This is a genomic window from Streptomyces sp. NPDC036813 (assembly GCF_055609245.1).
The window spans coordinates 1-115343 of record NZ_JBVJPV010000020.1 but is presented as its reverse complement, the minus strand read 5'-3'; the positions used below and the strand labels follow the sequence as shown (position 1 = coordinate 115343).

The following is a 115343-nucleotide window of genomic DNA, read 5'->3' as shown; positions in this document are numbered from 1 at the left end:
GAACGAGTCGTCGGAGGAAGCGCAGATCGGCCTCATGATCGACGGCCTGGTCCAGGAGCTCGACGACGCCGACACGGACGAGTGGTGGGTGGTCGGCAACCCGCCGACCGGCTGACACGTCGGAGTGACTTTTGCCCGTCCGACCACACAGAGCACGACAACACCACTAGCGTGATCCCCACCACTCTGCCCCGACTTTGTGCTCTGTAAGGACCGGTACCTTTGAAGATCGTGCGCCGCATCGGTGTGCCGCCCCGCGCCCGAGGCAGTAACTCAGGAGCCACCTGCCCGGACGTGTTCGAGCTGAGCGACGGCAACTTCGCCGTCATCGGCACCGAGGCCACCGAGGCGCTGGACCCCGAGCTCCCGGCGGACGCCGCGCGTGCGGACTACGAACGCATCGTCGTCGTGAGCCGGGAGACGCTGATCCGCGCCAAGGCGGACATCCCCGACGCCTGACGTCTCCCCCGAGGCGGCACGTCCACCCTTGACGCGCGTCCTCCCCGCATCCGGCCGCACGCCAACCGCACCCGAGCCGGACGAGTCACCCGGCGAGCAGCCCGGTACCCCCGCTCCTGCTCGACGCCCCACCGATGAGGCCTGGCGCCCAGAACGGCACCAGGCCGCACGCTTGTTCAGACCCCCGACGGCTGCTTGTTCAGACGTCCGCCGCTCGCTTGGTCAGGCGCCCCCGGGAACGGCAACCGGCGCCTGCGGACCCACATACCGCGCCACCGGGCGGATGATCTTCGGGTCCTCCGCCTGTTCCAGGATGTTGGCGCTCCAGCCCACCACCCGTGCCGCGGCGAAGGTGGGGGTGAACATCTCACGGGGCAGACCGCACCGCTCCATGACGACGCCCGCGTAGAACTCGACGTTCGTGTGCAGTTCGCGTCCGGGCTTCAGTTCGGCGAGGATCGCCTCGACCCGGCGTTCCACCTCGACGGCGAAGTCCACCCGCGGGCCGCCGAACCGCTGGGCGATCTCGCGGAGCATCCGGGAGCGGGGGTCCTCGGTGCGGTAGATCGCGTGACCGAAGCCCATGATCCGCTCACCGGCGAGGACACGTTCGCGGATCCAGCCGTCGATGCGGTCGGGGCTGCCGATCGCGTCCAGGGTGTCCAGCGCCCGGCTGGGCGCGCCGCCGTGCAGCGGTCCGGACAGCGCCCCCACCGCGCCGACCAGACACGCGGCCACGTCCGCCCCGGTCGACGCGATGACACGTCCGGTGAACGTTGACGCATTGAAGCCGTGATCAATGGTTGAGATCAAGTACTGCTCGATCGCCCGGGCCCGCTCCGCGTCGGGTTCGGAACCGGTCACCATGTACAGGTAGTTCGCGGCGTACGACAGGTCCTCCCGTGGCTCCACCGGCTCCAGCCCACGGCCCAGCCGGTGCAGCGCGGCCAGCAGCGTCGGCACGGCCGCGGTGGCCACGAGGGTGTCGTCCCGGCGCCGGGTGGTGTCGATGTCGTAGACCGGGCGGAAGCCCTTGGCCGCGCCGAGCAGCGACAGCGCCGTGCGCATCCCGGCGAGCGGCCCGGAGGCGGAACCCGCCGCCGCGATGGCCGGGAGCACCGCGCCGACCTCGTCGGGCAGCCGGCGCAGCGATGCCGTCCGCGCGGCGAAGGCGGCGCCACGCTCGGAGTCCGGCAGTTCACCGTGGACGAGCAGGTGCCAGACGTCCTCGAAGGAGCGGGTCCGGGCGAGTTCCACGGCCGAGTACTGGCGGTAGTGGTAGAAGCCCTCACGGCCACGGACGTCACCGATCTCGGTGTCGGTCACGACGACTCCGGCCAGCCCTCGCGGCGCCTCGATCAGCGGGGAGGCGGGCCTCATGGCAGAAGCATTGACGGACATGTTTCCCTCCTTGGCATTGATTCGACTGTCTATGCTTGACTCAACTACTGTCAATATTGATTGAATCAATATTCCGAGAGGGCGGCTACGGTGACCTCCATGCGTGACCATGAACCCCACCCCGGCCACCCGGGACGGCGACTGACCACCAAGGAGGCCGCCGAACTGCTGGGCGTGAAGCCCGAGACCGTGTACGCGTACGTGAGTCGCGGTCAGCTCAGCAGCCGCCGCGTGCCCGGCGGGCGGGGCAGCAGCTTCGACGCCGCGGAGGTCGAGGCGCTCGCCCGCCGCAACAGGCGGGAGGGCGCGGGCGGTTCGGGATCCGGCGGCGAGCTGTCCGTCCGCACCCGGATCACCCTGATCGAGAAGGACAGCTACTACTTCCGCGGCGTCGACGCGACCGAACTGGCCGCCCGGTACTCCTACGAGGAGATCGCCGAGTGGCTGTGGACCGGCCGGCTGCGCCTGGGTGTCACGTTCACCGCCCCCAAGGCCTCCGTGACGGCGGCCCGCCACGCCGTGCGCTCCCTGCCCCAACACGCCGGCCCGGCCGACCGGTTGCGAGTCGCCGCGATCGCCGCCGCGGCCGAGGACCCGCTGCGCTTCGACCTCTCCGAGGAGGCCGTGCTCGGCACCGCGCGCATCCTCATCCCCACGCTCGTCGCCGCCCTCGCCCCCGCGCACCGCTCCCCCCTGGAGACCGGGCCGCTGGCCCACCGCGTGTGGGCCGCGCTCACCGGCCGGGAACCCGACGAGGCCTCCCTGCGGGCCCTGGACGCCGCGCTCTGTCTCCTCGTCGACCACGACCTGGCCGCCTCCACTCTGGCCGTCCGCGTCGCCGCCTCGGCCCGCGCGCACGCCTACGCGGCCGTCTCCGCGGGCCTCGGCGTCATCGAGGGGCCGCTGCACGGCGCGGCCAGCGGGCTCGCCCACCGCCTGCTGCAAGAAGTGCTCGACGAGGGCAACGCCGGCCCGGTGATCGCGGAGGAACTGCGCGCGGGACGCCGTATCCCCGGGCTGGGCCACCGGCTCTACCCCGGCGAGGACCCACGCGCGCGTGCCCTGTTCGCCCTGCTGGAGCAGGTCCCGCAGGCCGAGCCCGCCCTGGCAGCCGCCCGCGACATCGTGACCACCACCGCCCGCCACGCCCCGCTGCACGCCAACGTCGACCTGGCCCTGGCCGCGTTCACCGTCGCGCACGGGATGCCGCCCACGGCAGGCGAGACGATCTTCGCGGTGGCCCGTACCGCCGGCTGGATCGCGCACGCCCTGGAGGAGTACGCGGAACGACCGCTGCGGATGCGCCCGAGCGGGCAGTACGTGGGGCCGAAACCGCCGCAGCCGTTGCCGGAGTGAGCCCGGGGGTACTCGTCCGGGCCAGGACACGGAAGCGGCCGGAAGTCACGCCATGCGAAGTCAGGTTAGGCTCACCTCTGTGAGTACGTGCGCGACCGTCTCGCGGGCCCTCGACGAGCCCGTTTCCGGAACCGCGGCCACGGCGACGACCTGGCTGCTCCTGGAGCAGCCCGGCCCATGGGGCGCCAAGGCGCTCGTATCCAGCCACCTGGATCCGGCACTGGGCCGCGCGCTGGAAGCCGCCGCCGAGGGCACCGGCGTCCGCATCGCGCTGATCCGCCGCCCGGGCCGCCACGCCGACTTCGGCACTCCGGACGTACGGCAGGTGTACGCCGCCCACACGGTCCCCGGGAACGTGTGGCTGCACGGCGCCGCACTCACCGACCCCCACCGCCTGCTCGATCTCGATCTCACCGCGCTCGGCCGGGGCGACCACACCGGCTTCGACACCGTTCTCGACGGAGGCCCGCACACCGGCGGACCGCTGGCCCTGGTGTGCACCAATGGCAAGCGCGACCGGTGCTGCGCACTGCTCGGCCGGCCCCTCGCTTCCGAGCTCACGGCGTCCGGCGTTCCGGGCGTGTGGGAGGTCACCCATCTGGGTGGACATCGCTTCTCACCGACAGTGCTCGTACTGCCCTACGGCTACGCCTACGGCCGGGCGCAGGCGCACGCCGTCAAGGAGGTGCTGCACGGCGTCCAGGAAGGCCGGATCGTCATCGACGGCTGCCGGGGCGCGTCCGCCTGGGAGCGCCCGGGCCAGGCGGCCGAGCTGGCCGTGCGCAGCGTCGCGGGCGAGTACGCCGCGCAGGCGCTGCGCGTCGTACGGACGGATGGCGCGGCACCGCGCTGGGAGGTGCTCGTCGCCCACGTCGACGGCCGCCGCTGGCGGGTCACCGTCGACCAGGGTGAGGCGCTGCCGCCGCGTCCGGAGAGCTGCGGAGCCGCGGTGCTGGGCACTCCCGCACGGATGGACGTCGTGGCCGTCGAGGAACTGCCCGCGGCGGCCCGCTGACGGCCCCCACCTCGACGAGTCGGCTAGATCCGTCGCCCATGTTGATCACGCGGACTGTCGTCCTTGATCCGTCCAGGCATGTCCTCCGATCAAGACCCGGTCAAGCACGGGTCAAGAGATCCAGGCCACACCCCCTACGGCTCAGCCGTCCCCGGCACGTACCGTCATGGGTATGAGCCCCACTCCCCCCGCACGCCGTCTGCGCCTCGGTCTGCCGCGGCGGGTGTTCTCGCAGGTGCTGCTGATGCAGGTGGCGATCGCCGCGGGCGTCGCGGTGCTGGCGACCGGGCTGTTCCTCGCACCGCTCAGCCACCAGCTGGACGACCAGGCGATGCGCCGCGCCCTCGCCATCGCGCAGACCACCGCGCAGCAGCCGCAGATCGCGAAGGACCTGCAGACCACTGCGCCCAGCGTCCACGGACCGGTGCAGACGGAGGCGGAGCGCATCCGCAAGGCCACACGGGCCGAGTACATCGTGATCATGAACGAGTACGGCACCCGCTGGTCGCACACCGACCCGAGGCAGATCGGCCGTCATGTCTCGACCGACCCCCGCGACGCGCTGGCCGGCCAGGAGGTCATGGAGATCGACAACGGCACCCTCGGCCGCTCAGCCCGCGGCAAGGTGCCCTTGCGCGACGCGAGCGGGCACATCATCGGGGCGGTGTCCGTCGGCATCGCGTACGACAGTGTGCGGGCGCGGTTGATCAGCGCGATCCCGGGGCTGCTCGCGTACGCCGGCGGGGCGCTGGCCGTGGGCGCGCTGGCCGCCTGGCTGATCTCGCGGCGCGTCCAGCGGCAGACGCGGGACCTCGCGTTCTCGGACATCTCGGCGCTGCTCGCCGAGCGTGAGGCGATGCTGCACGGCATCCGGGAGGGCGTCGTCGCCCTGGACCGCAGCGGTCGCGTCCGGCTGCTCAACGACGAGGCGCAGCGCCTGCTGGGCGTCGGGGAGGAGGCGGTGGGGCGTTCCCCCGACGAGGCGCTCGGGGAAGGGCGTACGGCCGACGTGCTGGCCGGGCGGGTCACCGGCACCGATCTGCTCACGGTGCGCGGGCACCGGGTGCTGGTGGCGAACCGGATGCCCACGGACGACGGTGGCGCGGTGGCCACCCTGCGCGACCGCACCGAGCTGGAGCAGCTGGGCCGCGAACTGGACTCCACGCGCGGTCTGATCGACGCGCTGCGCGCCCAGGACCACGAGCACGCCAACCGCATGCACACCCTGCTCGGCCTGCTCGAGCTGGAGATGTACGACGACGCCGTCGAGTTCGTCGGGGAGGTCGTCGGCGACCACCGGGCGACCGCGGAGCAGGTCACGGAGAAGATCCAGGACCCGCTGCTCGCCGCCTTGCTGGTGGGGAAGGCGACCGTGGCGGCCGAACGCGGCGTCGCCCTGTGGATCTCGGACCGCACCCGGCTGCCGGACCGCCTGGTGGACCCGCGCGGGCTGGTGACGATCGTGGGGAACCTGGTCGACAACGCGCTCGACGCCGTCGCGGGCACGCCGCACGCGCGCGTGGAGGTCGAGTTGCGCGCCGAGGACCGTACCGCGGTGCTGCGCGTGCGGGACACCGGGCCCGGCGTCCCGGAGGAGCAGCGGGAGCTGGTGTTCACGGAGGGGTGGTCCACCAAGAAGCCGCCGGCGCACGGCAAGCGCGGGATCGGCCTGTCCCTGGTGCGGCGGCTCGCGCAACGGCAGGGCGGCAGCGCGACGGTGGCCGAGGCGGAGGGCGGTGGCGCGCAGTTCACGATCGTGCTGCCGGAGGCACTGGCCGAGCCCGACCTGGAACTGCAGCCCGCCCTGGCCGCTCCGGCGGACACGGCCGTCGAGGAGGACGCGCGATGATCGAGGTCCTGGTCGTGGACGACGACGCCCGGGTCGTCCAGGTCAACGCCGCCTATGTGACGAAGGTGCCCGGCTTCCACGTCGCCGGCGAGGCGCACAACGCGGCGGAGGCGCTGCGGCAGGTGGAGGAGCTGCCCCGCCTGGACCTCGTCCTCATGGACCACTACCTGCCCGACGAGACGGGTCTGGAGGTCGTCTCGGAGATGCGGCGGCGCGGCCATCAGACGGACGTGATCATGGTGACGGCGGCACGGGACATCGCGACGGTGCAGGCGGCGATGCGGCAGGGCGCGCTGCAGTACCTGGTCAAGCCGTTCGCCTTCGCGGGCCTGCGCGCCAAGCTGGAGGCGTACGCGGAGCTGCGCCGCAGGCTGGACGGCGGCGGCGAGGCGGAACAGGCGGACGTGGACCGGATCTTCGGCGCTCTGTCCGCGTCGTCGGAGCCGGGGCTGCCCAAGGGGCACTCCCCCACCACCGCGGCACTGGTCCGGCAGGCGCTGATGAACGCCGACGGGCCGCTGTCGGCCCAGGAGATCGCCGAGCGGACGGGACTGAGCCGGCAGACCGCGCAGCGCTATCTGAAGCTGCTGGAGCGCACCGGGCGCGCGCGGCTGACGCTGAAGTACGGCGACGCGGGCCGCCCGGAACACCGTTACGTGTGGGCGACCCGCGCCTGAGGCACGGCCGTGGGGGCGGTGGAAGGAGCCGTGCCCGCACAGGAGTACGGGCACGGCCCCCGGCCTTCTCGATCCCCGGTAGTGGTGCTCCCGGTCGTCAGCCGGCCGCCTTCTCGACGAACTCGGTCGTGTAGGTCTTGGCGAGGTCGACCTTGGCGTTCTTGATGGTGGGGTTGAACGCCTTGAGAACCTTCTCGACGGTCTGGGGGCCGTTCGCCGGCATCACGCCGTCCTTGGTGAACATCGGCAGCGTGCTCTTGATGGCAGCGGCGTACAGGACCTTGTTGCCCTTCGAGTAGTCGGCGGGCATCTTGTCGGCGATCTCGGAGGCGCTGTGGGTGGACATCCACTTGAGCGTCTTGACGAATGCATTGGCCAACTTCTGGACGGTGTCCTTGTGGCTGTTCACCCAGTCCGTCTGCATGTACAGACTGGACGACGGGTACGGACCGCCGAGCGCCGCCTGCGAGCCCTCGGGCGTGCGCATGTCGAGCAGCACCTTCCCGGCGTTCTTGTCCAGGATGGTCGTGACCGTGGGGTCGGTCGTCATGCCGCCGTCGATCGCGCCCTGCTGGAGGGCGGAGATGAAAGTCGGTCCGGCGCCGACGGCGACGGGGGTGAAGTCGCTGACCTTCACGCCGTTGCTGACCGCCAGGTACTTGGTGAGGAAGTCGGTGGAGGAGCCGAGGCCGGTGACGCCGAGCTTCTTGCCCTTGAAGTCCTTGGGTGAGGTGATGTCCTTCTCGGCCTTGGTGGAGACGACCTCCACCTCGCCGGGCGCGTGCGAGAACTGCACGACGGACTCGACGGCCTTGCCCTTCACCTGGAGGTCCAGCGTGTGGTCGTAGAAGCCGACGGCGCCCTGGACCTGACCGGAGACGAGCGCGGTCTCGGCCTGCACGCCGGCCGGCTCGCTCAGCAGCTCCACGTCCAGGCCCTCGGCGTCGAAGTAGCCGAGGCGCTGGGTGAGCATCGCCGGCAGGTAGATGACCTTGTCCAGGCCGCCGACCATGATCTTGACCTTCACGCCCTTGCCGTCACCCTTGCTGCCCGCGTCGGCGGAGGTGTCGGCGGCGTCGTTGGCGCAGGCGGTGAGCGAGGTGAGCGCGAGCAGGCCGGCGGTGGCCAGGGAGGCGTATCTGGCGGTCTGGCGAGGGTTCTTGCGCATGAGGGTTCACGTCCTTGGAAGAGGGCCGGGCGGCGGAGGAAACAGGCGGCAGGGCGCGGGAGAGGGCACAGGAGGGCCGGCGTCAGCTGTCGGAGCGCGACGGCTTCCAGCGGAAGATGCGCCGCTCGGCGAAGGTCAGCAGCCCCTCGGCGAGGAGGGCGACGACGGCCAGGATCACCATGGCCGCGTACACACCGGCGGCGTTGAAGGTTCCCTGCGACTGCGCGACGAGCAGGCCGATGCCCTTGGTCGCGCCGATGTACTCGCCGACGATGGCGCCGATGAGGGCGAAGCCGAAGCTGACATGGAGGCTGGTGAAGATCCAGGACGTCGCCGACGGGATGACCACCTGAAGGGTCACCCTCCGGTTGCTCGCACCGAGGATCCGGGCGTTGGCCACGAGATTGCGGTCGACCTCACGGGCGCCCTGGAAGGCGTTGAAGAACACCGGGAAGAAGACCAGGACGACGGCGGAGGCCACCTTCGAGACCGGACCCAGGCCGAACCAGATGACGAAGATCGGGGCCAGGACGATCCTCGGTATCGAGTTGAGCACCTTGATGTATGGACCAAGGACATCGGCGAGGAAGGCGATCCGCCCGAGGGCGATACCGAGCACCACACCAGCGATGACACCGACGACCCACCCGATGAGCGCCTCGTAGAGCGTGTACCAGATCTGCTCGCCGAGGGAGCCGAGCGCCGTCCCGTGCAGGACCCAGGTGGAGATCTGGTCCCAGATCTGCGAGGGCATCGAGAAGTTGAACGGATCGATGACCTTGGCGCGGGAGAGCGCCTCCCACAGACCGAGCACGGCGACCAGCAGCAGGGCACGGACGGACGTGACGACGACTTTGCGTCTGCGGGCGGCACGCGCGCGTGAGTGCGCGCGGTCCGGGGTCTTGGCCGTGTCGACGACCGGCGTGCTGAGCACCTCAGGCGACATGAGCGGCACCCCTCTCGCGGGTGATGCGCACCTCTTCGCCGAGGCACTCCCAGATCTCCCGGTAGATCTCCAGGAAGCGCGGCTCCAGCCGCACCTGCTCGACCTTGCGGGGCCGCGGCAGGTCGATGTCGAAGACCTGCTTGACGGTGGCGGGACCGGCCGTCATCACGACGACCCGGTCGGCCAGGGCGATGGACTCCTCCAGGTCGTGGGTGACGAAGACGACGGAGGCGCGTGTGCCCTCCCACAGCTCCAGCAGCTCGTCGGACATCAGGGCCCGGGTCTGCACGTCGAGCGCGGAGAAGGGCTCGTCCATGAGCAGGATCTCGGGATCGTTGACGAAGGTCGCGGCAAGGGCGACCCGCTTGCGCTGGCCTCCGGAGAGCTGGTGCGGATAGCGGTCCTCGAAGGCCGCGAGCCCGACCCGGGCCAGCCAGGCGCGGGCCTTCTCCTTCGCCTCGGCCTTCGGTACGCCACGGAAGCGGGGGCCCGCCATGACGTTGGACAGCACTGTGCGCCACGGGAAGGTGGCGTCCTGCTGGAAGACGAAGCCGACCTTGTCGCCGACGCCGCGCACCGGCTCACCGGCGACCAGGACCTCGCCCTCGCTGGGCTCCTCCAGGCCGCTGACCAGCGTCAACGTCGTCGACTTACCGCAGCCCGTGGGGCCCACGACGGCCACGAACTCGCCTTGCCGGACGGTCAGGTCGAGGTCCCTGACGGCCGTGTGCAGACCACCGGACGGCGTCCGGAAGGTTTTGCCTGCGCCCCGCAGTTCGATGGCGGGGCTGGTGTCTGTGCTCATGGGCCGGGACCGTAGATGTGGCCGGGGCCACAGCAGCAGTCTTGTGAGCACATGCGCTTCTTTTGCTTGCAACAGACTGTTGTGCTCGTTTTGCTCGCGCTACAACAACGGAGCCGAAACACGGGCGTAACGCCCGCCTGGCCTTGACAGAAAGAGGCCCGATGATTGACGTCCTGGTGGTGGACGACGACTTCCGTGTCGCCGAGATCAACGCCAAGTACGTGGGAAAGGTTCCCGGCTTTCGGGTGGCCGCCCGCGCACACAGCGCTGCCCAGGCCCTGGCCGCCGTCGAGCGCGGCGGGATCGACCTGGTGCTGCTCGACCACTACCTGCCCGACCAGACGGGCCTGCAACTCGTCCACCGGATGCGCCAGCAGGGGCACGGCACCGACGTCATCATGATCACGGCGGCCGGCGACGTCACGACCGTGCAGACCGCCATGCGTCTCGGCGCGCTGCACTACCTGGTGAAACCGTTCACCTTCGCCGCCCTGCGCACCCGCCTGGACTCCTACGCCGCCCTGCGCCGCACCGTCGACCGGGTCGGCGGCCGGGGCGTCGCCGGCCAGGAGCAGGTCGACCGCATCTTCGGCGCCCTGCGGACGGCTCCGGTGCCGTCGTCGCCGGGGCTGCCGAGCGGTCACTCGGAGCCCACCACGGACCTGATCTGCTCGGTGCTGCACCGCTCCGACCAGCCGCTGTCGGCCCACGAGGTCGCCGTCCGCACGGGCCTGAGCCGCTCGACCGCCCAGCGCTACCTTCGCCACCTCGAACAGGCCGGCCGCCTACGGTTGTCCCTGAAGTACGGCGACACGGGCCGCCCGGAGCACCGGTACGCGTGGGTGGCGCCCTAGCGGCAGGCCGCGGTCTCGTCGTTCCCCCGGATCTGCCCCGTCAGGCCGGGGGAGCCGACCCACGTCGTACTCGCGGATCTCCCCTCCTCCTCGCGCGCCAACCGCGCCGCCTATGCCTGCCCGCCCGGATTCCACTCCGGGGCGAGGAGCCCGAGCAGCACCTGGTCGAGGAATTCGCCCATCACCCAGGCCGAGGAGCGCAGCACGCCCTCGCGGACGAAGCCGTTGCGCTCGGCGGAGCGCACCATCGCGGCGTTGTCCGCCAGCGTCTCGATCTGCAACCTCTGCAGACCACGTACGACGAAGCCGTAGTGGCACAGCACCGCGACGACGTCGGTGCCGTAGCCCTTGCCGCGGGCGGACGGCAGCAGCCCCAGCCCGATGTGCGCGGAACGGCTGTGGTTGTCGATGCCCCACAGCGTCGCCATACCGGCGAGCGTGCCGCCGTCCAGCTCCACGACGGAGAAGCGGACATTCGACTCGTCCTTGTCGTCCGAGACGAGCCGCGAGTCCTCCGCGCCGGGCGTCGTGGGCCGCCACGGTCGTCCTTCCGCACGCGCCGAGGTGAGCACGTCGTCGAGGAGCTCGGCGCGCAGGACCGGGATGTCTTCCTCGTGCCGGGCCCTGAGCCCGACCTTGCTGCCCCTAAGCATGCGGTCTTCCTATAGGACTGAGCCGGCCCCGGGCAAACGAATAGACACACCGGCGTGCGCCGGAGGAGCAGTTCCTATGCGGCTCCCGCACCGGTCAGCGAACGCACCTCGGTCTCCGCGTGCTTGGCCTCGTCCGGGACTTCCGTGGAGGTGACGGTGCCGAGCCAGCCGGCGAGGAAGCCCAGCGGGATCGAGACCAGGCCGGGGTTCTCCAGCGGAAAGAACTGGAAGTCGGCGCCCGGGAAGAGGGAGTTCGGGCCGCCGGAGACCACCGGGGACAGGACGACGAGCAGCAGGGCCGGGACGAGGCCGCCGTACACGGCCCACACCGCGCCGCGCGTCGTGAAGCCGCGCCAGAACAGCGAGTAGAGCAGTACCGGCAGGTTCGCGGACGCGGCCACGGCGAAGGCCAGCCCGACCAGGAACGCCACGTTGAGGTCGCGGGCGAGCAGCCCGAGGGCGATCGCGACCACGCCGATACCGACCGCGGCGGCCCGGGCGACGGCGACCTCACTGCGCTGCTTGCCCGTACGGCGGCGCAGGGACGCGTACAGGTCGTGCGCGACGGAGGCGGACGAGGCCAGTGTGATGCCGGCGACCACCGCGAGGATCGTCGCGAAGGCGACGGCGGTGACGACCGCGAACAGCACCGTGCCTCCCGTGGAGTCCAGACCGCCGCCCAGGTCGAGCGCCAGCAGCGGGACCGCCGTGTTTCCGGCCGCGTTGGACTGCCGTACCGCGTGCGGCCCCACGATCGCGGCGGCGCCGAAGCCGAGGACGATGGTCATCAGGTAGAAACCGCCGATGAGTCCGATCGACCAGACCACCGAGCGCCGGGCGGCCCGGGCCGTGGGCACGGTGTAGAAGCGGGACAGGATGTGCGGCAGCCCGGCCGTGCCCAGCACCAGCGCCAGGCCCAGGCTGATGAAGTCCAACCGGGCGGTCCAGTTCGCGCCGTAGCGCAGCCCGGGGGCCAGGAACGCGTCTCCGTGCCCACTGCGGTCGGCCGCCGTGAGCAGCAGCCGGTCGAAGTCGCCGTGGAAACGGACGAGGACGAGCACGGTCAGCGCGACCGTGCCGCCGAGCAGCATGACCGCCTTGACGATCTGGATCCATGTGGTGGCCCGCATCCCTCCCAACGACACGTAGATCACCATCAGTGCGCCCACGCCGATGACGGTCCAGGACTGAGCCGCACCGCTCGTACGCCCCAGGAGCAGGGCGACCAGACTGCCCGCGCCCACCATCTGCGCCACCAGATACAGAACGGACACGGTGACCGAGGAAGTTCCCGCCGCGATCCGCACGGGCCGCTCCCGCATGCGGGCCGCGACCACGTCGGCGAGGGTGAACCGTCCGCAGTTGCGCACCAGTTCGGCGACCAGGAAGAGCACCACCAGCCACGCCACGAGGAACCCGACCGAGTACAGCAGGCCGTCGTACCCGTACAGCGCGATGAGTCCGGAGATGCCGAGGAAGGAAGCGGCCGACATGTAGTCGCCCGCGATGGCAAAACCATTTTCCATCGGGGAGAAGAGCCGCCCCCCGGCGTAGAACTCCTCGGCCGAACCGTGCCGGTTGCGGCTCACCCACGTCGTGATCGCCAGCGTGACGGCGACGAACACGCTGAACAGCACCAACGCCAGCGTCTGGTGGTTTCCGGTCATACGGCACCGCCTCGGGCGCCGCGGGTCATCTCCTGGGTGTCCCAGCGCAGTTCCAGCGCGGCCCGGTCCCGGCGCAGCCGGGCGTGACGCGCATAGGCCCAGGTGAGCAGGAACGTGCTGAGGAACTGACCGAGCCCGGCGACCATCGCCACGTTCACCGCACCCACCACCGGTCGCGCCATGAAGGTGGGCGCGGCCGTCGCCGCCACGACGTATCCGACATACCAGAGGAGGAAGCCGGCGACCGCCGGCACCACGAACCTCCGGTACCGGCTGCGGACCTCCTGGAAGGCCGCGCTGCGCTGCACTTCGAGGTAGACGTCGGCCGCGGCCACCTGCGACCGCTCCTCACGCGCGGCCGGAACGGCGGCGGCCGTCGCCGTGCCGTCGACCGACTCGCCCCACCCCGAGGCGAGCGCGTCGTACCAGGGGTCGTCGTGCCGGGCACCCTCGGGAGCGCCGACGGCAAAGGGAGCGGGGCGTTGCTCGGGCGCGGCGGTACCGTCTGGACCGCCCCCGCGTGGACGACCGTTGCTTGACTGCATGCCCAAGGATGGACAGAACGGGAAGATCCCTGACTCTTCTTCCCCTTGCTGTTCACCCCATCAGGTGACTTCCCCCGCCGGTGGCCGTGCCAGCCCCTTCGCATACGCGTAGCGCACGGCCTGCGCCCGGTCCTTGAGCCCGGTCTTGGCGAAGAGGTTGTTGATGTGGGTCTTCACCGTCGCGGTGGACACGTGCAGTCTCTGGGCGATCTCCTGGTTGCTGAGGCCCTCCGCGATGAGCAGCAGCACCTCCGTCTCCCGCACGGTAAGCCCGTCCGGTGGCGCCTCGGCGGGCGTCTGCTGCCGGGGTTCGGGCTCCGACAGCCGCTCGAGCAGGCGCCGTTGGATACTCGGGGACAGCCCGGCGTCGCCGGACAGCACACTGTGCACGGCCCGGACGATCTCGTCCCCGCCCGCGTCCTTGGTCAGATAGCCGCGTGCACCCGCCCGCAGCGCCGGGAACAGGGAGTCGTCGTCGGCGTAGGTCGTCAGGACCACGACCTGGGTGCGCGGATGCTCGGCGCGGATCCGCCGGGTGGCCTCCACCCCGTCACAGCGGGGCATGCGCAGGTCCATCAGCACCACGTCGGGGTCCAGTTCCGCGACGAGTTTCACCGCCTCGTCCCCGTCTCCCGCCGCGCCGACGACCTCGACACCGGGCAGCAGCCCAAGCAGCATCACGATGCCCTCCCGGACGACGGTCTGGTCATCGGCGACCACGACTCGGGCCGACACCGTGCCCTCCCCCTCGGTCATACCGGCACCTTCAACGTCACCACGAACCCTTCCTCGCCCGGCCCGGCGTCGAGCGATCCGCCCAGCAGCTCGGCCCGCTCGCGCATCCCCAGCAGACCGTACCCGCCGCCCGACCCGGTCAGCTCCCCCGGTCTGCCCCCCGAGTCCCGTACCCGCAGGGTTACTTCATGCTCGGAGTAGTCCAGCCGCATCTCGACCTTGGCCCCGGGCGCGTGCTTGCGGACGTTCGTCAGGGCCTCCTGGGCGACCCTGCGCACCGCCTGCGAAGCCTCCGCCGGCAGCGCCCGGCTGTCACCCGAGACAGTGACCTCCACGCCGTCGGTCTGCCTGACCAGCTCTCTGAGGAAGTCCTCCACGGGGGTCAGTTCTCCGCGCAGAGCCGAGAGCGCCTGCCGGGTCTCGGCCAGGCCCTCCCTAGCCATCCCCCGGGCCGCCACGACCCGTTCGAGGATCTGCTCGCGGTCCGCGCCGCGTTCGACGAGCAGCCGGGCCGCCTCCAGATGCACGAGCTGGGCGGAGAGGCTGTGGGCGAGCACGTCGTGGATCTCCCGGGCGATCCTTGCCCGCTCCGCCAGAGCCGCCGACTCCGCCTCGGCCGCCCGGGCGGCTCGCTCCTGCGCCAGCAGCCGCTGGGCGTTGCCGCGGGCCTCGGCGTCCAGCCGCAGGGTGTACCCGCCGAGAGCCAGGCCGGCCGTCGTGACGACCGTGGTCAGCCAGGCGTCGTTGTTGACGGTGGCGTACGCCTGGAAGGACAGCCAGGTGACGGGCAGAGCCGCCGCGAGTGGCAGCCGCTCCAGGGCGGCGACACCGCAGCCGCACCAAATGACCAGGGCAGGCACCTTGAAATCCGTGGCCTGCGCGCCGACCGCGAGAGCCACGAGCAGCAGGCACAGGACGACGGACGGGACGAGCCGGTGGGCGAGCGTGGTCCGGTAGAACGCCCAGCCGGCGGCCGTGGCCGCGAAGACGACCCCTGCGGCGGCGGCGATGCCCCAGCCGTGGACATGGCCGCCGGTGAAGGAGCTGAACAGCAGCGCCCCGATCGCGACGAGCCTGACCGCCCAGGCGAGCAGGCGCCGGGCCCGGGAGATGCCCTCACTGCCCAGGGCTTCCCGGGAGGGCCAGCGCGTCCAGGCGTTCTCCGTCACACGCGTTCCTTCCGTGCCTGGCGGATGATGTCGTCACCGTACGCCGCAGCAGGCTCGGCCAGCGGGGGCAGGGACTGGGCTCGCACGACCAGGATCGCGGAGCGGACGAGCAGGGTGCACGCGAGGCCGAGCAGGAGAGCGGAGCTGTTCTGGTGTATGCCCACCAGCAGGCCGAGGCCGATGAGCCCCAGGCGCAGGGCGACGCCGGCGGCCCAGGCCGCCCCGCTGGCCTTGGTGCTCTTGCTCCACACGGTGCCGTCGGTCTCCACCCACATGCGGGTCGTCCAGGCCCAGCCGGCGCCGGTCGCGACGGCTATGAGGAGTTCGGCGGCGAGCAGCACAGCGGATCCGGCGCGGTGATGGGCGTCCAGCAGACCCGGCGAGCGCAGCGCCATGACCGCGAGGATGACCGGCACCAGCCACCAGCGGCGGTCGGCGCCGACGCGGCGGGCACGGAACTGGCGCACGATCACCAGCACGGCGACGGCGACCATCACCAGCACATTGACGAGCCCGGACATGCAAGCCTCCGTGAGCGGAACGAGGGCCGGCAGCGGAGTGCCGCCGACGCCTACGAAGCTACGGAAAAGCCCAGGTCGGGCGGATCGGAGCGGGGGTGGAAAAGCGGGTGGAACCGCAGCCGGTGCTTCCTCCACCCACGGGTGGAGAGCCGACGTCCGCTCATGCGGAGGCGGTGGCCGCCGGGAGGACGCCCGGCTCGCTCGGGCAGGGCCGGGGAACGCTTGGTGTGGCGCGCGGCGGCTCTTGCCCTGCACGCCCCGCCCCGTCCGCACGGGTTCTGCCAGGACGTAAGCCCTGCCAGGCAGGTAGGCCCTGGCGGGACGTACGGGCTGGCAAGCCCGGCGCTGAGAACCGCCGGGACCTGGCAGGGCGGGACGGAGAACCGCCGGGGCCCCGGCAGGGCGGGGCTGAAAGCCACCGAGACCCCCCGGCAGGGCGGGGCTGAAACCGGCGGGGCCCCCGGCCGGACGCGGCTCACACGTCCGACCAGGGGCTCCGGGCGGTGCAGGCCCAGCCCGGCGGCTAGGCGTCGATGCGGGAGCGGTCCAGCGTCGCCGCCGAGCTGGAGATGAACTCCTTGCGGGGCGCCACGTCGTTGCCCATGAGCAGGTCGAACACCTGCTCCGCCGCCTCGAGGTCGGTGAGGTTGATCCGGCGCAGCGTGCGGCGGCGCGGGTCCATCGTCGTCTCGGCCAGCTGGTCGGCGTCCATCTCACCGAGGCCCTTGTAACGCTGGATGGAGTCCTTGTAGCGGATGCCCTTGCTCTGGAACTCCATCAGCTTGTCCCGCAGCTCGCGGTCGGAGTACGTGTACACATACTTGTCCTGGCCCTTCTTCGGCTGGACCAGCTCGATGCGGTGCAGCGGCGGCACCGCGGCGAACACCCGGCCCGCCTCGACCATGGGCCGCATGTAGCGGTGGAACAGGGTCAGCAGCAGTGTGCGGATGTGGGAGCCGTCGACGTCGGCGTCGGTCATCATGATGATCTTGCCGTAGCGGGCCGCGTCGATGTCGAAGGTCCGCCCGGAGCCGGCTCCTATGACCTGGATGATCGCGCCGCACTCGGCGTTCTTCAGCATGTCGGTCACGGAGGACTTCTGGACGTTGAGGATCTTGCCGCGGATCGGCAACAGCGCCTGGAACTCGGAGTTACGGGCGAGCTTGGCCGTGCCGAGCGCGGAGTCGCCCTCGACGATGAACAGCTCGCTGCGCTCGACGTCGTCGCTGCGGCAGTCGGCCAGCTTGGCGGGCAGCGAGGAGGACTCCAGGGCCGTCTTGCGACGCTGGGCGTCCTTGTGCTGACGCGCGGCGATACGCGTGCGTGCCGCGGCGACCGCCTTCTCCATGACCACCCGGGCCTGGGCGGCGGCGTCACGCTTCGTGGAGGTCAGGAACGTCTTGAGTTCCTTGGTGATCACGTTGTTCACGATGCGGCGGGCCGCCGAGGTGCCGAGGACCTCCTTGGTCTGGCCCTCGAACTGCGGCTCGGCCAGCCGCACGGTGACGACGGCGGTGAGGCCCTCCAGGGCGTCGTCCTTGACGATGTCGTCCTCGGCGACGCGCAGCAGCTTCTTGGCGCGCAGGACCTCGTTCATGGTCTTGGCGACGGCCTGCTCGAAGCCGGCGACGTGGGTGCCGCCCTTGGGCGTGGCGATGATGTTGACGAAGGACTTCACCGTCGTGTCGTAGCCGGTGCCCCAGCGCATCGCCACGTCCACGCCGAGCTCGCGGGTGACCTCGGTGGGGGTCATCTGCCCGTGCTCGTCCAGGACCGGGACGGTCTCCTTGAACGTGCCCTGGCCGACGAAGCGGAGCACGTCACAGACGGGCTTGTCGCTCGCCAGGTACTCGCAGAACTCGCTGATGCCGCCGTCGAAGCGGAACGACTCCTCGCCCTTGCTGCCGCCCTCGCCCAGGCCGTACTCGTCGCGGACGACGATGGTCAGGCCCGGCACCAGGAAGGCGGTCTGGCGGGCGCGCTGGTGCAGCGTGTCGAGGGAGAGCTTGGCGTCCTTGAGGAAGATCTGGCGGTCGGCCCAGTAGCGCACGCGCGTGCCGGTACGGGTCCTGGGGACCTTCTTGGCCTTGCGCATGCCGCCCTTGGCCTCGAACTTTGCGTCCGGGCCCTCGCCGGCGAAGGCGCCGGGGACACCGCGGCGGAAGCTGATCGCGTGCGTGTGGCCGGCACGGTCGACCTCGACGTCGAGCCGCGCGGACAGGGCGTTCACCACGGAGGCGCCCACGCCGTGCAGACCGCCGGACGCCGCGTAGGAGCCACCGCCGAACTTGCCGCCGGCGTGCAGCTTGGTCATGACGACCTCGACGCCGGACAGGCCCGTCCTCGGCTCGACGTCCACGGGGATGCCGCGGCCGTTGTCGCGCACCTCCACGGAGCCGTCGTCGTGGAGGATCACCTCGATGTGGTCGCAGACACCCGCGAGGGCCTCGTCCACGGCGTTGTCGATGATCTCCCACAGGCAGTGCATCAGGCCACGGCTGTCGGTGGACCCGATGTACATACCCGGACGCTTGCGCACGGCCTCGAGCCCCTCGAGGACGAGCAGGTGCCGCGCGGTGTAGTTGGATCCGTCCCGCTCTGCTCCTGCCAGCAGCGCTGTGGACGACACGGACGTCTCGGCGGTCACGCGGTTCGCTCCTCGCTGAATTTCAGATGGGGCCCTTATGGGTAAGGGGCCGGCTTCGGTCACCGGTGAGAGGGTACCGAGGCCTGGTAGAGCCGTTGTAACGCCACCCTCGTGCTCGGGTCAGCCTAGTGCAGGGTCGCATACCTGTTCGATCCCTCGATGGGGTGAAGTGCACATCACGTTCCCTGGGAGGCATGAACCGTTTAGGCTCCGGGCACGTCCTCATGAACAAACCGGCAATCCAGCCGGGAGGGCGGAACCATGACCGACAGAGCGAAACCGTAGGACACGACAGACACGCAATACGGCACATTCGCCGCCAACCCGGCAGCAGCCAGCCGCCTCGGAGATTTTTTTCGAGGAAAAGCCGCGAGCGGGAACGTTTTGGGGCTGGTTGGATGTTGACCCTGGTACGACAGCTCGTCGAGCTAGAGAAGAGGCGACGTGACTACTGTTCTGACTTCCGCGAGCCCGCTGACGGCCGCTGATCGCTGCGACCGCTGCGGCGCCCAGGCATACCTGCGCGTCGTCCTGCTGAGTGGCGGAGAACTGCTCTTCTGCGCCCACCACGGTCGCAAGTTCGAGCCGGAACTCAAGAAGATCGCCGCTGAGATACAGGACGAGACGGAGCGACTGACCTCCGTTCCGGAATCCGCCTCCGAAGAAGAGCGCTGACCCAGCGCGACCACGACGAGCGAGCTCCGGCACAGGCCGGCGGCACGGGCGGTCGTCCCCCCAAGGGGCGACCGCCCGTCCTCGTCGCGGTACAGCAAAGCGGGGAGGGGCCCCGCAGGACCCCTCAGCCGAGTCAAAGGTTGTGAGGCGCAGTACAGAGCCCCTCAGGGCCGTCCGGGCCCTCCATGGCCGTCAGCCGCGGCCGGCCGCCGGGTCGAGCGTCCGCACCACGTCGGACACTCGCGTGTAGACGCCTGGGCTCCCCGCCCGTCCACAGCCGCTCCCCCACGACACCAGGCCGATCAGCCGCCCCTGGGCGACCAGCGGGCCGCCGCTGTCGCCCTGGCAGGCGTCCCTGCCGCCGGATTGCTCGCCGGCACACACCATGCTCTCGGCGTTGTACGTTCCGTCGCCGCTGCCCGGATAGGCCTGCTCACAGAGCGCGTCGGACAGGACACGCACGGGTGCGGCCCGCAGACTGGCGGCGTAGTCTCCCGCCCCCGTGACGTCACCCCAGCCGTAGACCATCGCGCGCGTGCCGGGCGCGTACGCGGGGTCGCCGTCGGCGGCCATGGTGATGACGGCGCTGTCGGGCAGCGGCCGGGAAAGGGTGAGGATCGCGAAGTCACCGGCGTTGCTGCCGGCGTCGTAGGACGGGTTCACCCAGGTCTCGCGGACCGGGATCTCGCTGCCCTCGTCCGACAACAGATGTGTGCGCCCGGCGATGACCTTGAAGTCCCGCAGCCGCTCCGGCGGCCCGCCCAGGACGTCCTCGCCGAGGCAGTGGGCGGCGGTGAGCACGGCGGTGCGGCCGATCGCCACTCCGCCGCAGAACTGCCCGGCCCGCGTACCCCCGAACCGGTCACGGCTGGACAACGCGACCGTCCAGGGGCTCTGCGCGACATCGACGGGGAAGCCCCCGACCACCACACTGTCGGCGGACGCGGGGGCGGCGGACATCAGCGGTATGGCCCCTGCGGCGGCCGCCAGGACCAGCGGCCGGATCAACGCGCGGGCAATGGAACGACGCATGCACACTCCTCACTCGGGGTTCACCATGGAACACCCAGAGTGATCCAGCTACCGGCGCCCCGCACCCGCTGGACCACGGAGAAGGCCCGGCTCCCTCGCGGGAGACCGGGCCTTCTGCGCGTCGTACGTCCGCGACCTAGTCGAGGTAGTCGCGCAGCACCTGGGAACGGGACGGGTGGCGCAGCTTCGACATCGTCTTGGACTCGATCTGACGGATGCGCTCACGCGTCACGCCGTACACCTTGCCGATCTCGTCGAGGGTCTTCGGCTGACCGTCGGTGAGACCGAAACGCATGGAGACGACGCCCGCCTCGCGCTCGGACAGGGTGTCGAGGACAGAGTGCAGCTGCTCCTGCAGGAGCGTGAAGCTGACGGCGTCGGCGGGGACGACGGCCTCGGAGTCCTCGATGAGGTCACCGAACTCGCTGTCACCGTCCTCACCCAGCGGGGTGTGCAGGGAGATGGGCTCGCGGCCGTACTTCTGGACCTCGATGACCTTCTCCGGGGTCATGTCGAGCTCCTTGGCCAGCTCCTCCGGGGTGGGCTCGCGGCCCAGGTCCTGGAGCATCTGGCGCTGCACGCGCGCGAGCTTGTTGATGACCTCGACCATGTGCACCGGGATACGGATGGTGCGGGCCTGGTCGGCCATCGCGCGGGTGATCGCCTGACGGATCCACCAGGTGGCGTACGTGGAGAACTTGTAGCCCTTGGTGTAGTCGAACTTCTCGACCGCGCGGATCAGACCGAGGTTGCCCTCCTGGATCAGGTCCAGGAAGAGCATGCCGCGGCCGGTGTAGCGCTTGGCCAGGGAGACCACCAGACGGAGGTTGGCCTCCAGCAGGTGGTTCTTGGCGCGGCGGCCGTCCTCGGCGATGATCTCCAGCTCGCGCTTGAGCTTCGGGGCGAGCTTGTCGGAGTTGGCCAGCTTGTCCTCGGCGAACAGACCCGCCTCGATGCGCTTGGCGAGCTCGACCTCCTGCTCGGCGTTGAGCAGGGGGACCTTGCCGATCTGCTTGAGGTAGTCCTTGACCGGGTCGGCGGTGGCGCCGGCCGCGGCGACCTGCTGCGCGGGCGCGTCGTCCTCGTCCTCGTCGGAGAGGACGAAACCGGCACTCTCGGTGCCCTCGGGCTCGCCGTCGCCGACCTTGGCGTCCTCGAGGACCTCTTCCTCGATCAGCTCGGCGTCGTCCTTCTTGGCAGCCGTCTTCTTGGCCGCCGTCTTCTTGGCGGGGGCAGCCTTCTTCGCCGCCGCCTTCTTGGCGGGGGCGGCCTTCTTCGCCGCGGCCTTCTTCTCGGTCTCGGCTTCCTCGGCGGGATCGGCTGCGGGGTCGGCCGACGCCGCCGGGGCAGCCGCGGTCGTGGCGGTGGCCTTGCGAGTGGTCACCGTCTTCGCCGCGACCGTCCTGCTGGCGGTGCGCTTGGCCGGGCTCTTCGCTGCGACGCTCTTGCGGGTGCGCTTGGGCTCTGCGGCACTGACCATCAGCGTCACACCCTCTTCCTCGAGGATCTGGTTGAGGCTGCGCAGTACGTTCTTCCACTGAGTGGCCGGGATCTGGTCAGCTTCGAAGGCCCGACGCACATCGTCGCCGGCGATCTGCCCCTCAGCCTTTCCCCGCTCGATGAGCGCCATGACAGAGACGGACTCGGCAATCTCCGGCGGGAGCGTACGGGATGTGCTGGCCGACACGAACAACCTCTCGGAACGTTGGAAAACGGCTTCCGGCCCCGTCCACTGCGGACAGGAGCCGACCACCGGCTTGGGGATGGGCCGACGGCGCGGGCGGGCGCCGGGAAGATGCACAGCGCCTTGAACGGCGTCCGTATTCCCTCCGCGGCTGTCACCTCTTAGGTCATCGCGTTGTTTCCTTGAGCGTTACGCCCAATCTTCGTGGCCCGAGTCACACCCCGTAAGCGCTCAAAAGCGGTCAGACACGGGCACACATGGTCACCTGTACCCGTGAACGAGGCGCCGAATCCCCGTTCGACACGGGTTCATGAGCCCCCACCGGCATCGCCGGGATCGGCCGGCGGCCCTGGCGCCGCTCCAGGACGATCGACCACCCGTCGCCCCCGCCTCACCGCCGGACCGAGCGAGCCGCCCGGCCGGCCGGCCCCCGCGCCGTCTTCTCGGGCCGCGGGGACCGGCGTGGCGGCGGACGGCCGGTGGATGCCGCAGGAGGGGGGCGGCATCCACCGGCCTGGCCGTCCGTGGAACGGGGTCAGTGTTCGCGCGGTGCGGGCACCACACGCTCCACCTCGGGGTGGACGGTGAGCAGTTGCCGCATGGCCGTCTCGGCCGCGGAGCCGTCCGCGGCGGCGACGGCGTCGACGATCCTGCCGTGCAGCACCAGGGACGCCTCGTTCGGCCGGTCACAGCCGGTGACCGGGCCGCCGGAGACCTGCAGCGCCGCGGAGACGATCCCGGACAAGTGCTCGAGCATGCGGTTGCCCGCGATCTGAATGAGCAGGGTGTGGTACTCGGCATCGGCGCGGGCGAAGGTCAGCGCGTCGCCCTGCGCCAGGGCGTGCCCCATGATCTCGACCATGTCGGCCAGCCGCTGCTGGATGTCCTCACGTCCGTGCCCCGCGGCCAGGCGCGCGGCCAGCGGCTCGATCGTCCACCGCAGCTCGTTCAGCTCGCGACGCTGGTCGTCACGCTGCGGCCCGAACGCGCGCCACTCGATGATGTCGGGATCGAGAAGGTTCCAGTCACTGACGGGGCGCACACGCGTGCCCACGTTCGGGCGGGCGCTGACCAGCCCCTTGGCCTCCAGCACGCGGAGCGACTCGCGCACGACGGTCCGGGAGACCTCGAAGCGCTGGCCGATCTCCTCGGGCACCAGCGGGCGGTCGGCACCCAGGTCACCGGAGACGATCATCTGTCCCAGCTGCTGGACGAGTTGGCCGTGCAGTCCGCGGCCGCGGTTGCCCGCGGACCGCCGGCCCACCCGGCCCAGCTCGGGGTCCGCTCCTTCCCATACGGGTGCGCCGACGCGGTCGGCGGGGGCCTCGGCGTAGGGGTAGCGGTCGAGTTCGCCCGGGCCGGCGAGGCCGGAGTCTGCGGAGCGGGCGGCGGTCATCATGGTGTGCGCAAGGGTACTCACGGATTCCTTTCTCGGCGCTGCTCTCAACTCCCTTGAGGGCTTTGGTGAAAAGCACACGAAAGGGTGATCGCTCACTCCGTCGCAATTGACGCCTTATCGGAAAGAAATGGGCTCCCCTCGGGGGAGTTGCGCACAACCCGTGCACGGGTGGGCACGGACGGTCGTCAGCGGACCCGGCTACGCAGGTTCGTGAGCACATACGCGCAGAGCAGAGCCGTGAGGGACAACGTCAGCGCACCTCCGACAGGTTGCGCGATCAAGCGCACCGCGGCGAGCAGATAGCGCTCTCCACCGAAGGGCCACTGCAGCAGAAACACCTCCCGCATCCGCGCGGAGAGCCCGGCGATCTCTCGCACGGACGCTCCCGCGACGGCCTGGTGTACGAGCGGTACGACGACGACCGGTACGGCGACCACGGCGGCCAGCCCGGCCGTCGTGGACCGGAACACACCGGCGGCCAGGACGCCGGCCCACGCGCACCCGACGACCAGCCCGGCCCAACTCACGGACATCACAAGCCAGTCCCCGGGAACCTTCGTGAGCTCCCGCCCGTAGAACAGATACAGCACTTCCGCATCGCAGCCCACGGAGAGAAAGGCCAGCATCAGCGCCGTGGCGGCGGAGACCAGGAGCTTGGCCGTGAGCAGCCCCAGCCGGCGGGGTACCGTGCCGCGGTCCGCCGCCAGAGCGGGGTGGCGGAACTCGTCACCGAAGGCGAGCGCGCCGAGCAACCCGGCACCGAGCGCCGCGGGCGGCCAGGGCAGCTCCTGCGGCCAGGCCGCGAGCAGCCGGTGCTGCGGAGTGTGCCCGAGACGAGCGAGGACTACGGCAGTGAGAGCGGAGACGATCAGTACGGCGGCGCAGGTGACGAAACCGGTACTGATACCGGTGGCACGCCGCACCTCGTAGCGGAGCGGACGCAGGGGGCTGGGCGCGGGGCGGACGGAGATGGGGGGCGGGAGGGGAGGGAGGGGGGCCCGAACCCCTGGGACTTCCGGACCGCCGCGGTCACCGCTGCCGCGTCCGTCGTCACCGTCCGGCTCCTCTTCGGCGTGCGGCTGCGCCTCAGGGCCCACGGGAAGGTCTTGCTCTCCGTCCGCTGATGCGTCTGTGGCCGGTGAGACGCCGCTTGCCTCTTGGTGCGCTTGGGAGGCAATGGCCAATCCCTCGCCGAACCCACCCGGCGCCTCGCCCTCCGCGGCCCGGAGAGCTGCCCCATCCTTCTCACCATCGACGCCGTACACCGGCTCAAGCTTCCCGAGATCAACGGCGCTCCTGGGCTCATCCCATGGCTCCGCAGCCGCGCCTGCGCCCATGTCCCCGACCTCGTCGGCGAGTTGGTGGACGAGGATGCCGTACCGGTAGGCGATCTCGCCGACCTCGGCGCAGGTGCTGCCGTACACGGAGAGGCGGTTTCCGGCCTCCGGCACGACCTCCACGGAGCGCCGGGAGGTGCGGGCCTCCTTGGCGAGCAGGGCCGCCAGACGGGGTGCGTGCGGGCTGCGCACGGCCACCCGGGGGCGCAGCCGGGTCCGGGAGAAGTCCGCGGCCTCCTGGTCGGCGACGACCTTGCCCTCTTCCAGGGTGACGACCCGGTCGGCGGTGCGGGCGGCTTCCTTGGGGTCGGTCGTGGTGAGCAGAACCGTGCCGCCCTGGGCGGTGTGCGCGCGCAGCATTCCGTGCACCCAGCGGCTCTCGCGGGCGGAGAGACCGTCGGTGGGGTCGTCGAGGACGAGGGTGTGCGGGTCGGCGAGGAGGGCGCAGGCCAGTCCGAGCCGGCGGTCCATACCGCGCGAGAGAGAGCCGAGGCGTTCCTCACGCAGGCTGACGAGTCCGACGGCTTCGAGGACTTCGTCGGCCCGTCGCGCCGGGATGCCGGCCGCCGCGCACAGCATGCGCAGATGGCCACGGACGGTGCGGGCGGGGTGTCCGGGGACATCGCCCAGTACCACTCCCACCTCGCGGGACGGATGGGCGATGCGGTGCAGCGGTCGACCCCTGAAGTAGGTGATGCCACGGCCCTGTTGGAGTTCGAGCATCAGTCTCAGCACGGTGGTCTTGCCGGCACCGGCTGCGCCCAGCAGCGTGGTGACGCGGCCCGCGTGTGCCTCGAAGGAGACGTCGTCGACGACGGGGGGAAGGTCCTTGCGCGGATTGCTGGTCAGTCCGAAGGCCTGGATCACCGCAGCAAGATAGCGCGCCATTTCGGGTTTTTCGGGCATCACGGGCGCGTTCGGGCGCTCGTCGCCGCCGTACGGCTGTGTGCTGGTCCGGGAGAGCCCGTGCACCCCTGAAGCACGGCATGGCCCGTGGAGCACGCGGAATCCCCAGTGCGTTGCCCTGGAGGGGGCTGTCAGACCTCGGGGCGCAGCATCGGCGGGTTGAGCAGGGTGGCGCCGCCCGCGCGGAAGAGCTGGGCCGGACGGCCGCCCTGCCGGGTGGTGGTGCCGCCCGTGGGGACCAGGAAGCCCGGGGTGCCGGTCACCTTGCGGTGGAAGTTGCGCGGGTCGAGCGCGACACCCCACACCGCCTCGTACACGCGGCGCAGCTCACCGACCGTGAACTCGGGCGGGCAGAAGGCGGTGGCCAGCGAGGAGTACTCGATCTTGGAGCGGGCCCGCTCGACGCCGTCCGCGAGGATCTGCGCATGGTCGAAGGCAAGAGGGGCGAGCGGTTCCGCGTCGCGGCCGTAACCGTTCTGCTGCAGCAGTTCCTCGACGGGGGCCCACCGCGCGTTGCTGGCGTCACCGCCCGCCCGGGGCGCCGGCAGGTCGGGGGCCAGCGCCAGATGCGCGACGCTGACGACGCGCATCCGCGGGTCGCGCTTGGGGTCGCCGTAGGTCGCCAGCTGCTCAAGGTGCGCGCCGTTGTCCTGGACGGGCGCCGCGGGGTCGTGGACGCGCAGCCCCGTCTCCTCGGCCAGCTCGCGCGCTGCGGCCTGCGCCAGATCCTCGTCGGCCCGTACGAAACCGCCGGGGAGCGCCCAGCGTCCCTTGAACGGCGCCTCGCCCCTGCGTACCGCCAGCGCGCACAGGGCATGGCGGCGCACGGTCAGAACGACCAGGTCCACGGTGACGGCGAAGGGTGGAAAGGCTGACGGGTCGTAGGGCATGCGGCGATCATAGTCGTCTGCCTGACGATAAACACGCCCTTGGTCGGCCGCTTCGCTCACTGATCCACTTCCGTTCGCCGTGCGGCGCACCGCGCGTCCCGCGCCTTTACGTTCCGGGTCCGTGTGTGCCGGGTTCTGGCTGGTATGCCGAGGTCAGGATGGCAATGGATGGGGGGTCGGAGCGGTGCGGGGCGAGGGTGGGACCGGTGGAGACGTGTGGGCGGCTTCGGGGCCGGGGCAGAACAGATCGGGCCCAAGGTGGACCGGATCGCGGCCGAGGCAGAGTGGAGCACGGCTGAGACGGAACGGCCGGAGCCCGGGATGTTCAGGCTCTCAGTTGGAGTCCGTCGGCTGCCTCCTCGACCATGGCCAGGCCCAGTCTGCTGACCCGTACGGAAAAGGGGGGTCGGCCACTCTTAGGCCCGTGAGCACAAGTTCGCCCAGTGGTGCGCTGGGCATGGGCCGCAGGGTCACCGTGCCGGCCGCGGCGTCCGGGTGGATTCCGGCGAGCGTGGTCAGCAGCAGCACCCCTGCGGCGGCCGCGGTCGCGGCGGGACGGCACGCGGCTGGATGCGGGAGGGGAAGCCTGCCCTCGGCGCGCTGCTCGCCGCTGTACATCTCGGGCAGCCGGTGCCCGAAGGCCTCCGACGCCGTCAGGAGTCCGCGCAGCAAGGAGGACGCCTCCTTCTCGTAGCCGGCCGCGGCGAGTCCGGCAACGGCCACCGCTGTCTCGTGGACCCGCACGGCGCCGCTGCGGTGGCCGAACGGGTTGTATCCGGGTTCCTTCAGCGACAGGCCGCGCAGTCCCCAGCCCGAGTCCAGGGCGGGGCTGCCGAGCAGCCGGGCGAGTTGTTCGGTCTGCACTCGATCCAGGAGCCCCTGGGCCTGTTCTCCCCCGCCGAGCAGGCCGGTATCGAGGAGGTGGGCCGCGCCTGCCCCGAGGTGGGTGACCAGTCGGCCGTCGGGAGCACGGGCGGCCGCCGGTCGTCCGCCGCCCGGATCGTCCGCCCAGAAGTCCTCCCGGAACGCGGTGCGCAGGGCCGCTGCCCACTGCCGTAGTTCGTCGGCGCCGGGCCTGCCGTGTGTGTCGAGCAGGTCGGCTCCGAGCAGCGCGGCGCGACGGGCATGCGCCTGCGTCTCACAACGCGCCGGGCCTCCCTGCTGTGGGTCGCACAGATACGTACCGTCATGCACGGCGGCGCGCAGCCAGTGCAGGCAGCGTTCGGCAGCGGGCAGCAGCTGGTCCGTCTGCTGGTCGGGCAGTCCCCAGCGGCGGGCCTCCGCCAGGAGCACGGGGAAGAGCAGAGTGGCCTCCGTGCCCGTGCAGCTCGGTGGCAGATGAGGACCCGCGTCGCGGCGCGGTGCCGGGATCATTCCGTATCGCGGTCCCGCGCCGGTGACTTGGGTACGAGCGAGGACGCGCAGCGTGCCTGCGGCGAGCCGGGTGCCCAAGGGCAGTGCCATACGGGCCGCGGCAAGCGCCTCGGCGGGAGCGAGGCCACAGCGCCAGGGGGCGCCGGCCGCGAGGTAGGTGTCGCCCGGGTGTGCCGGGTCTCGGAGCAGCAGCGCTTGCAGGTCTTCGACGCTTGTACGCAGCAGCTCCTGTGCTCGAGGGTCGTCGCCGTCGGCATGTGCCGCTGCGAGCGGACTCGTGGCCGTACGGCCCGCGGCGCGGAGGGGGCCCGCGCCGTCCGGCCGGACGCGCAGCTCCACGGTCGACGTCTCCCCCGGACGCAGCTCCAGGTCCCAGCGCAGCAGTCCGGCCGAGGCCAGCGCATCGGAGGGCGGCGGATCGGCGGTGACCGAGCTGGTGCCAGCAGGGGAGGTCCAGCGCAGACCGCCGGCGTGCACCGTGGCGGGCAGTTCGGGGCCCGCGTCACCGGAGGCGATGGCCGCGAGGTCTGCCAGGTCGGTGCCGAGGGCCACTTCGAGCGGCAGCCGCAGGAGGCGCGGGGCGGTGCTGTGCAGGGTGATCCGCTCGATGCCGTCGGCACAGCGGGTTCGTTCGACGACGACGTCCGGGTCGGGACCGCTGTGCGGGGAGGCGCGCAGTGTCGCCACGAAGCGGGCGCGGTCGGCGGAGGTCGTCCGTGCCTGCACGGTGAGCGGTTCACGCCCGGCGACCCGGACCTGGCAGCGGGACAGCAGACGCCGGCCGGCGCGGTAGATACCGTCCAGCCCTCGGCCCGTGAGCTGCCCGTCCTGCGAGATCGCGAGCCCGGGCAGGGCGACGCAGACCAGGCTGGTGTGAACGGGCGGGAGATCGACCAGCCGCCGTGTAGCGGCGGGCCGGGCCGGCGGCGCGGTGCCGCGGGAGGCGGGTCGAGTGCCGGTCACGGTGCCGCCTGGGGTGCCCGGCGGCGCGGCGGTACGGGGTGTCCCGGGCTGCGCGGCGGCCTGGGCAGGACGAGGTGGGGTGCCCTGTGATGCGGCCGACGAGGCGGTACGCGGTGTCCCGGTGGGCGTGACGTGGTGCGTTGCCGTGGCCGGGTGCGACTGCGGGTCCGTGGTGGAGGTCCTGGACGGCGTGGCCGGTGCGGGGTACGGGCTGCCGGGTGAACGGTACGACGGAGCCGTGGGTGTGTCCGGCGGGGCCGCGGACGGCGGCGTGGGCTGCTGCATGCGAGGGCTCTTTTGCGCGCGGTGCGTCTCGGGCGTGGTCGGCGCCGGGTGGAGGGCTGCGGCGGAGCGGGGTCGGTGCGGCCGTGCACCTGGCCCTGGCGTTCCGCCACTCAGGTGAACGGAGCGGGGCTCGCCGGGGTCACGCCCGCATGAGGGTGGCTCTGGCGTGGGGCGTAGGTGATACGCCCGGTCGGGCGCTCGTCGGAACGGACGGCAGGCCGATCGATACCTGGAGGTGCCAGGGGCAACAGCGGGTTCGCGCCCTGCGCCACGGGGGTCTCGCCCCTCGCCACGGCCGTCCGTGCACCTGCCGTGACTCCTGGCCGCAGGCAGCGGCCCGCTCATCCTTCCCCCTCGACGTCTGCGCCGGCCGGACGCGAGTCGTCCCTGGCAGCGCCGTCGTGTCGGCCGACCGTCTTACCTGCGGCGCCTGGGCGTGTGCCGGCCGGCCGTGCGGTTCGGGGGCGCGTTCCGGCACGCGCGCGTCCGGTTCCGGGGCGTCGTCGCCGCTCGGCGGTGCCGGGCCTCGACGACGCCTTCACCTCGGTACCGGTGACAAGCTGTGCGGCGTCCGCGTCCCTGGCATCACCACGGCAGAGGCTCGGCGTCGCGGACGGTTCCTCGACGCACGGACGGTCCGCGCTGTCTCGGCTCTCCGCCACGGCGTCGGCATGCTCCGATGAGGCCGTGGCACGTGTGCGTTCGTCCCGTTCCGTCCGCAGGCAGCGCCGGACCGACTCGGGGTCCAGCCCTTCGTTGACGGCCTGGTGGAGGAGGCGCGCGAAGACATACCCGGGGTCTGCGCCCAGTGCCATGGCGAGGGCTTCGCGGGCTTCGATCTCATCGCCTGTCGACCAGGCGACCCACCCGGCGAGCGCGAGAGGCGCCGCGGCGTGCTCGCCGTAGGGACCGACGCACCGGCGGGCGAGTGCTCGCCACAGGCGGAGCGCGGGGCCTGCTTCGTCGCCCTCCATCCACTCGGCCAGCCGGTCGCGGGTGGTGCGGTCCTGCAGGCCGAGAATCAGGGCCGCGGCTTCTTCGTGGTCGAGCAGTTCATCGTCGCGCCGGTCCGCTGCGGCGGCGTCGGACAGCGGCGACGCCGCGGCGAAGCGCCGCATGATGTGTTCGGCCGAGGTGACCGTCTCCAGGGCGACCTCGCGGCCCGCGCCGTCGATGATCCTCGGGACCAGCTCCATGCTGGCGGTGTCCAGGGCCACCTCCTGTGCGAGGGCGGCGGACGTCTCCCAGGGCAACAGGCGTGCCCGCAGCTCGCGCAGGGTGCCGCGCACCTGCACGCCGGCGTAGGCGGCCGCGGCGGCCAGGACGGAGGTGCCGGGCAGCCCCATCGGGGCGCCTTCGGAGGGGCAGCACTCGCGCTCGCAGACGTACGACCAGTAGCGGCCGTCCGAGATGCACAACGCCTCGATGACCGGCACGTCGTGGGATCCGCACTCGGTACGGAGTTTGTCGGCGAGCGGCTTCAGGCGTTCCATGACTTGATGGCCCGTCTCACCCTGCCCGGGTTCCTGGCAGAGGTAGGCGACGATCTGCTCCGGCGGGGCGCCCCGCCGGCGGCTTCCGATGATCAGCCCCCGGGCCAGTTCATGGGCGATCGCCGGCCAGTCGTCGGGGTTGCGGGGGATGCCGAGCCGGGCTCGGCCGCCGAACCGGCCGCGCCCTCCGTGGTCATGGAGGGCGACCAGGACGATGCTGTCCTCGGGGCGGTAGCCGAGCAGGTAGGGCAGGGCGTCGGCCAGCTCGGCGGGGGTCCGCAGGGTCACCTGGTGTGTGGGGCGGTCGTCGGGTCCGAAGGGGCCGACAAGGTGGTGGAAGGCGTCGTTTTCGAAGGATCCTGTGGTTTCGCTGTGGTTCGTCATGCGCAGACGATCTCGCGGATTTCGCTGTTCCGGTTGGGGCTGTGGATAAGTCCGGTCAGGGACGCGTCAACGCATGCGCACGACCCTTCATCACGAGCCCTCACGGAAGGCGGAGCCGAGCGAGCCGTCACCCCTCACTCAAGGCCACCTGCGCCAACCGACACCCGTCGCCCACGGCCCACCCGAGCAAGCCATCACCCGTCGCCCACGGCCCACCCGAGCAAGCCATCACCCGTCACCCAAGGCCTACCCGAGCAAACCGTCGCCCGTCACCGAAGGCCCGCCCGAGCGAGCCGTCGGCCGCCGCGTCCGGATTGTCAGTGGCGTCCTGTTGGATGGACACATGGAGCACACGAGCAACGCGGATCTCCGGACGGCCGCCGACGCGGTCCTCGCCCGTCTGGTCGGGGACCCCACCGGCGCGGCGCGACTGCGCGAGGACCAGTGGCGGGCGATCGAGGCGCTCGTCGCGGACAGACGCCGTGCCCTGGTCGTGCAGCGCACGGGCTGGGGAAAGTCCGCTGTCTACTTCGTGGCGACCTCTCTGTTGCGGGCCCAGGGCAGCGGGCCCACGGTGATCGTCTCCCCGCTGCTCGCGTTGATGCGCAACCAGGTGGAGGCGGCGGCCCGGGCCGGCATCAAGGCCCGCACGATCAACTCCGCCAACACGGAGGAGTGGGGGACCGTACAGGCCGAGATCGCCGCCGGTGAGGTGGATGTGCTCCTGGTCAGCCCGGAGCGGCTGAACAACCCCGACTTCCGCGACCAGGTTCTGCCCGCCCTCGCGGCTGCCACCGGCCTGCTCGTGGTGGACGAGGCGCACTGCATCTCCGACTGGGGGCACGACTTCCGGCCGGACTACCGGCGGCTGCGGACCATGCTCGCGGACCTGCCCGCGGGAGTGCCGGTGCTGGCGACGACGGCCACCGCCAACGCCCGCGTGACCGCCGATGTCGCCGAGCAGCTCGGCACCGGCGACGCCTCCGACGCCCTGGTGCTGCGCGGTCCGCTGGACCGGGACAGCCTGACGCTGGGCGTACTGCGGCTGCCGGACGCCGCGCACCGCATCGCGTGGCTCGCCGACCATCTCGACGATCTGCCGGGTTCGGGCATCATCTACACGCTCACCGTGGCCGCCGCCGAGGAGGTGACCGCGTTCCTGCGGCATCGCGGTCACACCGTCGCGTCGTACACCGGACGGACCGAGAACGCCGAGCGGCAGCAGGCCGAGGACGACCTGCTCGGCAACAAGGTGAAGGCCTTGGTCGCCACCTCCGCGCTGGGCATGGGGTTCGACAAGCCCGACCTCGGCTTCGTCGTCCACCTCGGTTCGCCCTCCTCACCGATCGCCTACTACCAGCAGGTCGGCCGCGCCGGACGCGGTGTGGAGCACGCCGAGGTGCTGCTCCTGCCCGGCAAGGAGGACGAGGCGATCTGGGAGTACTTCGCCTCCCTCGCCTTTCCTTCGGAGGACCTGGTGCGCCGGACGCTCGACGTCCTCGGGCGGGCCCAGGGGCCCGTGTCCCTGCCGGCGCTGGAGCCCTTGGTGGAGCTGCGCCGGTCGCGACTGGAGACCATGCTCAAGGTGCTCGATGTGGACGGGGCGGTGAAGCGGGTCAAGGGCGGCTGGATCGCGACCGGGCAGCCGTGGACGTACGACACGGAGCGCTATGCCTGGGTCGCGCGGCAGCGCAAGGCGGAACAGCAAGCGATGCGCGAGTACGCCTCGACGACGGGCTGCCGCATGGAGTTCCTGCAGCGGCAACTGGACGACGAGGGCGCCAAGCCGTGCGGCCGCTGCGACAACTGCGCGGGATCCCGTTTCACGGCCGACACCTCGGCGTCCGCGGTGGACGCGGCGCGCGTCGACCTCGGCAGGGCCGGTGTCGAGGTGGAGCCGCGGCGCATGTGGCCGACGGGCCTGCCGGCGATCGGCATCGAACTCAAGGGGCGCATTCCTGCCGGGGAACAGGCCGGTCCGGGGCGGGCGTTGGGGCGCCTTTCGGACATCGGCTGGGGCAACCGGCTGCGACCGCTGCTGGCACCCCAGACCCCCGACGGGCCGGTTGCGGACGATGTCGCGAAGGCCGTGATCGGCGTACTGGCCGACTGGGCCAAGGGACCCGGCGGCTGGGCCTCGGGAGCGGCGGACGCCCCGCCTCGACCGGCCGGGGTGGTCACCCTCGCCTCGCGCAGCCGGCCGCAGTTGATCGGTTCCCTCGGCGCGCGCATCGCTGAAGTCGGGCGGCTGCCTCTGCTGGGGTCGGTCGAGTACACACCCGATGCCGCTCCGGTCGCGCGCAGCAACAGCGCCCAGCGCCTCAAGGCGCTCACGAGCACGCTCACGGTGCCGCCGGCGCTGGCCGCCGCCCTGGGAGAGGCCCAGGGTCCGGTTCTCCTCGTCGACGACTTCACCGAGACGGGTTGGACACTGGCGGTCGCCGCCAGGCTGCTCCGACGGGCCGGAGCGACCGGGGTACTGCCACTCGTCCTGGCGGTGCAGGGCTGAGCCACCGGCTCGGCGCGGAGAAGCGAGCCGGCCCGCAGCAGCGGCCCACCCTCCGCGCCGGACCGCCGGGGCCGTCGACGGTCGCTGCCGACGCTGCGCTCGGTGCCGCGGACCGTCTCTCACTCTCCGTGGCGCCTTCCGGCCGGGCCGTGGCGGTGCATCAGCGGCCGGGAACGGGGGAAGAAATACAACGCCGAGATATAAGCCTCACACCAGCTCATACCGGTCTGTGGCCCCAATTGCTCGTTGCCGCATCCAAGTTCGACAGGAAGAATTGAAGTCCGCTCCCCGCGCGGCTCGCCCGTGGTCCGGCAGAGCTCTGCTGCGGTGTGGGCTCCCCCGAATCCGACTCGCCCGCAGTGTGGGCGCGTAGCCGAAGGGAGGAACGTGACCTTCGGATTCGCTCCGTCCTCCGCGGCGTCCTTGTCGACGTCCGCGTCCGCCGCGTCCACCGGCCGCATGCTCGAACCCGCCGAGTGGGCCGCCGCGGGAATCCCTCTGCTGCGCAACCCCAGAGAAGTCGTCAGCGGACTGCACGCCCGGCACCAGCCCGGGCCGTCGACCGCGATCGTGGCCGTTCTCGACCCCGACGAGCGGCTGCGGGCGAGCGCGTCGTTCACCCGCCGCCCGGCACCGGCGGACGGCTGGCAGTTCCGCAACGCACTCCTGTCCCAACTGCGCCGGGTGATCCCGCACGATCTGCGACGCCGCACTCCGGTGCGCACCGCCGTGCTGCTGTACTGCCGTGAGGGTGACGCACGTTGGACGGAGGAGGACGGCGCGTGGATGTGGGGCCTGCGTGACGCCTGCACCTTGCACGGGCTGCGCTGCGGGGCCTACATCACCCTGACGCGCGACGGGTGGCAGGTCCTCGGCGAAGGACGCGGCGGCCGCCGCCCCCACGCCTCCTCGGCGCCGGAACCCTTCGCGACGGCCGAGGCACCGCCTCACCTGCCTCGCACGGGCGGCGTCGCCTCGGAGATCCTGCGCCGGGCAGCGGCCCGCTGACACGACCGGGCTGACCCGACTGACCGGAGCCGCCAGACCCGCCGAGGCCGTCGAGAGCGGCCGGCCCATGGCCCGCCTTCGCGTGCGGCGTAAGGGACCAGGCTTCGCACGGCTCGGACGAAGCACCACTCCCCCAGCGGGCTCCCGCTCACTCCCCTGCCGGGCTCCTGCACCGAGGCCGACCCGAGCGGGTGCAGGCCGGCCACATCTGCGCCTTACGACAGCTGGACGTAGAAAAGCCCGGTTGCTCGAGCGGCCGCAGCCGCTGTCATCCGGCGGGTACGGCGCATCCCCTGGGGCCGGCGTGGCCCGCGAGGGCCCCCTGGCAACCGTCGGCCACCATCCCGGTCCCGCCCGTCACGGGGCCGCGGACGGCGTGGCCGAGGTCGTCAGCGGGCCGTCAGACTCCGGCGCCCAGCACCGCGTTGATCTTCTGCGGGTCGCCGCAGACGATCAGCAGGGCGCCGGCCTTGCCGTGGGCGAGGGACAGCGCGGTCGCGGCAGCGGCGTCGGTTCCGCCATTGAGCGCGACCACGACCACGGGCCGGGAGGCGGCACGGCCGACCACGGCGGCGTCGGCGTAGAAGACGTCGTCGCGCGCGTCGTGCTGCGCCCAGTACGACGTCTCGCCGAACGACAGCTCGTGGGTGGCCCACGGGTGCTGCTCGCCGGTGGTGACGACCAGGACGTCACCGGGGGCGCGACCCGAGTCGAGCAACAGGTCCAAGGCCTCCTCGGCGGCGTCGAGGGCACCCTCGACCGATGCCGGGATCAGCTGGATCTGCGGGGCCGCCGGGGCGGCAGCAGCCGGGGTCGGCTGGGCCGGAACCCCTTCGCGGGGCGTGCGCTGCACCGGAGGCGCGGGGCGCAAGGGCCCAGGACGACCGGGGCGGGCCGGAGCCGCGGGGCGGGGGCCGGGTACGGGGCGAGGGGTCGGCGCGGTGCGGCCACTGGCCGGAGTGGCGCGGGGACCCTGGGCACTCTCGTGAATCTGAGGCTCCTCGGGAATGAGAGGCATGGGCTGATATTTATCAAACGTTGGTGCGGCTCACGTGAACGGGGGGCACATGAGTGCGAGCGAAACGGTCAGAAATCGAAGCCGAGCTGGCCCTCGATCTCCGGAACGCTTGCGTCCGCCCAGCTGCGGGCCTTCTTGAGGTGCCGCCACTGGGGCAGCGCATCAAGATACGCCCACGACAGCCGGTGATGGGGGGTGGGCCCCCACTCGGCCAGTGCGGCCTTGTGCACGGGCGAGGGGTACCCGGCGTTGTCCGCAAAACCGAAGTGTGCATGGTCGATGCCCAGTTCGGCCATCATTTTGTCGCGCTGGACCTTGGCGATGACCGAGGCCGCCGCGACCGCCACGCACGAACGGTCCCCCTTGATCACCGTGCGAACCCGCCACGGCGTGCCGAGGTAGTCGTGCTTCCCGTCGAGGATCACCGCGTCGGGACGTACGGGCAGGGCGTCCAGGGCCCGCCCCGCGGCGAGCCGCAGCGCGGCGGTCATCCCCAGGTCGTCGATCTCCTCGGGGGTGGCGTGCCCGAGGGCGTACGCCGTGACCCACTTCTGCAGCGCCTGCGAGAGCTCGTTGCGTCGTTTGACAGTGAGCAGTTTGGAGTCGGTGAGCCCCTCGGGGGGACGGCGCAATCCGGTGACCGCCGCGCAGACGGTGACGGGACCGGCCCAGGCGCCGCGCCCCACCTCGTCGACACCGGCGATGACCTTCGCTCCGGTCGTGGCGCGCAGGGAGCGCTCGACGGTGTGAGTAGGTGCTTCGTACGGCATGGCGCCCTTAGCGTACGCCGCCGTGATCCTTGAGCGACACCCCGGTCCCCCTCACGACGACAAGCCCGCGTGACGCACCCGCGGTCCGCCGTCAGTCGCCGCCCGGTCGCAGCAGCGGAAGCATCAACTGGTCGACCATCTCTTCGATGTCCTGATCGCCCCATTCGCTGGCGCACATCTTGGCGCGGTACATCATCATGGCCGGAATGGCGTCCAGGACATAGCTGTTCGCGGCGTCTGCCCGTACCTCACCCCGCCCGATTCCTCGCTCGATGATCTCGCGCAGCAGCTCCAGCATCGGCTGGACCACTCCGTCGACGATGACCGTATGGAAGCGCTCGGCCTGCATCGGATCGCATTCGTGAATCACCGATCGCAGCGCGAGTCCAGGGAGCGAGAACATGGCGTCGCGGGAGCTCCGACACAGGGCCAGCAGGTCCTCCCGCACGCTGCCGAGATCCGGGGCGCCGTCCAGCACCGGCAGCCCGGCCTGCAGGGCGTCGGCGACCAGGTCCTCCTTGGACGGCCAGCGACGGTAGACCGCCGCCTTGCCGGTCTGGGCGCCCGCGGCGACGCCCTCCATCGTGAGGCCCTTCCAGCCGACCGTGCTGAGCTGCTCCAGCGCGGCGTCGAGGATCGCGCGTTCGAGCACGGCGCCGCGCCTACGGGGAGCGGCCGACCGAGCGGGGGCGGCCGTCCAGCGCGAGGTAACCATCCGAGTGTCTCCAGCGGGCAAAGAGAGCGGGTGCAGCGGGCAACGGGGCTCGCGGCACGGCAGGGGGCGGGGGACACGCCGAGCAGCCCACCACTAAGTGAACGCTTGCGTTCTCTATGGGGGCTCACTACCGTGGACGCGACAGTGAACGGCATCGTTCACTAAGGCTCTTGTGGGGGACCCATGGCCACTACCTCTCAACTCGTCCAGAACCAGAAACCAGGTGCGGCTCGCCGGGAGGGGCATCCCGGCATCGCGCTCACCGTCATCGCGGCCTGCCAACTCATGGTGGTACTCGACGCGACGATTGTGAACATCGCCCTTCCGCACATTCAAGACGCGCTCGAGTTCAGCACGACCGACCTCACCTGGGTGGTCAGCGCCTACACGCTCACCTTCGGGGGTCTTCTCCTGCTCGGCGCGCGGGCCGGCGACATCCTCGGCCGGCGGCGCGTCTTCATGACCGGCATCCTGCTGTTCACCTTCGCCTCCCTGCTGGGCGGACTGGCCCAGGAGCCCTGGCAGCTGCTGGCGGCCCGGGCCCTGCAGGGCGTGGGCGGCGCGATCGCCTCGCCGACGTCGCTGGCGCTGATCACCACGACGTTCCCCGAGGGCCCGGAGCGCAACCGGGCCTTCGGCGTCTTCGCCGCCGTCTCCGCGGGCGGCGGCGCGATCGGCCTGCTCGCCGGCGGCATGCTCACCGAGTGGCTGGACTGGCGGTGGGTGCTGTTCGTCAACCTGCCCATCGGCCTGCTGATCGCCGCGCTCACGCCGTTGTACATCAGCGAGTCCCAGCGCCACCCGGGACGCTTCGACATCGCCGGGGCACTGACCTCGACGGCCGGCATGGCATCCCTGGTGTACGGCTTCATCCGCGCCGCGGAGGAGGGCTGGAGGGACAGTCTGACCCTCGGCTCGTTCGCCGCCGCGCTCGTGCTGCTGGTCGCCTTCGTGTTCACCGAGAGGCGGGCGAAGGAGCCGATCACGCCACTGCGGATGTTCGCCGACCGCAATCGCTCCGGCACTTACGTGATCATGCTGAGCCTGGCCGCGGCGATGTTCGGGATGTTCTTCTACATCGTGCTGTTCGTGCAGAACGTGCTCGGTTACAGCCCGATCAAGGCAGGTCTCGCCTTCTTGCCCGTGACGGTCGCGATCGCCGTCGGCGCGGGTCTGTCGCAGCGCTTCCTGCCCGTGCTCGGCCCGAAGCCGTTCCTGCTCACGGGCTCGGCGCTGGTCGCGGTCGGGCTGGCCTGGCAGGCCCTGATCGACCCGGACAGCACCTACGTCGGCGGCGTCCTCGGCCCGATGCTGGTCTTCGGCTTCGGCATGGGCCTGAACTTCGTGACCGTGACGGTGACGGCCGTCTCCGGCGTCGCCCAGCACGAGGCGGGCGCGGCATCCGGACTGTTGAACGCGACGCAGCAGGTGGGCGGTTCGCTCGGGCTGTCCATCCTGACCACGGTGTTCGGCTCGGCGAGCAGGGACGAAGCGCAGAAGCAGGTGCCCGATTTCCTGGCAAAGGCGACGGCACAGCAGAAGGCGGAGTTCGCCAAGACGCATCAGCTGCCTGCCCCCTGGGGGCACGAGGTCCTTGCCCACGGCATTTCCTCGGCCTTCGTCCCCGCCGCTGCCATGGCGGCTCTCGCCCTGGTCGTCGCGTGGGTGGTGCTCCGGGTCCGCAAGAGCGACCTGGAGGCGCTGGCGGGAACGGCCGGACCGATGGCCTGATCCGGAGGGGCCCGCACAGGAGTGGAGATGGCCGTACCGCACCCGGGAGACCGACAGCCCCGGTCCGGCCATCCCCACCTCGTCGTTCCGCCACCGATCTCGCCCTTCGCATGACCACCGCGGCCGGTGCGAGGGCAGCAGCCGCAGGGCCGCCGTCAAGGCCGCCGCCAGAACCAAGACAAGCATCCGCATGACACCCCCGATCCGCCGGTGTCGCCGGCCGGCGCGGCACATACCGCGCAGGGTTCGCAACGACTGACGGAACAACGCACGGCGATTACGCAGAGTTCCCGAGCTGCACGCAGAGTTCCCATGCCGAGGTGGCCGGAGAACCGAGACGGCAACGAAAAACTCCTCGTACGCCAACCGGGCGCCTCAGACGGCCACCGGCACCCAGTCCGGCAGCTCCTCCGTCCGCTCCACCCAGGCCCCGGGCGGTCCGCCGGCCTTCCCGCCGCCCAGCACCCCGCCCACGATGGCGCAGGTCGTGTCGACGTCACCGCCCACCTGGGCGGTGGTCCAGAAGGCCTCCTCGAAGTCGCCGAGGGACCGCGCGGCCGACCAGAGCGCGAACGGAACCGTGTCGTGAGCGCTCGTGCGCCGACCACAGCCGAGCACCGCGGCGACGGTAGCGGCGTCACCGTAGTCGAGCATGTCCCGCGCCCGTCGCAGGCCCTGCCCGACAGCGCTCTTGGGTACGAGCGCGACCACCCCGTCGAGCAGCGCCTCGGCGCTCGGCGGACCGCCCGGAGCGGCGGCCAGGGCGGCAGCCGCGGCCACGGCCATGGCGCCGACCACGGCCTCGCGGTGCTGGTGCGTCGGGTACGCGGAGATCTCGGCCTGGTGGGTGGCCTGCTCGGGATCGTCTGCGTACCAGGCGCCCAGCGGCGCGATCCGCATCGCGGCGCCGTTGCCCCAGGAACCCTGTCCCTTGAAGAGCGCGGCGGACAGCTCACGCCAGTCGCCGCCCTCGCGGATCAGCCGCAGCAGACGGTTGACGGCGGGGCCGTATCCCCGATCGAAGTCGTGGTGCTCGGCGAAGGAGCGGGCCAGGGTGTCCTGGTCGATGCGCTGGTGGGCGGCGAGGACGGCGACCACCGAGCAGGCCATCTCCGTGTCGTCCGTCCACTGCCACGGGCCCGGCGGCAGCTCGCGGCTCTTCAGCAGCGGATAGTTCGCGGGAACGAAGAACTGGGAGCCCAGTGCGTCCCCCACCGCCAGTCCGCGCAGGCTGTTCAGGGCACGGACCAGGCGCCCGTCGAGAGAGGAATGAGCGGTCATCGCCCTGCCACTCTATCCGGTGATCCCGTAGGGTTCCGGATCTCGCCAACGGTCGAACGGCCGGTCGAGCGCGTACTTGCCGTCGTCCCCGAGAACGAGCATCCGCGTCTCGCCGTTCCCCGGGTTGGACAGCGACTCGAACTCGGCGACGGTCCAGTGGAACCAACGCATGCAGAACAGGCGCATGGCCAGGCCGTGCGTCACGATCAGCACGTTCTGCGGGTGGTCCGGGGCTTCGAAGCTGCGGAACAGGCTCTCCAGGAAGCCGCCGACCCGGTCGTAGACGTCGGCGCCGCTCTCCCCCTGGGCGAAGCGGTAGAAGAAGTGGCCGTAGGCGTCCCGGTAGGCCTTCTGCAGGCGGACGTCGTCGCGGTCCTGCCAGTTCCCCCAGTCCTGCTCGCGCAGGCGGGGCTCCTCCCGCACGCGTATGAGCTCTTGATCGAGGTGGAAGGCGCGCAGCGTCTCGTGCGTACGGCGATAGGGCGACACGTAGACGCTGACCCGCTCCTGCCCGAAGAGTTCGCGCAGTCGTTTGCCGGTCTCCGCGGCCTGCTGCCAGCCCCGCTCGGTGAGCGCCAGGGCGTGGTCGGGTTCGCGTTCGTACACGGTGTCATCAACGTTGCCGGTTGACTCACCGTGCCGGACAAGGACGATGCGCCGTGGTCGTGCCATGCCGAAACCCTAGATCGGGTGAGGACCGACCCGGTAATCGGACCGGCCCCATACGGCGTAGGTCACATCGCGCGGGCGCCGGCGGGTCACACCGTCCAGGTGGGTTCCAGGTCCACGATCTCGCCCGACAGAGAGGCGATGTCCGCTTCGGTCTGAGCGCGCAGGGCCAGGCGTTCCACTCGCTCGGTGCGGTACTTGCCGTGCTCGGCGGCCGACCGCCACATGGACAGCACCAGGAACTCGTGCCCGGGAGCCTCCGCGAACAGCCCGCGGATCATGCCGGGCGAGCCGGCCATGGCGGGGTTCCACACTTTCTCCTGCATCAGCGTGAAGTGCTCGACGCGTTCCTCGTTGACCCGGCACAGGGCGGCACGGATCAGGTCGGCGTCCGTGAAGCGCGGCTCGAATCCCGTCTTCACGTCGAAGCGGTAGTCGAACAGCCTGACCTGCGCGTCCTTGAAGGTGCCGGCCTGCGCGGCCGCCAGCCGGTCGTGGGACCGGGCCATGAAGGAGTCGTAGAAGGCGCGGCTCTCCCAGAAGGCGAAGAGGTTCGCCACCTCGGGGCGTTTCCGGCTCCAGCCACCGCCCTGCCCTCTGAAGCCCGGCTCCCCCAGAAGCCCCGCCCATTTCCGCTGCCCCCGCTCGAAGCCGCGGCGGTCCACCACGGTGCAGCGAATCCACTTGACCAGCACCGCGCCATCGTAAGGCCAGGGAACGTGGCAGGGGTCACTGTCCGACCGACTGTGCCCGTACGAGGAGGTACGCACGCGTGGCAGGATGGACAACCGGCCCTGCCCGGCGGGCAGTTCGGGCGGGGGTGGTCGGGCAGTCGGAAGGGGGAGTTTCGTGAACGGCCTCAGCAAGGGAATCCGCAAGGTCGAGGTCGCACTCAAGTGGGATCCGAGTCCGTCGGGGCAGCCACCGGCCGACCTGGACCTCGTCGCCGGGACGTACACGGCGGACGAGCCGTACGGCGATCCGGCGTATGTCGTCCACTTCGACAGCCGCTCGCCCGACGGCACGATCTATCTCAACCGCGACAGCAGGGACGGCAAGGGCTTCGGCTGGGACGAGGTCATGACGCTCGAGCTGGACCGGCTCGACAGCCGGTACGCGCGCGTGGTCGTCGGTGCGGTCATCCAGCAGCGGTCGGCGCACCGGACGTTCATCGGGGTGCTCAATCCTGGTCTGCGGATCCGCGAGGGATACACGGATCTCTTCGAGGACGACTTCAGTGACGTGCTCGGGGCCACGGCGGCGACGGTCGCGGAGTTCGTCCGCGACACCTCCGGCGAGTGGGGGTTCCGTCCGGGCGTCCACGGTTTCGAGGAGGACCCGGCGGACTTCGCACGGGTGATGGGGCGGATACGGCCTTCCTGAACACGACGCCGTGAAGCACCGCGGGGCGGTGGAACCGGACATCCGGTTCCACCGCCCCGCGGTCAGTCGATGCGCGCCGTGTCGGCGCTCACCTCAGCTGCAGCCGCTGGTCGAGCCGCAGCCCTCGCAGATGTAGCAGGAACCGGCCCGCTGCATCTTCGTACCGCAGGAGAAGCACAGCGGGGCGTCGGCCTGGATGCCCAGCTGCATCTCCACCAGTTCCGCGTTGGTGTGAGCCTGCTGCGGGGCAGCCTTGGTCGCACCGGCGTCCGTCTGCGGCGTGGCCACGGCCTTCAGCTCCTGTGCGCGCGGCGCCGACTGGGCCAGGCCCTCGACGTCGACCTCGTCGTCGGCCGGCTCGTAGGAGCCGGTCTCGAGGTGGCGCTGACGCTCCTCGGCGGAGTGGATGCCGAGGGCGGAGCGGGTCTCGAAGGGCAGGAAGTCCAGCGCCAGGCGACGGAAGATGTAGTCGACGATCGACTGGGCCATCCGCACGTCCGGGTCGTCGGTCATGCCGGCCGGCTCGAAGCGCATGTTGGTGAACTTCGAGACGTACGTCTCGAGCGGCACGCCGTACTGCAGACCGACGGAGACGGCGATGGAGAAGGCGTCCATCATGCCCGCGAGGGTGGAGCCCTGCTTGGACATCTTCAGGAAGACCTCACCGAGACCGTCGTCCGGGTAGGAGTTGGCGGTCATGTAGCCCTCGGCGCCGCCGACCGTGAAGGACGTGGTGATCCCCGGGCGGCCCTTGGGCAGGCGCTTGCGGACCGGGCGGTACTCGATGACCTTCTCGACCGTCTCGCGGATGGTCGCCTCGGCCTTCTCCGTGACCTCGGCCTTCTCCTTCTCCTTGGTCTTGGCGGAGAGCGGCTGGCCGACCTTGCAGTTGTCGCGGTAGATCGCGAGCGCCTTGACGCCGAGCTTCCAGGCCTCGAAGTAGATCTCCTCGACCTCCTCGACGGTCGCCGTCTCCGGCATGTTGACCGTCTTGGAGATGGCACCGGAGATCCACGGCTGGATCGCGGCCATCATGCGGACGTGACCCATCGGGGAGATGGCGCGCTCGCCCATGGCGCAGTCGAACACCTCGTAGTGCTCCTGCTTGAGACCGGGGGCGTCGATCACATTGCCGTTCTCGGCGATGTGGGCGACGATCGCCTCGATCTGCTCCTCCTGGTAGCCCAGGCGGCGCAGGGCCTGCGGGACGGTGCCGTTGACGATCTGCATCGAGCCGCCGCCGACCAGCTTCTTGAACTTCACGAGCGCCAGGTCGGGCTCGACACCGGTGGTGTCGCAGGACATCGCCAGACCGATGGTGCCGGTCGGGGCGAGGACGGACGCCTGGGCGTTACGGAAACCGTTCTTCTCGCCGAGCCGGACGACGTCCTGCCAGGCCTCCGTGGCGGCGGCCCACACCGGCGTGTCCAGGTCGTCCATGCGGACGGCCTTGCCGTTGGCGTCGGCGTGCTGCTTCATGACGCGGTTGTGGGCGTCGGCGTTACGGGCGTAGCCGTCGTAGGGGCCGACGACCGCGGCCAGCTCGGAGGAGCGGCGGTAGGCCGTACCGGTCATCAGGGAGGTGATGGCACCGGCGAGGGCGCGGCCGCCGTCGGAGTCGTAGGCGTGGCCGGTGGCCATCAGCAGGGCGCCGAGGTTGGCGTAGCCGATGCCCAGCTGGCGGAACGCGCGCGTGTTCTCGCCGATCTTCTGGGTCGGGAAGTCCGCGAAGCAGATCGAGATGTCCATCGCGGTGATGACGAGCTCGACGACCTTCTGGAAGCGCTCGGTCTCGAAGGACTGGTTGCCCTTGCCGTCGTCCTTGAGGAACTTCATCAGGTTCAGCGAGGCGAGGTTGCAGGACGTGTTGTCCAGGTGCATGTACTCGCTGCACGGGTTCGACGCGGTGATCCGGCCGGACTCGGGGCAGGTGTGCCAGGTGTTGATGGTGTCGTCGTACTGGATGCCCGGGTCGGCGCAGGCCCAGGCGGCCTCGGCGATCTTACGGAAGAGCGACTTGGCGTCGACCTCCTCGATGACCTCGCCGGTCATGCGGGCACGCAGGCCGAACTTGCCGCCCTTCTCGACGGCCGTCATGAACTCGTCGTTCACACGGACGGAGTTGTTGGCGTTCTGGTACTGGACGGACGTGATGTCGTCGCCGCCCAGGTCCATGTCGAAGCCCGCGTCGCGCAGGACGCGGATCTTCTCCTCTTCCTTGACCTTGGTCTCGATGAAGTCCTCGATGTCGGGGTGATCGACGTCGAGCACGACCATCTTGGCGGCACGGCGGGTGGCACCACCGGACTTGATGGTGCCGGCGGAGGCGTCGGCGCCGCGCATGAAGGAGACGGGGCCGGAGGCGTTGCCGCCGGAGGACAGCAGCTCCTTGGAGGAGCGGATGCGGGAGAGGTTCAGGCCGGCGCCGGAGCCGCCCTTGAAGATCATGCCCTCTTCCTTGTACCAGTCGAGGATCGACTCCATGGAGTCGTCGACGGACAGGATGAAGCAGGCGGAGACCTGCTGGGGCTGCTTGGTGCCGACGTTGAACCAGACGGGGCTGTTGAAGCTGAAGATCTGGTGCAGCAGGGCGTAGGCCAGCTCGTGCTCGAAGATCTCGGCGTCCGCGGGGGAGGCGAAGTACTGGTGGTCCTCGCCGGCCTTGCGGTACGTCTTCACGATGCGGTCGATCAGCTGCTTGAGGCTGGTCTCGCGCTGCGGCGTGCCGACGGCACCCCGGAAGTACTTGCTGGTGACGATGTTGACCGCGTTCACCGACCAGAAGTCGGGGAACTCGACGCCACGCTGCTCGAAGTTGACCGAGCCGTCGCGCCAGTTGGTCATGACGACGTCACGGCGCTCCCAGGCCACCTCGTCGTACGGGTGCACGCCGGGGGTGGTGTGGATGCGCTCGATACGCAGCCCCTTGCTGCCCTTGGCGCCCTTTGCTCGGGAACCTCGTGCCGGACCGCTCGCCGTCTCTGTCATGCCGCCTCCCTGATACGGGCAAAACGCCCTGAAGTGCCCCGATGTTCCCGTGGCACGGTGTTCTGTCTGGTGTTGCGGGCACCCTCTCGCTGCCGCCCGCAACAGGTCTTCGTGTCGCCGCCGCCGACCGGACCCGGAAGGTTTCCTCCCGCGTCCGGCCCGTCGGTCAGTCGGCGGCGCTCGCGGGTTCGGGGACCTGGACCGCCCCCGAGGAACCGCGTTCGTTTTCCGGGCTCCCCGCGCCGGCGTCTGCGCCTGCGTCGCCCTCACGGTCCTCGTCGACCGCGGCGGGGCGTCCCGTCTGTTCCCTGAGCTCCGCGATGGCGGCCTCGAAGTCCTCGAGCGATTCGAACGCCCGGTAGACCGAGGCGAACCGCAGATAGGCGACGAGGTCGAGCTCCTGCAACGGGCCGAGTATGGCCAGGCCCACGTCGTGGGTGGTCAGCTCGGCGCTCCCGGTGGCCCGCACGGCCTCCTCGACCCGCTGGCCGAGCAGGGCGAGCGCGTCCTCGGTGACAGGCCGTCCCTGGCATGCCTTGCGCACACCGTTGATGACCTTGGTGCGACTGAAGGGCTCGGTGACTCCGGACCGCTTGACCACCATCAGTGAGCACGTCTCCACCGTCGTGAAACGACGGGAGCAGTCTGGGCACTGACGGCGCCGGCGGATGGACGTGCCGTCGTCGGTCGTACGGCTGTCGACGACACGGCTGTCGGGGTGCCTGCAGAAGGGGCAGTGCATGAACTCCCAACCCTCCTCACAGCAGACTCAATAGCCTCGCCGGGCCTCATGAGCCCCGCGAAGCAGCCCCAAGCATAGGCGATCGCCGCGGGCTCGGAGACCAGGGGGACCACAACTTGTGGGCTGCTGTAGCCATCCAACCACTAGATGTGGGGATTGGCGCATACATCCACACCACGCGCGCGTGTCGCGCCAGGTGACGGCGTTGCGCGGCACCAGGAACCGGCTCCGGTCCTGCCGAGAACCGGTTCCGATCCTGCCGGGAACCGGCTCCGATCCCGCCGGGAACCGGCTTCGGCGGCGCCAGGCGGCGGCTTTGCGCTCCGCCGGCTCGTAGCCCTCTGCTCCGCCGGGAAGCGGCTCTGTACGCCCCCGGCCAGTGGCTTCGCGCCCCACCGAGAGGCGGCCGCACCGGTCGGCGACGCGGCCTCGGCGCGACACGCGGGGCCGACACGGGATACGGCGCGGCCGTATCGTTCCGGCACATCACGGAGATACCGTGGGCGCCGCACGGAGATGGGGTGGGACTCCCGCGCAGGGCGGGCCCGGTCCTCGGCGCCCGGGATACCGGGTGGCAGACTGGGGCGTCACACCATGAGGTCGGCACCCCGGCGGTGAAGAGTACAGCAATGGGCACTTTTGCCCGTCAGGGGCCGCGTCAGCCATACACCCGGACACACGATCGCGTCACGCGAATCGCGGTTTTTCACTCGAACGTGTGTTTGGCGCAACCTTTCGAAAGCAACTACCGTTGTGCTGGCAGGGAGACCACCGAGAGGGGCCGACGTGACCACCACCGCAGACAGCGCCACCATCACCGCCCAGGACCGCTCCCAGGGCCGACTCGAGCCGGTGCATGTGATGAACGAATCCGTGAACCCCGAGGGGCCCAAGCGCTCCCTGCCGGGGCGACCTCCAGGCATCCGGGCCGACAGCTCGGGGCTCACCGATCGCCAGCGCCGGGTGATCGAGGTCATCCGGGACTCCGTGCAGCGCCGAGGCTACCCGCCGTCGATGCGGGAGATCGGCCAGGCGGTCGGCCTGTCCAGCACGTCCTCCGTCGCTCACCAGCTGATGGCACTGGAGCGCAAGGGCTTCCTGCGCCGCGACCCGCACCGCCCGCGCGCCTATGAGGTCCGCGGCTCCGACCAGGCGGCCCCGATCCAGCCGACGGACACCGCGGGCAAGCCGGCCGCGTCGTACGTCCCGCTGGTGGGCCGGATCGCCGCCGGTGGCCCCATCCTCGCCGAGGAATCCGTCGAGGACGTGTTCCCCCTGCCGCGGCAGCTCGTCGGCGACGGTGAGCTGTTCGTGCTCAAGGTCGTCGGTGACTCGATGATCGAGGCGGCCATCTGCGACGGAGACTGGGTCACCGTGCGTCGCCAGCCCGTCGCGGAGAACGGCGACATCGTGGCCGCCATGCTCGACGGCGAAGCCACGGTCAAGCGCTTCAAGCGCGAGGACGGCCACGTCTGGCTCCTCCCGCACAACTCCGCGTACGAGCCGATCCCCGGTGACGACGCGACCATCCTCGGCAAGGTGGTGGCCGTTCTGCGCCGCGTCTGAGCGCAGCTGCGGCAGACACTCCGATACGGCCGCGTCGACGCCGCACCGCAGCCAGGCGGGCATCGCCGACCCGCCGCTCCCTGACTGGGCCCCGGGACCTCTGCGCCGGTTCCGGGGCCCTTGTGCTGCCCTGATACGACCACGTTCAGGGCACCTTGCACACGCGGCCGCGGACCGCATGCTCAAGCGGTCGCGGCCTGTGCGCACACGCAGCTCGACGCCCCCGCGCTCACACCGCCTCTGGCTGCTTGCTCGCCGTCTCAGCCGGCCCGCTCGCCGTCTCGGCGTCGGAGCTTGCCGTCTCAGCCTCCGAGCCGACCGTCTCCGCTTGCTTCGCGGCCGCATCGATGGCCGCCAGCGACCTTCGGACCTGGTTGCGGTCAGTCGTGTACCAGAAGTCGGGCATGGACGCCTTCAGATAGCTGCCGTAGCGGGCCGTCGCCAGGCGCTGGTCCAGTACGGCGACCACCCCGCGGTCGCCCGAGGCGCGCACGAGGCGGCCGGCGCCCTGGGCCATCAGCAGTGCCGCATGGGTGGCCGCGACCGCCATGAAGCCATTGCCTCCGGCCTCCTCGACGGCCTTCTGGCGGGCGCTCATCAAAGGATCGTCCGGACGGGGGAACGGGATCTTGTCCATGACGACCAGCTGACAGCTCGGGCCCGGAACGTCGACTCCCTGCCACAGGGAGAGCGTGCCGAACAGGCATGTCTTCGGGTCGGCGGCGAAGTTCTTGATCAGCTCACCCAGGGTCTCCTCGCCCTGCAGCAGGATCGGGAACTCCGGGATCCGGCCGCGCAGCTCCTCGGCAGCCAGCTGAGCGGCCCGCATCGAGGAGAACAGGCCGAGGGTGCGGCCACCGGCGGCCTGGATCAGCTCGGTCAGCTCGTCCAGCATGTCGGCGCGGTCGCCGTCGCGTGCGGGACGCGACAGATGCTTGGCGACGTACAGGATGCCCTGCTTGCGGTAGTCGAACGGCGAGCCGACGTCGACGCCCTTCCACTGCGGGACGTCGTCGCCCTCCGTGCCTTCGGGAGCGAGTCCCAGCGAGGCGCCCACGCCGTTGAAGTCGCCGCCCAGCTTCAGCGTCGCGGAGGTGAGGATCACCGACCGATCGGCGAACAGCTTCTCCCTCAGCAGCCCGGACACAGACATGGGAGCGACACGCAGGGAGGCGCCGAAGCGGTCGTGCCGCTCGTACCAGACGACGTCCCACTCGGAACCGTTGACGATGCGCTCCGCCACGTCGTGAACGTTCTCCACCGACGCGAGCGCCTGTTTGCGGACCGCGTCCTCGTCCTGGACGGACTTGTCGCGTGTGGAGCCCATCGCGGAGATCACCGTGCGCGCCGCGTCGCGCAGCGCCATGAGGGCGTATCCGAGGTCCTCCGGGATCTCCTCCAGGCGACCCGGCAGCGCCAGCTCCATCAGCCGCTCGAAGCCCTCCGCGGCGGTCAGCAGCTGATCGGCGGCCTTCTCGTTCACAAGCTTCGCGGCGCGGCGCACCGCACGGTTGACCTGGCCCGGCGTGAGCTCGCCGGTGGCGACGCCGGTGACCCGGGAGACCAGCTCGTGCGCCTCGTCGACGATCAGCACCTCGTGCTGCGGCAGCACGGGAGCGCCCTCGATGGCGTCGATCGCGAGCAGCGCGTGGTTGGTGACGACGACCTCCGCGAGCTTGGCGCGCTCGCGGGCCATCTCGGCGAAGCACTCGGCACCGTAGGCGCACTTGGTGGCGCCCAGACACTCCCGTGAGGAGACCGACACCTGTGCCCAGGCCCGGTCTGAGACGCCCGGGGTGAGATCGTCCCGGTCGCCACTTTCGGTCTCGTCGGCCCAGTCCCGCAGGCGCAGCAGGTCCTGGCCCAGCTTGCTGGTCGGCGCCGCGGCCTCGAACTGGTCGAAGAGGCCCTCCTCCTCGTCCTGGGGAACGCCCTCGTGCAGGCGGTGCAGGCACAGGTAGTTCGACCGGCCCTTGAGCATGGCGAACTCCGGGCGGCGGCGCAGCAGCGGATGCAGTGAGTCCACGGTGCGGGGCAGATCGCGCTCCACGAGCTGACGCTGCAGGGCGAGGGTGGCGGTCGCGACGACGACCCGCTCGCCGTGCGCGAGCGCGGGCACGAGATAGCCCAGCGACTTTCCCGTACCGGTGCCGGCCTGGACCAGCAGATGCGAGCTGTCGTCGATCGCCTCGGCGACGGCTTGGGCCATGGCCACCTGGCCGGGACGCTCCGTGCCGCCGACGGCAGCGACCGCGGCGTGCAGGAGTTCGGGAAGTGAGGGCTTCGTCATAGCGCGACCACCCTACGGCTCGGCACTGACAAACGACGGATCGCGGTGGAGACGGGAGACGGGATCAAGGGCGTGGGCGATTCCTGACGAAGGCGATGAAGGCGTGGGCGCTTGCGGATGAAGAAGACGGCGCAGGGCGGGAACCAACGAGCCGAGAGGGACGTTCTCCGTGTGACAGTGCTACTACACAGCGTCACAACAGGCTCCGCAGGGACCGATCCCGGATCATGAGCGCGGCCCGCTTCCCGGGCAGGTCCACCTCGGCGGAGAACCGGAAACCAGCGTTGAGGAACGCGGCGAGGGAGGGGACATTGCGTACATCGGGTTCCGCGACGACACGAGTGCAGGCCGGACGCCGGTCGAGGACCAGGTCGGCCACGGCTCTCAGCAGAACGCTGCCGACCCCGCGCCCACGATCGGCGACACCGCCGAGGAGAAGGTGGATACCGGTGTCGTGAGGGCGGGCGGGATAGTGCCGGGCCAGCGGGTCGAGGTCGGCCCGGTAGAGCTCCCAGTAGCTCATCGGCGTGCCGTCCAGGACGCCGAGGCAGGGCACGCTGCGCCCGTCGCTGATCAGCTGTGCGGCCAGGTGTGCCTCCGTCACGTCGGCCGGACCGGCCAGTTCCCAGAACGCCGCGACCGCGGGGTCGTTCATCCACCGGCTGATGAGCGGTACGTCCCGGGCGGGACGGACGGGGAGCAGCTGGAATTTCCCCGCGGCCGTGGTGGTCGCTCCCCACTCCGCCACCTGGTCGAGCAGGTCACCGCCGAGCAGCGAGGAAGCGGTACTCCACAGCGGCGAGGAGTGCGGCACGACCTCGGCGTCCCACGCGATCTCGTCGTCCTGCGCATCCTCGGCGTCCCGCGCGGCCCCGGGGTCCTGCCCGGCCGCGGGCTCCCCGGCGGCGCGCAGCGCGAGGAAGTCGGCGGGGAGGTGGAGGTCGAGGGTGTCCTCGGAGTCGGCAGTACCGGTCACAAGGGAGTCGGTGGGAGCCACGGCGGCTCTCCTCTCAGAGGATCAGGGAGCAGAAAACGGAAGGCGGCAGACGGCAGACGGCAGACGGTGCCGGACTTCAGAGGCGAAGAGTGCGGGGGCGATGTGCAGGCGGCGAGGGTCGTTATTTCAGCAGCGAAGGGGGTTGGCGATGGTGACGTAGACGGACTGGGTGTCCACCGGACCGACGAGTTCGTCCAGTCCGTGCAGCCGGGTGAGCAGGTTGGCCTTGCAGCGCAGGGTGGGTGAGTCGAGAAGCCGGCCGGGCAGCGAGCTGCGCAGCCGTGAGGGGCCGGATGCGGCAGCGTCGAGGAAGCGGCGGAAGGCGGCGAGCAGCAGTCGTTCGTCGGCGAGGCGCTGCGAGCCGAACGCACCGATCAGGCCGAACACGTTGTTGATCGCGAGGTAGTAGGTGAAGCGCTCGTCGGTCACGTCGTCGGTGACGAAGCTGTCGCTGTTCGCGCCGATGCCGGGGAGCAGGGTGTCGAGTGCGGCGCGGCGGGACTCGCGGAAGTAGTAGCCCTGGTTGTCCCGGTAGCGACCGCCGGCGGGCCAGCCGTCGGAGTCCAGCAGGAGCAGCGTGTTCTGCTGGTGGGCTTCCAGCGCGACACCGGCCTCGCCGTCGAGCCACAGGACGGGGCGGACGACGTGTTCCAGGTAGCGCAGGAACCACTCGGCGGCGATGGCCACTCGTGGGCGTCCGGTTCGGTGAGCCAGGCGCGTGACCACATCGGCCAGGCGGGAGCCCGGTGCTGAGCCGGCGGACGGCCGGAGAGCGACGAGCCCCGCGATGCATGAGACGTCATCCGAGGGCGCGAACGGGTTGTGCCGGATCACCACGTCGAGTCCGGTGACCGGGCGGCCGGCCTGGTCGTCGACGGCGAGCCACGCGGGGTCGCGGACGATGTCGAAGGCGGGGTGCGCGGCATGCCACCGGCCGGCGAGTCCCGAGCGCAGCAGCCGGTGAACCTCCACGCCACGGTGGAGTTCCTTGCGGAGGTTCTCCCGGCGGGAGTTGGTGATGCGCAGCCCCAGGGACAGCTTGAGCATGGCGGGGGCGCCGGATCGGTACAGGGTGCGGACGGAGGAGGTGGGGTGCCACGCGGGACCGTGGGGGCCGAGGTCGCGCAGCAGGCCGGAGTCGAACAGGACGGCGGCTTCGGGTCGTTGGCGGACTTCCCGGAGCTGCCAGGGGTGCACCGGCAGGGCCGCGTAACCGTCGGGCAACGGCACGGCGGGGCCGGCGAGCCGGGCGGTGAGTCGGTCGGCGGGGATCACCCGGCCGCGCTCGGTCCAGGCGGAGTCGGTGGCGAGCACGGAAGGGGCGACGGCGATCCAGTGGAGCGGAAAGGAACCATGCAACTCGGGTGAGTAGAGCCGGGTTTCCGCCTCCGACAGGCCTTCACGGCTCTTCGGGGTCGGATGCAGCGGATGGCCCAGCGTCAGGGCCTGCTCGGCGGAGAGAAACAGATCCGGCCCGTCGGCGGGACGCGCGCGGCGTTCGCTGACGAAGGAGGTGGTGCGGCGCACGGAGTCCACGACCCGGGCGACCAGGTCGGTGGCGTCGGCTTCGGCGGTGCGGCCGGTGGTGTGGCTCTCCCGGGCGAGCAGGGCGGCGACGGTGACGGCGTCGGCCGGCGGGCACGATTCGGGGGCGCCGGCCGGCCTGGGCGGGCCGAAGCGGTGCCAGCCGGTCGGGGACCAGTGGTGGACGGGGACAAGCAGCGCCGTGCCGGTGGCCGGCAGCGGGATGCGCAGGGTCGCTCCGGTGGGGGCGGTGACGCCGGTCTCGCGGACCCAGCAGCGGAGGAGGTTCTCCACCGCCGCGGCCTGAGCCGCCGTGTGGGGATCGGGGCGGGCCACGGGATCCGCCGGCTCGGGCTGGGGCTGCGCGTCGTCGAAGGGGTGGGCGCGGTGCTGCGGGGCGTGCGCGCCCGAGGGCACCGGACGGGGCGTGTCGGTGATCGCTCGCGTGCTGCCGGCGTTCGCCGTCGGCCCGGGGGTGCCGTGCTGGTATCCGTGCGGCCCCCGCTCGCGCCACGGCCCTCCTTGCTGGGGGACGGACGCGGCGGCGGGGACGGCCGGGGTGAGCGGCTCTGGGATGGCGGCGGCGGAGTCGGAGGTGGAGCTCGAGGAGGAGGCCGAGATGGAGTTCGGGGCGGAGGCGGAGTTGGGGTTCAAGGGGGTTCCTCGTGACGTCGTGCGGTGAGGGGGTGCTCGCTGCGGCAGGACGGTCAGCCCGTCTGTGGGCTGCGTGCGCCGCGCTGCTCGCTGTACTGGTCGCGCTCCTGGGCGTTCGAGGCCGTACGGGCGGCTGCCGCCACCGCGTCGGCGAGCCGGTCGAGGACCGCGGCGGCCTGTTCGTCGGTGATCGTCAGGGGTGGGAGCAGCCGGACGACGCTCGCGTGCCGGCCACCGAGTTCGACGATCAGTCCGCGGTGCAGGCACTCGCGCTGGACGGCGGCGGCAAGCCGAGGGGATGCCGGGAGAGGGCGCCGGGCGGATTCCGTGCGGGGGTGGGGGATGTCTTCCGGCGCGAGTCCGCCCCCGCCCGACGTGTCCGGCACGGCGCCGCTCGGCACGACGTCCGCCTCCGGCTCGACCATCTCCATCCCGATCATCAGCCCCCGCCCCCGCACGTCCCCCACGCAGGCGAACTCCTCGCCGAGCTGCCGAAGGTGGGTCAGCATCCGGGAGCCCAGGATGGCCGCGCGTTCGGCGAGGCCGTGGCGGCGGACGTAGGCGAGGGTCGCCGTGCCCGCGGCCATGGCGAGCTGGTTGCCGCGGAAGGTGCCGGCGTGGGCGCCGGGTTGCCAGACGTCGAGGTCGTCGCGATACACCACGACGGCCAGGGGGAGGCTGCCGCCGATGGCCTTGGACAGGACCATGACGTCGGGGGTGATGCCGCTGTGCTCCACGGCCCAGAAGGCGCCGGTGCGGCCGACCCCGGTCTGGACCTCGTCGGCGATGAGCGGGATGGACCGGGCGGCGGTGATCTCGCGGACGCGCCGCAGCCAGGTGTCGGGCGCGGGGATGACACCGCCCTCACCCTGGACGGGTTCGACGATCAGCCCGGCGGGGTCCGGGACGCCGGACTTGGGGTCGTCGAGCATGGACTCGGCCCAGCGGGCGGCGAGTTCGGCGCCCGCCTCCCCACCGACGCCGAAGGGACAGCGGTAGTCCTGCGGATACGGCAGACGGGTCACGCGGGCGCCGTGGCCGGTCGGGTCCGTGGCGTGGCCGGAGACTTCCTGGGCCCCTGTGGTCATGCCGTGGTAGGCGCCGGCGAAGGTGAGGATTCCGGCGCGGCCGGTCGCGGTGCGGACGAGTTTGAGCGCGGCTTCCACGGCGTCGGTCCCGGCCGGTCCGCAGAACTGGACACGGGCACGGCCCGCGAGGCCGGGCGGCAGGGTGCCGAGCAGCTCGGTGACGAAGGCGTCCTTGACGGGGGTGGCGAGGTCGAGCGCGTGCAGCGGAGCGCCGGAGTCGAGGACGTCCCGGATCGCCTCCAGGACTACGGGGTGGTTGTGGCCGAGGGCGAGCGTCCCGGCGCCGGACAGGCAGTCGAGGTAACGGCGTCCGTCGGCCCCCTCGATGGTGAGGCCGCGGGCCCGTACCGGCACGATCGGCAGGGCACGCGCATAGGTGCGTGCCGCCGACTCGCGTGCCGCCTGCCGTCGCAGGATCCCCTCGGTGACGCCCACGGCTTGCTCTCCTCCCGCCAACCGGAGGCGAGTTGTCGCTCACAGGCTGTGTCCCGCCCCCTCACCCGGTATGCCGGAGCCGGACGGCGGCACACCGCAGCCCCGGGCCCCACCGCTACCAACAGCGCACCGCCGCACTGGTTACGGGTGGCGCGGCACCCCGCCGATGTCGCTGCACACCGCGGAAGCCGCAACTGCCCGAGGAAGACGTCGCGGCCCCGGTCTGACGGCGTGCCCCCGTTGACCGTCTGTAGCCGAACCGTTGCCGTTCCACCGGAAGTCCCCCACAGCGAGCGCATAGTGTGTGATCCCGTTCCGGACGCCGTGCGCACGCCCCGAGCAGCAAAGAGGTGCAGTGCCACGGCGGCAGTACGTCCATCCCAGGGGGAGTCAGCAGCATGCGATCCATACGGCCGTCGTTCACCGTTCGCCGGGAGGGAGGCGCACGCCGCGGAGCATCCCCCAGGCTGGCCGCGCTGGCCCTCGTCTCGGCGCTGGCCCTCACCGCGACCGCCTGTGAGGGCGGCGACGACAACGCCGACGGCCGGCCCACTGCGGCCGCGACCGCCTCCGCGGCCGGCGACACGAAGATCAAGATCCCGGACGATCTGAAGAACCGGCTCAAGGAGCACGGGATCGATCTCGACAAGTGGAAGAACGGCGCCTGGAAGAACTGGGACAGAGACCAGTGGCTGCGCGAGGCGCAGGACTTCATCAACCCGATCATCAAGGGCCTGTGGGACCCGGACCGGATGCGGGACGCCGAGGACCCCGACCGGGGTGTCGACGACAACGACCTCTCCGGTGACCAGGGCGTCACCGACCCGACTCCGGCGCCCGTGCAGGCCAAGGGTGTCTCGCCGAAGTACCACGCCAGCGCGCCCGAGGCCGGCAAGGTCTTCTTCGACTCGCCCGAGGGCACGATGGTCTGCTCGGCGACGGTGGTGAAGGACCCGGCCCACCCGGGCAAGTCCAACCTGGTGTGGACGGCCGGGCACTGCGTCCACGCGGGAAAGAAGGGCGGCTGGTACCGCAACATCGCCTTCGTGCCGTCGTACAACGACTCCGGCAAGTCGGTCGCCCAGCTGCAGAACGCCACCCGGGAGCAGGTCGCTCCGTACGGCGTGTGGTGGGGTGACTGGGCGCAGACCTCGGACCAGTGGATCGAGCAGGGCGGCGAGACCGGCGGTGACGGGGCGTCGTACGACTACGCGGTGATCCATGTGACGCCGGAGGAGGGCAACGGCGGCAAGTCGCTGGAGGAGACGGTCGGTTCGGCGCTGCCGGTCGACTTCGACGCCCCGGCCGTGGCGAAGATCGAGAGCCTGACGGCGACCGGTTACCCGGCGGCCAAGCCGTACGACGGGCAGAAGCTGTACCAGTGCCAGGACAAGCCCGGGCGGCTGTCCCTGAACACCACGGACCCGACCATGTACCGCATCGGCTGCACCATGACCGGCGGTTCCTCCGGCGGTGGCTGGGTCGCGCAGGGCTCGGACGGCAAGCCCGCGCTGGTGTCCAACACCTCGATCGGCCCGGTGACGGCCGGCTGGCTGGCCGGTCCGCGGCTGGGCAAGGTGGCCAAGGGCGTGTACGACGCGGTGAGCAAGAAGTACGCCGGCCGGTAACCGCCCGCTGAGGGTGCACGGCGGCGTCCCACGGGAACCTTCACGATCTCGCCGCCGTTCGCCCTCATCCGTCCGTGCATGATGACAACGCTCCACTCACATCAGCTCAACGAAGCACATCAACGGGGGTACACGCACCATGCGTTCCACGTCAGCACCCACCACGACGCCACGCGGCCGGCGTCGCCGCACGGCACTCGCAGCGGTCGGCGTCGTCGCGGCCCTGGCGCTCACGGCGACCGCCTGCAACGGTTCCGATGACGACAAGGCGAGCGGCACGTCCGGCGCGGGCGCCTCCCAGGCCTCGGACCCGGGCCAGGTCAAGGTCCCGGCCGATCTGGCCGACAAGCTCAAGAAGCACGGCATAGACGTCGACCAGTGGAAGAACGGCGGCTGGAAGAACTGGGACAAGGACAAGTGGCTCAGTGAGGCCAAGGACTTCGTCAACCCGGTGATCCAGGGCCTGTGGAAGCCGGAGCGGATGAAGTCCGCGAAGGAGGCCGACAAGACGGTCACCGCCAAGGACGCTCCGGGTGAGCAGGGCGTCAGCGACCCGGAGCCGGCACCGGTGCAGGCCGAGCCGGAGAAGCTGCCCTACCACGACAACGCGGCGCCGGTCGGCAAGGTCTTCTTCGACTCGCCCGAGGGCTCGATGGTCTGCTCGGGCACGGTGATCAAGGATGTGAACCACCCGGGCAAGTCCAACCTGGTGTGGACGGCGGGCCACTGTGTGCACGCCGGCGGCAACGGCGGCTGGTACCGCAACATCGCCTTCGTGCCGTCGTACAACGACCTCGGCAAGTCCGAGGCGCAGCTGGCGAACGCCCCCGCGCAGGAGGTCGCTCCGTACGGCGCCTGGTGGGCGGACTGGGCCTCCACCTCCAACCAGTGGATCCAGGGCGGCTCGGAGACGGGCGGCGCGGGTGCCGCGTACGACTACTCGGTGCTGCATGTGAAGCCGGAGCGGGGCACCAAGTCCCTGGAGGAGACGGTCGGTAACGCGCTCGACGTGGACTTCTCCGCGCCGTCCGCGCGGCAGGCGGGCACGATGGGCGCCTGGGGTTATCCGGCGGCGCCGCCGTACAACGGTCTGAAGATGTTCAAGTGCCTCGACCGGCCCGGGCGTTTCTCGCTGTCGCCGTCGCTGCCGAACATGTACCGCATCGGCTGCACGATGACCGGCGGCAGCTCCGGCGGCGGCTGGTTCCGGGTGGTCGACGGCACCACCAAGCTGGTGTCGAACACCTCCATCGGCCCGACGGACAACACCTGGCTGGCCGGCCCGCAGCTGGGCCCGGAGGCCGAGGCGCTGTACCAGAACATGAGCAGGACGTACGGCGGTCAGTGAGACGTCGGCACACCGGAACACGGCGAAGGCCCGCCCCCTCGCAGGGGGCGGGCCTTCGGGCGTCACACGTCCGCGTCACTCATGACGCGGCGGCCTGTGCTCAGGCCGCGGGCGCCGGGACGTACGGCGCGAGGTCGGCGGCCAGTTCCTCGTGCACCCGCACCTTGAGCAGGGTGCCCTCCGCGGTGTGCTCCTCGGAGATCACCTCGCCCTCGTCATGGGCGCGGGCGACCAGCTTGCCGTGGGTGTAGGGCACGAGCACCTCGATCTCGACGGACGGCCGGGGCAGTTCCGCGTCGATCATGGCGAGCAGCTGGGCGATGTTCTGACCGGTGCGCGCCGAGACGGCGATGGAGTGCTTCTCCACCCGCAGCAGCCGCTGGAGCACCAGCGGGTCCGCCGCGTCCGCCTTGTTGACCACGACGATCTCGGGTACGTCGGTGGCGCCGACGTCCCGGATCACCTCGCGGACCGCTGCCAGCTGCTCCTCCGGGTTCGGGTGCGAACCGTCCACCACGTGAAGGATCAGGTCGGACTCGCCGACCTCCTCCATGGTGGAGCGGAACGCCTCGACCAGGTGGTGGGGCAGATGGCGAACAAAGCCCACGGTGTCGGCCAGTGTGTAGAGCCGGCCGCTCGGGGTCTGCGCCCGGCGCACGGTCGGGTCCAGGGTCGCGAACAGCGCGTTCTCGACCAGGACGCCCGCGCCGGTGAGGCGGTTGAGCAGGGAGGACTTGCCGGCGTTGGTGTAGCCCGCGATGGCGACGGACGGCACCTTGTGGCGCTTGCGTTCCTGGCGCTTGATCTCGCGGCCGGTCTTCATCTCCGCGATCTCCCGGCGCATCTTCGCCATCTTCTCGCGGATCCGCCGCCGGTCCGTCTCGATCTTGGTCTCACCGGGACCACGGGTGGCGAGGCCGCCGCCCTTGCCGCCGCCCATCTGACGGGACAGCGACTGACCCCAGCCGCGCAGCCGCGGCAGCATGTACTGCATCTGCGCGAGCGCGACCTGCGCCTTGCCCTCGCGGGACTTGGCGTGCTGGGCGAAGATGTCGAGGATCAGGGCCGTACGGTCGATGACCTTGACCTTGACGACGTCCTCGAGGTGGATGAGCTGACCGGGGCTGAGCTCACCGTCGCAGATGACGGTGTCGGCGCCCGTCTCCAGGACGATGTCGCGCAGCTCGTCGGCCTTGCCGGAACCGATGTAGGTCGCCGCGTCGGGCTTGTCTCGGCGCTGGATGACGCCGTCGAGCACGAGCGCACCCGCAGTCTCCGCGAGGGCGGCGAGCTCGGCCAGCGAGTTCTCCGCGTCGTCTGCGGTCCCCGAGGTCCAGACACCGACGAGCACGACCCGCTCCAGGCGAAGCTGGCGGTACTCGACCTCGGTGACGTCCTCGAGCTCGGTGGAGAGGCCCGCCACACGGCGCAGAGCCGCGCGCTCGGAGCGGTCGTACTGCTCGCCGTCCCGGTCTCCGTCGATCTCGTGGCTCCAGGCGACGTCCTCTTCCATCAGGGCATCGGCCCGAAGTCCTTCGGGGTAGGTGTGCGCGAGGCGCTTGGTGGCCTGGGAAGAGGAAGAAGAGGAGGTCATTGGGTCCTTACGTCGATGGGGATGCCGTCATTGGTGACAACGCGCGAGTACCCCGGGAGATTCCCGGGTCCCGCGTCGGTGACCTGACGATGTTCGCACGGAACGGCCCGTCTCGTCACCGGCTTATTTGTCCGCTGTCTTCCTGTCCGCCGTCTTCTGCGACACCCCTGCTTTCCCGGGCGCCGCCGACTTCCAGTCGGGGTGCCCGGGCATCGGCGGAGTCTTCGTGCCGTACAGCCAGGCGTCGAAGAATCCGCGCAGGTCACGGCCTGCGATGCCGGAGGCCAGACGGATGAAGTCGGTGGTGGTCGCGGTGCTGTCCCGGTGGTTTTGCACCCAGACGCGTTCCAGGCGCTCGAAGGCGGGCCGGCCGATCTCCTGGCGCAGGGCGTACAGGGCCAGCGCGGCCCCGTCGTAGATGTTGGCCCGGAAGATGCCGATCTTCTGGCCGGGCTGCGGCGGCTTGGGGGCGGCGGGCGGTCCGCCGGCCGCCCGCCAGCGGTCGGAGGCGGCGTAGGCGGCCTTCATGCGTGCCTCCATCGGCTTGTGCGCCTTCTCCTCGGCGTACAGCGCCTCGTACCAGGTGGCGTGCCCCTCGTTGAGCCAGACGTCGGACCAGGTCCGGGGGCTGACGCTGTCGCCGAACCACTGGTGGGACAGCTCGTGCACCATGATCGACTCGACGTACCAGGCCGGGTAGGCGGGCTCGGTGAACAGGTCCCGCTCGAAGAGGGAGAGCGTCTGCGTCTCCAGCTCGAAACCGGTCGCGGCCTGGGCCATCAGCAGCCCGTACGTCTCGAACGGGTAGCGCCCGACCTTGGTCTCCAGCCAGGCGATCTGGTCCGGGGTCTTCTTCAGCCACGGCTCCAGGACCTTGCGGTCCTTGCTGGGCACGACGTCCCGCACGGGCAGGCCGTGCGGACCGTCGCGGTGCAGGACGCTGGAGCGGCCGATGGACACCTGCGCCAGCTCGGTGGCCATGGGGTGCTGCGTGCGGTACGTCCAGGTGGTGGACCCGCCCGCCCGGTCGACCGTGGTGGGCAACCCGTTCGCGACGGCGGTGTAGCCGTTGGGCGCGGTCACCCGGAAGGTGAACATCGCCTTGTCGGAGGGGTGGTCGTTGCACGGGAAGACCAGGTGGGCGGCGTCGGCCTGGTTGGCCATGGCGAGGCCGTCCGCCGTGCGCACCCAGCCGCCGTCTCGGCCCTGGACCGGCCTCGGGTCACTGGTGTGCCGGACGGTGATCCGCGTCCAGCTGCCCGGCGCGAGCGGTCGCTGCGGGGTGACGACCAGGTCCTCACCGGCCTTGGTGAAGGCGGCGGGACGGCCATCGACCTCGACGGAGGACACCGTGCCGTGCGCGAAGTCCAGGTTCAGCGTGTCGAGGGCTCCGGTGGTCCAGGCGTCGATGGTGGTGACCATCTGGAGGGGCTTGTCGTTGCTGCCGGGATAGGTCAGGGACAGGTCGTACGACGCGACGTCGTACCCCGGGTTGCCGAGGTTGGGGAAGAGACGGTCGCCGACGCCGAGCGGGGCGGCCGGAGCGCTCGCGGCGACGAGGCAGACGGAGACGGCGGAGGCGAGCAGCGCCGTCTTCAGGCGCCGAGTGGTCTTCGTACGGGGGGTGCGCGGCATGGAACACCGCTACCAGCGCACGCGCGCGTGGCGGCGACGGCGCGCGCCCGGCCCACCCGAAAGAGGGGTACGCCGATGGCCGGGCGGAGGTGCGGGCGGGGCTCGGATCAACGGTGACAGGGATCAACGGTGACACGTGCGGGCGGGCTCGGATCAACGGCAGGCGGTGTGGGCGGGCTCAGATCAAGGGCGGGAGGTGTGGGCGGGCTCAGATCAAGGGCGACGCGTGGTGCTGGGCGCGGTCCACGTCGTAGACGCCGGGGACGTTGCGCATCGCCCGCATCAGCGCGGGCAGGTGGGCGGCGTCCTGGAGCTCGAGCGTGTAGGTGTGGCGTACGCGCTGTTGCGTCGGGGGCTCGACGGTCGCGGAGACGATCTCGGCGCCTTCGAGCGCAATGGCCTCGGTGAGGTCGGCGAGGAGGTGCGGGCGGCCGAACGATTCGGCGACCAGGGTGACCCGGCATGCCGTGGTCTCGCCCCAGCGCACGTCGACCTCCGCACGCCCACCGCCGCGCATGCGCGCCACGGCGGCGCACTCCACGCGGTGCACCGTGACGGCTCCGCCGCGCACGGCGAAACCGGTGATCCCGTCGGGCGGTACGGGGGTGCAGCAGCGGGCGAGCCGTGCGGTGGCCCCGTCACGGCCGAGGACCGTCACGTCGGCGGCACGGGGGCGCGCGGCGCGCGGGTGTGACGCGCGGCGTGCGCCGGTGGCGGGCCGCTCCTCGGCGTGTCCGTCGTTCTCGGTGCTGTGCGTCTTCGAGGTACGGCGGCGTCCGGTGGGGGTTGCTGCCGAGACGTCGTACGGCAGGTCTGCCCGAGCGGGGCCGGTGACTCGTACGGCGTTCTCCACCGGAGGGACACCGGCCGTGCTCGCGAGGACCGGCGGCTGAGGCTGTGCGCCCCCGTCACGGTTTCCCGCGCCGGTTGCGCCCCCGGCGCATCCGTCCGCGCCGGTCACTCCCCCACGCGCCGGGCGCACGCCGGGCGCATCGGCGCTCGCAGCGCCCTGATCCGCACCTCCGCGAAGCGACTCCCCCGCTTCTTCTGCTTCCCCCCTTGCCTCCGCCCTGTCCGTGCCCTGGGCCTCCGGGCCGGGGTGCGACGCCAGCCACCGCTGGATCGCGATCCGTGCCGCCGGTGTGTGCGCGTACTCCAGCCACTCCCGTGACGGCTCCGACGCCGGGTCCTGCCCCATGAGCGGCTCCACGGTGTCGCCGTCGCGCAGCACCGTGCCCAGCGGCGCCAGCAGGCCGTTGAGCCGGGCCCCGATGCAGGCGTGGGCGTCCTCGCCGTACTGCGCGTAGGCGGCGTCCACGCAGGTCGCGCCCTCCGGTAGCCCGATCGGACCGCCGTCGGGCCGGAAGACGGTGATCTCCCGGTCCTGGGCGAGGTCCTCGCGCAGGGTCGTCCAGAAGGTGTCGGGGTCGGGTGCGGCCCGCTGCCAGTCCAGGAGCCGGGACAGCCAGCCGGGCCGGGTGGGGTCGGCGCGCTCGCCGTCGGGCGGGGACTGCTCGTCCGACGGCGGCGCGTAGGGATTGCCGAGGGCGACCACGCCGGCCTCGGCGACCTTGTGCATCTGGTGCGTGCGGATGAGGACCTCGGCGACCTGCCCGTCGGCGCGGGCCACCGCGGTGTGCAGCGACTGGTACAGGTTGAACTTGGGTACGGCGATGAAGTCCTTGAACTCCGAGACGACCGGCGTCATACAGGTGTGCAGCTCACCCAGCACCGCGTAACAGTCGGCGTCCTCGTTGACCAGCACGAGCAGCCGGCCGAAGTCGGCACCGCGCAGCTGACCGCGTTTGCGGGAGATGCGGTGCACGGAGACGAAGTGGCGAGGGCGGATGAGGACTTCGGCCGGGATGTCGGCCTCGCGCAGCACCCTGCGCGCCTCGTCCGCGATCTCGGCGAGGGGGTCGTCGGTGCGCGCGGCGTTGTCGACGATCAACTCGCGGGTGTGCTCGTACTCCTCGGGGTGGAGGATCGCGAAGACCAGGTCCTCCAGTTCGGTCTTGAGGGCCTGGACGCCGAGACGTTCGGCGAGCGGGATGAGCACGTCGCGGGTCACGCGCGCGATGCGGGCCTGTTTCTCGGGGCGCATGACGCCGAGGGTGCGCATGTTGTGCAGCCGGTCGGCGAGTTTGATCGACATCACGCGGACGTCGTTGCCGGTGGCGACGAGCATCTTGCGGAACGTCTCCGGTTCGGCGGCGGCGCCGTAGTCGACCTTCTCCAACTTGGTGACGCCGTCGACCAGATAACGCACCTCCTCGCCGAACTGCTCCCCCACCTGATCGAGCGTCACGTCCGTGTCCTCGACGGTGTCGTGCAGCAGGGAGGCGGTCAACGTGGTGGTCTCCGCGCCGAGTTCGGCGAGGATCAGGGTGACCGCGAGGGGGTGGGTGATGTACGGCTCGCCGCTCTTGCGCATCTGGCCGCGGTGCGAGGACTCGGCCAGCACGTAGGCGCGCCGCAGGGGTTCGAGGTCGGCGTCGGGGTGGTGGGCGCGGTGGGCGTCGACGACATGACTGATGGCGTCGGGCAGCCGGTCGCGGGCGGCGGGGCCGAGCAGCGCGGCTCGGCCCAGGCGGCGCAGGTCGATGCGGGGGCGGGCCTTGCGGCGCGGGGAAGGCGGCGCGCCCTGCTCGAGCGCCGCGGTGGAAGCGGGTGTGACCTGGCCTGTCACCGGGCCTGGGGTCGCAGGGTTCGTGGCCTCCGCACTCATGGGCACCTCCGGCTGCGTGGACCGGCGGACGGGGTGCCCCAGGGCGGACACGGCTCAGGGGAGGGCGACTCCCCCGTCCGAGCCGGTGCTTGATGCTACCGAGCCCACCACGCGCGTTTGACCGCCTCTCGGCGAGCGTGAAACGGATCACCCATTCGAGCGACGGTCAACGGGTTTGCGGCGTGGCGTCAACCGCCGTCCGGGCGGTACCGGGCCGACGGCCGTGGAAGGTGTCAGCCGATCGCGCCGCGCAGCCATTCCGCGTCGATCTCGCCCTCCGCGACGATCACCGCGGGGCCGGTCATCTCGATCTCGCCGTCGGGGCGCTCGGTGATCACAAGACGTCCGCCGGGGACGTCCACGGTGTACGTCGCCGGGGTCCCGGTGGCGGCCGGGTCGGCGTCGTCACGGCGGGCGGTGGCGACGGCGGCGGCGCACGCGCCCGTGCCGCACGAGCGGGTCTCGCCGGAGCCGCGCTCGTGCACGCGCATGGCGACGTGCCGCTCGCCGCGGTCCACGACGAACTCGACGTTCACGCCGTCCGGGTAGGCGGAGGCCGGGCTGAAGGGCGGCGGCGCGTACAGGTCGCCCGCGTGCGCCAGGTCGTCGACGAACGCGACGGCGTGCGGGTTGCCCATGTTGACGTTCCGTGCGGGCCAGCTTCGCTCACCGACGCTCACCGTGACGTCGCCCTCGGGCAGGACCGCCTTGCCCATGCCGACGGTCACGTCGCCGTCCTTGGCGATGTGCACGCGCTTCACGCCGCCGCGTGTCGCGACGGCCAGGTCGCCCTCGTCGGCGTGTCCGGCGTGCTGGAGGTAGCGGGCGAACACGCGCACGCCGTTGCCGCACATCTCGGCGATCGAGCCGTCGCCGTTGCGGTAGTCCATGAACCACTCGGCCTCGGCGGCCATCGCCTTCGCCTCGGGATGCGCCGCGGACCGCACGACGTGCAGCACTCCGTCGCCGCCGATGCCCGCGCGGCGGTCGCACAGCGCGGCGACGGCGGCCGGGGACAGGTCGAGGGCGTTCTCCGGGTCCGGGACGATGACGAAGTCGTTCTCGGTGCCGTGACCCTTGAGGAAGGCGATCCGCGTGCTCATGCCTCGATCGTACGGGAGGGCCCCGCCCGGGCGCCGACGGGAGGCGGGGCAGGTGGGGGGCGGTGCGGACGGGCCGGCGGCGCACCCCGCTCGCTCGGGCGGCGGTGACGTGGCCTGCTCGGTGCGGCTCAGCGGGGTCGGTTCACGCGGAGGTGGTCCGCCTGCGTAGCGGGGACCGGACGAGCGGGCACCAGCCCACTCATACCGTGGTGGTCCGCCCGCGCGGCGGGACCGGCCCAGGCTGCGGTGATCGGGTCAACCCGGCGATACCGGACGACCCAGACAACTGTGGCCGGGTCTACCCGGCGATACCGGACGACCCAGACGGCTGTGGCCGGGTCTACCCGGCGATACCGACCGCCCCAGACGGCTGTGGCCGGGTCTACCCGGCGATAGCGGCCGACCCAACCCACCCGACACCGGCCGCTCACTTACGGGGCGCGCTCACACCGGCCGCGCTCAGCGCAGCCGCGCCACCCGCCACACGGCGAGCGTCACGACGACGGCCACCAGAAGGACGTACCCGACCACGACCCGCCAGTCCGGGCGGCGGCCCGAGCCGCGGGGCGGCAGGCCCGGCCAGGTGTATCCCACGCGTCGGGCGGCCATCATGCCCCAGCCTGCCGCGCACGAGCAGATCAGCAACCCCAGCATGGCGATGACAGCCCCGCTGTCGCCGAAGTCGAAGGCCAGCGGGAAGGCGAACATCAGAGAGCCGCTCGCGGCGAGCGCGACGATCGGCGCGAGCTGCCACAGCCGCAGCCGGCGCTGCGGGCGCAGCTCCACCTCGACCTCGGGCCCGCCCGCGAACATCTCTTCCGGTTCCGGACCGTCCGCGGTCACGCCGCCCTGGGTGTCGTCGAGGCCGTCCGGGCCCAGCAGGTCGCCGTCCGGGCCCGGACGGTCGTCGTCGTGGCCCGAACCGCTTGTGCCCTGCGGCTCTTCACCCCTGTCGGTGGTGACGGGCTCGGTGTCTTGTGCGGTGTCGCGAGGGCCGGCCTCCATCGCCACGCGCCCTCCCAACTCGGACTCCACTTGGTCGATCGAAGCTCGATGATGGCACGGCGCCGGAGGCCGGGATGACGGCCTGGGCGTCCCGATGCCATGACGTGATCAGGCTGTAACCGGTCGTTCGATCAACGCCAGGGCAAGCTGCGGAAGTTCCCCGAGATCCGCCGCGGCCCCACTGAGCCAGTGCACCCGCGGGTCGCGCCGGAACCACGAATCCTGGCGGCGCGCGAAGCGCTTGGTGGCACGGACGGTCTCGACACGCGCCTCCTCGAGCGTGCACTCCCCGGCGAGCGCGGTGAGCACCTGCTGATAGCCGAGGGCGCGCGACGCCGTACGCCCCTCGCGCAGCCCCTGTGCCTCCAGCTCGCGCACCTCGTCCACGAGCCCGGCCTCCCACATCCGGTCGACCCGGCGGGCGATGCGCTCGTCGAGTTCGGGGCGGGCCACGTCGACGCCGATCTGCACCGTGTCGTAGACCGAGTCGTGCCCGGGGAGGTTCGCCGTGAAGGGCTTGCCGGTGATCTCGATCACCTCGAGCGCCCGGACGACCCGGCGTCCGTTGCTGGGCAGGATCGCCCGCGCGGCCTCGGGGTCGGCTGCGGCCAGGCGGGCGTGCAGGGCGCCGGAGCCGCGCAGCGCCAGCTCCTCCTCCAGGCGGGCCCTCACCTCGGGGTCGGTGCCGGGGAACTCCAGGTTGTCGACGGCGCCCCGGACGTAGAGGCCGGAACCGCCGACCAGGATCGGCCAGCGGCCGGCGGCGAGGAGTTCGTCGATCCGCCCGCGGGCGAGCCGCTGGTACTCGGCGACGGAGGCGGTGACGGTCACGTCCCAGATGTCGAGGAGGTGGTGCGGCACCCCGGCGCGCTCTTCGTGCGTCAGCTTCGCGGTACCGATGTCCATCCCTCGGTACAGCTGCATCGAGTCGGCGTTGACGACCTCGCCGCCGAGTTGCCGGGCGAGAAAGACGCCGAGGTCGGACTTGCCGGCTGCGGTGGGACCGACGACGGCGATGACGCGGGGGGCGGGGGGTGCGCTGCTCACCGCACCAGTTTCGCAAACCCCGGACCCCGTCCTCGAACGAGTTACGTGACGCCGTCCGGGCGAGGTCGTTGCCACCTTGCGAGATCCCGTCACCGACTCCTGAGGAGCGGTGATCCCGGTGGCGCAATCGGACGCACCGGGTCACGCGGAATTTCGCCCGGACGAGTACCGTATGGAGTTGATATGGGCGTTTTTACGAAACTTTTTCGGAGGTCGGAGACCACGGCGGCGGCCCAGCAGGCCGTGAACGAGTCCTCCGCCGACAAGGCCGAGGCGACGGAGACCGCGGAAACCACCGGGACGGCGGAGACGACGGGGGCAGCGGACGCTGCCGAGGCCACCGAGGCGACGGAGGCCGCGGAAGCGGCGGAGCCCGGGGCGAGCGAGAAGGGCGAGGAGAGCGCGGAGGCCGCCGGTATCCCCCAGCAGCAGTCCGCCGAAGCGGCCGCCGACAGCGAGGCCGGTGAGAGCGCCCACACGTAACTGTCCCGCCAGGGAAGGTGGACCATGGGTCTGATGGACAATCTGAAAGCCAAACTCGGCCCGGCCAAGGACAAGGTGTCGGACCTCGCGCAGCAGCACGGGGACAAGATCCAGCACGGCATCGACCGGGCCGCGAAGGTCGTCGACGAGAAGACCAAGGGCAAGTACAGCGACAGGATCCAGACAGGCACGGGCAAGGCGAAGGGCGCCATGGACCGGCTCGCGCACAAGGGCGGCGCCGCGGCCGACGGCGGCGCGGCCACCCCGCCGGCCCCTCCCCCGGCCTCCCCGCCGCAGGGCCCGCCGCCCACCTCCTGACCCCGGCCCGCCGCGGCCGGGGGCGTCAGGGCCCCAGCCGCAGCGCAACGACGGACGGCCGCACACGCTCACGGTGTGCGGCCGTCCGGCATGTACCGCCCTCGTGTCGCCGGTGACGCGCCCGCCGTGACACGCCCGCCGGTGACGCGCTCCGACCAGGTGGCGACCAGGGCGCGCTACGACCAGGTGGCGACCAGGTAGCCCACCCCGTACGGCGCGTCCTCGTACAGCAGCGCCCCGGACAGGTCCGCGTCCGCGGCCGCGCCCGCCAGCACCTGCCACGGCGCCCGGCCGGCGGCCTGCAGCTCCTCCGCGAGCCGCGCGTCCAGTGCCCGCAGCGCCGACACGTCCGCCGCGCCCAGCGCCCGGGCCACCTCGGCGTCGAAGGGTGCGGCGCGTTCGTCCAGGTAGCCCGGCGCCTTCACGGTGCGGCAGGCGCTGGCGTCGCCCATGACCAGCAGCGCGACCCGCTCGGCACGCCCGGCGAGTTCCGCGCCCAGCTCGGCGCACCGCTCCGGCGCGAGCGTCCGCGCCACAGCCAGCCCCTCGATCGGGGCGTCCGCCCAGCCCGTCCGCCCCAGCAGCCAGCCCGCCACCGCGAGCGATACCGGCAGCACGGACTCGGCGGCCGCGACCTGTCCCTCGCCGAGGGTGACGTCGACGTCCACGCCGAACCCGCGGAACGAGCCTCGCGCGCCTTGCGGGTACGTCCCCGCCTCCTCGGCGGCTCCCACGACGATCAGCCGGTCGGGGCGGGCGGCCGCGAGGACGCCCAGCGCGTCGGTGCATGCGGCGCGGGCGGCGTCCAGCTCGGGAGCGGCGCCCGCGGCGACCTCGGGCACGAGCAGCGGCGGACAGGGGCAGACGGCTGCGGCGACAAGCATGATCAGCAGACTACGCGGTCACCAGCCGGGCACGCCCAGCCGCCGGGCGTGACCCGAGGGTCGGGCGCAGTGCGTCCGGCGGCACTGCACCGCGCCGGAACGAGCCGACCGGTCGCAGCGTCAGGCCAGCGTCAGGCCAGGCGCACCGCAGGTCGTTCGCAGCCGCACGCCGGCGCCGCAGCGCAGGTCAGTCGCAGCGCGTCGCCGCAACCACACGTCAGCGCCGCAGCGCAGGCCAGCCTCAGCGCAGGCCGCCCGCACCGCAGGTCAATCGCAGCGCGTCGCCACGACCGCACGTCAGCGCCGCAGCGCAGGTCAGCCTCAGCGGAGGCCGCCCGCACCGCAGGTCAGTCGCAGCGCGTCGCCACGACCGCACGCCGGCGCCGCAGGTCAGTCGCAGCCGCAGCCGCTGCCCGTGGCGACCGGCAGGGGCGCGGGCGCGCCGATCTTCGGCAGGCCCAGCATCACGCCGGCCGGCTTGGCCTGGTCGGCCTCCTGGCGCTTCTGCCAGGCGTCGCCCGCGCGCGTGTGGCGCACGTCGAGCACCGGGCCCTCGGCGAGGAGGTGGTGCGGCGCGGCGTAGGTCACCTCGACGGTGACGACGTCGCCCGGGCGCACTTCCTGCTCCGGCTTGGTGAAGTGGACGAGGCGGTTGTCGGGGGCGCGGCCGGACAGACGGCGGGTGGCGTCGTCCTTGCGGCCCTCGCCCTCGGCGACCATCAGCTCCAGCGTGCGGCCGACCTGCTTCTTGTTCTCCTCCCAGGAGATCTCCTCCTGCAGGGCGACCAGCCGCTCGTAGCGCGCCTGGACGACCTCCTTGGGGATCTGGTCCTCCATGGTCGCGGCCGGGGTGCCGGGCCGCTTGGAGTACTGGAAGGTGAAGGCCTGCGCGAAGCGGGCCTCACGCACCACGTGCAGCGTCTCCTCGAAGTCCTCCTCGGTCTCGCCGGGGAAGCCCACGATGATGTCGGTGGTGATCGCGGCGTCCGGGATGGCGGCGCGGACCTTCTCGATGATCCCGAGGTAGCGCTCCTGGCGGTAGGAGCGGCGCATGGCCTTCAGGACCGTGTCCGAACCGGACTGCAGCGGCATGTGCAGCTGCGGCATCACGTTCGGCGTCTCGGCCATGGCGGCGATGACGTCGTCGGTGAAGTCACGGGGGTGGGGGGAGGTGAAGCGGACGCGCTCCAGGCCGTCGATCTTCCCGCAGGCGCGCAGCAGCTTGCTGAAGGCCTCGCGGTCGCCGATGTCGGAGCCGTAGGCGTTGACGTTCTGGCCGAGCAGGGTGATCTCGGAGACGCCCTCGGCGACCAGCGCCTCGACCTCGGCGAGGATGTCGCCGGGGCGGCGGTCCTTCTCCTTGCCGCGCAGCGCGGGGACGATGCAGAAGGTGCAGGTGTTGTTGCAGCCGACGGAGATCGACACCCAGGCCGCGTAGGCGCTCTCACGGCGGGTGGGCAGCGTGGAGGGGAACGCCTCCAGCGACTCGGCGATCTCGACCTGCGCCTCCTCCTGCACGCGGGCGCGCTCCAGCAGGACGGGCAGCTTGCCGATGTTGTGCGTGCCGAAGACGACGTCGACCCAGGGCGCCTTCTTCACGATGGTGTCGCGGTCCTTCTGCGCGAGGCAGCCGCCGACCGCGATCTGCATGCCCGGCCGCTGGGCCTTCCTCGGCGCGAGCCGGCCGAGGTTGCCGTAGAGCCGGTTGTCGGCGTTCTCCCGGACGGCACACGTGTTGAAGACCACGACGTCGGCGTCGCCGTCGGAGCCCTCGGGAGCGCGCACGTAACCCGCGTCTTCGAGCAGGCCGGCGAGCCGCTCGGAATCGTGGACGTTCATCTGGCACCCGTAGGTGCGTACTTCGTAGGTCTTGACGTCCACTGCGGGGCTCCGGTCGCTGCTGCTCATGCCTTACAGGGTAGGCGGTTCCGGGACCACCCCGGTCCGGGCTGTGGACAACGCCCGCGAGGCCCTGTGGACAAACGGACGCGACGTCTGTGGGACCGCCCGGGCTCAGGGGTCGACGAGTCCGGCGCGGATCGCGTACCGGGTCAGTTCCAGGCGGTCCCGCAGGCCGAGCTTCTGCAGGATGTTCGCGCGGTGCCGCTCGACCGTCTTGACGCTGATGAACAGCAGGTCACCGATCTCCTTGGAGGTGTGCCCCTCCGCGACCAGCTTGAGGATCTCCTCCTCGCGCTCGGTGACGGCGCGCTCGGGCAGGCCGTCGCCGCGGTGGAGCCGGTCCAGGTAGGAGCGGACCAGCGCCCGCTCGGCGCCGGGGTAGATGAACGGCTCGTCCCGCATGGCCGCCCGGCACGCCTCCACCAGGTCGCGGTCGGCGACGGACTTCAGCACGTAGCCGCTCGCGCCCGCCTTCAGCGCCTCGAAGAAGTACTGCTCGTTGTCGTACATGGTCAGGATCAGCAGGCGCAGATCGGGCAGCCGCCGGGACAGCTCACGGGCCGCCTGGAGGCCCGTCATACGGGGCATGGCGATGTCCAGCACGGCGAGATCCACCTCACGCGCGCGTGCCAGCTCGACCGCCTCGGCTCCGTCGCCGGCCTCGGCGACGACGGTCAGGTCGGGCTCCGACTCGAGGATGAGGCGCACCCCGCGGCGTACGAGGGTGTGGTCGTCGGCGAGCAGGACGCGCACAGGACGGCCGCTCACCGGGGGCCTCCCCCGGGTCCCAGCGGCCCGTCGGCATCACCCCGTGTGCCCGGCAGCCCGTAGGCACCACCCGGTGTGCCCGGCGGTCCATAGGCACCGCCCGGTATGTCCAGCGGCCCGTCTGCACGCTGCGGGATGCGCAACCGTACGTCCGTGCCGCCGCCCGGCGCCGCTGCGACGCTCAGCTCGGCGCCGACCAGCAGGGCCCGCTCACGCATGCCGCTGATGCCGGCGCCCTCGGCCGCCCCGGCCGTGCCCCGTCCGTTGTCCCGCACCAACAGCTCCACGCCCGTCGCATCGGCCCGCACGCACAGCTCGGCGCGGTCGGCGCCGGAGTGCCGGGCGGTGTTGGTGAGCGCCTCCTGCGCGACCCGGTACAGCACGAGTTCCGTCTCCCCGGGCAGCGGTGTCAGGTCGGCGGCGAGGTCGTGGCGGACGGTCAGCCCGTGCCCGGTGAACTCGGCGGCGAGCGAGCGCAGCGCGCTGAGCAGCCCCAGTTCCTCCAGCACAGCGGGCCGCAGCCGGCGGGCGATGCGGCGGATCTCGTCCAGCCCGGCGCGGGTGGCCTCCTGCGCCTGGCCCACGTCCTCGTGCAGCTCCGCCGGCACCCGGTCGGCGACGCGCCGCAGCTGGAGCAGGACCGCGGTCAGGGTCTGGCCGACCTCGTCGTGCAGCTCGCGGGCGACGCGGTGGCGTTCCCTCTCCTGCGCGGACAGGGCACGGGCCGCACCGGCGGCACGCTCGTCCGCGAGCCGGTCGAGCATCGCGTTGTACGTCGTGATCAGCCCGGCAGTCTCCGCCGGACCGGCGACCTCGGGCCGTGCGCCCGGACGCAGCAGGTCGGCGGTGGCCATGGCCCCGGCCAGCCGGGTGAGCGGGGCGAGCCCAATACGCAGGACGGCGGCGTTGACGACCAGCAGCGCGGCCAGCCCGCCGACCACCACCAGCGCCTCACCCGGCAGCACCGGGGTCGAGACGGTGACCGGGCCGAGCAGCAGCGCGGTGGCGATCACCAGGCCGACGGCGTTGAGGGAGAAGATCCGCCAGAACAGCGACACGCGCCCGGCACCTCCTCTCCTTCCGTTCCCCCACCGCCTTGATCTTCCGTCCGCCGACGGCCCCACCGCGACATCCGCCGACGTCCCCGCCCTGACGTCCGCCGCCGGCCCTACCGTGACGTCCACCGACGTCCCCGCCGTACCGGCCGCCCACGGCCCTGCCGTGACCAGCTTCTCCGCCGGCCGCGTATCGCGTCCATCCGTGCTGACACCCATGTCGCCACCGTACGGAAGGGTGGCAGCATGGCCGCCCGGTACCGGCCGGAAACGATCACCGGCGGTGCCCGTACGACCGGCGATCGAAGGGGAAGAAACGTGTCTGCGCCGCGCCTGAGGGCGACACCGCTGCCGGGGATCGGGGTCAAGTACGACCTGGTGACACGGGAACAGGGCCATCTGTCGGTGGTGGCGCACCGGGACGGCACCCGCACCCTGAGTGTGTACCGGGCCGACGACCCCGACTCCTGCGCTCACTCGCTCCGGCTGACCGGCTCGGAGGCGGACTCGCTCGTCGACGCGCTGGTGCCCGCCCACCACAGCCCGAACCTCCTGCACACCACGGACCTGGGCCTGGTGGCCGAGCGGATCGAGATCGCGGCGACCTCGCACTGGAACGGCCGGCTGCTCGGCGAGACCCGGATGCGTACGGAGACCGGCGCATCGATCGTGGCGGTACTGCGCCGCGCCGACGCCGTGCCCTCCCCCACCCCGGACTTCCGGCTCGCGGGCGGTGACACACTGATCGTGATCGGCACGCGCGAGGGTGTGGACGCCGCCGCCGCGATCCTCGGGCGGGAGTGAGCTGCCGGTGCACTCCTCCGCGGTTCTGCTCATCGAGTTCGGTTCGATCATCCTCTGCCTCGGCCTGCTCGGCCGGATGGCCGCCCGCTTCAGCTTCTCGCCGATCCCCCTGTACCTGCTGGCCGGGCTCGCGTTCGGCGAGGGCGGCCTGCTGCCGCTGGGGGCGAGCGAGGAGTTCGTCGCCACCGGGGCCGAGATCGGCGTCATCCTGCTGCTGCTCATGCTGGGCCTGGAGTACACGGCGAGCGACCTGGTCTCCAACCTGCAGACGCACTATCCGGCGGGTCTGGTCGACTGCGCGCTGAACGCGCTGCCGGGCGCGGCCGCCGCGCTGCTGCTGGGCTGGGGACCGGTGGCGGCCGTGGTGCTCGCCGGCGTCACCTGGATCTCCTCCTCCGGGGTCATCGCCAAGGTGCTCGGCGACCTGGGCCGGGTCGGCAACCGGGAGACACCGGTGATCCTCAGCGTGCTGGTCCTGGAGGACCTGGCCATGGCCGTCTACCTGCCGATCGTCACCGCGCTGGTGGCGGGCGCGGGGTTCGCGGCGGGCAGCGTGACGCTGGGGATCGCCCTCGGCGTGGCGGGCGTGGTGCTGTTCGTCGCCGTCCGCTACGGCCGTCTCATCTCACGCTTCGTCTCCAGCGACGACCCGGAGAAGTTGCTGCTGGTCGTGCTGGGTCTGACGATTCTCGTCGCCGGTGTGGCCCAGCAGTTGCAGGTGTCCGCCGCGGTGGGCGCGTTCCTGGTCGGCATCGCTCTCTCCGGTGAGGTGGCCGAGGGCGCGCACGCGCTGCTGAGCCCGTTGCGGGATCTGTTCGCCGCGGTGTTCTTCGTCTTCTTCGGCCTGCACACCGATCCGGCGAGCATCCCGCCGGTGCTGCTGCCGGCGCTGGCGCTGGCCGCGGCCACCGCGCTGACGAAGATCGCCACCGGCTACTGGGCCGCCCGCCGCGCCGGGATCTCGATCAAGGGGCGATGGCGTGCGGGGGGTGCGCTGGTGGCGCGCGGCGAGTTCTCGATCGTCATCGCCGGGCTCGCGGTGACGGCGGGCATCGAACCGTCGCTGGGCCCGCTGGCCACGGCGTACGTCCTGATCCTGGTCGTCCTCGGCCCGCTGACCGCCCGCTACACGGAGCCGCTGGCGGCCCGCTGGTCCCGGCGCCGCGCCACTCCACGCGCCGCGAAAGCGGCACCGTCGGGCGCGACAGCCCAGTCGGCGGCGGCGGACGCCGAAGGGGAAACCGTGCCGACGGCGGAGGCCGACGTGACAGCCGAGCCGGCGGCGGACGCCGGGCCGCGGGAGCGGACGGCGGTCCCCCGGGACTGAGACCCGCGCGCTCAGGCGCGGACAGCCGAGCCGGCGGCGGACGCCGGACCGCGGGAGCGGACGGCGGTCCCCCGGGACTGAGACCCGCCGCTCAGGCGCGTGACCAGGGACTCAGGCCGCGCTCTCACCCTCCGGCTCCCAGCCCTGCCGGCGCAGCACGCCCGCGACATCCGGTGCCTCGTAGCTCTCGCCCTTGAGCACCTTGCCGTCGGCGCGGCGGGCGATCCGACCGTCGGGGCCGAGCTTGGTCATGTTGGCGCGGTGGATCTCGGCGATCACCTGGTCGAGGTCGATGCCGTGCACCAAGGCGGTGCCGTACGCGACGTAGACGACGTCGGCCAGCTCGTGGGCGAGCTTGTCGAGCGGTCCGGTGGCCGCCACCTCGGCGACCTCCGCGGCCTCCTCCGCGAGCAGCTCACCACGGTGGGCGGCGAGCGCAGGGGACACCTCGGTGGGCGTGCTGCGGGCGTCGAGCCCGAAGGCGAGGTGGAACTCACGGACCAGGTCGGCGGGGGAGGAACTCATACGGCCGACTGTAACGGGCGCCACCGACAGCCTCGCTCCGGCCGCTGCTCCGGCGGCCGCCCCTGGTCAGCACGGTGCAGCGCCTGGCAGGATCGCGCCCATGCCCAAGCTCCTCCCCCGAATCGGCAGGCGCCGGGCCCTGACGGGCGCGGCCGCCGGAGTCGTGGCGCTCGGCCTGCTGCTGTGGTGGCTGCTGCCGCTGGGCGAGGAGCCGCCGAGCGGATCGATCACGATCAGCACGGGCACCCCGAGCGGGGTCTACCAGGACTACGGCAAGCGGCTGCGCACGGCGCTCGCCAAGGACATGCCACAGCTGAAGGTGCGGCTGCTGACCAGTGACGGCTCGCAGGAGAACGTCACGCGCGTGGCGCGCGGCCAGGCCGACTTCACCATCGCCGCGGCCGACGCGGTGGAGACGTACGCGGTGAACGGCGGCCAGGGCGCGGACCGGCTGCGCGGCGTCGCCCGCCTCTACGACGACTACGTCCAGCTCGTCGTCGCCCGCGACTCGGACATCCACTCGGTCGCCGATCTGCGGGGCAAGCGGGTCGCGATAGGGCCGCCGGAGTCGGGTGTGCGGCTGATCGCCGACCGGGTGCTGCGGGTGGCGGGCATCGACGCGGACAAGGACATCGCGCCCGAGGCCGACGGCATCGGCAGTGCGCCGAAGCGGCTGCGGGAGGGCGCGATCGACGCGTTCTTCTGGTCGGGCGGTGTGCCCACCGACGGCGTACGGCAGCTCGCCGGTTCCTTCCCGATCCGGTTCGTGCCGATCGGGCCGGACCTCGTCGCGCGGCTGCACCGGGAGGGCGACGCCTCGCGCTACTACCGCGCCACCAACATGCCGGAGTCGGCCTACCCCACCGTGCAGAACGGCGCGGCCGTCCCGACGATGGCGGTGTCCAATCTGCTGATCACGCGCGCGGACATCGATCCACGGCTGACCGAGTGGGTCACCCGCACGGTCATCAAGAGCCGCGACGGCATCGGCGCGCATGTGCACTCCGCACAGCTCGTGGACCTGCGCACGGCGATCTACACGGACCCGCTGCAACTCCACGAGGGCGCACGGCGGTACTACCGCTCGATGAAGCCGTAGCCCCACCTACCGCAACCCCGCCCCACCGACCGCAGCGCCCTCCCCGAGCGGAACGCCCCTCGCTCAGGCCGGCGCGCCGCCCTGCGTGGACGTCGGTTGCGGCGCGTGCCGGGGCACGGTCACGGTCACCGCCAGGCCGTGCGGCTCGTGGTGGCCGTAGGAGATGGAGCCGCCGCCCGCCGCGAGCAGCGCGCGGGTGATGGACAGGCCGAGGCCGGAGCCCTTGATGTTCTGGTGCCGGCCGCTGCGCCAGAAGCGGTCGCCGACGCGGGTCAGTTCCTCGTCGGTGAGGCCGGGGCCGTTGTCGGTGACGACGACGGTCACGGTGTCGCCGGCCGCCGCGACCGCCACCTCGACGCGCTCTCCGGCGGGCGTGAACTTCACCGCGTTGTCGATCACCGCGTCCAGCGCCGACGACAGGGTCACGGGGTCGGCCCAGCCGGTCGTGGGCGGGCAGTCCCCGGCCAGGCGTACGCCCTTGGCCTCGGCGACGGGCGCCCAGGCCGCGACGCGCTCGGCGGCGAGCGCCCCGATGTCGGTGGTCGTCATGTCCGCCTCGGCGTGCTCGGCGAGCGCCAGGTCGAGCAGGTCGTCCAGGACCTGCGCCAGCCGCTTGCCCTCGGCCTGGACCGAGGCGATCTCCGTATTGCCCTCCGGGAGTTCGAATTTCAGCAGTTCGATGCGCAGCAGCAGCGCCGCGAGGGGGTTGCGCAGCTGGTGCGAGGCGTCCGCGACGAAGGCGCGCTGCTGCTCCAGCACGTCCTCGACGTGATCCGCCATCTCGTTGAACGACTTGGCCAGCCGCCTGAGTTCCGGCGGCCCGCCGGCCGCCGCCACCCGGGATTTCAGGCGGCCGGTGGCGATGTCGTGGGTGGTGGCGTCCAGCACGCGTACGGGCCGCAGGACCCAGCCGGTCAGCCGGAGCGCGGCGCCGACGGCGAGCAGCATCGCGGCGACCAGGCCGGCGCCGATGATCAGCCAGCCGCGCAGGATCCGCGAGCGCATCTCCCCAGTCGGCGAGTCGGTGACGACGACGGCGACGACGTCCCCGTCCCGGATCACCGGTGAGGCGACGACGAGCCGGCCGCGCTGCCAGGGCCAGACCTGCTGCGGGTCGTGGCTGCGCCGGCTGAGCAGCGCCTCCTCGAAGGCGGCCCGCACCTCACCCGTACGGGGGAGGAAGAACCCGGCGGGGGCGTGCGCCATGGGCGTGTCGGTGCGGTAGAAGACGCCGGCGCGGATGCCGTACACCTCGTAGTAGCTGGCAAGTTCGTGGCTGAGGGTCTCCAGCCGTTCGTCGCCGGGGTTGCGGTCGATGGTGGCGGCGGTGTCGACGTACTGCGCGAGGGCCGCGAAGCGCGCGGTGTCGTCGATCCGGTCGACGACCACCTTCTGCTGCTGACCGGCGGCCACGCTGACGGCCAGCGGGATGCCGAGGGCGAGCAGGACGGCCGCCATCAGGACGATGAGCAGCGGCAGCAGTCGTGTGCGCAAGCGGTCCCCGCTAGGCGGCCGGGGCGACGAGGCGGTAGCCGACGCCGCGTACGGTCTCGATCAGGGCCGGCATGCGCAGCTTGGCTCGCAGGGAGGCGACGTGCACCTCCAGGGTCCGGCCCGTTCCCTCCCAGCTGGTGCGCCACACCTCGCTGATGATCTGCTCACGGCGGAAGACCACGCCGGGCCGCTGCGCGAGCAGCGCGAGCAGGTCGAACTCCTTGCGGGTCAGCTGGACGACGCTGCCGTCGACGGTGACCTGACGGGTGGGCAGCTCGATGCGCACCGGGCCGAGGTGGACGGCGGTCCGGATGTCGTCGGTGTTCTCCTCGGTGGCGGGGCGCCGCCGGCTGACGGCGTGGATGCGGGCGAGGAGTTCCCCGGTGTCGTACGGCTTGACCACGTAGTCGTCGGCGCCGAGGTTGAGACCGTGGATACGCGAGCGCACGTCGGAGCGGGCGGTGACCATGATCACCGGGGTGGCGGTGCGCTTGCGGATCTTGCTGCAGACCTCGTAGCCGTCCTGGTCGGGCAGGCCCAGGTCGAGCAGGACGACACCGAAGCCGGGGCCCTCCGGGACGAGCGCCTGCAACGCCTCCTCGCCGTTGCGCGCGTGCGTGACGTCGAAACCGTGCCGGGCCAGGACCGCGGACAGTGCGGCGGCGACATGGTTGTCGTCCTCGACGAGCAGCAGTCTCATCCCGGCCTCCTCCGATTCATCGGGCGTACGGTTTGTCTGAGTAACAACGCGTGCACGCGCGCGTGCACCAAGGCAGTCACGCTGATGGACGAGGACGGCGTCAAGAGGGTTCCGGTTGGTCGGGGCTTTAGTTATCCGGCCGATACGTGCCCAGGTCGCCCCCAGGTCACAAGTGCTACGACATGTGTCCGATTGCTATCGGATCGTGATGCTCAGATTCCCCTCAGATGTAATGACGCTGGTCGAGGCTGGTTACTACATTCCTCCGAAACCGAGGAGGACGGAGCCTGAGAGCGATGACCGAAGTATCGGTGGCCAAGCAAGACGTGGCCCCCAGCGGCGACCTCGTCGTCCTGAAGAGCGTCAACAAGCACTTCGGCGCGTTGCACGTGCTCCAGGACATCGATCTGACGATTGCGCGCGGTGAGGTCGTCGTCGTCATCGGACCCTCCGGGTCCGGTAAGTCCACCCTGTGCCGCACCATCAACCGGCTGGAGACCATCGACTCCGGCTCGATCACCATCGACGGCAAGCCGCTGCCCGCCGAGGGCAAGTCCCTCGCCCGGCTGCGCGCCGACGTCGGCATGGTCTTCCAGTCCTTCAACCTCTTCGCGCACAAGACCGTGCTCGAGAACGTGATGCTGGGCCAGACCAAGGTGCGCAAGGCCGACAAGAAGCAGGCCGAGGAGAAGGCCCGCGCCCTGCTCGACCGCGTCGGCGTGGGCACCCAGGCCGACAAGTACCCCGCTCAGCTCTCCGGCGGTCAGCAGCAGCGCGTCGCGATCGCGCGCGCCCTGGCCATGGACCCGAAGGTGATGCTCTTCGACGAGCCGACCTCGGCGCTCGACCCGGAGATGATCAACGAGGTGCTGGAGGTCATGCAGCAGCTCGCCCGCGAGGGCATGACGATGGTCGTCGTCACCCACGAGATGGGGTTCGCACGTTCGGCTGCAAACCGCGTGGTGTTCATGGCGGACGGCCGGATCGTCGAACAGGCTGCGCCCGACCAGTTCTTCAGCAACCCGCGCAGTGACCGGGCCAAGGACTTCCTGTCGAAGATCCTGCACCACTGAACCGGCCGCGCGCCCGTCGCGCCTCCCAGCGCCCCGCTTCTTTCCTCACGCAAAGGATGTCCACCATGAAGCTCCGCAAGGTCACCGCCGCCTCGGCCGTCGTCCTCAGCATCGCCCTGTCCGCCACGGCGTGTGGCGGTGGCAACAAGGACAACTCGTCGTCCTCCGGTGGTGGCGGCAACAAGGTCAAGATCGGTATCAAGTACGACCAGCCGGGTCTCGGCCTGAAGGAACCGAACGGCAAGTTCTCCGGCTTCGACGTGGACGTGGCCACGTACATCGCGGGCCAGCTCGGCTACAAGCCGGACCAGATCGAGTTCGTCGAGACCAAGAGCGCCGACCGCGAGAACGCCCTCTCGCGCGGTGACGTGAAGTTCATCGTGGCCACGTACTCCATCACCCCGAAGCGGCAGCAGAAGGTCGACTTCGCCGGTCCGTACCTGCTGGCCCACCAGGACCTGCTGATCAAGAAGGACTCGGACATCAGCAAGGGCACGGACCTCAACGGCAAGAAGCTGTGCTCCGTGACCGGCTCCACCTCGGCGCAGAACGTCCAGCAGAAGATCGCCCCGAAGGCGCAGCTGAAGGAGTACAGCGGCTACTCCGAGTGCATCGCCGGCCTGCAGAGCGGCGCCGTGGACGCGGTGACCACCGACGACTCGATCCTCGCGGGCTTCGCCTCGCAGGACAAGTACAAGGGCCAGTTCAAGCTCGCGGGTCTGAAGCTGAGCAACGAGAACTACGGCGTCGGTGTGAAGAAGGGCGACACCCAGCTGGTCGACAAGATCAACAAGGCGATCGAGAAGATGGAGAGCAGCGGCGCCTGGGAGGCTGCCGTGAAGAAGAACTTCGGCCCGGCCGACTACAAGAACGAGCCGGCTCCGAAGATCGGTCAGATCGTCCAGTAACGCGGCCCACCGCAGTCAGCTCGGGGTCCCCCCGGTGCGCGCCGCCGCCCGTCGCCCTGCCGGCGGCGGCGCGCCCCGCCCTCCACGTACGTCACCCACCCGGAAGCGCGGGAGATCGTGTTCGACTTTCTTGAAGGCTACGACGTCCTAGGGGCGTTCTGGATGACGGTGAAACTCACCGTCTTCTCCGCCGTGGGCTCCCTGATCTGGGGCACCCTGCTGGCCGCGATGCGGGTCAGCCCGGTCCCGCTGATGCGCGGCTTCGGCACCGCCTACGTGAACATCGTCCGGAACATCCCGCTGACGGTGATCATCGTGTTCTCCTCGCTCGGCCTCGCCGACATCTTCGGGGTGACCCTGGGTGCCTCGGACGACTTCAAGCTCCAGGGCTTCCGGCTCGCCATCCTCGGTCTGGTCGCCTACACCGCGGCCTTCGTCTGCGAGGCGATCCGTTCCGGCATCAACACGGTGCCCCTCGGTCAGGCCGAGGCCGCGCGCGCCATCGGCCTGAACTTCAGCCAGACGCTGCGGCTGATCGTGCTCCCCCAGGCCTTCCGGGCGGTCATCGGCCCGCTGGCCAACGTGCTGATCGCCCTGACCAAGAACACCACGGTTGCCGCCGCCATCGGTGTGGCCGAGGCCGCCTCCTTGATGAAGTCGATGATCGAGAACGAAGCCCAGACGCTCGCCATCGGCGCGGTCTTCGCCTTCGGGTTCGTGGTCCTGACTCTTCCCACGGGCCTCATCCTCGGCTGGCTCGGCAAGCGACTGGCGGTGAAGCGATGAGTTCCGTCCTCTATGACACGCCCGGCCCCCGTGCCAAGCGGCGCAACGTCCTGCTCTCGGTCGTCTTCTTCGTCCTCCTCGCCCTGCTGCTCTGGTGGGTCTGGCAGACGATGGACGACAAGAACCAGCTCACGAGCGCCATGTGGAAGCCGTTCGTCCAGGGCGACACGTGGACGACCTACCTGATCCCGGGCCTGGGCAACACCCTCAAGGCGGCCGCGCTCGCGATGGTCATCGCCCTGCCGCTGGGTGCGTTCTTCGGCATCTCACGCCTGTCCGACCACCGCTGGGTGCGGGGGCCGTCCGCCGTGGTGGTGGAGTTCTTCCGGTCCATCCCGGTGCTGCTGCTGATGCTCTTCGCCAACGAGCTCTACTCCCGCTACACGAACGTCACCAGCGAGGACCGGCCCTTCTACGCGGTCGTCACCGGCCTGGTGCTCTACAACGCCTCCGTCCTCGCGGAGGTGGTCCGGGCGGGCATCCTGTCCCTGCCCAGGGGCCAGAGCGAGGCGGCCTACGCCATCGGTCTGCGCAAGACCCAGACGATGACGAGCATCCTGCTGCCGCAGGCGGTCACGGCCATGCTGCCGGCGATCGTCAGCCAGCTGGTCGTCATCGTGAAGGACACCGCACTGGGCGGCGTGATGATCGGCTACAACGAGCTGCTGAACTCCCGGAGCACCCTCGCGGCCAACTTCGCCAACGTCATCCCCAGCTTCATCGTCGTGGCGGCCATCTACATCGTGCTCAACTTCATCCTGACCTCCTTCGCGAGCTGGCTGGAGGGCTACCTGCGGCGCAGCAAGCGCAGCACGGGCGCGGTCCTCGGCGCGGAGGACATGGAGGAGCTGAACCCGGCGGCGACCGGCGGCACCTACGGGGCCGGGGCCGGCGGCAGCATCTGATCCCTCGTCAAGCAGCTTGACCCGCACGGAGGCAGTGGCATGATCGCCACTGCCTCCGTCACTTGACGCAAGCAGCGGCAATGGGTTGCATACGTTCTGTGATCGTGCACCCTGCTCCAACCTGTTGTTCACATACGTCGCCGAGGACACCGCTGCGAGCAGGGGGCGCCGCGCCGTGGACCCGGTGATCATCGTCGGAGCGGGGCCCGTGGGGCTCACGCTCGCACTGGCGCTGGCGCGTCAGGAGGTGCCGTCGGTCGTACTGGACGAGGGCCCCGGCAAGGACGAACCCCGGCTCGCCCGCACGGTCGTCCTGCGCGAGGACACCACCGCCCTGCTGGAACGGCTCACCGGGGTGCCGCTGGACAAGGCCGGTCTGCGTTGGGCCGGATGGCGGTCGATGCGGCGCAAGCAGGTGATGTGCGAGATCGCCTTCGCCGACGACACCGAACCCGCACCCGTGCACATCGCCCAGCACCTCCTGACCGGCGCCCTGCGCGACGCCCTCGCCGGTGAACGCCTCGTCGAGATCGCCACGGACAGCCGCCTGGACAGCGTCGAGCAGGAGCCCTCCGGCGTCACCGCGCACACCCGCGGCCCGAACGGCACCTGGTGGCGCGGCAGTTTCCTCGTCGGCTGCGACGGCCCCCGCTCGACCGTGCGCAAGCTCGCGGACATCCGCTTCCCGGGCCGTACGGCGGTGGAACGGTACGCCGTCGCCGCGCTGCGCACCGAACTCCCCTGGCCCGGCGAGGCCGTACTGCACCGCCTGCCTCCGTGGCGCACCTCCGGCCCGACCGCCGGCGAGATCACCGCCCGTCCGCTGCCGGACGGCGTATGGCGGCTGGACTGGCTGCTGCCGCCCGGCAAGGACCTGGTCACGCCGGAGATGCTCATCGCCCGCATCCGAGAGACCCTGGCCGGCTGGCACGCCGGCACCACACCGCCGTACGACCTGCTCGACACCGGGGTGCACACCGTCCATCACCGCCTCGCCCGCCGCTGGCGCTCCGGGCGGGTCTTCCTCGCCGGGGACTCCGCCCACCTGCTGGGCGCCCTCGGCACCCAGGGCCTGGACGAGGGCCTGCGCGACGCCGACAACCTCGCCTGGAAGCTGGCGCTGGCCTGGCACCACGGACCGCGCGAGACTCTCCTCGACAGCTACCAGACCGAGCGCCGCGCCGCCGTCGCCGCACGACTGCGCGCCGCCGACCAGGTCCTGCCGCTGCTGCGGGGCGGCGGCGGACTGCGGTCGTACGTCCCCGGCTCGACCCGCGGGCACGACGCGCTGCTCACCGAGGGCCACCTGGGCCGCGGCCCGCTCGGTGAGGCGGCCGACTACGCCGACTCCCCGCTCGCACCCCCGCACCTGGAGGCGGAGGTCCCCGTCGCCACCGCGCCCGGCGCACAGGTCGCCGACGTGCTGGTCACGGCGGAGGACGGCTCCTTCGTCCCGCTGCGTGACCGGCTCGGCCGGGGGGCGCTGCTCGTCGTCCTGATCGCGCCCGGCACCGGCGTGTGGGAGCGTAAGCACTGGGTCACGGCCGGGATCATGCCGCGGCTGGCCGCCGCGGTGACCGCCCTGCCGCATCCGGCGGAGCTGCTGGTCGCCGAGGAGTACCCGGGTGCCGCCGCCCACACGGTGCTGCTGGTGCGCCCCGACGGCCATCTCGTCACCGCGCTGAGCGGAGTACGCCCCGCCGACCTCTACGCCGCCGCCGAGGCGACCCTGGGTGGGCCGGCACGAACCGAGGCGACGGCCGGCACCGCCGCGAAGTGACACCGGTTCGCCGTCACGGACCGCTGATGGGTCGTCGTCGCGGACCGCTCGTGGGGTCGTCGTCGCGGACCGCTCACCGGCCACGAACGGACACCGCTCGCCGTCACTGTGCGTCCGCATAGTGACGGTGAGTTGACCGTCCCGGACCGTCGTGGTGTACTCCGGAGCGTGACCGACACCGATGTGCGCCTGTGGCGGAGGGTCCATATGGACCTGCTCCGGTACGCGGGCTGCGTGTGTCGTCCGTCCTGCTGAATTCGCATCCCCCCTTTTTCTGCCGCGCGCCGGGCCCGTCGTGCCGTCGCGCGCTGCCGACGCGAACGCTCAACAGGACGGTGCCCGTGTCTGTCTCCCCCTCGCTCCCCTCTGCCCTGAACAACGTCTCAGCCGCCGCCTCCGTGCCCACTCAGGCGGATCTTCTGGAATTCGTCCGGCGTACGGCCGCCGACACCGCGCTGATCGACTCGCTCCCGCTCGACCCGGAGGGCCGCACCTGGGTGCGTCTCGAGGGGCCCGGTGGCAGCGAGGCCTGGCTGATCGGCTGGCCGCCCGGCACCGGTACGGGTTGGCACGACCACGCCGAATCCATCGGTGCCTTCCTCACCGCGCGGGGTGAGCTGCGGGAGAACGCGCTGGCGGCGCGACTGCCCGCCGACGGCTGGAAGACCCTGGAACTGACCGACGGGGTGGACCGGACCCGGCAGCTGCCCGCCGGCCGCGGCCGCTCCTTCGGCCGGCACCACGTCCACGAGGTACTCAACCAGTCCACGGCCGAGCACGCCGTCTCCGTGCACGCCTACTACCCGCCGCTGCCCCTCATGCGCCGCTTCAGCCGGACCGGCCAGGTGCTGCGCCTGGAGCAGGTCGAGCGCCCGGAGGACTGGCAGTGAGCGCCGCGGTGAGCATCGACACGCTGCTGGAGCGGGTCCGGGCCGGCTACACGCGCGTGGAGGCCCGCGAGGCGTACGAGGCCGCCGGAGCCGGCGAGGCGCTGCTGGTCGACATCCGGTACGCGGCCCTGCGCGAGCGGGACGGCCTGATCCCGGGCGCGGTGGTCGTCGAGCGCAACGAGCTGGAGTGGCGCCTCGACCCCCAGGGCAGCCACCGTCTCCCCGAGGCCACGAGTCACGATCTGCGGATCGTGGTGATCTGCAACGAGGGCTACGCCTCCAGCTTGGCGGCGGCTTCCCTGCACCAGCTGGGCCTGCGCCGGGCAACCGATCTGGTCGGCGGCTTCCAGGCCTGGCGAGCAGCGGGGCTGCCGGTGGCAACACAGGAACGGTAGGAGCGGCATGAAGGTGCCGGGCCCATACGGGGTCCGGCACCGTGACACCGTCGCAGACCGGCGTACGCCACACGCCGGAGCAGGCACCTCGCCGGAGGCCGGCGCGCGACACCGTCAGAGACCTGCGCGTGACAGGTCGGGAGCCGGCGCCTGAGGACGTCAGGGACGCGGGACGACGTCAGAGTCCTCCCTCGTCCGTCAAAGTCCTCCCTCGTCCGTCAAAGTCCTCCCTCGTCGAGGAAGTCCGTCTCCTCGCCCTCCTCCTGGAGCGCCTGTCGGACCACGCGCAGGGCCATGCCCTCCGGGTAACCCTTGCGGGCGAGCATGCCTGCGAGGCGGCGAAGGCGCTTGTCGCGGTCGAGACCGCGGGTGGCACGCAGCTTGCGGGCGACGAGGTCACGCGCGGTCGCCTCCTCCTGCTCGCTGTCCAGCTGCGCCACGGCCTCGTCGATCAGCGCCGAGTCGACGCCTTTGGTGCGCAGCTCCCTGGCGAGAGCCCGCCGGGCCAGGCCCCGGCCGTGGTGCCGGGACTCCACCCAGGCGTCCGCGAAGGCGCTGTCGTTGATCAGCCCGACCTCCTCGAACCGTGACAGCACCTCCTCGGCCACCTCGTCCGGGATGTCCCGCTTGCGCAGGGCGTCCGCGAGCTGTTTGCGAGTGCGCGGGGTCCCGGTGAGCAGGCGCAGGCAGATCGCCCGTGCCCGCTCGACCGGGTCCCCGGGAGGCTCCCCCTCCTCGGCCCTCGACAAGGAAGAGGCGCCCCCATCCTCGGCGGACGGCTCCCCGGGCTGCTCCCCGAAGCCGCGCCGCCGACGCCCACGGCCGCCACGCGTCCCCCCGGAACGCGCGCCGTCCCGTGCACCGCCCGCGCGACGCGGTTCCCCGCTGCCGTACCCGGCGGCGTCGTCGTACTCGGTGCCGTCCGTGGTCCGGGCCGGGGCCACGCCCTGCCTCTCGGCCCGCTCCGCGGGGGCGTCGAGGTGGGCGTACTCGGCCCAGTCGGTTCGTCGTGTCACGGTCAGCTCTTGGCTGCGGCGGCCTTGGTCTTGGTGGCCTTGGCCGCGGCCAGGGCGGGTGCCGCCTTGGCCGCGTCGTCGGCACCGGCGGAGACCACGGCGTCGGCACCCGGCTCGGCGGCGGGCTCCTCGGCACGCACACCGACGCCCAGCTTCTCCTTGATCTTCTTCTCGATCTCGTTGGCCAGGTCGGGGTTGTCCTTCAGGAAGTTGCGCGCGTTCTCCTTGCCCTGGCCGAGCTGGTCGCCCTCGTACGTGTACCAGGCGCCGGCCTTGCGCACGAAGCCGTGCTCCACGCCCATGTCGATCAGACCGCCCTCGCGGCTGATGCCCTGGCCATAGAGGATGTCGAACTCGGCCTGCTTGAAGGGCGGCGCCACCTTGTTCTTGACGACCTTGCAGCGGGTGCGGTTACCGACCGCCTCCGTGCCGTCCTTCAGGGTCTCGATGCGGCGGATGTCGATACGCACCGAGGCGTAGAACTTCAGCGCGCGGCCACCGGTCGTGGTCTCCGGGGAGCCGAACATCACGCCGATCTTCTCGCGGAGCTGGTTGATGAAGATCGCCGTGGTCTTGGACTGGTTGAGCGCGCTGGTGATCTTCCGCAGCGCCTGGCTCATCAGACGGGCCTGCAGACCGACGTGGCTGTCGCCCATCTCGCCCTCGATCTCCGCGCGCGGCACGAGCGCGGCGACGGAGTCGATGACGATGAGGTCGAGCGCGCCGGAGCGGACGAGCATGTCCACGATCTCCAGCGCCTGCTCGCCGTTGTCCGGCTGGGAGAGGATCAGGTTGTCGATGTCGACACCGAGCTTCTTCGCGTACTCGGGGTCGAGGGCGTGCTCCGCGTCCACGAAGGCGACCTGGCCGCCGGCCTTCTGCGCGTTGGCCACCGCGTGCAGGGTCAGGGTCGTCTTACCGGAGGACTCCGGGCCATAGACCTCCACCACACGGCCGCGAGGCAGGCCGCCGACACCGAGGGCGACGTCGAGTGCGGTCGACCCGGTGGGGATGACCTCGATGGGCTCATTCGGCCGCTCGCCCAGGCGCATCACCGCGCCCTTGCCGAATTGCCGTTCAATCTGTGCGAGCGCGGCGTCGAGCGCCTTCTCGCGGTCGGTTCCTGCCATGGGTTCCACCCGGTTTGCTTGAGTCGATCGCTTCACGTCAAAGACGCTAACGCCTGCCACTGACAACGCGCCCCGACGCCGGGTCGGCCTGTGGATAACCCTGGGACACAACCGCCCGAACCGGGGCGAAATCCCCTCCGTTGAGCCTCGCCGGAGCCTCCATATGAATGGATGTTCGATTTTGGTGTCAAGCGCGCCACGCGGCACCTCCGAGCGTACGCCCGCGCCTCCGCGCCGATCTGGATCGCCGCGACCCGCCGGACCGGGGTCGCCGCCACCCCGGACCGGGGTCGCCGCCACCCACCGGACCAGGGTCGCCGTGGCGCCGCCGGATCGGGCCCCGCCGGCCGGAGGGTTCCGGCCCAGAGCGCTGCCCAGCTGCTCCCCGCGGCGTACACGAGATGCCTCCGGCGGTACGACGACGGCCCGCGCCGCGGCCGGGAAACTCGCTCTCATGGACAACAGGCCGGCGCAGGGACAGGACACCACCCACCGCGGCGCACCCCTGCCCGCGCCTCGCGCCGTTGCCCCGCTGCGCCGCGTCGACCGTCTCTGTCTGGTCACCGGGGCCGTTCTCATCGTCTCGGGGCTGGCGCATCTGCTGGTCTTCGCCGTCGACGGCGGTCCCTGGTACGGGCCGGTCTCCTGGCGCAAGCCGGTGACCTTCGGGCTGTCGTTCGGCGTGACGCTGCTTGCGGTCGCCTGGGTCACCTCGTACGTCGGCGTGGGTGCGCGGCTGCGCTCCGCGCTGCTCACCGTGTTCGCCGTGGACTGCTTGGTGGAGGTCGGCGGCATCACGCTGCAGGCGTGGCGGCGGGTTCCCTCCCACCTGGACATGGAGACGCCCTTCGACACCGCGGTCTCGATGACGCTCGCGGTGGGCGGCGGTGTGCTGGTCGTGCTGCTGACCGTCTTCGCGGTCACGTCCTTCCGGCGGCGGCCGTCCGGTCCGGCAGGCATGCCGCTCGCCGTGCGCTCCGGCTTCGCGATCCTGCTGGTGGGACTCGCCTCGGGCGCGGCGATGATCGCGCGCGGCGTCGTACTCACCCGGACCGGCCACCAGGAGGCGGCATATCACTCGACGGCTCCGCTCAAGCCGCTGCACGGGGTGAGCCTGCACGCCGTCCTGGTACTGCCCGCGCTGGCCTGGTTGCTGGCGCGCACACCGTGGGACGCCGCGGTGCGCAGGCGGATCGTGGCCGCGGCGGTATGGGGCTACGCGGCCGCGGTGGCCGGAGCGGGCGTGTGGGCGCTCCTCACGTAGACCTCAGCTGCCGGCCCTCTCGAACCAGCTCTCAGGTACCGGCGTCGTCCTCGTCGCGCGTCCGGGTCCGCGCCCACAGGCCCCGGGCCCGGGTGAGGGCGCCCGTGCCGCGGCCGCGGTGGCCGTGCACGCGCGGGTCGTCCGTGACGGCGTACCGCTTCACATAGGCACCCAGGAAAGCCTGCAGCGTGGCGACCGCGGGGATGGCGATGAGCGCACCGACCGCGCCGAGCAGAGCGGTGCCGGCGATGACCGAGCCGAAGGCGACCGCGGGATGGATGTCCACCGTCTTCGAGGTCAGCTTCGGCTGCAGCATGTAGTTCTCGAACTGCTGGTAGACCACGACGAAGACCAGCACCCACACCACGTACAGCGGGTTGACGGTGAAGGCGATCAGCATGGGCAGCGCACCGGCGAGATAGGTGCCGATGGTGGGGATGAACTGTGAGACCACGCCGACCCACATGCCCAGCACGGGCGCGTAGGGGATGCCGAGGGCCTGCAGCATGACGTAGTGCGCGACGGCCGAGATCAGCGCCATCAGCCCGCGTGAGTACAGGTAACCGCCGGTCTTGTCGACGGCGATCTCCCACGCGCGCAGCACCTCGGCCTGCCGGGCGGGCGGCAGCACCGAGCATATGCCACGGCGCAGCCGGGGTCCGTCGGCGGCGAAGTAGAAGGAGAACAGGCCGATCGTCAGCAGCTGGAAGAGGCCGCCGAGGACCTGTGTGGACACGTCCAGGACGCCGGCCGCGCTGTTCTGCACGTACTTCTTCAGCCAGTCGGAGCGGAGCAGCCCCTGCTGGATGTCAAGCCGCTTGAGGTCGGTGTGGAAGGTGCTGTTGATCCAGTGGATGAGCGAGTCGAGGTAGTCGGGGAAGTGCTCGATCATCTTGATGATCTGGCCGGCCAGCATCGAGCCGAGCAGGGTGACGAACCCGGCGGAGACGATCAGCAGCCCGAGGAAGACCAGGAACGTGGCGAAGCCGCGGCGCAGGCCGCGGGAGGACATCCAGCTCACCGCGGGTTCGATGGCCAGGGCCAGGGAGGGCGCGCTGCCGGCCATCCACCCCAGCCAGCGGGACTACCCGGCGGCGCCGTTCCTCCCGATCGTGGACGACCCGCCGAGCGACCTGCTCGCCACCGGGCCCGTGGTGGGGCTGTTGCACCGCAACGAGGTGTGGCACGCCTGGCTCTTCCGGGCCACCGACTTCTGCTGGCAGCGCATCGAGTCGCTGGAGAAGTCCCATCCGTACGAGATCGAGGCCGCCGTGGCCTTCCTGGACTCCGCGCCCGACCAGGCACGCGCCCATGCCGCGGCCGACCGTCTGGGCCGGCTGGTGCGCGAGCAGCGACTCGCCGCGCTGGACCCGGGCGACCTCGGCGCCTACCCGGTCGCGCCGGGTTACGCCCCGGGCGAGCACCATTTCCCGCACGACTTCGCGCGCACACCGGACTCGCTCGCGCGCGTGTGGTTCACCGATGACGAGATGGCCCGCTCCCTGGACCATCTCGCGAGCGAGCAGCGGGAGGACGGCGGCTGGCCGGTCAGGTGGCGCCAGTGGGCACCGGGCACGGTGCTGGAGGCACGGCCCATGGTGACCATCGAGGCACTGCGCACGCTCAGGGCGTACGGCCGCGCCATCGAGTGAGGGGCGCCTCCGGCGGCGCGGACGGCGGGCGTGGACAGCGGGACGGGGCAGCCCGCACCGTCCCGCCGTCCGCCTCACCCGAGCCAAGCGCCCCGCCCCCCGCCAGAGCCCCACCTGGGGCAGTACCCCACCCGGCCCGAACCGCCACCGCCCCGCACCCCACTGCCTGGAACCCGCCACACCCCCGCCCCCCAACTGCCCGGAACCCGCCACACCCCGGCCCCCCAACTGCCCGGAACCGTCACCACCCCGGCACCGCCACTGCCGCGCCACCCCACCTGCCCGGAGGCGCCGCGCGTCACCGCAGCTCAACGCCGTTGTCAGTGGGTAAGTGCAGGATGGACGCATGGTCAGCTCCGCCCATCCGGCCCTCGACGGCTTCTCCCCCGCGACCCGCGGCTGGTTCACGGGGGCCTTCTCCGCGCCCACCGCCGCCCAGGCCGGCGCGTGGCAGGCCATCCGTGCGGGGTCGGACGTGCTGGTGGTCGCCCCGACCGGCTCCGGCAAGACCCTGGCCGCGTTCCTCGCCGCCCTGGACCAGCTCGCCTCCACCCCGCCCCCGGCCGACCCGAAGAAGCGCTGCCGGGTGCTGTACGTCTCCCCGCTGAAGGCGCTGGCCGTCGACGTGGAACGCAACCTGCGCAGCCCGCTGACCGGCATCCGTCAGGAGTCCGTCCGCCTGGGCCTGCCGGAGCCGGAGGTGAAGGTCGGCATCCGCTCCGGTGACACCCCGCCCGCCGAGCGCCGCGCGCTGTCCACGCGCCCGCCGGACATCCTGATCACCACCCCGGAGTCCCTGTTCCTGATGCTGACGTCAGCCACGCGCGACGCGCTGGCGGGTGTGGAGACGGTGATCCTGGACGAGGTGCACGCGGTGGCGGGCACCAAGCGCGGGGCGCATCTCGCGCTGTCCCTGGAGCGGCTGGACGAACTGCTGCCGAAGCCGGCCCGCCGTATCGGTCTGTCGGCGACCGTCCGCCCGGTCGACGAGGTCGCCCGCTATCTGTCGCCGCGCCGCAAGGTGGAGATCGTCCAGCCGGAGTCGGGCAAGGAGTTCGACCTGTCGGTCGTCGTCCCGGTCGAGGACATGGGCGAGCTGGGCGGCTCCCCGGCGGCCGACGCCTCCGAAGGCGCGGAGCGCCCCTCGATCTGGCCGCACGTGGAGGAGCGGATCGCCGACCTGGTGCAGTCCCACCGGTCCACGATCGTCTTCGCGAACTCCCGCCGCCTCGCCGAGCGCCTGTGCAACCGGCTCAACGAGATCGCCTACGAGCGGGCGACCGGCGAGACGCTGGACGAGCACCACGCGCCGGCCGAGCTGATGGGCGGCTCGGGCGCGGCCCAGGGCGCCCCACCGGTCATCGCCCGCGCCCACCACGGCTCGGTGTCGAAAGAGCAACGCGCTCTGGTCGAGGAGGACCTCAAGGCCGGCAGGCTGCCAGCGGTGGTGGCCACCTCCAGCCTGGAGCTCGGTATCGACATGGGCGCCGTCGACCTCGTCGTCCAGGTCGAGTCCCCGCCTTCGGTCGCCTCCGGTCTCCAGCGCGTCGGCCGCGCGGGCCACCAGGTGGGCGCGGTGTCCACGGGCGTGGTGTTCCCCAAGTACCGGGGCGACCTGGTTCAGGCGGCCGTGGTCACCGAGCGGATGCGCACCGGTTCCATCGAGTCGCTGAGGGTCCCCGCCAACCCGCTCGACGTACTCGCCCAGCAGCTCGTCGCCATGACCGCGCTGGACACCTGGCAGGTCGACGACCTGCTCACCGTGGTGCGCCGCGCCGCGCCCTTCGCGTCGTTGCCGGAGTCGGCGTTCACCGCCGTGCTCGACATGCTGGCGGGCCGCTATCCGTCCGACGCGTTCGCCGAGCTGCGCCCGCGCGTGGTGTGGGACCGCGTCGCCGGCACGGTCACCGGCCGCCCCGGCGCGCAGCGTCTGGCGGTGACCTCCGGCGGCACGATCCCCGACCGCGGCCTGTTCGGGGTGTTCCTCGCAGGGTCCGACCCGAAGAAGGGCGGCGGCCGGGTCGGCGAGCTGGACGAGGAGATGGTCTACGAGTCCCGGGTCGGTGACGTCTTCACGCTGGGCACCAGTTCCTGGCGCATCGAGGACATCACCCGCGATCGCGTACTGGTCTCCCCGGCGCCGGGCGTGCCGGGCCGGCTGCCCTTCTGGAAGGGCGACCAGCTGGGCCGCCCGCTGGAACTGGGCCGTGCCGTCGGCGCCTTCCTGCGCGAGGTCGGCTCCCTCGACCGGGACGACGCACGCCTGCGGCTGCTCACGGCCGGCCTGGACGCCTGGGCCGCGGACAACGTACTGGCGTATCTGGACGAGCAGCGGGAGGCCTGCGGTCACATCCCCGACGACCGCACGATCGTCGTGGAACGCTTCCGTGACGAGCTCGGCGACTGGCGGGTCGTGGTGCACTCCCCCTTCGGCGCCCAGGTGCACGCCCCGTGGGCGCTCGCGCTCGGCGCCCGCCTCGCGGAGCGGTACGGCATGGACGCGCAGGTCATGCACGCCGACGACGGCATCGTGCTGCGGCTGCCGGACGCCGACCTGATGGGTCTGGAGCTGCTCGACCAGCAGCCGTCGAAGGCGGGCACGGAGTACGACGCCGACCAGGCCCCGGTCGGCGCCGCGGACGTCGTCTTCGACAAGGGCGAGGTCGACCAGGTCGTCACCGATCAGGTCGGCGGCTCCGCCCTGTTCGCCTCCCGCTTCCGCGAGTGCGCCGCCCGCGCCCTGCTGCTGCCGCGCCGCAATCCCGGCCGGCGCACACCGCTGTGGCAGCAGCGCCAGCGCGCGGCGCAACTGCTGGAGGTGGCGAGCGAGTTCGGCTCCTTCCCGATCGTCCTGGAAGCGGTCCGCGAGTGCCTCCAGGACGTCTTCGACGTCCCCGGCCTGACCGAGCTGATGGGTGACCTGGAGTCCCGCAAGGTGCGCCTGGTCGAGGTGACCACCCCGGAGCCGTCCCCGTTCGCCCGCTCCCTCCTCTTCGGGTACGTCGCCCAGTTCCTGTACGAGGGCGACTCCCCGCTCGCCGAGCGCCGCGCGGCCGCGCTGTCGCTGGACTCCCGGCTGCTGGCCGAGCTGCTCGGCCAGGCCGAGCTGCGCGAACTGCTCGACGCCGAGGTGCTCACCGAGCTGGAGCGGGAGCTGCAGTGGCTCACCGAGGACCGGCGCGTCAAGGACGTCGAGGGCGTCGCGGACGTACTGCGCCTGCTCGGCCCGCTCACCGACGCGGAGCTGGTCGAGCGTGGCGCCGAGCCCCCGTGGGCGCAGGAACTCGCCGCGGCCCGCCGGGCCATCCGGGTCCGCATCGGCGGCCGGGACCACTGGGCGGCGATCGAGGACGCGGGCCGGCTGCGCGACGCGCTCGGCACCGCGCTGCCGGTCGGGGTCCCCGAGGCCTTCACCGAGCCGGTCAAGGATCCGCTCGGCGACCTCCTCGCCCGCTACGCCCGCACCCACGGCCCCTTCACCTCGGCCACCGCCGCCGCGCGGTTCGGGCTGGGCGTCGCGGTCACCGAGGGTGCCCTGCAGCGGCTGGCGGCGGCCGGCCGGGTCGTCCAGGGCGAGTTCCACCCGGCCGGCATCGGTCAGGAGTGGTGCGACGCTGCCGTACTGCGTCGGCTGCGCCGCCGTTCCCTGGCCGCGCTGCGCCACGAGCTGGAGCCGGTGCCGCCGGCCGCGCTGGCCCAGTTCCTGCCGCAGTGGCAGCACATCGGCAAGGGCCACTCCCTGCGGGGCGTCGACGGACTCGTGCGGGCCGTCGAGCAGTTGCAGGGTTCGTCCGTGCCCGCGTCCGCCCTGGAGAAGCTCGTCCTGCCGTCCCGCGTCAACGGCTACACCCCGGCGATGCTCGACGAGCTCACCGCCGCCGGAGAGATCGTCTGGGCCGGCGCGGGCGCGCTGCCCGGCAAGGACGGCTGGGTCTCGCTGTACCTGGCGGACGCGGCCCCGTTCCTCCTGCCGCCGCCCCACCCGCTGGAGCTGACCGCTCTGCACGAGTCGGTACTGACCACACTGTCCGGCGGTTACGGCCTGTTCTTCCGTCAGATCGCCGACCAGGTGCGCGCCACCACCCACCCCGACGCCACCGATCCCCAACTGGCCGACGCACTGTGGGACCTGGCCTGGTCCGGCCGGCTCACCAACGACACCCTCGCCCCGATGCGTTCCCTGCTGGGCTCCGGCCGCACCGCGGGCTCCACCGCCCACCGCGCCAAACGCGCGGTCCCGCGCGGCCGCTACGGCTCCCTGACCGCCGCGGCCCGCCCCGCCTCCCGCAGCGGCCCGCCCACCGTCGCCGGGCGCTGGTCCCTGCTCCCGGCGCAGGAGCCTGATCCCACGGTCCGTGCCCACGCCCTGGCCCGCACACTCCTCGACCGGCACGGCGTGGTGACGCGGGGCGCCGTCGGCGCCGAGGGCGTCGAAGGCGGCTTCTCGGCGGTGTACCGCGTCCTGTCCGTGTTCGAGGAGAGCGGCCAGGCCCGTCGCGGGTATGTGGTGGAGGGCCTCGGTGCCGCGCAGTTCGCCATGGACGGGGCGGTCGACCGGCTCCGCGCGGTGGCCAACGCCCGCGAGCGCGGTGACGCCGCGAGGGCGGCGGCTCCCGCAGGCTTCGGCGCCCCGGACGGCGACGGCCACCGCAGCCCGGATGGTCTTGGCTCCGATGGTTTCCCCGCCTCCGACGCCGACTGGACCAAGGCCTTCGACGCGCCCGACGGCACGCAGTTCCCGGACTTCCCGCCCTCCCCGGGCGACTACGTCTCCCCGCGCGACTTCGCGTCCCCGCGCGACTTCGCGTCCCCGGGCGCCGGCGGCCCCAGAGGCGGCGCGTCGGGCCACGGCACCGGTACGCCGTACGACGGCTACGGCGGCGGCTACGACACCGGTACCGGCGCGGCACCCGGGTACGACCGCCGTTCCGGCGGGTTGGGCACGTACGGCACATACGGCAACCGCCGCGCCGACCCCACCGCCGCCACCCGCTCCGTCGTCCTCGCCGCCGCCGACCCGGCCAACGCCTACGGCGCCGCCCTGCCCTGGCCCGAGCCGCCCACGGGCGCCGGACACAAACCGGGCCGCAAGGCCGGCTCGCTCGTGGTGCTGGTCGACGGTGAACTGGCGCTGTACATGGAGCGCGGCGGCAAGACCCTGCTGGCCTGGCCCTCGGAGCCGGACGCCGAGGCGACCGAGGATGCGCGTCTGCGCGCGGCAGCGGAGGCCCTGGCAGCGGCGGCCCGCGCCGGTTCGCTCGGCACGGTCACGGTGGAACGCGTCAACGGCACCTCCGCCCTGACCTCCCCCTTCGGCACCCTCCTGGAAGGAGCGGGATTCATCGCGACCCCCCGCGGCCTTCGGCTACGGGCCTGACGAAGCCGCGTGTCACCCTTGACCCATGCCCGAAGGTGACACGGTCTGGCAGGCCGCGAGGCGCTTGCACGGGGCCCTTGCGGGCAGCGTGCTGACCCGCAGCGACCTGCGCGTCCCCCGGTACGCCACGGTCGACCTCACCGGCCGCGCCGTCCTGGACGTCACCTCGCGCGGCAAGCACCTGCTCACCCGCGTCGAGGGCGGCCTGACCCTGCACTCGCATCTGAAGATGGACGGTTCGTGGAAGGTCTACGCCCCCGGCCAGCGCTGGAGCGGCGGCCCAGCGCACCAGATCCGCGCGATCCTGGGCACCGCCGAGCGCACGGCCGTCGGCTACCGCCTGCCGGTGCTGGACCTGGTGCGCACCGCCGAGGAGGAACGCTTCGTCGGCCACCTCGGACCCGACCTGCTCGGCCCGGACTGGGACGGCGACCGTGCGCTGGCCAACCTGCTGCGGGACCCCGCGCGCCCGCTCGGCGAGGCGCTGCTGGACCAGCGCAATCTCGCCGGTATCGGCAACGTCTACAAGAGCGAGCTGTGCTTCCTGCTCGGCGTCACTCCATGGCTCCCGGTCGGCGCCCTGCCCGCCGAGCGCGCCGCGCAGCTGCCCGCGCTGGCCAAGAAGCTGCTGGAGGTCAACCGCGACCGCCCGGTCCGCGCCACGACGGGGCAGCGGGGCCAGGACCTGTTCGTCTACGGCCGCGCGCCGCGCCCCTGTCTGCGCTGTGGCACCTCGATCCGGGTGGCCGACCAAGGCGACGGGTCCCGTGAGCGCCCCACGTACTGGTGTCCGAGGTGCCAGGCGGGCCCGGCGCCCAGCCCGGCCCCGCGCCGCGGCCCCCGCTACCGCACGACCCCATGACGACCCGGCACCGCACGCTCCCCTCACGGCCAGGTACCCCACGATCCCCTCACGGCCAGGTACCTCACGCTCCCCTCACGGCCGGATACCCATCACGGCCGGATACCCCGTGACCCCATCACGGCCGGGTACCCCACGACCCAGCAGGACCGGATACCGCACCACGACCCGGCCCGAGCGCCACCCGGCAAGCCGTACGTCGGCTTTCACAACCGGCCGGACTCCTCGCCTGGCCGAAGGGGTGACGCTGCCGTGGGATCCACGGGCGTCCCGTCGGCATCCGTCGCACCGGAACCCCCCGCCCTCCCGCGCCACGCCTCTCGCCATCGCCCGGCGCGTACGGCCCCCGCAGCCCGCCCCTTGGGCACGCAGTGCACCGGCAGCACGCTCAGCCCCCAACCGCCGGCCGCCACGGCGCCCTCCAGAGCCCCTGCCGCGGGGCTGAGGGCGAGGCGGAGGACGGCCCACCACCACACCGCTGCGAGGCCCGCCCCGACCCCGCAGCGCGCTATGGCGCCCCAGCGCGCTGTTCGCTCCGCCATGCCACCACCACCTCCAGCCGGACGCCGGAAGGCCGCCCCGGGGCCGCCAGGGCGCGCGAGCGGCACACCGGGGCACCTCCGGGGCCGGCCGTCAGCTGTTCTCGGCCTGGAACATCCAGTGGTGCTTCTCGAGATCCTGGGTGATCTGGATGAAGATGTCCTGGCTGACCGGGTCGGGCTCGGCCGTCGACGTCACGCGCTCCCGCATCCGGGTGATCGCCGCGCCGAGCGCTTCCACCAGGGCCCGCACCGCGTCCGTGTCCTTGATCCAGCCCTCGGAGACCTGGCCGAGGCCGCTGCCGGCGGCCACCGTGGCGGCCCGGCCGTCCGGCGACACGCCCAGCGCGGACGCCCGCTCGGCGACGGTGTCCATGTGGGTACGCGCGCTGTCGACGACCTCGTCGAGCTGGAGGTGCACGGACCGGAACCGCGGTCCGACGACGTTCCAGTGCACCTGCTTGGCGACCAGCGACAGGTCCACCAGGTCGACGAGCGCGCCCTGAAGGGCGTCGCCGACGGTCTTCAGGTCGGTGTCGGACAGGGGGCTCTTCACGACGTTCATCCACGCCTCCGTTGGTTCACCCGGTCGTCCCCTCCACCATGACGGCCCCGCCCAGGACGGGCAAATGGACCAAAACGGCCGACGAGCGCCGCACCACAGAGGTCACGGGCACGCAAAAACCCCGACCGCGCTCCTCCGTTCGCTCCGGAGAAGCCCCGGCCGGGGCCACGGACAGGTGTGTCAGGCGGCGACCACGTCCACCGCTTCGCTGGGCGCCTTGATGGTCACCCGTTCCGGTGGCACACCGGTCACCGACACAGATCCCAGCATCGGGCGGACCGATGTGGGCACAGGCTCGCTCGGGGTGGCCGCAGCAGACTGGGCCAGCTCGGCGAGGGCGAGTTCGTCGCTCACTTCCCGCATGAGCTCGGACATCCGTACGTCCAGCGCGTCGCAGATGGCGGAGAGCAGCTCGGAGGAAGCCTCCTTCTGCCCCCGCTCCACCTCGGAGAGATAGCCGAGCGAGACTCGGGCGGACGAGGAGACTTCGCGCAGAGTACGGCCCTGGCGTTGGCGCTGCCGACGCAGCACGTCACCCAGCAGGCGACGGAGCAGAATCATCGGTGGCTCCCTCCTCGGACCGCGTAGCCGCATCCTTCTCGCCCCACCGTACCGCCTCGCGCCGCGGCCGTGCGGGGAGCGATGTCGTGTTCACTCAGGGCTGCAAACATCAAAACCCCCCGTTCTGTTCCGTATCCTGTGCCCGCTCATTCCCGGTCTGTTCGCCCGCAAGCTCCTTCAGAAGCAGCACGAGCACGCTCCGTACACTCTCTCTACGAATTTCCGCGCGGTCGCCGTTCAACCGCAGGGGCTCCACTTTTCCGCCACCGGCGGAACCGGAATCGCGGCCACGGGGGCCGTCCACGGCCACGAAGACCGTGCCGACGGGCTGCCCGTCCTGCGGTTCCGGACCGGCCACGCCGGTGGTCGCGATGCCCCAGTCGGCGCCCAGCGCCTTGCGCACACCGGCCGCCATCTGGGCCGCGACCTGCGCATCCACCGCTCCCCGCTCGGCCAGCAGGGTGGCGTCCACGCCGAGCAGCTCCTGCTTGAGCGCGGTGGCGTACGCCGTCACCGAGCCTCGGAACATTTTGGACGCCCCGGGCACCGCAGTGATCTCCGCCGCCACCAGCCCGCCGGTCAGCGACTCGGCGACTGCCAGGGTCTCGCCCCTCACCGTCAGTAGTCGCACCACGTCGGTGGCCGGGAACGTCACGCTTGCTTCTCCTCCAACGCCGCCTGGCGCTCGGCGATTCCCTGCCGGCGCAGCACAATGGCCTGTCTGATGTAGTCAAGACCGGTCACCACAGTCAAAACGACCGCCGCGGCCATCACCCAGAACCTCAGGGTGGCCAGCCACCCCGTGAGCGCCAGCACATACATGCCGACGGCGACGCCCTGGGTGAGCGTCTTCAGCTTGCCGCCCCGGCTGGCCGGGATGACGCCGTAGCGAATGACCAGAAAACGCAGCAGCGTGATGCCGAGTTCCCGGCCGAGGATCACGCCCGTGACCCACCAGGGCAGATCACCGAGACCGGACAGACAGATCAGCGCCGTCCCCATGATCGCCTTGTCTGCGATGGGGTCGGCGATCTTCCCGAAGTCGGTGACGAGGTTGTAGGTGCGCGCCAGATGCCCGTCGAAAAGGTCGGTGATCATGGCGATGGCGAAGGCGGCCCAGGCCAGCGACCGCCACGCCGGGTCGTACCCGCCGTCGGCCAGCATCAGCACGACGAAGCCCGGAACGAGCAGGAGCCGGAGCATGGTCAGCAGATTGGCGACGTTCCACACGCTCGCCTGGTTGACGGCGGCAGCGGCGATCTTGCCGCCGCGCTGCGGGCGGGCGCCCGCCGATGCGCCGGAGGCGTCCGAGCCGGACGGCACCGACGCCCCCTTCGCCTGGGAGGAGCCGCCTGCAGCGGACGACGCCGGGACACCCGTCATCTGCCCGCCTCCTCAGGACACGCCAGCGGCTCGGCCACCAGGTCGACACCTTCCGTACCGACCACCTTCGCCTCGACGATACGACCGACGCTCAGGCCTTCGCCGCTCGTGAGCAGCACCTGGCCGTCCGTCTCGGGCGCCTGGTGCGCCGCCCGGCCGTACACGCCGTCTTCCTCGTCGACGGACTCGACCAGGACGTGCACCGTTTCACCGACGCGCTCCTCGGCCCGCTGGGAGACGAGTTCCTCGGCCAGCCGGGACACCCGCGCCAGTCGCTCGGCGACGACGTCCTCGTCGAGCTTGTTGTCGTACGTCGCCGCTTCGGTGCCGTCCTCGTCCGAGTAGCCGAACACGCCGATCGCGTCCAGCCGCGCGCCGTTCAGGAACCGCTCCAGCTCGGCAAGGTCGGCCTCCGACTCGCCGGGGAAGCCGACGATGAAGTTGGACCGCACACCCGCTTCGGGGGCCTTGCTGCGGATGGTGTCGAGCAGCTCGAGGAAGCGGTCGGTGTCGCCGAAGCGGCGCATGGCGCGCAGCACGTCGGGCGCGGAGTGCTGGAAGGACAGGTCGAAGTAGGGGGCGATCTTCGGGGTGGAGGTCAGCACGTCGATCAGGCCGGGGCGCATCTCGGCCGGCTGGAGGTAGCTGACGCGGACCCGCTCGATGCCGTCGACCTCGGCCAGCTCGGGCAGCAGCGACTCCAGCAGGCGGATGTCGCCGAGGTCCTTGCCGTAGGAGGTGTTGTTCTCGGAGACCAGCATGATCTCCTTCACGCCCTGCTCGGCCAGCCACCGCGTCTCGTTCAGCACGTCGCTCGGGCGGCGCGAGATGAAGGAGCCGCGGAAGGACGGGATGGCGCAGAAGGAGCAGCGCCGGTCGCAGCCGGAGGCGAGCTTGACGGAGGCCACCGGGGAGCCGTCCAGGCGCCGGCGCAGCGGGGAGCGCGGGCCGGAGGCCGGGGCGACGCCCTCGGGCAGGTCGGCCGGGCCGTGCCCGGGCAGCGCCACCGCGGCGGCCGACTCCTGGCGCTCGGCCGGGCTGATCGGCAGCAGCTTGCGCCGGTCGCGCGGGGTGTGCGCGGCGTGGATGCCGCCGTTCAGGATGGTCTGGAGCCGGTCCGAGATGTTCGCGTAGTCGTCGAAGCCGAGCACGCCGTCGGCCTCGGGCAGCGCCTCCGCGAGTTCCTTGCCGTACCGCTCGGCCATGCAGCCCACCGCCACGACGGCCTGCGTTCTGCCGTGCCCCTTGAGATCGTTGGCCTCCAGGAGGGCGTCCACGGAGTCCTTCTTGGCGGCGTCGACGAAGCCGCAGGTGTTCACGACGGCGACATCGGCGTCCGAGGCGTCCTCCACGAGCTGCCAGCCGTCCGCCTCCAGACGGCCTGCGAGCTCCTCCGAGTCCACCTCGTTACGGGCGCAGCCAAGGGTGACGAGTGCGACGGTACGGCGTTCAGGCATGGGCTCAAGACTACTTCGTCCCACCGACACCCCATGTCGAAGGGGCTGGCCGATCTTGGCCGGCCCCTTCCACTGCGTGCCGTTGCCTAGCCGACCTGCGGGTCGCCCTTGGTGTAGGTCAGGCGCTCCACGGCGCCCGGCTGGAAGTCGTCCTCGATCTTCTTGCCGTTGACGTAGAGCTGGATCGCCCCCGCGTCACCGAGGACGAGGTTGATCTTGGTGCTGTCCTGGAAGCTCTTGGACTGGCCCTGCTTGAGCAGCCCGTCGAAGAGGAGCCGGCCGTTGTGGTCCTTGGCCTGGATCCAGCTGCGCCCGTCGGTCGCGCTGACCTGGACGGTCACCTTGTCCTGCGGGGCGGCGGCGATGGCGCTGTCGGAGGGCTCCGGTTTCTGGTCGGCGGGCTTGGTCCTGGTCGGCTTCGGCGCGGCGGGCGCGCTGGTCGCGGCTTCGGAGCCCTCGGCGACCTGCTGCCCCGCGCCGCTGTCGTCGCCGCCCTTGACGAAGGTGAAGCCCACGAAACCGATCACGACGACGATCGCGGCGACCATCGCGGCGGTCCAGTTCGGCCCGCGCCGTTCGGGGCGGATACGTTCCGCCTCGAAGAGGGGCGCCGCGGGCGTGGGTGCGGGACGCCCGCCGTGGTCGGCGTCGTACTGGGCGATCAGGGGCTCGGGATCGAGGTGGACGGCCTTGGCCAGGGTCCGGATGTGACCGCGGGCGTAGACGTCCCCGCCACAGGGGGCGAAGTTGTCCGCCTCGATCGCGTGCACGATCGCGATACGGACCCGGGTGGCGTTGCTGACGTCGTCGACGGTCAGTCCGGCGGCGATACGGGCCTGCTGCAGGGCACGGCCGACGGAGAGGCTGGCTTCCTCGCGACCGTCTTCGAAGGGACGCTCGTCTTCAGGGGAGTTGCCGAGGGACACGGGGGCGCCTTTCGAGCGTGTAGCCACCTGTGCTGGAGGTTCAGTCTAGGGGGGGTACGAAAGGGTGAGGCAACCGGGCGGTGGGACTTTGTACGCCATCGGTATGGCCGGACACGCCGATGACGGGCCGGGCGCGGAGCCCATGATGAAACCCCTACCCGTCCTCTCGCTCAACTTGACGTGTGACAAAGGGAAACGGTTGCTCGGCGTTCTCTAACGGGTGAGTCACGGACCGTCCACACGGGTGAGCCGCCGGCGCCGCGCCCACCCGTCCGGACGAGCCCCAGCGCCAGGTCCCGCCTCGACGGCCGAGCGCCGGGGCGCCGCGCGCCCATGCCCTACGGAGAGCCGTGGCCCCGCCCCGCCCATGCTCCCTGGGGAGCCGTGAGCCCGCCCCACCCATGCCCTACGGGCGAGCCGAGGCCCGCGCACCCAAGCCCCGCGGGTGAGCCTCCAGGCTCAAACCTCCCCCCGCGCGTGTGCCGCCGCGACCCGAGCCCCCCGAACGGACTAGCCCTCGGACTCTCCCCGGAGCACCGCCAGCACCCCGTCCAGCTCGTCCGGCTTGACCAGCACGTCCCGCGCCTTGGAGCCCTCGCTCGGGCCGACGATGTTGCGCGACTCCATCAGGTCCATCAGCCGGCCGGCCTTGGCGAAGCCGACCCGCAGCTTGCGCTGGAGCATGGACGTCGATCCGAACTGCGTGGAGACCACCAGCTCGGCCGCCTGGCACAGCAGGTCCAGGTCGTCGCCGATGTCCTCGTCGATCTCCTTCTTCTGCTTGGTCCCGACGACGACGTCGTCCCGGAAGACCGGCGCCATCTGGTCCTTGCAGTGCTGGACGACGACCGCGACCTCCTCCTCGGTCACGAACGCGCCCTGCATACGGGTCGGCTTGTTCGCGCCCATCGGCAGGAACAGCCCGTCGCCCTTGCCGATCAGCTTCTCCGCGCCCGGCTGGTCGAGGATGACGCGGCTGTCGGCCAGCGAGGACGTGGCGAACGCCAGCCGCGAGGGAACGTTCGCCTTGATCAGACCGGTGACGACGTCGACGGACGGACGCTGGGTCGCGAGCACCAGGTGGATGCCGGCCGCGCGCGCGAGCTGCGTGATGCGCACGATCGCGTCCTCGACGTCACGCGGCGCGACCATCATCAGGTCGGCCAGCTCGTCGACGATCACCAGCAGGTACGGGTAGGGCTGCAGCTCCCGCTCGCTGCCCTCGGGCGCCTTGACCTTGCCCTCGCGCACGGCGCGGTTGAAGTCGTCGATGTGACGGTAGCCGTACGCCGCGAGGTCGTCGTAGCGCATGTCCATCTCGCGCACGACCCACTGCAGCGCCTCGGCGGCCCGCTTGGGGTTGGTGATGATCGGTGTGATCAGGTGCGGGATGCCCTCGTACGCGGTCAGCTCGACCCGCTTGGGGTCGACGAGGATCATCCGCACGTCCTCCGGGGTCGCCCGCATCATCACCGAGGTGATCAGGCAGTTGATGCAGGACGACTTGCCGGAGCCGGTGGCGCCGGCGACCAGCATGTGCGGCATCTTCGCCAGCGAGTGCATCACGTACCCGCCCTCGACGTCCTTGCCGAAGGCGACCAGCATCGGGTCGTCGTCCTCCGCGGACTCCGCGAGGCGCAGCACGTCGCCGAGGTTGACCATCTCCCGGTCGGTGTTCGGGATCTCGATGCCGACCGCGGACTTGCCCGGGATGGGGCTGATGATCCGCACGTCCGGGCTGGCCACGGCGTAGGCGATGTTCTTGGTGAGCGCGGTGATCCGCTCGACCTTGACGGCCGGGCCCAGCTCGACCTCGTAGCGGGTGACCGTCGGCCCGCGGGTGAAGCCGGTCACCCGCGCGTCGACCTTGAACTCGGTGAAGACGGTGGTCAGCGACTCGACGATGGCGTCGTTGGCCGCGCTGCGCGCCTTGCCGGGGCCACCCCTTATGAGCAGGTCGAGCGAGGGCAGCGCGTAGGTGATGTCGCCGGACAGCTGGAGCTGCTCGGCGCGCGGCGGCAGGTCGCGCGGCTCGGTCGGCGGCGTCTTGGTGAGGTCGGGGACCGCGGACCTGGTGCCGGCGGCCTCGGCCGGTTCCGGCTTGGGGGTGCGCTTGCCCGGCTGGGGCCGCGCGGCCGGCACGGGGGTCGACACCGGCGCTGGGGCCGGCGTGGGTGCGGGGGTGGGGGTCGGGGTGGTGTCCTCCCGGTCGCCGATGCGCACGCCCTGGGTGAGGTCGGCGACGATCGGCGAGGGCGGCATGCCGTGCAGGACTGCGCCGTCGAGGTCGGCGGCGGCAGCGGCGGCGATGTCCACGGCGTCCAGCTGCCGGTCCGGGGCGGGCTGCGGCACGGCGGAGCGGCGCGGGCGGCCCCGGCGCCGGGCCAGCGCTTCCTGTTCGGCGCCGTCGGGGTCGTATCCCTGGGGGGCGCTCGAGCGCCGGCGGGGGCGTGCGGGCAGCGCCTCGCGCCACTGCTCGTCGTAGCGCTCGTCGTCGTCGGTGTACTCGCCGTACTCGGCGTACTCGTCGTCCGCCGGGTCGGGCAGGATGCCCAGCTTCACGCCGAGCTGCCGCAGCCGCTGCGGAATCGCGTTGACCGGGGTCGCCGTGACCACCAGCAGCCCGAAGATGGTCAGCAGCACCAGCAGGGGTACGGCGAGGACCTCGGTCATGGTGTACGTCAGCGGGGTGGCCGCCGCCCAGCCGATGAGGCCGCCGGCGTCCCTTATAGCCTGCATGCCGCCGCTGCGGGCGGGCGAGCCGCAGGCGATGTGGACCTGTCCGAGCACGCCGACGACCAGCGCGGACAGCCCGATCACGATGCGGCCGTTGGCGTCCTGCTGCTCCGGGTGGCGGATGAAGCGCACGGCGATCGCGCCGAGCAGCAGCGGCACCAGCAGGTCCAGCCGGCCGAACGCGCCCGTCACCAGGATCTCGACCAGGTCACCGACCGGGCCCTTGAGATCGGCCCAGGTGCCCGCGGCGACGATCAGCGCGATACCGAGCAGCAGCAGCGCGATGCCGTCCTTGCGGTGGGCGGGGTCGAGGTTCTTCGCGCCCTGCCCTATGCCGCGGAAGACGGCGCCGACGGCGTGCGCCACGCCCAGCCACAGCGCGCGCACCACCCGGTACAGGCCCCCGGTGGGATTCGGCGCCGGTTTGGGAACGGGCTTCTTCACCGCGGCCTTGCGGACAGGCGCCTTCTTGGCCGGGGCCTTCTTCGCGACGGCCTTCCTCGCCGGAGCCTTCGCGGGAGCGGCCGCCTTCTTCGCGGGCGGCTTCTTGGCTGCGGAGGGACGTGAGGCCATGGGTGTGAGGTTACCGGTGGAGACGACAGCGGACACGTGTGCCCACTGCTTCACCCGTTCGTGTCGCCGCGGACTTCGCGGAAGCCGACCTGCTTGACGGCAGGCGGAACGACCTGGGGGACGCCAGGGGGAACTGACGCGCGCTCATACGCAACTGAGCGCACCGCACGCGTCGTTCCGCACCACGTGCGCGTCAGCCCTGCGGGGGCACCGGGGAGCCGCCGCTGCCGGTGCCCGGCTCCAGGGCGTCCAGGGCCCGGCGCAGCCCGGTGAGTTTGCGCTCCAGGTGGGCCGCCGTGGCGACCGCGGCCGCGTCGGCCGACTCCTCGTCCAGCTGCTTGGACAGCGCCTCGGCCTGCTCCTCGACGGCGGCGAGCCGCGCGGACAGCTCCGCGAGCAGCCCGGCTGACTCCTTGCCGGCCACACCGCCCTTGCCGCCGCCTTCCAACTGGAGCCGCAGCAGCGACGCCTGCTCGCGCAGCTGGCAGTTCTTCATGTACAGCTCGACGAACACGGAGACCTTCGCCCGCAGCACCCACGGGTCGAACGGCTTGGAGATGTAGTCGACCGCGCCCGCCGCATAGCCGCGGAAGGTGTGGTGGGGGCCGTGGTTGATCGCGGTGAGGAAGATGATCGGGATGTCCCGGGTGCGCTCCCGCCGCTTGATGTGCGCGGCCGTCTCGAATCCGTCCATGCCCGGCATCTGGACGTCCAGCAGAATGACCGCGAAGTCGTCCGTGAGCAGTGCTTTGAGTGCTTCCTCCCCGGACGATGCCCGCACCAGCGTCTGATCGAGCGCAGAGAGGATCGCCTCCAGCGCCAGCAGATTCTCCGGCCGGTCATCGACCAGGAGGATCTTGGCCTTCTGCACCATGGCCCGCCCTCCTCGCCCCGGCTTGGGGCCTCCCCTGTCCGCAGGACTTGGGGAAGCACCGGGCGCCGCCCCACTGGACGACTCCCTTGCGCCGTCCGTCCTCGTGCCGGTCATCGTAGCTGCACCCCGCCCGTCGCCACACCCTGTCACCGCGATGTCACTGTGCACGTAGCAGAAACGTAGTGGGAGACCAGAAGGTTCCCCGGATGCCGTACTTCTACACAGCCGCGCGCACCCTCCGTCAGCGACTCCGGGTGAACGTCACCGATCATTCCCCGCGCATCCATTGCTCCATCACGGTCAGCAGGTGATCAGGGTCGACCGGCTTGGTGACGTAGTCGGACGCACCGGACTCGATGGCCTTCTCCCGGTCGCCCTTCATCGCCTTCGCGGTGAGCGCGATGATCGGCAGCCCGGAGAACTGCGGCATCCTGCGGATCGCGGTGGTCGTCGCGTACCCGTCCATCTCGGGCATCATGATGTCCATCAGGACGACCGCCACATCCTCGTGCTGCTCCAGCACCTCGATGCCCTCGCGGCCGTTCTCCGCGTACAGCACCGACAGGCCGTGCTGCTCCAGGACGCTCGTCAGCGCGAAGACGTTGCGGATGTCGTCGTCGACGATCAGCACTTTCTGGCCACCGAAGCGGATGCCGCGGTGCGGCTGCGGCGCCCCCTCCTGCTCGGTTCCCGAGATCCCGGACCCGCCGGACGCCGTCCCGGGCCACTGCTCGGGCTGGGCCGCCGGTCGCTGCTCCAGCGCCGCGGACGCGGCCCGGCGGCGGCGCCGGAAGAGCGCCGCGGCACCGTTCTGGGTCTCGTGGTACGACTTCACCTCGGCCGGCGTCTCGAAGTCCGGGCCGGACAGCTCCCGGGCGGCCCCGTTCCGGGACGCCCCCAGGTCACCGCCCCCGAGCGCCGGCACGGCCTGCTGGTAGCCCTGCGGCGGCAGCTCGCTCATGTGCAGCGGCAGGTACAGCGTGAACGTCGAACCGCGGCCCGGCTCGCTCTGCGCGTGGATCTCACCGCCGAGCAGCTGTGCGATCTCCCGCGAGATCGACAGCCCGAGGCCCGTACCGCCGTACTTGCGGCTCGTGGTGCCGTCGGCCTGCTTGAACGCCTCGAAGATCACCCGCATCTTGCTCGCCGCGATACCGATACCGGTGTCGGTCACCGAGAACGCGATCAGCGGCTCGTCGGGGCTGGTCAGCGAGCCGACCTCCAGCAGCTGCTCGCGAATGGACTGCGGCACGTCCGCGCCGGCCGGCCGGATCACCAGCTCCACCGACCCGGAGTCGGTGAACTTCACCGCGTTCGACAGCAGGTTGCGCAGCACCTGCAGCAGCCGCTGCTCGTCGGTGTGCAGCGTGGCGGGCAGCTCCGGCGAGACCCGCACCGACAGGTCCAGGCCCTTCTCCGCGGTCAGCGGCCGGAACGTGGCCTCCACGTAGTCCACGAGCTGCACCAGCGCGATCCGAGTCGGCGAGACGTCCATCTTGCCCGCCTCGACCTTGGACAGGTCCAGGATGTCGTTGATCAGCTGCAACAGGTCGGAGCCGGCGCCGTGGATGGTCTCGGCGAACTCCACCTGCTTCGGTGACAGGTTGCCCTCGGCGTTGTCCGCGAGCAGCTTGGCCAGGATCAGCAGCGAGTTCAGCGGCGTGCGCAGCTCGTGCGACATGTTGGCGAGGAACTCGCTCTTGTAGCGCATCGAGACGGCGAGCTGCTCGGCACGCTCCTCCAGGACCTGCCGCGCCTCCTCGATCTCGGTGTTCTTCACCTCGATGTCGCGGTTCTGCCGCGCCAGCAGCTCGGCCTTCTCCTCCAGTTCGGCGTTGGACGCCTGCAGCGCCTTCTGCCGCTGCTCCAACTCCGCCGAACGCTCGCGCAGTTGCTCGGTCAGCTCCTGCGACTGCTTCAGCAGCTGCTCGGTCTTGGTGTTGACGGAGATGGTGTTGACGCTGGTCGCGATCATCTCCGCGATCTGGTTCAGGAAGTCCTTCTGGATCTGCGTGAACGGCGTGAACGACGCCAGCTCGATCACGCCGAGCACCTTGCCCTCGAACAGCACCGGCAACACGATCACCTGCGCGGGCGGCGCCTCGCCGAGCCCGGAGGAGATCTTCAGATAGCCGCTGGGCGCGTTCTCCACGAGGATCGTGCGCTTCTCCTCGGCGGCCGTGCCCACCAGCGCCTCCCCGGGCCGGAACGACGCCGGCATGGACCCCATCGAGTAGCCGTAGGACCCGAGCATGCGCAGCTCGTAGTCGTCCTCGCCGCCGGAGACGTCCTTGCCCTCCATCAGCGGCATGGCGACGAAGAACGCGCCGTGCTGCGCCGACACCACCGGCGTCAGCTCGCTCATGATCAGCGAGGCCACGTCCTCCAGGTCGCGCCGGCCCTGCATCAGCGCCGAGATACGGGCCAGGTTGCCCTTCAGCCAGTCCTGCTCCTTGTTGGCGATCGTGGTGTCGCGCAGGTTGGCGATCATCTTGTTGATGTAGTCCTGCAGCTCCTGGATCTCGCCGGAGGCATCGACGTCGATCTTCAGGTTCAGGTCACCGCGGGTCACCGCGGTCGCCACGCGCGCGATGGCCCGCACCTGCCGGGTCAGGTTTCCCGCCATCTCGTTCACGGACTCGGTCAGGTCCCGCCACGTGCCGTCGACGTCACGCACGCGTGCCTGGCCTCCGAGCTGCCCCTCGGTGCCCACCTCGCGGGCCACGCGGGTGACCTCCTCGGCGAAGCTGGACAGCTGGTCCACCATCGTGTTGATCGTCGTCTTCAGCTCGAGGATCTCGCCGCGGGCGTCGATGTCGATCTTCTTGCTCAGGTCGCCCTTGGCGATCGCCGTGGTGACCAGCGCGATGTTGCGCACCTGACCGGTCAGGTTGGACGCCATCTGGTTCACCGACTCGGTGAGGTCCTTCCAGGTGCCGGCCACACCCGGGACGTGCGCCTGGCCGCCCAGGATGCCGTCCGTACCCACCTCACGGGCCACCTTGGTGACCTGCTCGGCGAACGAACTCAGCGTCTTCACCATCGTGTTGATGGTGTCGGCGAGCTGAGCGACCTCACCGCGCGCCTCGATGGTCACCTGCCGCGTCAGGTCACCGTTGGCGACCGCCGCCGACACCTGGGAGATGTTGCGCACCTGCGTGGTCAGGTTCTTCGCCATCAGGTTGACGTTGTCGCTGAGGTCCTTCCAGATGCCCGTGACACCCGGCACGTGCGCCTGGCCGCCCAGGATGCCCTCGGTACCCACCTCACGGGCCACCCGGGTCACCTGCTCGGCGAACGACGACAGCTGGTCCACCATCGTGTTGACGGTCGTCACCAGCTCGAGGATCTCGCCCTTGGCGTCGACGGTGATCTTCTTCGACAGGTCACCCTTGGCGACCGCGGTGGTGACCTCGGCGATGGACCGCACCTGAAGGGTCAGGTTGTTGGCCATGCCGTTCACGGACTGCGTGAGGTCCTTCCAGGTGCCGGAGACGCCCTGCACCTCCGCCTGGCCGCCCAGGATGCCCTCGGTACCCACCTCGCGGGCCACGCGCGTGACCTCCTGGGCGAACGACGACAGCTGGTCCACCATCGTGTTCAGGGTGTTCTTCAGCTCCAGGATCTCCCCGCGGGCGTCCACGGTGATCTTCTGGGACAGGTCACCGCGCGCCACCGCGGTGGCCACCTGCGCGATGTTGCGCACCTGGGCGGTGAGGTTTCCTGCCATTCCGTTCACGGAATCGGTCAGGTCCCGCCACACGCCGGCCACGCCGGGCACCTGCGCCTGACCGCCCAGCCGCCCGTCGGTGCCCACCTCCCGGGCGACCCGGGTCACCTGGTCGGCGAACGCGGACAGCTGGTCGACCATCGTGTTGATGGTGTTCTTCAGCTCCAGGATCTCGCCGCGCGCGTCCACGTCGATCTTCTGGGAGAGATCACCGCGCGCCACCGCCGTCGTCACCTGGGCGATCTGCCGCACCTGCGAGGTGAGGTTGCCGGCCATGAAGTTGACGGAGTCCGTCAGCTCCTTCCAGGTGCCCGAGACGCCGTCCACGCGGGCCTGGCCGCCGAGCCGGCCCTCGGTGCCCACGTCCCGCGCCATCCGCGTCACCTGGTCGGCGAACGACGACAGCTGGTCCACCATCGTGTTCACGGTGTTCTTCAGCTGGAGCATCTCACCGGAGACGTCCACGGTGACCTTCTGCGACAGATCACCGTTGGCCACCGCCGTCGTCACCTGGGCGATGTTGCGCACCTGCCCGGTGAGGTTGCGGAACGCGGTGTTCACCGAGTCCGTGAGGTCCTTCCAGGTCCCCGCAGCCCCCGGCACCTGCGCCTGACCACCCAGCTCACCCTCGACACCGATCTCCCGCGCCACACGCGTGACCTCGGCACCGAACGCCTGCAGCTGGTCCACCATCCCGTTGACGGTGTTCTTCAGCTCCAGCATCTCGCCGGCCACGTCCACGGTGACCTTCTGCGACAGATCACCGTTGGCCACCGCCGTCGTCACGGCCGCGATGTCCCGCACCTGCGTCGTCAGGTTCCGGAACACGGTGTTGACGGAGTCCGTCAGGTCCTTCCAGGTGCCGGCCGCGCCCGGCACGTTCGCCTGCCCGCCGAGCCGCCCCTCCGCGCCGACCTCGTTGGCCACGCGCGTGACCTCGTCGGCGAAGATCCGCAGCGTCTCGGTCATCTGGTTGATCGTGTCGGCGAGCTGCGCGACCTCACCGCGCGCCGGGACCGTCACCTTCCGCGACAGATCACCGCTGGCGACCGCCGTGGTCACCTCCGAGATGCCGCGCACCTGGGCAGTGAGGTTCCCTGCCATCGTGTTGACGGAGTCGGTCAGCTCCTTCCACACCCCGTCCACGCCCGGCACCTGCGCCTGGCCACCCAGGATGCCCTCGGTCCCCACCTCACGGGCGACCCTCGTCACCTCGGACGAGAACGCGGAGAGCTGGTCCACCATCGTGTTGACGGTGTTCTTCAGCTCCAGCATCTCGCCGGCCACGTGCACGGTCACCTTGCGTGACAGGTCACCCTTGGCGACCGCCGTCGTCACCAGGGCGATGTCCCGCACCTGCGCGGTGAGCCGCGACGCCATCGTGTTGACGGAGTCCGTCAGGTCCTTCCAGGAGCCCGACAGGCCACGCACGCGTGCCTGCCCGCCGAGCTTGCCCTCGGTGCCCACCTCGCTGGCCACTCGCGTGACCTCGTCGGTGAACGTCGACAGCTGATCGACAAGGTTGTTGACCGTCCGCGAGACCTTGAGGAACTCCCCGCGCAGCGGATGCCCGGCCCCCTCCGGCGTCTGCGTGCGCAGCTCCATGCGCGGCGACAGATCACCGTCCGCGACCGCCGACAGCACCCGGCTGACCTCGGACACCGGCCGTACCAGGTCGTCGACCAGGTCGTTGGAGGCGTCGATGGCGGCCGCCCACGAGCCCTCGCAGGCCCCCGTCTCCAGCCGTTCCGTGAGTTTTCCCTCACGGCCCACCATGCGCCGCACCCGCGACAGCTCACCCGTCAGATGCAGATTGCGGTCCGCCACCTCGTTGAACACGGCCGCGATCTCCGACATCACGCCGTCCCCGGACACCGTGAGCCGCTTGCGGAAATTCCCGTCACGCATGGACACCAGAGCCGCCAGGAGCCGGTTCAGGGCAGCCGTGTCCACCACGGTCGTCCCGCCCCGCGATGTGCGCTGGTTCTTCGCGCGCGTCTTCGTGCCCCGCGTCGCTGCGCCAGACTCCACTGTGTCCCTCCCGCAGGGATCGACCGTTACTGCCGTGCTCGTAGTGCCCCGGTCCCGCCGCTTCGGCGTACCAGGTGCCACCGCGTGTGTCAGCCCGTTGCCGGCAGACCACACGAACGGGCTGCTGCCCACCCTGGCCGGACGACACTCGGCCTGCCCGGACCTTCACCGGAAGCCTGCCCAGTGTTTCACCCTCGCCGAACCAGGCCATAACAGTTCGGCAGCTTCGCACATCGTCCGCACACCCTCCGGACGGAAACACCGCTGACCGGCATCCGCAGGGACGGGGAAGGTAAGTACCCTTGCATGCGGCTGTCCAGCCGCACCGATCCGTCCGGCCTGGGCGGTGGCACAGTACGAGCGGGCATCGGAGGGGCGGCCGCAGACATGACCACCGGACTGATCCCGGGGGCACAGCCCCCGGAACCCCGGCCGACGAGCGCGCGCCCGCCCCACCAGCGGAGCAAGCCCGACGACGGGGCAGCCCAGCACGTCGACGACCGGCCGAGGAGTTTCGTGATCACCGCGCGCGCGGCAGCCAGCTTCGAGCCTGTCGGGCGATCGGTCGCGACCGCCCGCTCGTTCGTCCGCGACACCCTCCAGGGCTGGGGATTCGCGGACATCGTGGACGACGCGGTCGTTCTGACCAGCGAACTGGTGACCAACGCCGTGGTCCACGCCGGCACCCACGCCGACGTGCTGTGCCTGCGCACCGAGGACGGCGTGCGCATCGAGGTCTCCGACCGCTACCCCGAGCGGGAGATTCCCGTCCAGAGCGCCGCCGTGAACATGGGCAGCCCCGACCGCGAGGGCGGCCGCGGCCTCCAGCTGTGCGCGGCCCTGGCCGGCCGCTGGGGCGTGGAGTACACGCCCACCCACAAGAACGTCTGGTTCCAGCTCGACCTGCCCGCACGCCCCGTCGGCACCCGCACCGCCGGCCCGGCCCTGCCGGCCGAACTGCTGCCGATCGCCGACGGCCGGATCCGCGTCGCCGTCGTCCAGATCGACCGCGGCGGCGCGATCAGCGCCTGGAGCGAGGACGCCGAGGAACTCTTCGGATACGCCGCCGACCAGGTCACCGGCAAGCCCCTCACCGACCTCGCCGCCTGGCCGCAGACCCCCGGCACCGGCACCGGCATCGCCGAGGCGCTCCAGCTCTCCCGCTGGGAGGGCAGCTACGGCATCCGCGGCGCCGACGGCCGCGTCATGCCCGTCTACGCCTCCCACCTCCGCGTCCGCGACACCTCCGGCGAGCCCTCCACGGTCTGCCTCCTGGTCCGCGACCACGAACGCGCCGTTCTGCAGACGCCCTTGCGGGCCCCCGCCACCGACCCGGCCACCGCCGACGGACAGAGCAACGACCCGTTCGACGCCTTCATCGGCTCCCCCGCCCCCGACGACCTCGACGGCCTCCTCCAGCGCACCGTCGAACGCGCCCGCGACATGCTCGACGGCGACTCCGCCTTCCTGCTGCTCGCCACCGACGACGAGACCGAACTGGAGGTCCGCGCCTCCACCGGCCTGCCCTCCGCCCGCCAGCGCTTCGCGCGCGTGCCCGTCGAAGCCGGCCCCGGCCGCTACGGCTCCGCCCGCATGCCCGCCGTCCACGACGACCTCACGGCCGTCCCCGGCGCCGTCCCCCTGCTGAACGGCACCGGCATGCGCTCCGTCGTCACCGTCCCGCTCAAGGTCGAGGGCCGCCTCACCGGCTCCCTCGGCGTCGCCGCCGAAGCCCCGGGCCGCTACTCCAACGAAGAGGCACTGCGCCTGCAGTTCGCCGCCGACCGCATCGCGCTGGCCGTCGAGTCGGCCCGCCTGGGCGAGCTGGAACGCCTGCGCCGCGGCTCCCTCAGCTTCCTCGTGGAGGCCTCCGACCTCCTCGCCGGCACCCTGGACCGCGACCAGACCCTGGCCCTCATGGCCCAGATGACGGTCCCGACCCTGGCCACCTGGTGCGCGGTCTACACGATCGCCGACCAGGCCTCCGAGCCCTATCTGTCGTACGTCCTGCACGAGGACGAGGAACTCATCGACGGCATCAAGTCGTTGCTCTCGAAGATCGCCCCGCCGGACCCGGTGCCCACCCCCGGCGCCCGTGTCTGGACGACGCCCGGCGAGACCGCCCACCAGGCCGCCCTGCGGAGCTCCATGCGCAGCCTCGGCCTCACCGGCGGCCCCATCCACCAGATCGCCTCCGGCATGGGCCCCACGCTCGCCGTGGCCTCGGCGCTCGGCGGCGAGACGGTCGTGCTGCCGCTGGTCGCCCGCAACCGCGTCATCGGCATGCTCACGCTGGGCAAGCCCACCGACGAGCACTTCCGCCAGGAAATCCTGGAACTGGCCGAGGACTTGAGCCGCCGGGCCGCCCTGGCCCTGGACAACGCCCGCCTGTACTCGGAGCGCACGGCCATCAGCCAGTCCCTCCAGCGCAGCCTCCTGCCGCCGGAGCTGCCGCACATCGACGGCGTCGAGGTCGAGGTCATCTACCGCGCGGCCGGCGAGGGCAACGAGGTCGGGGGCGACTTCTACGACCTGTTCCCGATCAGCGACGGCGCCTACGGCTTCGCCATCGGCGACGTCTGCGGCACGGGCCCCAACGCCGCCGCCGTCACCGGCCTCGCCCGGCACGCCCTGCGCCTGCTGGCCCGCGAGGGCCTCAGCGGCCCGGCCGTCCTGGAGCGCCTGAACTCCGCGATCCTCGACGAGGGCGCCCGTAGCCGCTTCCTCACGCTCCTGTACGGCGAGATGCGCCCGCAGGAGGACGGCAGCGCCGAACTGAAGGTGGTCTGCGCCGGCCACCCGCTCCCGCTGCGCCTGCGCCAGGACGGCACGGTGGAGGCTGCAGCCGAGCCCCAGCCGCTGCTCGGCGTCATGGAGGACCTGGAGCTGTACGAGCAGACGGTGACGCTGGACCCGGGCGACGTCCTGCTCTGTGTCACGGACGGCGTGACGGAACGCCGCGAGGGCACCCGCATGCTCGGCGACGACGGCCTCGCCGACGTCCTGACCACCTGCACGGGCCTGACGGCCGGCGCGGTCGCCGCCCGCATCATGCGGGCGGTGGAGCGCTTCGCATCGGACGCCCCCTCGGACGACATGGCGATCCTGGCGATGCGGGTGCCGGAGCCGCACACGGACTGAAAAGGGAACCGCACCGGGGCGAACACGAAAAAGCCCCCCGCCCGATGGGCGGGGGGCTTTTCTGATGGAGCCCCCAAACGGAATCGAACCGTTGACCTTCTCCTTACCATGGAGACGCTCTGCCGACTGAGCTATAGGGGCTTGTCGCTTTTCCGAGGTTTCCCTCGCGGCAACGGAATGAAGCATACCCTGATCGAACCGGGATTCCCAAACTCGTTCAGAAGGCCGGTGCCAGCAGCCCGCCGAGCGCATTACAAGCACCCACAATGCGCTGCATGTCCCGTTTCGTCAGCCCGGCGTCGACCGGCAGTGAAAGCGTCTCGTCGGCGGCCCGCTCGGTCACCGGCAAGGACACGCACCGCCGGAACTCAGGCAGCCGGTGCACCGGCGTTTTCACGGGGACCCGGCAGTCGACTCCCTTGGCCCGGACGGCGCGAGCGAAGGCGTCGCGATCCGGCCGCCCATTGCCCGGCACCCGCACGACGTACTGCTGATAGGTGTGCCCGTCACCGCCGTCAGGGGTCAACACCCCCCGCAGCCGGGCATCGAGATAGGCCGCCCTTTCCCGCCGCTGCGCGACCTCGTCGTACGGCGCCTCCGACTCCCCCTGCTCCAGGACGAGCAGCCCGTGCCGCTGCCCGAGCGCCCGCAGCGCCCCCAGGTCGGCCACCCGTCCGAAGCGGTGGACGACAACGAGGGCAGCCGTCCGAGGAGTTACGGCCGCTTCGACGGCGGCCGTGTCCAGGCAGTACGTCACCGGGTCTATGTCGGCGAACACCGGCAGCGCCCCGGCCAGGGTCACCGCACCGGCGACCTCCGCGTTCCCGAAGGCCGGCACGACGACCTCGTCACCCACGCCGATACCGGCGGCCCTGAGCATTGCAGCAGCACCCATGCCACCGATACTCGATGCGGAACCTGAACCTCAAGTGACGGCAAACAAAAAAGGGTTGGACCCGGAACCGAAGTTCGGGGTCCAACCCTTTGAAGAATTGTTCGGCGGCGTCCTACTCTCCCACAGGGTCCCCCCTGCAGTACCATCGGCGCTGTAAGGCTTAGCTTCCGGGTTCGGAATGTAACCGGGC

At 71.4% G+C, this 115343-nt stretch carries 87 protein-coding genes, 1 tRNA gene, 1 rRNA gene and 3 pseudogenes (1 of these 92 running past the window's edge); 33 read left to right on the top strand and 59 right to left on the bottom strand.

What is annotated here, in order from left to right:
- Both ACZ67Q_RS33540 and ACZ67Q_RS33535 read left to right on the top strand, forming a co-directional pair.
- On the top strand, positions 1-115 hold the final stretch of the coding sequence (locus ACZ67Q_RS33540; protein WP_471189895.1) for a DUF6082 family protein. It extends 464 nt beyond the left edge of the window; the window shows 115 of its 579 coding nt (coding positions 465-579); the start codon falls outside the window, past its left edge; it ends in the stop codon at positions 113-115.
- A 107-nt stretch (positions 116-222) separates the two neighbouring features.
- Positions 223-459, top strand: coding sequence for a hypothetical protein (locus ACZ67Q_RS33535; RefSeq protein WP_471189893.1), 237 nt, complete (start codon positions 223-225; stop codon positions 457-459).
- 222 nt (positions 460-681) lie between these two features.
- Here ACZ67Q_RS33535 and ACZ67Q_RS33530 read toward each other — a convergent pair whose 3' ends face one another.
- Positions 682-1860 carry a citrate synthase/methylcitrate synthase gene (locus ACZ67Q_RS33530; RefSeq protein WP_471189892.1) on the bottom strand — a complete coding sequence of 393 codons (1179 nt, stop codon included), beginning with the start codon at positions 1858-1860 and terminating at the stop codon, positions 682-684.
- Positions 1861-1959: 99 nt separating this feature from the next.
- Between ACZ67Q_RS33530 and ACZ67Q_RS33525 the strand changes: the two genes are divergently transcribed.
- From ACZ67Q_RS33525 to ACZ67Q_RS33510, 4 genes are all read left to right on the top strand, one after another.
- Positions 1960-3216 carry a citrate synthase gene (locus ACZ67Q_RS33525; protein ID WP_471189890.1) on the top strand — a complete coding sequence of 419 codons (1257 nt, stop codon included), beginning with the start codon at positions 1960-1962 and terminating at the stop codon, positions 3214-3216.
- A 79-nt stretch (positions 3217-3295) separates the two neighbouring features.
- Positions 3296-4231 (top strand): sucrase ferredoxin, encoded by a 936-nt coding sequence (locus ACZ67Q_RS33520; protein ID WP_471189889.1) that lies wholly within the window; start codon positions 3296-3298, stop codon positions 4229-4231.
- A gap of 172 nt (positions 4232-4403) precedes the next feature.
- Positions 4404-6080: an ATP-binding protein gene (locus ACZ67Q_RS33515; protein WP_471189887.1), complete on the top strand. Its 1677-nt coding sequence runs from the start codon at positions 4404-4406 to the stop codon at positions 6078-6080.
- Positions 6077-6757, top strand: a complete 681-nt coding sequence (locus ACZ67Q_RS33510; RefSeq protein ID WP_471189885.1) for a response regulator — start codon at positions 6077-6079, stop codon at positions 6755-6757. The genes ACZ67Q_RS33515 and ACZ67Q_RS33510 overlap by 4 nt, the downstream gene beginning before the upstream one ends.
- 97 nt (positions 6758-6854) lie before the next feature.
- Here the strand turns inward: ACZ67Q_RS33510 and ACZ67Q_RS33505 are convergent, their stop codons facing one another.
- From ACZ67Q_RS33505 to ACZ67Q_RS33495, 3 genes are all read right to left on the bottom strand, one after another.
- Positions 6855-7925, bottom strand: a complete 1071-nt coding sequence (locus ACZ67Q_RS33505; protein WP_471189883.1) for an ABC transporter substrate-binding protein — start codon at positions 7923-7925, stop codon at positions 6855-6857.
- A gap of 82 nt (positions 7926-8007) precedes the next feature.
- The gene (locus ACZ67Q_RS33500) at positions 8008-8871 is read right to left on the bottom strand and encodes an ABC transporter permease (protein ID WP_471189881.1); all 864 of its coding nucleotides are present in this window, start codon (positions 8869-8871) and stop codon (positions 8008-8010) included.
- The gene (locus tag ACZ67Q_RS33495; protein ID WP_471189878.1) at positions 8861-9676 is read right to left on the bottom strand and encodes an ABC transporter ATP-binding protein; all 816 of its coding nucleotides are present in this window, start codon (positions 9674-9676) and stop codon (positions 8861-8863) included. The genes ACZ67Q_RS33500 and ACZ67Q_RS33495 overlap by 11 nt, the downstream gene beginning before the upstream one ends.
- Before the next feature lie 161 nt (positions 9677-9837).
- Between ACZ67Q_RS33495 and ACZ67Q_RS33490 the strand changes: the two genes are divergently transcribed.
- Positions 9838-10530, top strand: coding sequence for a response regulator (locus tag ACZ67Q_RS33490; protein ID WP_469807193.1), 693 nt, complete (start codon positions 9838-9840; stop codon positions 10528-10530).
- Positions 10531-10640: 110 nt separating this feature from the next.
- Here the strand turns inward: ACZ67Q_RS33490 and ACZ67Q_RS33485 are convergent, their stop codons facing one another.
- The 7 genes from ACZ67Q_RS33485 to ACZ67Q_RS33455 all read right to left on the bottom strand — a co-directional run bounded on the left by ACZ67Q_RS33485 (position 10641) and on the right by ACZ67Q_RS33455 (position 18467).
- Positions 10641-11183, bottom strand: a complete 543-nt coding sequence (locus tag ACZ67Q_RS33485) for a GNAT family N-acetyltransferase (protein WP_471189876.1) — start codon at positions 11181-11183, stop codon at positions 10641-10643.
- A gap of 74 nt (positions 11184-11257) precedes the next feature.
- Positions 11258-12850 (bottom strand): solute symporter family protein, encoded by a 1593-nt coding sequence (locus tag ACZ67Q_RS33480; protein ID WP_471189874.1) that lies wholly within the window; start codon positions 12848-12850, stop codon positions 11258-11260.
- A complete protein-coding gene (locus ACZ67Q_RS33475; RefSeq protein ID WP_471189872.1) occupies positions 12847-13395 on the bottom strand; it encodes a DUF485 domain-containing protein in 549 nt (182 codons plus the stop codon). Before ACZ67Q_RS33475 ends, ACZ67Q_RS33480 begins: the two co-directional genes overlap by 4 nt.
- Positions 13396-13455: 60 nt before the next feature.
- On the bottom strand, positions 13456-14151 hold the full coding sequence (locus tag ACZ67Q_RS33470) for a response regulator transcription factor (protein ID WP_471189870.1): 696 nt from the start codon (positions 14149-14151) through the stop codon (positions 13456-13458).
- Entirely contained in the window at positions 14148-15299 is a 1152-nt protein-coding gene (locus tag ACZ67Q_RS33465) for a sensor histidine kinase (protein WP_471189867.1), read from the bottom strand. Before ACZ67Q_RS33465 ends, ACZ67Q_RS33470 begins: the two co-directional genes overlap by 4 nt.
- On the bottom strand, positions 15296-15820 hold the full coding sequence (locus ACZ67Q_RS33460; RefSeq protein ID WP_471189865.1) for a DUF1453 domain-containing protein: 525 nt from the start codon (positions 15818-15820) through the stop codon (positions 15296-15298). The genes ACZ67Q_RS33465 and ACZ67Q_RS33460 overlap by 4 nt, the downstream gene beginning before the upstream one ends.
- A 523-nt stretch (positions 15821-16343) precedes the next feature.
- A complete protein-coding gene (locus ACZ67Q_RS33455) occupies positions 16344-18467 on the bottom strand; it encodes a DNA gyrase/topoisomerase IV subunit B (RefSeq protein ID WP_471189863.1) in 2124 nt (707 codons plus the stop codon).
- 444 nt (positions 18468-18911) lie between these two features.
- On the opposite strand from ACZ67Q_RS33455, the gene ACZ67Q_RS33450 reads away from it, so the two are divergent.
- A complete protein-coding gene (locus tag ACZ67Q_RS33450; protein ID WP_361625046.1) occupies positions 18912-19142 on the top strand; it encodes a DUF7455 domain-containing protein in 231 nt (76 codons plus the stop codon).
- 192 nt (positions 19143-19334) lie between these two features.
- Here the strand turns inward: ACZ67Q_RS33450 and ACZ67Q_RS33445 are convergent, their stop codons facing one another.
- From ACZ67Q_RS33445 to ACZ67Q_RS33415, 7 genes and pseudogenes are all read right to left on the bottom strand, one after another.
- The gene (locus ACZ67Q_RS33445; RefSeq protein WP_471189861.1) at positions 19335-20174 is read right to left on the bottom strand and encodes a S1 family peptidase; all 840 of its coding nucleotides are present in this window, start codon (positions 20172-20174) and stop codon (positions 19335-19337) included.
- A 136-nt stretch (positions 20175-20310) separates the two neighbouring features.
- On the bottom strand, positions 20311-21861 hold the full coding sequence (locus tag ACZ67Q_RS33440) for an RNA polymerase sigma factor (RefSeq protein WP_471189859.1): 1551 nt from the start codon (positions 21859-21861) through the stop codon (positions 20311-20313).
- Positions 21862-22393: 532 nt separating this feature from the next.
- Positions 22394-23278 (bottom strand): FadR/GntR family transcriptional regulator, encoded by an 885-nt coding sequence (locus tag ACZ67Q_RS33435; RefSeq protein WP_361625055.1) that lies wholly within the window; start codon positions 23276-23278, stop codon positions 22394-22396.
- 164 nt (positions 23279-23442) lie between these two features.
- On the bottom strand, positions 23443-25461 hold the full coding sequence (locus ACZ67Q_RS33430) for an ABC transporter ATP-binding protein (protein WP_471189960.1): 2019 nt from the start codon (positions 25459-25461) through the stop codon (positions 23443-23445).
- Between the two features lie 170 nt (positions 25462-25631).
- A complete protein-coding gene (locus ACZ67Q_RS33425) occupies positions 25632-26390 on the bottom strand; it encodes an NUDIX hydrolase (protein WP_471189856.1) in 759 nt (252 codons plus the stop codon).
- Between the two features lie 325 nt (positions 26391-26715).
- Positions 26716-28661: pseudogene (locus ACZ67Q_RS33420) on the bottom strand (glycogen debranching N-terminal domain-containing protein).
- 692 nt (positions 28662-29353) lie between these two features.
- Positions 29354-30889 (bottom strand): DUF4192 domain-containing protein, encoded by a 1536-nt coding sequence (locus ACZ67Q_RS33415; protein ID WP_471189854.1) that lies wholly within the window; start codon positions 30887-30889, stop codon positions 29354-29356.
- Between the two features lie 343 nt (positions 30890-31232).
- Here ACZ67Q_RS33415 and ACZ67Q_RS33410 point away from each other — a divergent pair, with 343 nt between their 5' ends.
- A complete protein-coding gene (locus tag ACZ67Q_RS33410; RefSeq protein ID WP_471189852.1) occupies positions 31233-33398 on the top strand; it encodes a RecQ family ATP-dependent DNA helicase in 2166 nt (721 codons plus the stop codon).
- Between the two features lie 387 nt (positions 33399-33785).
- Positions 33786-34406 carry a hypothetical protein gene (locus ACZ67Q_RS33405; protein ID WP_471189850.1) on the top strand — a complete coding sequence of 207 codons (621 nt, stop codon included), beginning with the start codon at positions 33786-33788 and terminating at the stop codon, positions 34404-34406.
- A 400-nt stretch (positions 34407-34806) separates the two neighbouring features.
- On the opposite strand, the gene ACZ67Q_RS33400 is transcribed toward ACZ67Q_RS33405, so the two are convergent.
- From ACZ67Q_RS33400 to ACZ67Q_RS33390, 3 genes are all read right to left on the bottom strand, one after another.
- Positions 34807-35424, bottom strand: coding sequence for a hypothetical protein (locus ACZ67Q_RS33400; protein ID WP_471189848.1), 618 nt, complete (start codon positions 35422-35424; stop codon positions 34807-34809).
- A 68-nt stretch (positions 35425-35492) separates the two neighbouring features.
- Positions 35493-36194 carry a ribonuclease HII gene (locus ACZ67Q_RS33395; protein WP_471189846.1) on the bottom strand — a complete coding sequence of 234 codons (702 nt, stop codon included), beginning with the start codon at positions 36192-36194 and terminating at the stop codon, positions 35493-35495.
- Positions 36195-36285: 91 nt separating this feature from the next.
- On the bottom strand, positions 36286-36909 hold the full coding sequence (locus tag ACZ67Q_RS33390; RefSeq protein ID WP_471189844.1) for a TetR/AcrR family transcriptional regulator: 624 nt from the start codon (positions 36907-36909) through the stop codon (positions 36286-36288).
- Positions 36910-37092: 183 nt separating this feature from the next.
- Here ACZ67Q_RS33390 and ACZ67Q_RS33385 point away from each other — a divergent pair, with 183 nt between their 5' ends.
- Positions 37093-38640: an MFS transporter gene (locus ACZ67Q_RS33385; protein ID WP_471189842.1), complete on the top strand. Its 1548-nt coding sequence runs from the start codon at positions 37093-37095 to the stop codon at positions 38638-38640.
- 375 nt (positions 38641-39015) lie between these two features.
- On the opposite strand, the gene ACZ67Q_RS33380 is transcribed toward ACZ67Q_RS33385, so the two are convergent.
- From ACZ67Q_RS33380 to ACZ67Q_RS33370, 3 genes are all read right to left on the bottom strand, one after another.
- A complete protein-coding gene (locus ACZ67Q_RS33380) occupies positions 39016-39921 on the bottom strand; it encodes an ADP-ribosylglycohydrolase family protein (protein ID WP_471189840.1) in 906 nt (301 codons plus the stop codon).
- Positions 39922-39933: 12 nt separating this feature from the next.
- On the bottom strand, positions 39934-40593 hold the full coding sequence (locus ACZ67Q_RS33375) for a histidine phosphatase family protein (protein ID WP_361625085.1): 660 nt from the start codon (positions 40591-40593) through the stop codon (positions 39934-39936).
- An 86-nt stretch (positions 40594-40679) separates the two neighbouring features.
- Positions 40680-41285 carry a YdbC family protein gene (locus tag ACZ67Q_RS33370; protein ID WP_363266253.1) on the bottom strand — a complete coding sequence of 202 codons (606 nt, stop codon included), beginning with the start codon at positions 41283-41285 and terminating at the stop codon, positions 40680-40682.
- Between the two features lie 154 nt (positions 41286-41439).
- Between ACZ67Q_RS33370 and ACZ67Q_RS33365 the strand changes: the two genes are divergently transcribed.
- Complete coding sequence (locus ACZ67Q_RS33365) at positions 41440-41973, top strand: TerD family protein (RefSeq protein WP_471189838.1); 534 nt, start codon at positions 41440-41442, stop codon at positions 41971-41973.
- A gap of 93 nt (positions 41974-42066) precedes the next feature.
- On the opposite strand, the gene ACZ67Q_RS33360 is transcribed toward ACZ67Q_RS33365, so the two are convergent.
- Both ACZ67Q_RS33360 and nrdR read right to left on the bottom strand, forming a co-directional pair.
- Positions 42067-44961 (bottom strand): vitamin B12-dependent ribonucleotide reductase, encoded by a 2895-nt coding sequence (locus ACZ67Q_RS33360; RefSeq protein ID WP_471189836.1) that lies wholly within the window; start codon positions 44959-44961, stop codon positions 42067-42069.
- 166 nt (positions 44962-45127) lie between these two features.
- Entirely contained in the window at positions 45128-45703 is a 576-nt protein-coding gene (gene nrdR, locus ACZ67Q_RS33355) for a transcriptional regulator NrdR (protein WP_471189834.1), read from the bottom strand.
- Between the two features lie 786 nt (positions 45704-46489).
- Here nrdR and lexA point away from each other — a divergent pair.
- Positions 46490-47269, top strand: coding sequence for a transcriptional repressor LexA (gene lexA / locus ACZ67Q_RS33350; protein ID WP_361625100.1), 780 nt, complete (start codon positions 46490-46492; stop codon positions 47267-47269).
- Between the two features lie 229 nt (positions 47270-47498).
- Here the strand turns inward: lexA and ACZ67Q_RS33345 are convergent, their stop codons facing one another.
- The 4 genes from ACZ67Q_RS33345 to ACZ67Q_RS33330 form a co-directional block, all read right to left on the bottom strand.
- On the bottom strand, positions 47499-49559 hold the full coding sequence (locus ACZ67Q_RS33345; RefSeq protein ID WP_471189831.1) for an ATP-dependent DNA helicase: 2061 nt from the start codon (positions 49557-49559) through the stop codon (positions 47499-47501).
- A 193-nt stretch (positions 49560-49752) separates the two neighbouring features.
- Positions 49753-50556 carry a GNAT family N-acetyltransferase gene (locus ACZ67Q_RS33340; protein WP_471189829.1) on the bottom strand — a complete coding sequence of 268 codons (804 nt, stop codon included), beginning with the start codon at positions 50554-50556 and terminating at the stop codon, positions 49753-49755.
- Positions 50557-50682: 126 nt separating this feature from the next.
- Positions 50683-52734: an IucA/IucC family protein gene (locus tag ACZ67Q_RS33335; protein ID WP_471189827.1), complete on the bottom strand. Its 2052-nt coding sequence runs from the start codon at positions 52732-52734 to the stop codon at positions 50683-50685.
- A gap of 53 nt (positions 52735-52787) precedes the next feature.
- The gene (locus ACZ67Q_RS33330) at positions 52788-54257 is read right to left on the bottom strand and encodes a diaminobutyrate--2-oxoglutarate transaminase family protein (protein ID WP_471189825.1); all 1470 of its coding nucleotides are present in this window, start codon (positions 54255-54257) and stop codon (positions 52788-52790) included.
- A gap of 398 nt (positions 54258-54655) precedes the next feature.
- Here ACZ67Q_RS33330 and ACZ67Q_RS33325 point away from each other — a divergent pair, with 398 nt between their 5' ends.
- Positions 54656-55885, top strand: coding sequence for a trypsin-like serine peptidase (locus ACZ67Q_RS33325; RefSeq protein ID WP_471189823.1), 1230 nt, complete (start codon positions 54656-54658; stop codon positions 55883-55885).
- 139 nt (positions 55886-56024) lie between these two features.
- Positions 56025-57233 (top strand): trypsin-like serine peptidase, encoded by a 1209-nt coding sequence (locus ACZ67Q_RS33320; RefSeq protein ID WP_471189821.1) that lies wholly within the window; start codon positions 56025-56027, stop codon positions 57231-57233.
- A 100-nt stretch (positions 57234-57333) separates the two neighbouring features.
- On the opposite strand, the gene hflX is transcribed toward ACZ67Q_RS33320, so the two are convergent.
- The 6 genes from hflX to miaA all read right to left on the bottom strand — a co-directional run bounded on the left by hflX (position 57334) and on the right by miaA (position 66345).
- Positions 57334-58827 (bottom strand): GTPase HflX, encoded by a 1494-nt coding sequence (gene hflX / locus ACZ67Q_RS33315; protein WP_471189819.1) that lies wholly within the window; start codon positions 58825-58827, stop codon positions 57334-57336.
- A 123-nt stretch (positions 58828-58950) separates the two neighbouring features.
- Complete coding sequence (locus ACZ67Q_RS33310; RefSeq protein ID WP_471189817.1) at positions 58951-60462, bottom strand: M1 family metallopeptidase; 1512 nt, start codon at positions 60460-60462, stop codon at positions 58951-58953.
- A gap of 208 nt (positions 60463-60670) precedes the next feature.
- Complete coding sequence (locus ACZ67Q_RS33305) at positions 60671-63190, bottom strand: RelA/SpoT family protein (RefSeq protein ID WP_471189815.1); 2520 nt, start codon at positions 63188-63190, stop codon at positions 60671-60673.
- Positions 63191-63423: 233 nt separating this feature from the next.
- Positions 63424-64293, bottom strand: coding sequence for a diaminopimelate epimerase (dapF, locus tag ACZ67Q_RS33300; protein ID WP_471189813.1), 870 nt, complete (start codon positions 64291-64293; stop codon positions 63424-63426).
- 459 nt (positions 64294-64752) lie between these two features.
- A complete protein-coding gene (locus tag ACZ67Q_RS33295; protein WP_471189958.1) occupies positions 64753-65298 on the bottom strand; it encodes a hypothetical protein in 546 nt (181 codons plus the stop codon).
- Between the two features lie 108 nt (positions 65299-65406).
- Positions 65407-66345: a tRNA (adenosine(37)-N6)-dimethylallyltransferase MiaA gene (gene miaA / locus ACZ67Q_RS33290; protein ID WP_471189811.1), complete on the bottom strand. Its 939-nt coding sequence runs from the start codon at positions 66343-66345 to the stop codon at positions 65407-65409.
- Between the two features lie 183 nt (positions 66346-66528).
- Between miaA and ACZ67Q_RS33285 the strand changes: the two genes are divergently transcribed.
- Entirely contained in the window at positions 66529-66828 is a 300-nt protein-coding gene (locus tag ACZ67Q_RS33285; protein WP_471189809.1) for a hypothetical protein, read from the top strand.
- 24 nt (positions 66829-66852) lie between these two features.
- On the top strand, positions 66853-67146 hold the full coding sequence (locus ACZ67Q_RS33280) for an antitoxin (protein WP_471189807.1): 294 nt from the start codon (positions 66853-66855) through the stop codon (positions 67144-67146).
- Between the two features lie 176 nt (positions 67147-67322).
- Here the strand turns inward: ACZ67Q_RS33280 and ACZ67Q_RS33275 are convergent, their stop codons facing one another.
- The 4 genes from ACZ67Q_RS33275 to ACZ67Q_RS33260 all read right to left on the bottom strand — a co-directional run bounded on the left by ACZ67Q_RS33275 (position 67323) and on the right by ACZ67Q_RS33260 (position 71758).
- Complete coding sequence (locus tag ACZ67Q_RS33275; RefSeq protein ID WP_471189805.1) at positions 67323-68030, bottom strand: class III extradiol dioxygenase subunit B-like domain-containing protein; 708 nt, start codon at positions 68028-68030, stop codon at positions 67323-67325.
- Positions 68031-68420: 390 nt separating this feature from the next.
- Complete coding sequence (gene miaB / locus ACZ67Q_RS33270) at positions 68421-69938, bottom strand: tRNA (N6-isopentenyl adenosine(37)-C2)-methylthiotransferase MiaB (RefSeq protein ID WP_471189803.1); 1518 nt, start codon at positions 69936-69938, stop codon at positions 68421-68423.
- Positions 69939-70043: 105 nt separating this feature from the next.
- Positions 70044-70700 (bottom strand): response regulator, encoded by a 657-nt coding sequence (locus ACZ67Q_RS33265; protein ID WP_471189801.1) that lies wholly within the window; start codon positions 70698-70700, stop codon positions 70044-70046.
- Positions 70697-71758, bottom strand: coding sequence for a sensor histidine kinase (locus ACZ67Q_RS33260; protein ID WP_471189799.1), 1062 nt, complete (start codon positions 71756-71758; stop codon positions 70697-70699). The genes ACZ67Q_RS33265 and ACZ67Q_RS33260 overlap by 4 nt, the downstream gene beginning before the upstream one ends.
- Before the next feature lie 315 nt (positions 71759-72073).
- Between ACZ67Q_RS33260 and ACZ67Q_RS33255 the strand changes: the two genes are divergently transcribed.
- Both ACZ67Q_RS33255 and ACZ67Q_RS33250 read left to right on the top strand, forming a co-directional pair.
- Positions 72074-72559, top strand: a complete 486-nt coding sequence (locus ACZ67Q_RS33255; protein WP_471189797.1) for a cation:proton antiporter regulatory subunit — start codon at positions 72074-72076, stop codon at positions 72557-72559.
- Between the two features lie 7 nt (positions 72560-72566).
- A complete protein-coding gene (locus ACZ67Q_RS33250; protein ID WP_471189795.1) occupies positions 72567-73886 on the top strand; it encodes a cation:proton antiporter domain-containing protein in 1320 nt (439 codons plus the stop codon).
- Positions 73887-73997: 111 nt separating this feature from the next.
- Here the strand turns inward: ACZ67Q_RS33250 and ACZ67Q_RS33245 are convergent, their stop codons facing one another.
- Positions 73998-74411, bottom strand: coding sequence for a pyrophosphohydrolase domain-containing protein (locus ACZ67Q_RS33245; protein ID WP_471189793.1), 414 nt, complete (start codon positions 74409-74411; stop codon positions 73998-74000).
- A 100-nt stretch (positions 74412-74511) separates the two neighbouring features.
- On the opposite strand from ACZ67Q_RS33245, the gene ACZ67Q_RS33240 reads away from it, so the two are divergent.
- On the top strand, positions 74512-75510 hold the full coding sequence (locus tag ACZ67Q_RS33240) for a TAXI family TRAP transporter solute-binding subunit (protein ID WP_471189791.1): 999 nt from the start codon (positions 74512-74514) through the stop codon (positions 75508-75510).
- 63 nt (positions 75511-75573) lie between these two features.
- Here the strand turns inward: ACZ67Q_RS33240 and ACZ67Q_RS33235 are convergent, their stop codons facing one another.
- Positions 75574-77004, bottom strand: a complete 1431-nt coding sequence (locus ACZ67Q_RS33235; protein ID WP_471189789.1) for a sensor histidine kinase — start codon at positions 77002-77004, stop codon at positions 75574-75576.
- A 10-nt stretch (positions 77005-77014) separates the two neighbouring features.
- The gene (locus ACZ67Q_RS33230; protein ID WP_471189787.1) at positions 77015-77704 is read right to left on the bottom strand and encodes a response regulator transcription factor; all 690 of its coding nucleotides are present in this window, start codon (positions 77702-77704) and stop codon (positions 77015-77017) included.
- A gap of 296 nt (positions 77705-78000) precedes the next feature.
- Here ACZ67Q_RS33230 and ACZ67Q_RS33225 point away from each other — a divergent pair, with 296 nt between their 5' ends.
- From ACZ67Q_RS33225 to ACZ67Q_RS33190, 8 genes are all read left to right on the top strand, one after another.
- Positions 78001-78777: an amino acid ABC transporter ATP-binding protein gene (locus ACZ67Q_RS33225; protein WP_471189785.1), complete on the top strand. Its 777-nt coding sequence runs from the start codon at positions 78001-78003 to the stop codon at positions 78775-78777.
- A 65-nt stretch (positions 78778-78842) separates the two neighbouring features.
- On the top strand, positions 78843-79685 hold the full coding sequence (locus ACZ67Q_RS33220; protein ID WP_471189783.1) for a glutamate ABC transporter substrate-binding protein: 843 nt from the start codon (positions 78843-78845) through the stop codon (positions 79683-79685).
- Between the two features lie 117 nt (positions 79686-79802).
- Positions 79803-80471 carry an amino acid ABC transporter permease gene (locus tag ACZ67Q_RS33215; RefSeq protein WP_471189781.1) on the top strand — a complete coding sequence of 223 codons (669 nt, stop codon included), beginning with the start codon at positions 79803-79805 and terminating at the stop codon, positions 80469-80471.
- Positions 80468-81376, top strand: coding sequence for an amino acid ABC transporter permease (locus tag ACZ67Q_RS33210; RefSeq protein ID WP_471189779.1), 909 nt, complete (start codon positions 80468-80470; stop codon positions 81374-81376). The genes ACZ67Q_RS33215 and ACZ67Q_RS33210 overlap by 4 nt, the downstream gene beginning before the upstream one ends.
- Positions 81377-81551: 175 nt before the next feature.
- Positions 81552-83156, top strand: coding sequence for an FAD-dependent monooxygenase (locus tag ACZ67Q_RS33205; RefSeq protein ID WP_471189956.1), 1605 nt, complete (start codon positions 81552-81554; stop codon positions 83154-83156).
- A gap of 207 nt (positions 83157-83363) precedes the next feature.
- The gene (locus ACZ67Q_RS33200) at positions 83364-83411 is read left to right on the top strand and encodes a hypothetical protein (protein ID WP_311314449.1); all 48 of its coding nucleotides are present in this window, start codon (positions 83364-83366) and stop codon (positions 83409-83411) included.
- Between the two features lie 86 nt (positions 83412-83497).
- Positions 83498-84046, top strand: a complete 549-nt coding sequence (locus ACZ67Q_RS33195; protein ID WP_471189777.1) for a cupin domain-containing protein — start codon at positions 83498-83500, stop codon at positions 84044-84046.
- Positions 84037-84441: a rhodanese-like domain-containing protein gene (locus ACZ67Q_RS33190; RefSeq protein ID WP_471189954.1), complete on the top strand. Its 405-nt coding sequence runs from the start codon at positions 84037-84039 to the stop codon at positions 84439-84441. The genes ACZ67Q_RS33195 and ACZ67Q_RS33190 overlap by 10 nt, the downstream gene beginning before the upstream one ends.
- A 218-nt stretch (positions 84442-84659) precedes the next feature.
- Here the strand turns inward: ACZ67Q_RS33190 and recX are convergent, their stop codons facing one another.
- Both recX and recA read right to left on the bottom strand, forming a co-directional pair.
- Complete coding sequence (recX, locus tag ACZ67Q_RS33185; RefSeq protein WP_471189775.1) at positions 84660-85457, bottom strand: recombination regulator RecX; 798 nt, start codon at positions 85455-85457, stop codon at positions 84660-84662.
- Positions 85458-85459: 2 nt separating this feature from the next.
- Positions 85460-86587, bottom strand: a complete 1128-nt coding sequence (gene recA / locus ACZ67Q_RS33180) for a recombinase RecA (protein ID WP_471189773.1) — start codon at positions 86585-86587, stop codon at positions 85460-85462.
- A 454-nt stretch (positions 86588-87041) separates the two neighbouring features.
- On the opposite strand from recA, the gene ACZ67Q_RS33175 reads away from it, so the two are divergent.
- Entirely contained in the window at positions 87042-87851 is an 810-nt protein-coding gene (locus tag ACZ67Q_RS33175; RefSeq protein ID WP_471189772.1) for a hypothetical protein, read from the top strand.
- Positions 87852-87882: 31 nt separating this feature from the next.
- Here the strand turns inward: ACZ67Q_RS33175 and ACZ67Q_RS33170 are convergent.
- Positions 87883-88896 (bottom strand): annotated as a pseudogene (locus ACZ67Q_RS33170) (AI-2E family transporter); the annotation flags it as partial.
- Between the two features lies 1 nt (position 88897).
- Between ACZ67Q_RS33170 and ACZ67Q_RS33165 the strand changes: the two are divergent.
- From ACZ67Q_RS33165 to ACZ67Q_RS33155, 3 genes and pseudogenes are all read left to right on the top strand, one after another.
- A pseudogene (locus ACZ67Q_RS33165) lies at positions 88898-89503 on the top strand (hypothetical protein); the annotation flags it as partial.
- 346 nt (positions 89504-89849) lie between these two features.
- A complete protein-coding gene (locus ACZ67Q_RS33160) occupies positions 89850-94880 on the top strand; it encodes an ATP-dependent helicase (protein WP_471189770.1) in 5031 nt (1676 codons plus the stop codon).
- A gap of 25 nt (positions 94881-94905) precedes the next feature.
- A complete protein-coding gene (locus ACZ67Q_RS33155) occupies positions 94906-95742 on the top strand; it encodes an Fpg/Nei family DNA glycosylase (RefSeq protein WP_471189768.1) in 837 nt (278 codons plus the stop codon).
- A gap of 206 nt (positions 95743-95948) precedes the next feature.
- Here ACZ67Q_RS33155 and ACZ67Q_RS33150 read toward each other — a convergent pair whose 3' ends face one another.
- From ACZ67Q_RS33150 to ACZ67Q_RS33105, 10 genes are all read right to left on the bottom strand, one after another.
- Entirely contained in the window at positions 95949-96284 is a 336-nt protein-coding gene (locus ACZ67Q_RS33150; protein ID WP_471189766.1) for a hypothetical protein, read from the bottom strand.
- A 91-nt stretch (positions 96285-96375) separates the two neighbouring features.
- Positions 96376-96846: a Dps family protein gene (locus ACZ67Q_RS33145; RefSeq protein WP_471189764.1), complete on the bottom strand. Its 471-nt coding sequence runs from the start codon at positions 96844-96846 to the stop codon at positions 96376-96378.
- A 180-nt stretch (positions 96847-97026) separates the two neighbouring features.
- Positions 97027-97407 carry a helix-turn-helix domain-containing protein gene (locus ACZ67Q_RS33140; RefSeq protein ID WP_062700236.1) on the bottom strand — a complete coding sequence of 127 codons (381 nt, stop codon included), beginning with the start codon at positions 97405-97407 and terminating at the stop codon, positions 97027-97029.
- Positions 97408-97516: 109 nt separating this feature from the next.
- Positions 97517-98062 carry a CinA family protein gene (locus ACZ67Q_RS33135; RefSeq protein WP_471189762.1) on the bottom strand — a complete coding sequence of 182 codons (546 nt, stop codon included), beginning with the start codon at positions 98060-98062 and terminating at the stop codon, positions 97517-97519.
- Positions 98059-98790: a CDP-diacylglycerol--glycerol-3-phosphate 3-phosphatidyltransferase gene (gene pgsA, locus ACZ67Q_RS33130; protein WP_471189760.1), complete on the bottom strand. Its 732-nt coding sequence runs from the start codon at positions 98788-98790 to the stop codon at positions 98059-98061. Before pgsA ends, ACZ67Q_RS33135 begins: the two co-directional genes overlap by 4 nt.
- The gene (gene rimO / locus ACZ67Q_RS33125) at positions 98787-100247 is read right to left on the bottom strand and encodes a 30S ribosomal protein S12 methylthiotransferase RimO (RefSeq protein WP_471189758.1); all 1461 of its coding nucleotides are present in this window, start codon (positions 100245-100247) and stop codon (positions 98787-98789) included. Before rimO ends, pgsA begins: the two co-directional genes overlap by 4 nt.
- Positions 100248-100333: 86 nt before the next feature.
- Positions 100334-101173: a helix-turn-helix domain-containing protein gene (locus ACZ67Q_RS33120; RefSeq protein WP_471189756.1), complete on the bottom strand. Its 840-nt coding sequence runs from the start codon at positions 101171-101173 to the stop codon at positions 100334-100336.
- 510 nt (positions 101174-101683) lie between these two features.
- Entirely contained in the window at positions 101684-104482 is a 2799-nt protein-coding gene (locus ACZ67Q_RS33115) for a DNA translocase FtsK (RefSeq protein ID WP_471189754.1), read from the bottom strand.
- 193 nt (positions 104483-104675) lie between these two features.
- The gene (locus ACZ67Q_RS33110) at positions 104676-105356 is read right to left on the bottom strand and encodes a response regulator (RefSeq protein WP_391692097.1); all 681 of its coding nucleotides are present in this window, start codon (positions 105354-105356) and stop codon (positions 104676-104678) included.
- A gap of 268 nt (positions 105357-105624) precedes the next feature.
- Positions 105625-111117: a HAMP domain-containing protein gene (locus ACZ67Q_RS33105; RefSeq protein WP_471189750.1), complete on the bottom strand. Its 5493-nt coding sequence runs from the start codon at positions 111115-111117 to the stop codon at positions 105625-105627.
- 387 nt (positions 111118-111504) lie between these two features.
- Here ACZ67Q_RS33105 and ACZ67Q_RS33100 point away from each other — a divergent pair, with 387 nt between their 5' ends.
- Positions 111505-114258, top strand: a complete 2754-nt coding sequence (locus ACZ67Q_RS33100; protein WP_471189748.1) for a SpoIIE family protein phosphatase — start codon at positions 111505-111507, stop codon at positions 114256-114258.
- A gap of 65 nt (positions 114259-114323) precedes the next feature.
- Here ACZ67Q_RS33100 and ACZ67Q_RS33095 read toward each other — a convergent pair.
- The 3 genes from ACZ67Q_RS33095 to rrf form a co-directional block, all read right to left on the bottom strand.
- Positions 114324-114399, bottom strand: a tRNA-Thr gene (locus tag ACZ67Q_RS33095).
- Positions 114400-114475: 76 nt separating this feature from the next.
- Positions 114476-115138, bottom strand: a complete 663-nt coding sequence (locus ACZ67Q_RS33090) for a DegT/DnrJ/EryC1/StrS family aminotransferase (protein ID WP_471189952.1) — start codon at positions 115136-115138, stop codon at positions 114476-114478.
- Between the two features lie 114 nt (positions 115139-115252).
- Positions 115253-115343 (bottom strand): 5S ribosomal RNA (gene rrf / locus ACZ67Q_RS33085); the annotation flags it as partial.

Coding starts and splice junctions, on each gene's coding strand:
- ACZ67Q_RS33395 (WP_471189846.1), bottom strand. CDS start 36,194: ATGCCGTACGAAGCACCTACTCACACCGTCGAGCGCTCCCTGCGCGCC.
- ACZ67Q_RS33145 (WP_471189764.1), bottom strand. CDS start 96,846: ATGAACGTCGTGAAGAGCCCCCTGTCCGACACCGACCTGAAGACCGTC.
- ACZ67Q_RS33515 (WP_471189887.1), top strand. CDS start 4,404: ATGAGCCCCACTCCCCCCGCACGCCGTCTGCGCCTCGGTCTGCCGCGG.
- ACZ67Q_RS33175 (WP_471189772.1), top strand. CDS start 87,042: ATGGACAACAGGCCGGCGCAGGGACAGGACACCACCCACCGCGGCGCA.
- ACZ67Q_RS33490 (WP_469807193.1), top strand. CDS start 9,838: ATGATTGACGTCCTGGTGGTGGACGACGACTTCCGTGTCGCCGAGATC.
- ACZ67Q_RS33380 (WP_471189840.1), bottom strand. CDS start 39,921: ATGACCGCTCATTCCTCTCTCGACGGGCGCCTGGTCCGTGCCCTGAAC.
- ACZ67Q_RS33485 (WP_471189876.1), bottom strand. CDS start 11,183: ATGCTTAGGGGCAGCAAGGTCGGGCTCAGGGCCCGGCACGAGGAAGAC.
- ACZ67Q_RS33400 (WP_471189848.1), bottom strand. CDS start 35,424: ATGCCTCTCATTCCCGAGGAGCCTCAGATTCACGAGAGTGCCCAGGGT.
- ACZ67Q_RS33345 (WP_471189831.1), bottom strand. CDS start 49,559: ATGACGAAGCCCTCACTTCCCGAACTCCTGCACGCCGCGGTCGCTGCC.
- ACZ67Q_RS33505 (WP_471189883.1), bottom strand. CDS start 7,925: ATGCGCAAGAACCCTCGCCAGACCGCCAGATACGCCTCCCTGGCCACC.
- ACZ67Q_RS33220 (WP_471189783.1), top strand. CDS start 78,843: ATGAAGCTCCGCAAGGTCACCGCCGCCTCGGCCGTCGTCCTCAGCATC.
- ACZ67Q_RS33285 (WP_471189809.1), top strand. CDS start 66,529: ATGGGCGTTTTTACGAAACTTTTTCGGAGGTCGGAGACCACGGCGGCG.
- ACZ67Q_RS33470 (WP_471189870.1), bottom strand. CDS start 14,151: ATGACCGAGGGGGAGGGCACGGTGTCGGCCCGAGTCGTGGTCGCCGAT.
- ACZ67Q_RS33280 (WP_471189807.1), top strand. CDS start 66,853: ATGGGTCTGATGGACAATCTGAAAGCCAAACTCGGCCCGGCCAAGGAC.
- nrdR (WP_471189834.1), bottom strand. CDS start 45,703: ATGCACTGCCCCTTCTGCAGGCACCCCGACAGCCGTGTCGTCGACAGC.
- ACZ67Q_RS33090 (WP_471189952.1), bottom strand. CDS start 115,138: ATGCTCAGGGCCGCCGGTATCGGCGTGGGTGACGAGGTCGTCGTGCCG.
- ACZ67Q_RS33325 (WP_471189823.1), top strand. CDS start 54,656: ATGCGATCCATACGGCCGTCGTTCACCGTTCGCCGGGAGGGAGGCGCA.
- ACZ67Q_RS33480 (WP_471189874.1), bottom strand. CDS start 12,850: ATGACCGGAAACCACCAGACGCTGGCGTTGGTGCTGTTCAGCGTGTTC.
- hflX (WP_471189819.1), bottom strand. CDS start 58,827: ATGACCTCCTCTTCTTCCTCTTCCCAGGCCACCAAGCGCCTCGCGCAC.
- ACZ67Q_RS33475 (WP_471189872.1), bottom strand. CDS start 13,395: ATGCAGTCAAGCAACGGTCGTCCACGCGGGGGCGGTCCAGACGGTACC.
- ACZ67Q_RS33115 (WP_471189754.1), bottom strand. CDS start 104,482: ATGGCCTCACGTCCCTCCGCAGCCAAGAAGCCGCCCGCGAAGAAGGCG.
- ACZ67Q_RS33415 (WP_471189854.1), bottom strand. CDS start 30,889: ATGACGAACCACAGCGAAACCACAGGATCCTTCGAAAACGACGCCTTC.
- ACZ67Q_RS33385 (WP_471189842.1), top strand. CDS start 37,093: ATGGCCACTACCTCTCAACTCGTCCAGAACCAGAAACCAGGTGCGGCT.
- recA (WP_471189773.1), bottom strand. CDS start 86,587: ATGGCAGGAACCGACCGCGAGAAGGCGCTCGACGCCGCGCTCGCACAG.
- ACZ67Q_RS33410 (WP_471189852.1), top strand. CDS start 31,233: ATGGAGCACACGAGCAACGCGGATCTCCGGACGGCCGCCGACGCGGTC.
- ACZ67Q_RS33295 (WP_471189958.1), bottom strand. CDS start 65,298: ATGGAGGCCGGCCCTCGCGACACCGCACAAGACACCGAGCCCGTCACC.
- ACZ67Q_RS33225 (WP_471189785.1), top strand. CDS start 78,001: ATGACCGAAGTATCGGTGGCCAAGCAAGACGTGGCCCCCAGCGGCGAC.
- ACZ67Q_RS33510 (WP_471189885.1), top strand. CDS start 6,077: ATGATCGAGGTCCTGGTCGTGGACGACGACGCCCGGGTCGTCCAGGTC.
- ACZ67Q_RS33245 (WP_471189793.1), bottom strand. CDS start 74,411: ATGAGTTCCTCCCCCGCCGACCTGGTCCGTGAGTTCCACCTCGCCTTC.
- ACZ67Q_RS33150 (WP_471189766.1), bottom strand. CDS start 96,284: ATGGCGGAGCGAACAGCGCGCTGGGGCGCCATAGCGCGCTGCGGGGTC.
- ACZ67Q_RS33310 (WP_471189817.1), bottom strand. CDS start 60,462: ATGCCGCGCACCCCCCGTACGAAGACCACTCGGCGCCTGAAGACGGCG.
- ACZ67Q_RS33275 (WP_471189805.1), bottom strand. CDS start 68,030: ATGCTTGTCGCCGCAGCCGTCTGCCCCTGTCCGCCGCTGCTCGTGCCC.
- ACZ67Q_RS33460 (WP_471189865.1), bottom strand. CDS start 15,820: ATGTCCGGGCTCGTCAATGTGCTGGTGATGGTCGCCGTCGCCGTGCTG.
- ACZ67Q_RS33240 (WP_471189791.1), top strand. CDS start 74,512: ATGCCCAAGCTCCTCCCCCGAATCGGCAGGCGCCGGGCCCTGACGGGC.
- ACZ67Q_RS33500 (WP_471189881.1), bottom strand. CDS start 8,871: ATGTCGCCTGAGGTGCTCAGCACGCCGGTCGTCGACACGGCCAAGACC.
- ACZ67Q_RS33425 (WP_471189856.1), bottom strand. CDS start 26,390: ATGCCCTACGACCCGTCAGCCTTTCCACCCTTCGCCGTCACCGTGGAC.
- ACZ67Q_RS33160 (WP_471189770.1), top strand. CDS start 89,850: ATGGTCAGCTCCGCCCATCCGGCCCTCGACGGCTTCTCCCCCGCGACC.
- ACZ67Q_RS33495 (WP_471189878.1), bottom strand. CDS start 9,676: ATGAGCACAGACACCAGCCCCGCCATCGAACTGCGGGGCGCAGGCAAA.
- dapF (WP_471189813.1), bottom strand. CDS start 64,293: ATGAGCACGCGGATCGCCTTCCTCAAGGGTCACGGCACCGAGAACGAC.
- ACZ67Q_RS33140 (WP_062700236.1), bottom strand. CDS start 97,407: ATGATTCTGCTCCGTCGCCTGCTGGGTGACGTGCTGCGTCGGCAGCGC.
- ACZ67Q_RS33210 (WP_471189779.1), top strand. CDS start 80,468: ATGAGTTCCGTCCTCTATGACACGCCCGGCCCCCGTGCCAAGCGGCGC.
- ACZ67Q_RS33320 (WP_471189821.1), top strand. CDS start 56,025: ATGCGTTCCACGTCAGCACCCACCACGACGCCACGCGGCCGGCGTCGC.
- ACZ67Q_RS33445 (WP_471189861.1), bottom strand. CDS start 20,174: ATGCGTCGTTCCATTGCCCGCGCGTTGATCCGGCCGCTGGTCCTGGCG.
- ACZ67Q_RS33390 (WP_471189844.1), bottom strand. CDS start 36,909: ATGGTTACCTCGCGCTGGACGGCCGCCCCCGCTCGGTCGGCCGCTCCC.
- ACZ67Q_RS33100 (WP_471189748.1), top strand. CDS start 111,505: ATGACCACCGGACTGATCCCGGGGGCACAGCCCCCGGAACCCCGGCCG.
- ACZ67Q_RS33360 (WP_471189836.1), bottom strand. CDS start 44,961: ATGACAGAGACGGCGAGCGGTCCGGCACGAGGTTCCCGAGCAAAGGGC.
- ACZ67Q_RS33155 (WP_471189768.1), top strand. CDS start 94,906: ATGCCCGAAGGTGACACGGTCTGGCAGGCCGCGAGGCGCTTGCACGGG.
- ACZ67Q_RS33230 (WP_471189787.1), bottom strand. CDS start 77,704: ATGAGACTGCTGCTCGTCGAGGACGACAACCATGTCGCCGCCGCACTG.
- rimO (WP_471189758.1), bottom strand. CDS start 100,247: ATGCCTGAACGCCGTACCGTCGCACTCGTCACCCTTGGCTGCGCCCGT.
- pgsA (WP_471189760.1), bottom strand. CDS start 98,790: ATGACGGGTGTCCCGGCGTCGTCCGCTGCAGGCGGCTCCTCCCAGGCG.
- miaB (WP_471189803.1), bottom strand. CDS start 69,938: ATGAGCAGCAGCGACCGGAGCCCCGCAGTGGACGTCAAGACCTACGAA.
- ACZ67Q_RS33110 (WP_391692097.1), bottom strand. CDS start 105,356: ATGGTGCAGAAGGCCAAGATCCTCCTGGTCGATGACCGGCCGGAGAAT.
- ACZ67Q_RS33305 (WP_471189815.1), bottom strand. CDS start 63,190: ATGAGTGCGGAGGCCACGAACCCTGCGACCCCAGGCCCGGTGACAGGC.
- ACZ67Q_RS33530 (WP_471189892.1), bottom strand. CDS start 1,860: ATGTCCGTCAATGCTTCTGCCATGAGGCCCGCCTCCCCGCTGATCGAG.
- ACZ67Q_RS33375 (WP_361625085.1), bottom strand. CDS start 40,593: ATGGCACGACCACGGCGCATCGTCCTTGTCCGGCACGGTGAGTCAACC.
- ACZ67Q_RS33525 (WP_471189890.1), top strand. CDS start 1,960: ATGCGTGACCATGAACCCCACCCCGGCCACCCGGGACGGCGACTGACC.